Genomic DNA, 115,343 nt, shown 5'->3' on the forward strand with positions numbered 1-115,343 from the left:
CAATGATAGCCATGCCGAAATAGCGGGATTGGGTATGGCTGCCGCGGTTACATCATCTATCCCGCTGGGCACAGGAACATACCAGTTTTTATTAATAACGGCTTTTTCGGCCATCATACCTGCGCGCGACCCTGCATAAACGCGTACCCCATCGGCTAATACTCCAACTCCATCAACCCCAACTACCACCGGGAATTTTTCGTGTTGATCATAATGAACACCTTTGGCCCTTCCCTTATCCAGATTTTTGATACTGGCGGCTTTTACCTGAATTAACAATTCATTTTCCTGAGGAACTGGGTCTGTAAAATCGTCATATTGAGGTATTTCTCCTGCTTTGTATAATACTGCTGCTTTCATTTTTTTTTAATTTTTAACAAAGTTCGGTGGCTGCGAGCAGGGCCACGATAACAATTGTTAATAAATGAAACAAGCTGATTATTTATTGAATTAATGAATTATTGATTTTTATAATTCAATAATTCAAAATTATCTGTTCACCGCGTTACGGATCCGGCTTAAGGAAACCGAGGTAATGCCTAAATAAGAGGCAATATAGTGTTGTGGTACGCGCCTTATAATGTGGGGCTTTTCTTTCAATAAATTCAGGTAACGTTCTTTCGGGGTATCCCTGATGAATGACAAAAAATGACTCATGTAATTGATTTGCCGGTCAAGAAATATATCTGATAGCTGCTCACAAATTTCGGGGATCGCGTTTAATTCTTTCATGATGTTGTCAAAGTCCTTTTTATGGATCCAGTGAAGTACGCATGGTTCTATGGATTCAATGGTACATAAACTCGGCTTGCCTCTCCTGAAACTTTCAATAGATGATACACTGTCATTTTCAAAAAAGAACTGAAAGGTTACATCCTTCGCTTTATTATTGAACCAGGCCCTCAAACAACCTTTTTCAATAAAGTAAGCTTTTTTTGAAACGTCGCCTTCGTTTAAAAGAATAGTTTTTGCAGGAACTTCAAGGCGATGGTAATAGCTTTCATACTTTTCCCATTGGCCCTGAAGCATTGGTGATATTTTTTTCAGTTGATCAAACACTGCTCAAATTAAATGAATTTATAGCGGCAAGTCAAATTGTTCCTGTACTGCAATACTAAAATCCGCTGTCGTCCAAAGCAAAGGTGCTTTTACGGTTTTCCCACTTACCTTTTGTAAAGTCAGGGAAGTCCAATGTTTTATTACCCTCCTTAAGTGATTGTGTTGATAAGGGTGCTATAACACTCATGGTCACTGAATCATAAACATCAATAGGGGTTTGCTTTTTTTGCTTTACGGCCTCAATAAAGGCATTAAATACAAACCAGTCCATCCCGCCATGACCGGCGCCGGCAGCCTCTGCATCGTGTTTTTTCCACAGCGGGTGATCATATTTGGCAAACCATTCCTTTGCAGGATCCCAAACGTCATCTTTTTTAGCTTCATGTTCAATATAAACTGATTGGTTTACATCCATCCAGATCCCTTTAGTACCCTGTACCCTGAATCCAAGTGAATACGGTCGGGGCAAATGTGTATCATGCGATAACAAAACGGTTTCGCCATTGGCACAATTGATTATGGTAGTAGTTACATCGCCATTTTTGTAGTTGATCTTAGCAGTGGGGTTTCCCGGAGCAAGCTCATTCACATATGCGCCAAGACCACGTGCCTTTGAACTAAATGAAACCAGGCTGGTAAACCGGTTACCATGATTAATGTCGATATAGTTCATTACTGGGCCGGCACCGTGGGTAGGGTAAAGGTCGCCGTCGCGGTCAATATTAAACTGGGTTCTCCATTGCGCCTCGCTCAAAGCCTTTGGTCCAAACTCCACACCTTTGCCACCATAACGCCCTTTTCCATCATTAAAAAGAACATCACGCAGGTTATGCTGATAACCGCCTTCCAGATGTATCAGCTCGCCAAATAAGCCTTGCCTAACCATATTTAAGGCAGCCATCACATCGCGGCGATAGCATACATTTTCCAATGTCATATAAGGTATGCCGGTTTTTTCAGATGTTTTAACAATATCCCAGTGTTCATCAACCGTTAAACCTGCTATTACTTCGCATCCCACATATTTTCCGGCTTTCATGGCGTCCATTGCCTGAGGGTAATGAAACTGCCATGGTGTTGCAATGATCACGGCATCAATATCATTTCGTTCCAGTAGTTTTTTGTAAGCATCTAAGCCACCTGTATATTCTTTAGCAGCTGGTCTTCCCTTTTTAGCTATATACTCACGGCAAATGCTTAATGAATGCTCTTGGGTATCACATATAGCTACAATTTCAACATCGTCGCGCAGGCAACCTTCTGATATGTGACTCATGCCCCTGGCGCCCACGCCAATATAACCAAGTCGGGCTTTGCCGCTTGCATTTGCAAATAAACTGCCTGTTGGTAGTATGGTAAAGCCGGCGGCTGCAATTGCGCTGTTTTTTACGAATGTTCTTCTGTCCATTTATAATAAGTGTTTGATGTGAATTGTTTAGATGTGATTTGCCTGTTTACTGATGCTTTTCAACAGTGAAGTTATTGATCGTATTGATAAAACAAATGCTTTAATTAATAAAATTACCACGCAAACGTTTGATATTATTAATTAAAGTAAGATGTTACAATTGATATCGTGTCAATATTGATTTTTTAGATACAAATCGCTTCTTTTCACGTAGTTATTGTAAGGTTTGTTATAGTCTTTAAATGGAAGAGGTAATAATAGATACGATCAAAATTTATGTCACCGGATTATTCCGGGGATCACAATTGACAGAAGCGGGGAAAACAGATCGGCTAAAGACCAGACAAAAAATGCACAAACGTTTGCGCAGGATTTTTATTGACTAATTAAGTACGTTTGGTATAACTATTTGACTTTTACTATGTTTGATCAGATCCTTGAGCTATACGGGCTTCATGTAAGTGACTATAAAATTGCGGAATTTGGTTCAGGTTTAATCAATCATACCTGGAAGGTATGCGGTCCCGAAAACTATATTCTACAGCATATTAATGCAGGCGTTTTTAAAGATCCAGAAGCTATTGCCGAAAACGTAGCCTTGCTGGAAACCTATTTAAAACAAACCGAGCCTGATTATCTTTTTGTAGCGCCTGTCCGCTCCTTATCAGGTAAATACTTGATTAAAACAGATGATGGCGAATATTACAGGCTTTTTCCATTTGTTGAAAACTCCGTAACCATCACCGAGATCCAGGATCAGAAAGAAGCTTTTGAAGCAGCGCACCAGTTTGGGCAGTTCACTTATTTACTGCGAAATTTTGATCTTGACAAATTACATTATACTTTACCGCAGTTCCATGACCTGAAGCTGCGGTTTGAACAATTTGAAAAAGCCTGTATTACCGCCAGCTCCAACAGGCTTATAATTGCAGCCAACCTGATCAAGGATATTTACAAGCATCAGGAAATACTTTTTATATACCAGCAGTTAACTGATCATAACAAACTGCCGCTGCGGGTTATCCATCACGATACCAAGATCAGTAATGTATTGTTTGATAAAGATCATAACGGATTATGCGTAATTGACCTGGACACGGTTATGCCGGGTTATTTTATGAGCGATGTGGGTGATATGCTGCGCACCTATCTTTCGCCGGCAAATGAGGAGGAGCGTGATTTTTCCAGGATCCAGATCAACGAAGAGTGTTTTTACGCCATTTACAAAGGGTATCTTTCGGCGATGGGTACGGCGTTGACGGCCACGGAGAAAGACTATTTTACTTTTGCCGGGAAATATATGATCTATATGCAGGCCATCAGGTTCCTGACCGATTTTTTAAATGGCGATGTTTATTATCATACCATTTACGCGCAGCAAAATTTAATCAGGGCTCAAAATCAATTAACCTTACTTGGTCAATTTATAAAGTCAGAAAAACGGTTTAAAAAGTTTATTCAATACTTCAGTTTTAAACATCTTAATGTGGTGAATTAATAAAAACCAAAAAGGCTTGTTAGTTTAAAAAACTTTTACTTAGGTTTACAGCAACTTTAGGGGTGTCCTTTGATGGACTGAGATAATACCCTTTGAACCTGATGCAGTTAGTACTGCCGAAGGGAAAAGTGAAAACAACTTTGCTTGTTGTTTTTTCCTTCCTTAAACGGGGCCATTCCTATAGTTATTTATTAAAAATAATTGAATGGAAATCACCGTAAATCAACAGCTTTATACCGTTCCTGACAGATGCACCGTGCAAACTTTGCTATCTGATGTCCTTAATCAAACTTCAAAGGGCCTGGCTATTGCCGTTAATCAAACCATCGTTTCCAAATCCAACTGGGAAACGGAACCGCTGAATCACGGTGATCACATCATTATTATCACAGCAACACAAGGCGGATAACCATTTACCACACTTATATGAAAACAGAAAAAATCCCAACAGGCAAGGTCCTTACTACCGATCCATTTCCGGCGTCGAAAAAAGTTTATGTTAAAGGTGTGCTCCATGACATCAGCGTAGCCATGCGCGAGATCAGTTTGAGCGATACCAAACTGCACGGCCGCTTTGGCGAAACAGAGCCCAATGCACCCGTAACGGTATATGATACCAGCGGTCCGTACACAGATATTGAAGCCAGCATTGACGTTAAAAAGGGATTGCCAGCTTTGCGCGAAAAATGGATCACGGACAGAGGGGATGTAGAGCGGCTGGCACAAATATCATCTCAATACGGACAACAACGTTTGAATGACGTAAGTTTAAATGATCTGCGTTTTGCACACGTATCCAGTCCGTTACGCGCAAAGTCAGGTAGTAATGTATCGCAAATGCATTACGCCAAAAAAGGCATCATCACACCCGAAATGGAATACATCGCCATCCGCGAAAACCAGCGTATTGATCTGTTAAAGGAACAACTGAACGGGCAATATGAGGTGATGAGCCATCAGCATCAGGGCCATAGCTTTGGGGCCAATACGCCCAAAGGATATATCACGCCAGAGTTTGTAAGGGCAGAAGTAGCGGCAGGCAGGGCAGTTATCCCCTGCAATATTAATCACCCTGAAACGGAGCCGATGATTATTGGGCGTAACTTTTTGGTGAAGATCAATGCCAACATTGGTAACTCGGCCGTAACATCCAGTATCGAGGAGGAGGTTGAAAAAGCGGTATGGGCTTGTCGCTGGGGAGCCGATACTATTATGGATCTCTCCACCGGCAAAAATATCCACGAAACCCGTGAATGGATCATACGTAACTCACCCGTTCCTATTGGTACCGTGCCCATATACCAGGCATTGGAAAAAGTTAACGGGAAAGCTGAAGACCTTACCTGGGAATTGTTTAGGGATACTTTAATTGAACAGGCAGAACAGGGTGTAGATTACTTTACTATCCACGCTGGTGTGCTGTTACGATATGTGCCCCTGACTGCCAAACGTATTACAGGTATTGTTTCGCGTGGTGGCTCTATCATGGCTAAATGGTGTTTGGCTCATCATAAAGAAAACTTCCTGTATACCCATTTTGAGGAGATCTGCGAGATCATGAAGGCTTATGACGTGGCATTTTCCTTAGGCGATGGCTTAAGACCAGGTTGCATTGCCGATGCCAACGATGCCGCCCAGTTTGGTGAACTGGAAACCCTGGGCGAGCTTACCAAAATTGCCTGGAAACATGATGTACAAACCATTATTGAAGGCCCTGGTCATATTCCTATGCATATGATCAAGGAAAATATGGACAAACAATTAGCTCATTGTGGTGAAGCGCCTTTTTATACTTTAGGCCCGCTTACTACAGATATTGCTCCAGGTTATGACCACATCACATCGGCCATAGGCGCGGCCATGATCGGTTGGTTTGGTACGGCCATGCTGTGTTATGTTACACCAAAAGAACATTTGGGTTTGCCTAACAAGAAAGATGTAAAAGATGGTGTAATTACCTATAAAATAGCGGCTCATGCGGCAGACCTGGCCAAGGGGCATCCCGGCGCACAGTACAGGGATAATGCTTTAAGCAAAGCTCGTTTTGAGTTTAGATGGGATGACCAGTTTAACCTGTCGCTTGATCCGGATACGGCCCGTGAGTTCCATGACGAAACCCTGCCCGCCGATGGCGCAAAGATCGCCCATTTCTGCTCCATGTGTGGCCCTAACTTTTGCTCCATGAAAATTACCCAGGATGTAAGGGAATACGCCAAAGAACATGGTGTTGATGAAGAAGACGCGCTGACAAAAGGGATGGAGCAGAAGTCAAAAGAGTTCACAGAAAAAGGGAGTGAGATTTATTTGTAAGTGAAAATTTTTAAACAATGCATGTCATTTCGATGAGCAAGGGTGCGGCAGTGTGATGAGGCGAAGAAATCTTATACGCTATACTTACAACGCTGGGCGTATAAGATTTCTCTCCCTCCCCAAGCTCTGGCTTATCCCGAGGGTTCGAAATGACATAGCGTTTTAATCATGATTGATTGGTTAATGAACTTGCTTCGCTTAAATACTTTATGCAGCTGATAGTCATATCACATCCTGATGCAATAGCAAACGAGGCCCGGCTCATAAATCAGCTATTTGAAAACGGGTTAACCCGTTTTCATTTGCGCAAGCCTGGTTACGATGCGGGACAGACAGCTGGATTGTTAAGGGAGATTGATGAACAGTATCATCATTATATCGCCTTGCACCAGCATCATATTATGACGCAGGATTTTGGCATAAAAAGATTGCATTATACTGAACAGCACAGGGTAAATACCGACCCAGAAAAACTGGATTTGATACATCAGCAGGGTTATATACTAAGTACCTCTGTTCATGATCTGGCAACATTATACACTTTGAAATGCTTCGATAACGCTTTTTTGGGGCCGGTATTTAACAGTATCTCCAAACCTGGTTATCAGGCTAAATGGTCTGATAGTTTTTCTTTAGATAAACAAGGTATACAACTGAATGTAATTGCCTTAGGTGGAATAGATCTGTCGAATTTAAGCAAAATAAAGGTGATGAACTTTGATGGCGCAGCTGTATTAGGAACTGTATGGAATAACCCGGATTTGGCTATTTCTAACTTTAAAAATTTAAAACAGGGACTACCGTCCTGATTGAAAATCATTATGATAGATAAACTTCATTATATATCGCAACAGCCAGAAAATGGCACACATCTGTCTGCAATTAAAATGGCGCTTGATGCTGGTTGCAAATGGATCCAGTTACGGATTAAAGACCAACCGCACAACGTAATATTGGATTATGCGGTTGAAATCAGTGATTTATGCTTTGAATATAAAGCGAAACTTATAGTGAATGACCACCCCGAAATTGCCTTGCAAGCAGGAGCATACGGACTGCATTTGGGCTTGCAGGATATGCCGATTGCAAAGGCCAGGCACATTGTAGGGCCAAAAATGATCATTGGTGGTACAGCTAATACTTTTCAGCATATTCAGCAAAGGGTTGCCGAAGGCGCTGATTATATTGGATTGGGGCCATTCCGCTTTACTAAAACCAAGCAAAAATTAAGTCCTATCCTGGGAATAGATGGTTATGAAAATATCATGAGCCAGGTACATGCGGCCAATATTAATATCCCTATAATTGCTATCGGCGGCATTTTACCAGAGGATATTATCCCTATTATGCAAGCCGGTCTATATGGCGTAGCAGTATCGGGAGCTATAACTTATGCCGATACTCCGGCCCAAACGGTTAAAGCAATGTATGAATATTTAAACACTACACTTTTAAATGAAGTGTGAAATCAATAGAACCATGTTAACAATAGCCGGCAAAATTTTTAATTCACGCTTGTTTACAGGCACTGGTAAATTCAGTTCATCCGCTTTAATGGAAGATGCCCTGTTGGCCTCAGGATCCGAACTGGTAACCGTGGCCCTAAAGCGTGTTGATGTAAAAAACAACGACAGGGATGATATTCTGATCCGTTTAAAATATCCGCATATCAACTTATTGCCCAACACATCGGGTGTAAGGAATGCCAAGGAAGCTGTTTTCGCGGCCCAATTGGCACGTGAGGCTTTAGAAACCAACTGGATAAAACTGGAGATCCATCCCGATCCTAAGTATTTAATGCCCGACCCGATCGAGACCTTAAAAGCTACGGAAGAATTAGCCAAAATGGGCTTTGTTGTTTTACCCTATATCCATGCCGATCCGGTTTTGTGCAAGCGACTCGAAGACGTGGGAACGGCAGCCGTAATGCCTTTAGGTTCACCCATAGGGAGTAATAAAGGCTTAAAAACAATAGATTTTTTAGAGATCATCATCAGCCAAAGTAATGTGCCTGTAATTGTTGATGCGGGTATAGGTGCACCATCTGATGCTGCCTGGGCGCTTGAAATAGGCGCTGATGCTGTATTGGTTAATACTGCCATAGCAGTGTCGGGAAACCCGGCACAAATGGCCGCTGCTTTTAAAATGGCTGTGGAAGCAGGCCGTATGGCCTATGAAGCAAGATTAGCGTTACCTGCATCACACGCGGTCGCCAGTAGCCCCTTAACCTCTTTTTTAGATGAGTAGCTTTAACGACATTTTTGAAACCTACAACTGGGACGATACCAAAGCCAGTATTTATGCTAAAACCAGCGCCGATGTGGAAAAGGCATTGGCAGCACCAAAACGAACTTTGGAGGATTTTAAAGCATTGGTATCGCCGGCGGCGGCGCCTTACCTGGAGCAGATGGCCAGTATCAGTCAGCAGTTAACGCTCAAGCGTTTTGGTAAGGTGATACAGATGTATGTGCCACTTTACCTGTCGAATGAGTGCAATAACATCTGTACATACTGTGGCTTTAGTTATGATAATAAGGTGAGGCGAAAAACGCTGTCGCCTATGGAGATCATGCAGGAGGTGGCCGTGATCAAGGATATGGGTTATAACCATGTGCTGTTAGTTAGCGGCGAGGCCAATCAAACCGTTCATGTGGATTACTTTAAAAAAACGCTTGACCTGATCCGCCCGCATTTTTCTCATATCTCTATGGAGGTGCAGCCACTTGATCTGGAAGATTACGAGCAATTAACTCCTTATGGATTGAACACCGTATTGGTTTACCAGGAAACCTACCATGAGGACGATTATAAAAAGCATCACCCCAAAGGAAAAAAATCAAATTTTCAATACCGGTTGGAAACACCCGACCGACTTGGGCAGGCTGGGATCCATAAAATGGGATTGGGTGTGCTGATCGGTTTGGAGGATTGGCGTACGGATTGTTTCTTTACAGCCATGCATTTAAATTACCTCGAGAAAAAATACTGGCAAAGTAAATATAGTCTTTCATTCCCGCGTCTGCGCCCTTTTAGCGGCGGACTGGAGCCTAAGGTTGAAATGAACGACCGGGAACTGGTACAACTGATCTGTGCCTACCGCTTGTTTAATGAAGAAGTGGAGCTTTCCATTTCTACCCGCGAATCACCCAATTTCAGGAACAACATTATTAAATTGGGGATAACGGCTATCAGTGCGGGTTCCAAAACAAATCCCGGAGGGTATGCGGTTGAGCCTGAATCGCTGGAACAGTTTGAAATCTCAGATGAGCGGAGTCCACAGGAAATTGCCCGGGTGATCCGCGCGCAAGGTTATGAACCCGTGTGGAAAGACTGGGATAATTGTTTAGCAACTTAACCTCACCCTGCCCTCTCCAAAGGAGAGGGTTCAAAATTTTTAAGCATGTTGGAACGTGACGAATTAAAACGGTATAACCGGCAAATGATCTTGCCGGAATTAGGTATGCATGGCCAGGAAAAGTTAAAAGCCGCTAACGTGCTCATGATCGGTGCAGGCGGTTTAGGTTGCCCGGTGCTGCAATACCTGGCAGCTGCCGGAATAGGTACTATAGGGATTGTTGACGATGATGTAATTGATATCAGCAACCTGCACCGGCAGGTATTGTATAATACAATGGATGTGGGTAACCCCAAAGCCGTGGTTGCCAAACAAAAGCTGGAAGCTTTAAATCCATTCATAGTTATAAACGCTCATGAGGAAAGAGTAACCGCTGAGAATGCGGTAAGGCTAATCAGCCGTTATGACCTGATTATTGATGGTTCTGATAATTTCACTACCCGGTATTTAGTTAATGATACCTGTGTTGATTTAGGGAAAACACTGGTATTTGGCTCTATATTTAAATTTGAGGGTCATGTATCGGTATTCAATTACCAAAATGGCCCAAACTATCGCGATGTTTTTCCGGAGCCACCGGCTGATGATGAAGTGCCTAACTGTGCCGAAATAGGTGTAATAGGGGTTCTCCCGGGCATGATCGGGACTTATATGGCTAATGAGGTTGTCAAGATCATTTGTGGGATAGGAGAGGTGCTTTCGGGCAAATTTTTGACCTTGAACTCGCTTGATAATAGCATCAGCATTTTTAATATGGTCAGGCAAGAAAGGATAACGTCAAAAATAGCTTCGATTAACGTGGAAGAACCGGCAGCTAATTACGAAATAAGCATGAAGGTTTTAAACGAATGGATGGTGCAAAATCCTGATAAAGTTTACCTGGTTGATGTGCGAGAAGAATATGAATATGAGGATTATAACATCGGGGGCATCAATATCCCTTTGTATGAGTTAAATGAACAGGTGAACAATCTTCCGGTAGATAAAAAGCTGGTATTTTGCTGCCAAACAGGTCAGCGTAGTAAAATGGCTATTCATTTGTTAAAACCCGTTTATAAAGGCGAAATGTATAGTGTAAAGAACGGCGTTTTTTAAATGGGATAAAACATGGAAATATATAAATATCCTACAGTACTAACCATAGCAGGATCAGATAGTGGGGGCGGCGCGGGCATACAGGCCGATCTGAAGACCTTTAGTGCTTTGGGATGTTATGGAGCTTCGGCTATTACGGCAGTTACGGTGCAAAACACCGTGGGCGTGTCAGGTATCCATAGTATTCCTGCTGAAATTGTGGAGCAACAGATTCAGGCCGTTATGGATGATATTAAACCTATAGCTATCAAGATAGGGATGATACATACTACTGAACAGGCTATAACTATCGCAAATGTTTTAAAAATATATCCAGAAGTGCCTGTCATCTTTGATCCGGTAATGGTATCAAGCAGTGGTTATAAACTGATGGAGGATAGCACGATAAATATCTTGAAAAATGAGCTATTTCCCTTAGCGGCCTTAGTTACTCCCAACCTGGATGAGGCCATGTTAATAGCCGATATGAATATCAATAATATAGAAGATATGGAAGTAGCCGCTGCTTGTTTTTTGAAACTGGGGTGTAATGTGGTGTTAATAAAAGGCGGTCATTTAAAAGGAGTTGACCTTTATGATGTGTGCCTTGATAAAAATGGATGGAAACACAAATTCAGATCTGATTTTATTGATAGTAACAATACCCACGGAACCGGTTGTACACTTTCATCGGCAATAGCTGCCTATATGGCTTTGGGGAACGATATGCTGACTTCAATAGAAAAAGCCAAAAGCTATGTTCATAGAGCTATTGAACATGGTAAAGATGTAAGAACGGGCAGTGGCCATGGCCCGTTAAATCATTTTTTTGATCCGCAAAAAATGGTTAAGTATAAATCAGGACATATCGGATAATTCCGATATGGTTAGTGTAAAGTCATATAAACGAGGTAATTCCTGAGTTCCATTACAGAAGTTTTAAATTTGAATAATAATGTGCGACGTAATCTTAAAAAGATACTCTGCATGAAAAAATTCAAATAATGGACACTAAGCAATTAAAGAAAATAGCATACTCCGTTTTAGATCTGGCAAGCGTAAAAGAAGGTCACACTCCCGCAGATAGCTTTGCAAACAGCCTGGATTTGGCAAAACAAGTAGAAAAATTGGGTTATACCCGTTACTGGTTTGCCGAGCATCATAACATGATCAATGTAGCCAGTTCGGCAACTGCGGTGCTCATTGGGCATATTGCCGGTGGAACATCAACCATTCGTGTGGGTTCTGGCGGTATTATGCTACCCAATCATGCACCGCTGATCGTAGCCGAGCAATTCGGAACTTTAGCCTCACTATATCCCGGTCGTATTGATCTGGGTTTGGGGCGTGCACCGGGTACTGATCAGGTTACTTCAATGGCCATCAGGGGTGCCAACTTTAATTTACCCCATAATTTCCCCAAGGATATTCAAAAACTTCAAAACTTTTTTTCGGATGATAACTGGGATAGTAAAGTAAGGGCCATTCCGGGCGAGGGTTTGGATGTACCTATCTGGATTTTAGGCTCCAGTACCGATAGCGCCCGGGTAGCAGCAGCTATGGGCCTGCCTTATGCCTTTGCCAGTCACTTTGCACCAACTTATTTTATGGAGGCCATCAGTTTATACCGGGAAAACTTTCAACCGTCAGAACATTTGGATGAGCCCTATGTAATGGCCTGCGTAAACGTGGTTGCTGCCGATACGGAATCAGAAGCAGAACGGCTGGCAACATCGGTGCAGCAATTTTTCCTGGGTGTAATTACCGGAAACCGTAAACTTTTGCAGCCACCTGTTGAGCACATGAATAATGTTTGGAATATTAGTGAACGCTACGCAGTAAGCCAAATGCTGGCCTATTTATTTACCGGCGATCGTGAAAAAATAAAAAAAGAAATTCAAGCCTTTGTTGAGAAAACCCAGGTTGATGAAATAATGGTCACTTCGCATATTTATGATCAGGGAGCCAGGATCCGTTCGTACGAGGTTTTTGCAGAAGCATTGAAAGAAATTGGTGCTTCCGCTTTAGCCGCCCATTAATTAAACTCACGGTTTTTTTAACAAAACGCCCTTTGATCAATTGATCAAAGGGCGTTTTGCCAATGTACTTTCTGTATCAATGCACAGTATGCCCATCTGTTAAAATTATTCCATGGTGCGAATTATCTACGCCATTAGCAAAGCCGTTATCGTTGATGAACATTTTTTCGTTTTCAATTAAAAAATGCGTATTGCCAACCCTGAAATTACCTTTAATGGTCAATACCGCATCAGGGTGCTGAACGCCTATTTCGTTGCTAATGTGACTGGAAAGGCCGGCATATTCATGTTCATTTAACTGATAAACATCTAATACTGGTTCATGATGACCTGATTGGTACACCCAAACCCGGTTAGGATCAGTCTCTACATGAAAGCCAACGGTCCCTTCTTCTAAACGATTACCGCTTATCCTGATCAAGTCACCCGCCGGGGAAGATATATTGGCATCAATGGTGAGCACCTGATCTGCCATACCTTTTTGATGTTTGTAAAAAGACAGGATCTTTAAAAATTCGGTGCTTTTATCACCATCGGCAAGAGTTACAGTGTTTTGGCTGCTTAAAAATATGCTGGTGCCAAAAATGAATGCATGTTTCATAATGGTATAAACTATTGGTTTAATTGATTATATACTAAAGCACGCTAAACGCAAAATGTTTTAACCGGTTAATAAATTAACGGCTTGTTTATAGCTTCCATAAAAAACAGAAGTACCTTTACTTTCTGAATTTTTAGTGTTACATTGTTGTAACCTAAAAAATTATGAAGAGAAAAACATTTATCCAGTTAAGCACCACCTTAATGGCCACACCCTTATTATCATCACTCGGAGCATTGGCTCAACCTAAAAGATTAAAAAACTGGGCCGGAAACCTTACCTATAGTACCGATAATGTATTTTATCCAAAATCTGTTGAGGAAGTACAGCAACTGGTTAAAAAACACAGTAAGCTTAGGGCTTTGGGTACAAGACATTGTTTTAATACCATTGCCGATAGCAAGGATAACCTGGTTTCAACAAGAGACCTGAACAAGGTGGTAAGCCTTGATAAAAAGTTACATACCGTTACGGTTGAAGGTGGTATTAAATACGGTGAGCTTGCACCATATTTACATAAACAAGGGTTTGCTTTGCATAATTTGGCTTCGTTACCTCATATTTCGGTTGCCGGATCCTGTACAACGGCCACACACGGTTCTGGTATTAAAAATGGGAACCTGGCCAGTGCTGTAACTGCTTTAGAAATAGTTATAGCCGATGGCAGTGTGATCCATCTTTCAAAAGCCGCGGATGCAGAAAAGGTAAACGCTGCTGTAGTTGGACTTGGTGCTATGGGCATTATTACTAAAGTTACACTTCAAATAGTACCGACGTATATGATGCGCCAGCGGGTATTTACAAATATGCCTATGGCGCAGGTTAAGCAGAACTTTGAAAAAATAGTTTCTGCAGGTTATAGTGTTAGTTTATTTACCGACTGGCAAAATGATAGTGTTAATGAGGTTTGGATAAAAAGCCGCATAGATACTGATAAGGAAGAAAACGGCCCCGAGTTTTACGGCGCAAAGGCAGCTACAAAAAACCTGCACCCTATTATTGCGCTCTCTGCTGAGAATTGCACGGAGCAAATGGGCGTACCGGGTCCCTGGTATGAACGGTTGCCACACTTTAAAATGGGATTTACACCCAGTAGCGGTAAAGAATTACAATCAGAATATTTTGTGCCGCTGCGTCATGCTGTAGAAGCTATTCAGGCAGTTGCTCGGTTGGGCAAGCAGATAGGGCCGCATCTTTTTATAACAGAGATCCGCACCATTGCAGCTGATAAATTATGGATGAGCCCATGCCATGATCAAACTTCAGTTACCATTCACTTTACCTGGAAACAGGAAACCGAAGCGGTATTAAAACTATTACCCGTTATTGAAAAGGAACTTTCGCCTTTCAACGCCCGGCCGCATTGGGGCAAAATATTTACCATGTCGCCAAAGGTATTGGAGTCACGCTATGAAAAACTCAATGATTTCAAAAAGATCATAGCAGGATATGATCCGCATGGAAAATTCAGGAATGACTTTTTGAGCCGGGAAATTTATAATGTATAAATAGCTACCCGTTAGTTGTGGTCTTTTTTGATGGTAACTATCTGGTAGAAAGGTTGTTAAATTTATAAAATTGATTTATGTTTATTGATAATATTTAACCTCAACTTATCCATAAGTTTATGAAAATGAAAACCTGGGTTCTTGCCATTTTTTTGCTGCTTGTTGGCACAAATGGTTTTTGCTTTGATCAGGCGCCATCAAAGCCGGTACCTGATAATCCGGCCCCTGCACCCGCCGCCGTTAATGTTGTTCCTAAAACTTCGTATGTTATTGATGTGGCAGCAAGGAGGGTTGATAGTAGCTTTCACGCCCGCAAAAGGGCATATGCTGGTGATCTGATCCTGGTAGAGATCACTAATCCTATGGAATTTATGAATACACGGCCTGCCGACCGTAATAAGATAGTTTTATACGCTGAAGGGGTTCCGCTTCGTGGTATTACCTCTGATCTTTTTAATAATATCAGTAAGGCCGATTTTAAAACAACCGATTCGATCATGTGGATCACTTTCCAGTTACGACGGGATACTTCTACTAAAGCGGCATGGGATTACTTATACAAGCTTACCGGCTCCTGGTATCAGAACGAATTGAAAGTTCATTTATCAGTGGCCTGGGAGGGTATGTTGCCTGTTAAAGTATTGGATAAGAATAAGGCCAATACTGAACTGACTATCACCTATTTTAATTATACAGCGTTTATATGGATGACCATTATTTACCTGGTTTTGCTGATAGTTCTTGGCTATCTTATTGTCAACTCAGATATTTTGAGGGAAACCAAGAATGGTGCATACAGTTTGGCCCAAGCCCAATTGGCCTTTTGGACGGTTCTGGTGATCGGTGGATTTGTTTACTCACTTTTGCTGACAGAGATTCCGTCAACATTAAATACATCTATCCTTGTTTTACTGGGTATCAGTATGGGTACTAATGGCACAGCTCAGTATATTGATTATTTTAAGAAACAGAAGGCCGGTAAGACTTCTACGCCTAAAAAGTCAGTTGGTTTCCTGACCGATATTCTCAGTGATGGTAATACGATCAATATGCAGCGTTTTCAGATCGTAGCCTGGAACATCGTACTGGGGGTATATTATATTTTATACACTATTCATAATAAAACCATGCCTGTTATACCCGATGTGCTTTTATACCTGGCAGGTATAAGTTCATTTACATACGTGGCCGCAAAACCTACAGAGCCTAAATAAAGCAAATTCATTGCTGAGCTTAGCTTATATAAAAGCCATTAGTTTTTCAACTAGTGGCTTTTTCTATAATATTTAAACTAACTATGCTGTGTAGCTGATTTTCAAGTTAATATAAGGGAGAATGCCATCCCAGGGCATCTATATAAAGTTTGTAATACCACAAGTTTTTTACATGGCAAAACATTAAAAAGGAATTGTTTTAAATACATTTATGCAATTGTTCCAAGCAATCCAATTATAATTTAAAATGAATAAGCCATTAGTAATTACAGTGGCCATATTATCCTTATGGACATATGGCGGCAACCTCCATGCACAGCAATCTGCCCGTGCAAACAAGCAAGTTAAAATCCCGTCCTCTGGAAAAAGTGAATGGGTTTACCCCGGTAAGGATGGTAAACTTATTTACAAAACAACACCCGCTGGCGACAGGATCATGGATTTTTCGCATGCGGGTTATATGGGCGGCGGTGTAGCCCTCCCCGCAGTTCCGGTTAAATATACGGTTAAGCCTTCGGGTAGTAATGACGATACGGAGGCTATTCAGGCAGCCATTAATGCCGTATCGGCCATGCCTTTGCAAAATGGTTTTAGGGGAGCTGTATTATTACTGCCGGGTAAATTTACCTGTTCGGGTACCCTTACTATGGCAGCCAATGGCGTTGTGCTGCGGGGCAGTGGTAGTGATAAAGGAGGAACAACTATTTTTATGACGGGCGGCAGACATGTTGCTTTTGCCATTGGTATGGGCAGGAGTAACCAACTGCCCGGAGAAAGCGCGGTTCCCGAGGCCAGTCCTCTATTTGGCACTGCCTCAACAACCATAAGCGATGCTTATGTTCCTTCGGGCGCGGTTTCTTTTACTGTAGCAGCTATAAAAGGTTTTCGGGTTGGTGATATTATAGAAATTCAAAGACCTGTAACAGAGGCATGGATCCGCCTGATGGGAATGGATAACCTGGTACGTGATGGCAAGCCACAAACCTGGATAGGTAAAAGCCGGACTTTGATCATGCAGCGAAAGATCACCGCGATTACAGGTAATAAGCTTTATGTTGATGTTCCTCTTGCCGATTCATATGATGCCAAATATTTAACCCCTCCGGGTACCAGGGTACTGAAAGTAAAACCCGCGGTAAGGGTTACCCAATCAGGTGTGGAAGACTTGCGTGTACAGTGCCCACCGCTTGAAAGTTCATATGGCAACGCCCCTTATTCTGGGATCCGCGTGGCCGGGAATGATTGCTGGGTAAAAAATGTGTTTTTTGAAGAAACAATGAATACCACCGTTTTTGCAGGTAACCGTATTACCATGCAGCAGGTTGTGATCAAACACACTTATCCTAACCTGGGGGCATCAAAACCTGCAGATTTTAGTTTTGAAGGAAGCCAGAACCTGGTTGATCGTTGTGAAAGTACAGGAGGAAATACCTATTTTGTATGGACAAGCAGTTTGATAGCTGGCCCCAACGTAGTGCTTAACAGTACGTTCAGGGGGTATGGGAGCAGGCTGCAGCCCCATCAGCGTTGGGCTACCGCTTTGCTGGTAGATAATTGCACTTTACTTGAAGGGGGTATCGACTTTTTAAACCGTGGGGTAGCCGGTTCTGGTCATGGTTGGACGATGGGGTGGGGAGTGGCCTGGAACAATATCGCTAAAACCTATATTATCCAAAACCCTCCCGGTGCCGTTAACTGGGCTATTGGAAATATTGGGGAAAGGTTACAGACCGCCCGTTTATTTGATACTGGGCCGGTACTGGCTGATGGCAATTATGATTCGCATGGAATACCAGTGGCTCCTCAAAGTCTTTATCTGGCCCAGTTAGCAGAGCGTTTAGGGGTACAGGCATTAAAGAACATTGGCTACGCATCCAATAGTCAAAGTGTGTTTCATAATAAACATATACAACTTTTGCCGCCTTTACGTAAAGAAACGGACCCGGTTTTGGGAGAGGACCTTGCCCTGCACCGCCCGGTTTCGGCAAGTAATATCAGAGGAACAACAAAAAGTTTTTTGGGGGAGCGGGCATTAGACGGAGACCCCAAAACGTATTGGGCTACAAATGATAATGTAACCAGCGCCACATTAGAGCTGGATATGGAGAACCCTGTGGAAATTAATGCGGTGGCACTTAGTGAAGTGAAGGAACTGGGGCAGCGTATACAGGAATATAAAGTAGAAGGGCAGGTAGATAGTGACTGGAAACTACTGGCTCAGGGAACCAGCATAGGTGAACATAAGATGGATAGATTCCCTAAAACAACCGTTTGGAAGGTTAAGGTCACTCTACTTAAAGCAAATGCATTCATCGCGCTAAAAAAGGTAGGCCTGTATCTGGAGAAAGCACCAAAGTAAAAGCATAAAAAAACAGCACGCTCATTTGAGAGTGCTGTTTTACTTTCATTGATAGTGTGTTGATCTTAATTTTCAATACCATTAACCCTGGTTAAAGGTGTTGGTGCGTTTCCCCAGGTATCATTATAGTAAATCAAATTCTGTACCTGTATGTTAGTAGACTTTTTAAGTCCTATTATTGATTGATTGTCCTGCGCGCGTACTGCTTTTACCGCCGAGATCTTTGCATCAATTACATCGTCAAAAAATAGGGCATATCTGCTGTCTCTTTTCTCATAATTAAACGTACAATTGCTTACCGAAAGCCCATTTACATGTCGGGCCCATAAGCCGTATGAAGGTTGGATGTTCAGGTTCGCAACATTGTACTGCCCAACACCCAGCTCGGGCGGCACATTGGTGGTATCTGTTACCGGGTTTCCGCCTTTTACAAGGAAATGCACATCATCAAAAACAACATTTTTAATATAGCCGGTATGCTTGCCATTAGGCAGTTTAAAATCAAGGCCACCGGTAACGTCAGCAGCATCAGGTAGTTTGTAACCAGCAATAATAGGTGTTGCCTTCCGCTGTGTGCCATCATAAGGTTTCCACCTTTTGCCACTGTATGAACTGCCGTTATAAACTTCGTAAACATCTAAACCTTTCAGGTTAATGTTTTCCACTTCACCTATGTTTACATTTTTAACCAACAGTTCATCATGTTTTTTGCCGTTTTCAGTAAATACATACCTGCCGGCTTCGGCGCCAATAACACGGCCCCGGTTTGAGATGGATATAAAAAATGGTGTGGTAGCCCTGTACATTTTTGAACGCTCACGAATAGGGCCGGTGCGACCGCTGTTAAGATAAATATCTTTTACATGCGCACCGTCGTTGGTCGAAATGGAAAATCCCGCCTTGTTAGCGCCCAGTACATAAATATTATCAACATATACCTGAGTAATATCATCCACCGTTTCTGAACCTATTTGAATGAGGTTACAGTTGGTATCGCCAATGATATTACGAACCATGTAATTACTTGCCGGCCGGGTAAAGCCCAAAGAACAATCCGAGCCAGGTTTCACCACATCATCAGAGCTAACCCTTGAAAATATATTGGTAACCGTTACATTGTTACACTCCATAAAATCATACACATCGCGCACATTGGTTTGATTGTTTTTGCAGATATAGGTATCGTGGATATTGATGCCATCGGTACCCGTAGCCAGCAATGCGAAATGCCCGGAACGGTCAATCTTTAACATGTGGTCACTATCTTCTATTTTTGAACCATCCTTGCCAATATAATAGGGCTCGTCTTTTGCCTCATCATACCACAGATCTTCCTGGTGGTAAATGCCGCCAATTTCAATATGCGTACATAGTTTAAGTGAAAACATTTTATCACAACGGCTATCTGGTGCGTTTTTCATCACATTATCCCCGTTAACTAAACTGCCATTCCCGTTGATCTGACCGTTGCCTATAATTTTAATATTATCCAGTCTTTCACCAAAAAACATAGCGTTTTTAAAATAATGATGACCAACATCCTGCTTAGTCATATAGTTTTCGGGATCAGCATAAGGGCCTGCATCAGTAGGGGACAGTCCTGATCGATATTTTTTATCGCTAAACCAGGTCGATTCCGGCGCGTCTCCACCTTTTAATCCATTAATGACAGCGTCTTTTTCCAGGTACAAGTACACATTGCTCATTAAATGAGCGGTACGTACCATATAAATGCCCTTGGTAAACAGCAGCGTGCCGCCCCCAAGTTGATTAAGATATGCAATGGCGCGGTTTATACCTTCCGTATCATCAGTACCGCTGCCGGTTACTCCAAAGCTTTTAATATCCATTTTGCCGGAGTAAAAGGAAACGGGATTCGAAAAACCCTTATGCTCACCATCTTTAACCCGAAGTTTAAAAGTGTACAATTTATTTGGTGACAGTCCCGAAACTGAAGCTGTAGCAGTTTTTGGATCAATTTGCGCTGATGCTGCCGACCATGTTTTACCCCCGTTTGCAGATTGCATTAATTGTATGCCCCGGGTATTACCACCCTGACCCCACTTAAAGTTTGCCCTGGTATAGGTGGCAGGTGTTTCCTTGTATTGCATGGCGCTGTCAGGTATCCGGGCAAAGTCCGAAATGGTACTTGTTGCGGTTAGGGTAGCTGTTTCTGAACCTGTGCCGGGGCTTGTCAGTATCTCTGGTTTGGATGTGGTATAAGAAGCGTTGAACAGGTATTTCCCAATTTTTTTAAGGTTTACATGGGCGATCATTATTTTAAGATCGGCACCGTTTGCCGGTCTGAGATCAAGATGCCTGAATATAAGGTCTGAACCTGGGCCAGCCGATTTTGCTATCACCACATCGCCAACCCTGGAATAAGAATATTTTGTGCCTACCCGGCCAATAGATTGTGTGGCAAGTCCGCTTAATTTTACATCGCCCCGGCCAATAACATTTACAGTGGTATTATCCATAGTGATAGAGATACCCGCTGGAATATGAATTTTCACTGTTGCATCGGGGCTCCGCTGGCCTGCGGTAAAGTAGAGTGTCAGGTCATGGTTAGTATTCGCTGTTAATTTTGGCTGGGCTAAACTCAAGCGCCCGCTAAGTGCCATACGCTGAACCGAAATATAATAAGTTTTGGTTGACACACCTTTTAGCGGTGTCACCTTAAGACGGTCGCCGGTAATAATATTGCCTTCATTTTTTATTGTACCATCCTTATCCGTAACCGTGTATTTTTGAATCGATCCATCAGCAGCGGCTAATTGCTGCGGAAGATCTTTTACATCAACTTTTGTTGAAACCAGTCCCTGGTCTTCCGGCGTATCTACGGTAAACAAATAGGTACTACCTGTAATGAGCACCAGGGTATCATTTGTTATGCGGCCTATGTTTTTGGCATCCTTGCCAAATGTAATTGTACTACCCCGAGGGTGCGTTTGACTTTTAGCAGTTATTACTGGTATAGTGAAGCATAAAAGAGTGATAAATTTTAGCGTTAGTAACTTATTCATATTAATGACATAACAGTCTTGATTATCTGATGTTTAAAGTTTAATTTTATGAAATTATCCGGTATAACAGACTCGGGCTTTGCTCATAAATTTATAATGGTAAATAATGGGCGGACCCGATGCTTTCTAATGTGTGAAATTATATAAACAAATACTGAATTAAGATGCTGAATTGACCATCTATTCAATCATATTGACTTAACATATTAAACACGTGCGGGGAGGAGGAAAAGGGAAGAAGGGGTTGAAGAACATAGACTATTGTCTATCTGTGAGGTTTCTCCTGCCGCTTAATGAAGTTTTTATTAAAAAAAATAGGCGAAGATCATTTTAAATCTTCATGTTGGAAGTAGTTTTGCCACTTGTTATTTATATTTGCACATATATCTATTTTTAGAGGTATTAATTATGATCAAGTTATTTATCGTGGGCTTCCCGCGTGATATGGAAGAGATTGAACTCGTAGAATTGTTCAGCGCCTATGGAACAGTGCACACGATCACTATCATTACTGATAAGTTCACTGGTAAAAGCCTGGGTTATGGCTTTATTATGATGACAGATCAGGCGGGAGCAGACCGTGCTATTGCGGCAATGGATGGTGCTGAGATTGATGGACGTCAGATCAGTGTAAGGGTGGCTGTAGATAAGCGTGTGCCCGCCGAAAAGGCATATACCCCGGCACCTAAACCTAAATCGTATGCCCCTGAAACCAGCTATAAAAAAGTTGAGCCATCAGGTAATGCCCCTGAAGTTAAGAAGAAACGCCCGAGGAGGGCGGTTTAAGTCTGCCCGGATAAACAGCCTCTGTTTTTTACATTAATAATAAGCACTACAGCCGGGAAACTCCAGCTCCCGGAGAAAACACGCATAATGGCCCCGAACCATCTGGAACAATTGTGATCCGGCCTTATCATAACGGCTTTATTTTTTGATCATTATCTGAACCGATCCAATTCCGAACAGCACTTGTATCAAAAGCGAACAATTTAATTTTATATTGTTTCATAAGAGTTTGTAAGTCAATTATTTATGCTGTGGCACTCTAATTGAAAAACCTAATTTTTCTTTTGAATAAATTGTTTTCAGAAATGTATTTATACTATTTCTATTATAACCGTACCACGTTTTAAATAACAATCAATGATCAAGAACTATTTAAAAATTGCATGGAGAAATCTTATCAGAAACAAGGCTAGTTCCTTCATTAACATTGGCGGCCTTGCCGTGGGTATGGCTGTTGCCATGCTGATTGGTTTATGGATCTGGGATGAATTGTCTTTCAACAAATACCACCAAAATTATGATCGTATTGCCCAGGTAATGCAACAGATAACTTTTAATGGTGCTGTAAACACCGGTGAAACTATTTCGCTGCCGCTGGATGCAGAAATGCGCAAAAGTTACGGGAGCGATTTTAAACATATTGTGATGGTATCCTTTACTGACAAACATATTTTAATTGTTGGTGATAAAAAGATATCCTACCCCGGAACTTTTATGGGCGCCGAGGGCCCGGAATTGTTTACATTGAGGATGCTGAGAGGTACCCGTAACGGACTTAAAGGCCCCTCTTCCATACTAATTTCACAATCAGTAGCCAAAGCACTGTTTGGAGATACTGATCCTATAAACAAAATTGTGAGCCTTGATAATAAAGCATCCTTTAACATTTCCGGGGTGTATGAAGATCTGCCGCGTAACACTACTTTGCAAGATGCCACATTTATAGGCCCCTGGGAATATTACATCACTTCTCCCGGAAACGAAAGATCATTAACCGATTGGGGCGATAACTCCTTGCTGATGTACGTGCAAATAGCTGATCATGCAGATATGACCAGAGTTTCAGAAAAAATAAAAGACATTAAACTGAACAACATGAGTAAGGAAGACACCAAGTTTAAACCGGTAATATTCCTGCAACCTATGAGCAAATGGCATTTGTATTCTGAATTTAAGAATGGGGTTAATACCGGTGGTGCTATTCAGTATGTATGGTTATTTGGTATTATAGGAACATTTGTGTTATTGCTGGCCTGCATCAACTTTATGAACCTGAGTACTGCCCGCAGCGAAAAAAGAGCTAAAGAAGTAGGTATACGTAAAGCCGTTGGTTCATTAAGAGGACAATTGGTTGGTCAGTTCTTTTGTGAGTCGCTGTTGATTGCTGCACTCTCATTTACCCTATCGCTGTTATTGGTATGGCTTGCACTGCCCTGGTTTAATAATGTGGCCAGTAAAAACCTAACTATTTTATGGAATAACCCACTATTTTGGGTGGCCAGCATAGGTTTTACCTTATTTACAGGCATTATTGCCGGGCTTTATCCGGCTTTGTACCTGTCATCATTTAAACCGGTGAAAGTATTGAAGGGCACTTTCAAAGCGGGGCGTTTTGCAGCCATTCCGCGTAAAGTGCTGGTAGTGGTACAGTTCACCGTGTCGGTTATTTTAATTATCGGCACCATCATTGTTTTTAAGCAAATACAATTTGCCCAAAATCGTCCGGTAGGATATAGCCGGGATGGTTTGCTGAGTATTGAGGTTACAAATGATGACCTTCACAAGCATTTCAATGCGCTAAGAGACGATCTGCTAAAATCAGGGGCAATAACAGAAGTGGCAGAATCATCAAGCTCAACAACCGGGGTAAACAATAACAGGGGCGATATTAACTGGAATGGAAAAGATCCATCCCTGACATCCTTTTTTGGCTATATCGGAGTAACCTCAGGATATGGAAAAACTGTGGGATGGAAATTTATGGATGGCCGGGATTTTTTAAGCACATCTATTGCTGATTCACTGGCAATTGTATTGAATGAAACTGCTGTGAAGTACATGGGGCTTAAAAATCCGGTTGGAGAAACGGTTAAGATCGGAAAAAGAGGCTTAACTGTGATCGGTATAGTAAAAGATATGGTGATGGAATCGCCGTTTGAGCCTGTTAAACAAACCGTTTTTTATATCCGTCGCGATTCGTTCGATGATGTATTGATCAAGATCAACCCCAATATAAGCGCGCATGAGGCGCTTAGTAAAATTGAAGCAGTTTGCAAAACCTATTCCCCCTCCGTTCCATTTTCATACAAGTTTGCTGATGACGAATACGCGAAAAAATTCGCCACTGAAGAGCGCATTGGCAAACTGGCAAGTTCATTTGCTGGTCTTGCAATTTTTATTAGCTGTCTTGGCCTGTTTGGCATGGCATCATTTATGGCCGAGCAACGGTTTAAAGAAATTGGTGTACGCAAAGTATTGGGTGCAACTATCTTTAATTTGTGGCGTCTCATGACAAAAGATTTTGTAACACTGGTAATTATCGCGTTGTTCATTGCGGTACCTGTTGCTTACTATTTTATGCATGGCTGGCTGCAGCACTACACCTATCGTACCGGGCTTTCCTGGTGGATATTTGCGGTAACGGCAGCAGGCGCCATCGTTATTACCTTGCTTACGGTAAGCTACCAGAGTATCAAAGCGGCTTTGGCCAACCCGGTTAAGAGTTTAAGAAGCGAATAAACTGAAAGGATCAAAACGGCAAGTTTTTAGCTTTTAGGATTAGTTTTTAGGTTTTAATATTTAAATATCATGATAAAAAACTATCTGAAAATCGCCTGGAGAAATCTTATTAAAAACAAGGCTTCTTCCTTTATCAATATCGGTGGCCTTGCAGTAGGTATGGCTGTTGCGATGCTGATTGGTTTATGGATCTGGGACGAAATGTCTTTTGATACTGGCTTCAAAAACCGGGACCGTATTGCCAAAGTAATGGACAACTCGCTGGTTAACAAAGAAATACAAACCTCTGGAGGGTCGGCTTTGCCATTAGCTCCGGCCCTGCGCGATAACTATGGCAGCAGCTTTAAACATGTTATTATAACATCGGGGACAGGTAGTCATATTTTAACCTACGGAGAAAAAAACATTACGCAAAACGGCAACTTTATGGAGCCCGCCATTACAGATATGTTATCCCTGAAAATGCTGAAGGGAAGCGCCGTTAGCTTAAATGACCCCACATCTATATTACTTTCCCAATCAACAGCCCAGGCAATTTTCGGCAATGCCAATCCTATAAATAAACTGATAAAAATTGATAAAAAATTAAATGCCAAAGTCACCGGCATATACCAAGACCTGCCCATAAATTCTTCATTTGGCGATCTTACTTTTATAGCACCCTGGCAAATGCTTGCTATAAGCGAACATTATGCTACCAAGTTTAATAATCCATGGGGTGCCAGTTGGTTTCAAACATTTGTACAGATTGTTGATAACGCTGATATGAGTAATGTTTCGGCTAAAATTAAGAATGTAAAGCTTGATGCACTCCGCAGCAAGAACAACGCTGATGCCCGTTACAATGCTAAGCTTTTCCTTCAGCCTATGAGCCGCTGGTATTTATATGGTGAGTTTAAAAATGGCATTAATACAGGTGGGCGCATTCAGTACGTATATCTTTTTGGAATTATTGGCTTGTTTGTGCTGCTGCTGGCTTGTATCAATTTCATGAACCTGAGCACTGCCCGTTCTGAAAAACGGGCCAAAGAGGTTGGGATCCGTAAGGCTATTGGCTCTGTCAGGGGGCAGCTTATTGCGCAGTTTTACAGTGAATCATTGTTAATTGCTGTTCTCGCATTCTTTTTGGCGCTGCTTTTAGTGCAATTGTGCTTACCCGGATTTAACCATCTTGCTAATAAAAATGTCTCTATTTTATGGAGTAATCCCCTGTTCTGGCTCCTGGGCATTAGTTTTAGCCTGTTCACCGGTCTTATAGCGGGCAGTTACCCGGCGTTGTATTTATCATCCTTTAAGCCGGTAAAAGTATTAAAAGGTACTTTCAGGGTAGGCCGTTTGGCGGCCATCCCGCGTAAGGTGCTGGTGGTAATGCAATTTACTGTTTCGGCAGTGCTAATCATAGGCACTATTGTGGTTTTTAAGCAAATACAATATGCCAAAAACCGCCCGGTTGGCTATAGCCGTGAAAATTTGCTTAACGTAAGCCTGCAAATTAATGATATTAATAAACATTACCAGGCTTTAAGAAATGACTTGCTTACCAGCGGTGCAGTAGTCAATGTGGCCCAATCAGAAAGTCCGGTTACGGCGGTATACATTTCAAACGGTGGTTTTAAATGGAGGGGTAAGGATCCCAGCTTACAGGAGCAATTTAATAGCATGGCTGTTACCTCCGATTTTGGAAAAACCGTAGGCTGGCAAATAAAGGAGGGGAGGGATTTTAACCCTGCCTACTTATCAGATTCTTCAGGTTTTATTGTTAACGAAGCAGCCGTAAAATTCATGGGACTGAAACACCCGATAGGTGAAACTGTTGAATGGATTGGTAACGGGAAATATAAAATTATTGGTGTGGTAAAAGATATGGTAAACCGCTCAGCGTATGAAGCCGATAAACAAACGCTCTTTTATTTGCCGAGCTGGCAGAACCTGTCAAACATCAATATTAAAATTGCCCCCTCGGTAAGTGCTCATGATGCGTTAAACAAGATCAAGGCCATATTTAAAAAGTATGACCCCAGTTCCCCTTTTTATTACCGTTTTACTGACGAGGAGTATGCCAAAAAATTTGATAATGAAGAACGGATAGGCAAATTGGCAAGCTTTTTTGCAGGCCTGGCTATTTTCATTAGCTGTTTGGGTTTGTTTGGAATGGCCTCGTTCATGGCCGAGCAACGCATCAAAGAGATCGGTATACGTAAGGTATTAGGGGCATCGGTGTTTAACCTGTGGCGTATGCTATCAAAAGATTTTGTAGCACTTGTTATTATTTCATTAATAATAGCAATACCCATTGCTTATTATTTGATGCATCAATGGCTGCAAAATTACGAGTACCGTGCCGAAATAGCCTGGTGGATATTTGCATTGACTGCCCTGGGAGCTGTTTTGATCACCTTATTAACGGTTAGTTACCAAAGCGTTAAGGCTGCTTTGGCCAACCCGGTGAATAGTTTAAAAATGGAATGAAAAGCCCAAAGCTATAAATGAGTGATCAGTAAAGACAAAGCCCGGCAATTCTGCCGGGCTTTGTTAGTTTATTACGGGAGTTTAATTGGGTATCGTAAACCAAAAAGTTGATCCCTTTCCTTCTTTACTTTCTACATAAATATGTCCTTGATGCTGTTTAACAATCTCAGAGGATATAAATAAGCCAAGACCCAGGCCCGCGTATCTTTGGGAGTTTTCATCAACCCGGTAAAACCTGTCAAACAATAATGGTATTTTATCTTGTGGAATCCCTATCCCAAAATCTGTAATCGCGATTTTTACACCTTCGGCCAGTTTCTCTACCGTAATGATCACTTTATCACTTTCTGGCGAATATTTAATAGCATTGGAGATCAGGTTTACCAGTACCTGCTCCAAACGGTTCCTATCGGCAAAAATTTCAACAGTAGCTTCTCCTTGTAAAAGGATCTGATGTTGTTGTGCTGTGCTTTTTAACCCTTCCAGGCATTCTTCTATTAATTCGGTAAGTATAAATTTAGTTTTTCTTAATTCTAACTTGCCCGCCTGTATCTTGGTAACATCCAACAGGTCTTTGATTAGTTCGGTAAGTTTATCTACCTGTTTATTTGCTTTTTGCACAAAAACATGAACGGATTTCATTCCTTCCTTATCTAAAGTAGTACGCTCCAAAATTTGCAGTACTGCTTTAAGACTGGTAACGGGTGTTTTTAGTTCATGGCTTGCTATACTAATAAATTCATCCTTTTTACTTAATAGTTCACGGGTAGCTTCATCAATCAATTTTTGCACCGTAATTTCAAGTAAGGTGCCTATAAAGCGAATGGCGACCCCATGCTCATTAAAATAGGCCCGGCCTTTTGCTTTAAGCCATTTGTTTTTTTCGGAGATAGCTATTGTGCGGAATTCTATATCAAACTCTCCGGAATTAATGCCATGCAGGGTTTCGCGAATATTGTTTTCAACGCGGGTATGGTCATCCGGATGAATCTTTTCTAAAAACACATCTATAGTGATAGGGTCGGAGGGTAACAATCCAAATATTTCCCTGCACCTTTTATCCAATACAAGTTCTCTGGTCTGTGGGGCGTAATCCCAGGTGCCTAACCCTGCGGAGTCAACAGCAAATTTTAATCTTTCCTTGCTTTCATTTAATAAACGTTCTACCTCGGCTAAGCCTTGTTCTATTTTCCGCTTGTCAGTAATATCTTCTATAGCAAGTAATATGAGTTGTTCCCCATTTATATTGTCAATTTGCCTTGCATTCAGATACATTGATCTTTTTCCTATTACTGGAAATATCTGTTCCACTTCAAAATCTTCCATTTCCTTTTTTGCTGGCAGTATATTTTCCAGCAATATCCGTAACCCGGGGATATCCCATTGATGATCAGCAAGCTCATATATATATGATCCTTCAGTTTCTTTCTCAGTCAGCTTGAATTTTTGATAAAACCCGCTGGTGGCCCTTTTTACGCGCAGGTCATGGTCAAGAATGAGCAAGGGATCACGAATGGTTTTTACGATGCCTTCTGTATAAAGGCGTGCATTATTCAATTGATCGTTCCTGTCTAATAATTCCTTATTGACTATCATGATCTCTTCATTTGTACTCTGTAATTCTTCTTTTGAAGTTTCCAGTTCCTCATTCAGGCTTTGTAACTCCTCGCTTCCTGAAAGCAGCTCTTCATTTGCACTTTGCAGTTCTTCATTGGAGGTTTCCTGCTCCTCGGTTATCGCGCGCATATCTGCACGGGCCTGGATCAGTTCTTTTTCCAGTTGTTCAATACGCAGGTCGTTTTCATCATATGATACACTTTCCCTGGCCGGATTGATCTCATCGGTTACATGCTGAACACCGGTTGATGAAGCATTTTGAAAAACAACAAGGAAATAAGGTTCAATGGTATCTTTAAGCGGCACGGCCTGTATGTTAACAAAATGCTGTAACCCATTTAGTTTAAAAAAGACCGCGAATTTACGGGCCGGCAAATTTGTTTTTTTTGCAAGGTGAAGGATATTGCGCAACTCAAATGACAAGCCTTCACGGGCCATTTTTAACAGGTTAAAGCTTGGCTTGCCCACCGGGTGAACAAGCCATGTTTCTGTTGAACCCTTGAACTGGATAATATCAAATTTTTCATTGATCAAAACGGCTGGCGGCATAAAACTGGCAAGCATAACTTCGTCAGCCATCTTGAAAATGTCTTTATCCGCGCTCTCCTTTTGAACATTTTTATCAATTTCCCTGAAAGTTTGCTCCCTGCCCGGAGAGCTTACAGCCATAAACCGGCCTAACGGACCTTTCCTGGTATATATTTTTTCGGTACTGTTATAGGTTGTAAAAATATCGGTATTTGTCCCAATGGTTTCTGACTTACCCAGCATGAGGTATCCGCTTTCATTTAAAGCATAATGAAATGTGGTTAAGGCCCTTTTCTGCAAAACCGGTTCCAGGTAGATCAAAACATTACGGCAGCTAACCAGATCGATTTTGGAGAATGGAGGGTCTTTAAGCAGATTATGATGAGCAAATACGCACATATCACGAATGGTTTTACTTACCTGGTAGGTGCCATCCTGTTTAATGAAAAATTGCTGCAGCCTGGATGCGGAAACACCTTGTAATTCAGAAGCTCTGTAAATACCACTACGGGCTTTGGAAATGGCGGTTTCAGAAATATCAGTAGCAAATATCTGGATCTTCATGGCCGCGGCTTTATCACCAAGCTGCTCCTGTAAACATATAGCCATAGAATAAGCTTCTTCGCCGGTAGCACATCCGGCTATCCAGATCCTTAGTGATTCCTTATCAGCTTTTTTGCGAAGCAATTCTGGAAATATGGTACTGCACAAAACTTCAAAGCTTAGGGTATCGCGAAAGAAGTTAGTAACAGAGATAAGCATGTCATTATATAAGGCATCCTGCTCGCTCTTGTTTTCGCGAAGGAAACTAAGATAATCAGCAGGCTTTTCAATTTTGTTCAAGGCCATGCGCCTAATGATGCGGCGCTTTAATGTGCTTTGTTTATAATAAGTAAAATCGACCCCGCGGCGTACACGAAGCACGGTTAGTATTTGTTTAAAAACCTCGTTATCCTGCTCAGGGATGGTAGCAGTTATTTCTGACGATGTATAATCTGTATGAAAGGGATGATTAATGGCAATCAAATGTTCAGCGATTTTTTCGGGGGGCAAAACAAAATCAACCACACCGGCTTTAACGGCGCTTTTAGGCATACTATCAAACGCTGCTGACCCTTCGTCCTGGGCAAACGTTAAACCACCGTATGACTTGATAACCTGCAGGCCAAGTGTTCCGTCACTTAAGGCGCCCGATAAAACGATACCTACTGCATAACTTTGATGCACCATCCCTAATGAAGAAAAGAAAAGGTCTATCGTATTTCCCTTTTTATGGTTCTTATCCAAAGGTGCCAGTTTAAGTACACCGTCTATTGCGGTCACTACCTTATTTTGGGGTATAATGTACAGGTGATCCTGCTCTAAGTGTATATTATCGGTGATCTGCTGAACCGGAAATGGCGCCACCTTTTGTAATAACTCTGGTAAAATACTTTCATGTTGCGGGCTTAAATGCTGAATAAAAACAAAGGTCATGCCTGATTTGGCAGGTAATGCCTTTAAAAACGAGCGAACGGCATCTAACCCGCCCGCAGAAGCACCAATACCCACAACCGGAAACTGTAAAGCAGAATTATTTTCTTTAACAACTTTTTTCATTAAAATAGATATAGCTTAATTCCATGATAAAAACTGATTGGAAAATTCGGAATAATTAGTGGATAAATAATGCAAGTAATTTGGCTTGGCTTAAAAGTAAGCCAATAAGATATATTGCTAAAGTAACTAATTTAACTTTTGTTTTTAATTATAGTTAAATTATATAATTGCTGTGATCAGCGGGGATAAATCCTGTAAGCTGGTGCGTAATCGAGGGTAGTGAAATGGTATAGAGATCAACAAAATAACGTTAAGATTAATTGCCTAAAGTGAATAAATATGATCGGTGCATTCGATAAAATTGGGTGAATTTTCCTGTAATGCTTGATTTTGCTGGCGGTTTTTTTGATATTATATATGTTATCAACATTTATTTAAAATTAAAACTCGGTTTTTTTGATTGTACGGGATTTTAAATTGTAAAATTTGTGATTGATGTTAGTAAAATTGTTATAAATACAATTTTTATTGACTATAATTTTTATATTTAACGTAAATTTTAACTAAATATAAAAATTTATCAAAAAAGTACTTAAATATGGTGAGGAAAGTGTCCTTTTTCATTTAAAGAAAGGAAATATCGCTGCATTTGAGGAAATATATCAAATGTACTGGTCTTCACTTTACGGTTATGCCTATAATATTTTAAGAAATAAAGTTGTTTGTGAGGAAATAGTGCAGGAAACCTTTTTTTCATTATGGAATAAGCGTGGCGAATTAAACATAACCCATTCCCTTAAAGCTTATTTGTTTACAGCCATTAAATTTCAAACCTTGAATTATATCAAGTCTGAAAAAGTAAAGAAGGATTATGCAGCCAGTTATACCTCTTTTGAAAAAATTTTCTTCGATAATTCAAATGAAGAAAATATTTATTTCTCTGATTTAAAAACCAAGGTTGAAAACGAGGTATCCAAACTCCCCGAAAAATGCCAGCAAATTTATAGATTAAGCCGTGACGAGCATAAGTCTATAAAAAACATTGCAGATCTGCTTAATATTTCGCACAAAACGGTCGAAAATCAATTAACCAAGGCATTAAAGTATCTGCGTTCTTCATTGGGTGATTTTTTGATGTAATTATCGCTTCTATTTTCATAATTTATGTTGTTTTAACAATTATTTTATGTTTTGATTGCATATTTTGTGGTCAATGTTAATTTTTTATAAAAAAATCTTAAATATGCGTAGGTGTTTTGTGTTGCTGAGTTTACTTACATATAGAACGCTGCAATAAATTGCAGTAAACATGGATGCAAGATAAAGAGTTTGAAAAATTAATTGACCTGTATTTAAAAGATCAGTTAAGTATAGAGGAAAAATTCAAAGTGGAGGAGTGGCTCAGGTACATCAATGATGAGCAGGCGTTTGGCGCTTTAACAGATTTGGAACGGGATGATTCTCAGAAAAAAACTTACGATGAATTAATGAACAGGATAATGCCTGCAAAAAGCGGGGAAAGCTCGTTCTTTATTATTAGTATGAGGCCGTGGTTAAAAATTGCTTCGTGTATAGTTTTAATGGGGATTTTGGTATTTGCTTTTAGCAACCAGCTTAAAGAACTCTTTAATATACATCAATATACTTCTGTTTCTAATTCAACCGGGCACATTACTAAAAGTATTCTTTCAGACGGTAGTATTGTTTGGCTGAAGGGGAACAGTAAATTGACTTACCCTGTAAAATTCAAGGGAAATTTGCGCAATGTTGATCTGGAAGGTGAAGCCCTTTTTGAGGTTGCAAAAGACGCTGCCCATCCCTTTATTATTCATTGCGGTGGCTTAACCACACGTGTATTAGGTACAAGCTTTAATATTAAGCATACCCATAATAAAATAGAGGTGAATGTTTTAACAGGAAGGGTTTTCTTAAGCTCAGCAAATGCTGCAGCTATTACCCTGCACCCGCATCAGAAGGCCGTATTTTCTGAATCGAAAAAAACAATTATGCAAGAGGCTCATCCCGTGTTGGAGGTTGCCTCACTTACAAGGGGTACAGAGTATGAAATGTTTTTTAATGATGCAACGGTTGCCGATGTTTTACAGCGGGTCGAAAAAAAATTCGAAATAAAGATCAATCGTGAAAATTCAAAATTAAGCAACATTCGCATAACAGCCGATTTCACTGACCAATCATTAGTGAACACCATGAATATGATATGTGAGGCGCTTAATCTTGATTATAAAATAAACGAGCGGTCTGTAACCGTAACTGATAAACTCAACTTAACTAAATAGAATAACTAATTAAATTAAACTAAAGAAAGGCGTATGATTAAATAAAAACTCTCTTCAAAAAAAAGCAGAGATGTTGAAGCCACCTCTGCTCTAAATTTTCCCAGGTCTTAAAATTAGTAAGATAACCCATTGCTGTGGGTAAGGGATTTTTTTGTCTCATTCTATTCAAAAATCAACAAAACAAACAAATGTATGCAAAAATGTAAGGAAAAGAAAAAGGTTCTTTTAATTAAGCTAATGCGAATATCAATTTTACAATTCATTACTGTAATCATGATCTCAGGCGTTGCATTCGCTAACCCTGACTATGCACAGGGTATTTTAAATAAAAGGCTTTCAATCAACTTGAAAAATGTTACCCTGGAAGAGGCTTTGAATAATATTAAGAATAAAGTTGAGGTGAAATTTGTTTACAGTTCAAGCATAATTCCGCTCAAAAGCAAGGTAAGTGTTAATGTCAGTCAGGAAAAACTAAGCGAGGTATTGAATAAGATCCTGATTAAACTGGATATTGACTATAGCGTAAATGAACATAGTGGGTATATCATCTTAAAAAAAAATTACGGTTTAGTTTCAGATAATACGGTTAAGGATAGTAGCAACTGGATAGCAAACATCCAGGATCATATTGTTACGGGTAAGGTCACGGTAAAAGCCGACGGCACTACATTGCCCGGCGTTAGCATTATGGTTAAAGGTACAAAAGTAGGTACCGTTACCGATATAGATGGGAACTTTAAAATAAATGTTCCTAATAGTGCCAGCATTTTGGTTTTTACCTATATCAGTTTTGATACGCAGGAAGTAACAGTTGGCGAATCGACTGTTATTAATGTTCAGCTTACTCAAAACTCAAAAACGCTTAATGAGGTAGTGGTAACCGCTGCCGGTATCAGGCGTGAAAAATCATCATTAGGCTATTCTGTAAGTACAGTAAATGCCGACAAGCTGGCTCAAAAATCAGAGCCCGATCCCCTAAGGGCATTAACGGGCAAAGTTGCCGGTGTTAATATTCAGTCATCAGGCGGGGTTGCCGGTGGGGGTACCAATATCACTATCCGTGGTAACTCATCCCTAAACGGCAATAATCAACCCTTATTTGTTGTTGATGGTGTTCCGTTTGATAACTCCAGCTTTACAAACGTAGGTGCAACCAGTGTTGGCGCATCGGGTGTTACCAACCGGGCATTTGACCTTGATCCTAATAACATCCAAAGCATGACTGTATTAAAAGGTGCTGCAGCAGCTGCCTTATACGGTTCAAGAGCTGCTAACGGGGCTGTTATTATAACTACCAAATCCGGGAAAAAACAAAGCCGTAAAGGAACAGAAATTACTTACAGCACATCATACGCGTTTGAAAATGTATCCGGTTTGCCTGATTATCAAACAAGCTATGGGCAGGGTACCAATAACGACTACAGGCAAGGGGTTTATGCATCGTGGGGGCAACCTTTTGAAGGTATTCCAAGCATTTTGCCAACGCGGTCAACAGTTCCGGCTCAGCTAACCAGGCAATTCAGCTCAGCGGTATTCCCGCAGTTTTATGAGGCTGATGGAATTACACCTATCCAGGTACCCTATAAATCATACGCTAAAGAAAATGTAAAAAACTTTTTTCAAACAGGAAGTGTATATGAAAATGCGGTTAATATATCTTCGGGCAGCGAAAAGGGAAATTTTACTGCCGGTGTATCCAGAACCACCAACACCGGTGTGGTACCTAATAACGAAATTAACCGTACATCTATCAACATAGGTGGCAACATAAAGCTTGAAAACAAATTTTATGCAAGCGGTTCTATTAACTACGTAACCACCGATCAAAAAACTCCGCCTATCGGGGGTTCTACAGGCTCTATCATGTCGGCGTTAATGTATACGCCTACCAGTTATGATCTTACACATTACCCTTTCGAAAACCCAATTGATGGTACCAATGTATATGATTATACAGGAGTCGACAATCCTTACTGGTCTGTTAAACACAGTGTCTCTACCAGTAATGTTGACAGGTATTACGGAAACCTGGTACTCGGATTTGATCCGCTGCCCTGGTTAAATATTCAAAATACCGCGGGCTTTAACGCTTATACAGACAGGAGAGTAAATGTAAGAGGTAAAGGGTCTTCTTCATACCCTAACGGAAGTATAACTACTGATGATATTTATCGCCAGGAGCTTGATAATACCTTCTTGGTTACCGTTAATAAAGCGATTAACAACAACCTGACATTAAAATGGATTTTAGGTAACAACATTAACCAGCGCGAAACAAACCGTAAGGCCTTTTATGGCGACGGAATGATAGTTGCAGATCTGAATACCATCACCAATACAAGTTCGGTAACCCCGGTTCAGCTGGTAAATAACCGCAACATTTTGGAGCAACGGTTTTACGCGTTTTTTACGGACATTACCTTAGATTATAAAAACTACGCTTCGTTAAACCTTGTTGGCCGTAATGATATATCATCTACCTTGCCGGCAAATAACAGGAGTTATTTTTATGGCGGCGCCAATGGATCGCTCATATTTACCAGGGCATTAAAAATACCTGATAACATTCTGAATTTTGGTAAAATAAGAGCAGGTTATACCCGCGTAGGAAATGAGGCTTCCGCCTACCAGACGGCCGAGTTTTACCTGATCAATTCACCTTTAGGAGCATCTTCAGGTATCGGTTCTATAGGTACACCCTTTACACCTGCTGGTGGCAGTACCTACAATTCGGTTACCCTGGCAAATTTGCTTACCAACGATAATTTAAAGCCCGAATTTATTACCGAGCTTGAAGTAGGTACCGAGCTGCAGTTTTTTGATAACCGTATTGGTTTAGATTTTACTTACTACAGCAAAAAAAGCACGTCGCAAATATTTGAAGTAACCGCGGCGCCTTCATCAGGCTTTACCACACAGATATTGAATTTGGGTAGGGCCACCAATAAAGGTGTTGAAGTAGGGCTTAATTTTTCACCCTTCCGTTCGCCCAAAGGTTTTAACTGGGATGTATCAACTGTATTTACCCGCAATCGTAACGTTATTAATGATCTGGGCGGTTACAAGCAATTTGTTTTCGGGGGAGCCAGTGGCACAAGCAGCGTACATATTGTAGGCCGGCCTTATGGTTTAATATATGGAACGGCTTATGCACGCGATGATACAGGTAATATCCTGATTGATCCTAATACCGGGAAGCCACTTATTTCAGGTTCATTACAAGCTATTGGTAATCCTAATCCCGATTTTATATTGGGTATTACCAACAACTTTACTTTTAAGAATTTTTCCTTAGGTATTTTGTTTGACTGGAAGAAAGGTGGTGAAATTTACTCCAATACCGTTGGGCAAATGATGGCGCGCGGTGTTACTAAAGATACAGAACACCGGGAAATTGCAATTGTATCACCCGGAGTACTGGGTAATGCATCAACTTTACAGCCATTACGTGATGCTAACGGTAAAGAGATCCCTAATAATGTTGCTATATCTTATGAGGATTATTTCTTCAGTGGTGGTTTAGGGCCCGGAGGTGTGGATGAAGGTTCCATATTTGATGCTACCGTATTTCGTCTCAGGGAGGTATCTTTTTCTTATCAGTTACCAAAAAATCTATTAAAAGGAACACCATTCGGCTCGGCGTCTATTTCTGTGAGCGGGCGGAATCTTTGGTACTATGCGCCAAACTTTCCTAAATACACAAATTTTGATCCTGAAGTAAGTTCATTGGGTGTGGGCAATTCGCAGGGGTATGATAACCTTGCTGTTCCTACAACTAAAAGATTTGGTATTAACCTCAGAGTCAGCTTTTAAGCATTAAAATTAAACGTATTTAAACTAGGTATTTTTATGAAACTCAGAAATAAAAGATACATTTTACTGCTAACAGGGATTTTGCTGGTGAGCAGTTCCTGCAAAAAATTTGTAGATATAAACGCCGATCCCAATAATCCTACAACTGCACAGTTAGCACTTTTGTTACCATCTACCCAGATATCTCTGGTAGGTAATATGTACCAGCTTAACAGTGGTACATCAACCTTTGTACAGCAAACAGTATTCTCTACCGGCCAAAGTCGTTTTCAGCAGCAGGGAACAGATTTCAGCAATTCCTGGGATGGCTTTTACAGTCAAACCCTGAATGATCTGGAATTGGTTATTGGTAACGGAACAACACAGCAGCAGTGGGGGTATGTTGCCATTGCTAAATTTGAAAAGGCCTATCTGTACAGCTTAATGGTTGATATGTGGGGCGATATTCCTTACTTATCGGCAGAAAAAGGTCAGGCAAACGCCAGTCCCGGTTTAGATAAAGGAGCAGACATTTATGAAAAGCTACTGGTTTTAATAGATGAGGGCATTGCCGATGCAAATAAAATAACAGCAGTATCGCTGGTTCCGACAACTTCAGATGTGTTTTATACAGGCACTAAAAGCTCATGGATCAGTATGGCTAATTCATTAAAGCTAAAGTTATATAACCAGATCCGTTTGGTTGATCCTGCCAGATCGGCTACAGCTATTAAGGGTTTGATAAGCGGCGGGGCACCTTTAATTAACAGTAATAGTCTTGACTTTACTTTTAAATTCGGATCCAACCAAAACCCAAACAACCGTCATCCATGGCACCGTGCCGATTACCAGGCTGGTAAAACTTTTTATGCAAGCCAATCATGGATGGACCTGTTATTTAATGGCGATGATCCGCGCTTGCGTTATTTTATCTTCAGGCAAAATGCAACTGCCGGCTTAAATAACTCAACCAATAGTAATGGCTATTACGGGCGTAACCCGGGCGATGGTACAGCTGCTCCGGCCGATCAATCCCGCAGATCAGTTTTTGGGATCTATCCGGCTGGGGGATTATACGATAACACCCCTATTAATAACCTGCCGTTAACAAACCTTTACCTCACCAACACCGGCGCTACCGGCGCGGCAAAAGTGGTAGCCGTTACAGATGGTACAGGTGCAGGGATCATGCCATTGATCACTAACGCGATGGTTAAATTTATCAGGGCCGAAGCCGCATTGACCTTAGCTACAGGTGATGATGCCCGCCAGAATTTTAGTGATGGCGTTACCGCAAATTTAAATAGCGTAAGTAGTTATGCGGCAACAAATGGCGGCGCCACATTATCCGGGTCAGCCATAACGGGTTTTGTAAACAGGCTGCTTGAGCAATATGATGCCGCGGATAACAGTGGAAAGCTAAACCTGGTTATGACACAAAAATATATTGCTGATTACGGCAATGGTATGGAAGGGTATAATGATTACAGACGAACTGGCCTGCCGGTTTTGCGTCCGCTGTTGTCTCCGTTAAATGTATTTCCGCTCCGGCTTTACTACTCGCAAACAGAACTGTCTGCCAATACCTTTTTTAGCGCTAATGGTAGCCAGCTTCAGGTAGCACAGCAGATAACGCCTGTTTTTTGGGATAAATAACATGGTTGACTTATAATTTATTGAACCTAACTAAATAAACATGAAGTATTACCAAACTAAAACATATATGAAAAATCTCCTACTGGCCATGTCGTTGATCTTGCTGGGATTAGTTGCCTGTAAGAAAGTTCATTACGAATGGGAGGACTACACTTATACTGCCATCCCTACGGTTAAAATTGATACCACAAAATCGGCATTACCAACCCGGCAAGCTGCTAAAGTGGCCTTTTTTAACCTGAAGGACCCAAATCTTGCAGCCGAACAATTTTCATTCGCATTAAACTGGGAAGCCCTGGGAACAAGCGGTGTAAAATCCATTGAAGTATACAGCAGTTTTAACAGGGCCGAAGCAAGTGTACCTGCTTATCCTATCGTCATATCTTATCCGGGGAACCAGTATCCCAATATTGCCCAGTTCCCGCTACCCAGCATTGTTGGCGCAAACGATAAGTTGTTTGATACGGTTACAGAGTTCCCTAAAACATATACGTTCACAGCAGCTCAATTGGCAAGCATAAATGGAATTGCCCTGAGTGATGTTAAGGTAAATGATTACTTTTTATTCAAGTTTATACTTAACCTGAATGATGGTAGCCGGATAGTTACCTTCTTTAATAACATTGTTGATGAAGCACGTGGTGAACCCGGTGATTGCCGTACCGGTGCAAGGTTTAAAAGCCAGTAACCAGGTATAAATATTTTAAACCCGTAGCCGTTGCAGTTACGGGTAAATTGAAATTCAATCTGTAAAAAATATAGCATGAGCATTATCAAAAAAAGTACGATAAAGGCAGCAATGTTTTTATTGATAGCAGGAGCTGCGCCCAAATTATACGCCCAGGAAGAAGCCCCGGAAGTAAAAAAAATAGTTATTGCCGGCAAGCAGTATAGCCAGGAGGTAAGTACCATAGCCGGAAAATCGCCCGTAAAAAAAGCGCTGCAAACCATTGTTGACCTGCAGCCGCAAACACTGGAAGATCATATACTACTTACCGAAATACCCGCGCCACCATATAAAGAAACGGTGAGGGCTAAAAAATTTGCCGAAATGCTAAAGGCTGCCGGAGCAGATTCTGTGTGGATTGATACAGCAGGGAATGTAATAGGTAAAGTTAAAGGCCGAAAGGGTAAAAAAACAGTTGCGCTGGAAGGGCACATGGATACCGTTTTTCCCGAAGGAACCGATGTTAAAGTGGTTCATAAAGGCGATACTTTATATGCTCCCGGTATATCTGACGATACCAGGGCGCTTGCCGTAGTACTCACGGTACTTAAGGCGGTGAAAAAGGCTGATATAAAAACGGATGCGGATATGTTGTTTGTAGGCGCGGTAGGGGAAGAGGGGCAAGGCGACCTACGCGGTGTGAAAAACCTGTTCAGCGAATCGCGGCCGGCTAAAATTGACTCCTATATCGCCATAGATGGTACAAGTTTAGATAGGATAGTGCACCGTGGCTTGGGTTCACATCGTTACCGTATTACCTATAAAGGTTTGGGTGGTCATTCATCAGGAGCATTTGGATTGGCTAATCCGCATAACGCGTTAGCCCGTGCTATTCATTACTGGGTATTGGATGCAGATAAGTTTACACGTGAAAAAGGGGTACGGGTTACCTATAATGTGGGTGTTATTGGCGGTGGTACTTCTGTTAACTCCATTCCTTTTGAATCATGGATGGAAGTTGATATGCGGTCCGAAAGTCCGGAGCGCCTGGCAGGGATAGATAAAATGCTTCAGGATGCCGTTCAGAAGGCTCTTGCAGAAGAAAACCAAATGAAACGTTTGGGGCCTAACCTTACAGTTGATGTAAAATTAATTGGCGAGCGCCCTTCGGGAATGGAAGATCCCAGCATTCCGTTTGTGCAGCGTGCTATTGCTACAGCCAGCTTTTTACAGGCATCGCCCAGTTTAGGGGTAGGCTCGACCAATTCAAATATCCCTATTTCAAAAGGTATCCCGGCGGTAACAATTGGCAGTGGTGGTAAATCGGGCGGTGCCCATGCTTTGGGCGAATGGTGGCTTGATGATAAAAAGGCTTATATAGCCACGCAACGTGCATTGTTATTGTTGCTGACTGAGGCTGGCGTGTCAAAATAATTCAAACTAAAAACTAAACATTATTAAACAATAGATCATGATAAGAAAACTTAACCGGATGCTTCTTTTACCCATGCTTTTTTACGCGGCGGTATCTCAGGCGCAAACAGTTCCTTCACCAAAGGAGCACTTTGGTTTTAATATTGGGGATGATTATCAGCTGGCAAATTATACGCAAACGGAAGCGTATTTTAAGAAACTGGCTGCTTCTGATCGTACCCGGTTGGTAGATATTGGTATGACCGAAGAGGGGCGGCACCAATATATGCTCATCGTTTCCTCTCCTGAAAATTTAAAAAAGCTTGATCATTATAAAGATATTTCCCAAAAACTGGCCCACGCGGATGGTCTTACAGATGAGCAAGCCAAAAGCCTTGCAGCCGAAGGGAAATCAGTAATATGGATTGATGGCGGCCTACATGCCACCGAAGTGGTTGGCGCACATCAGCTGATTGAAACCATGTGGCAACTGGTGAACCGCAATGACGAGGAAACGCAGAATATTTTAAAGAACGATATTATCCTGCTGGCACATGCCAATCCTGATGGGCAGGAGCTGGTATCAAACTGGTACATGGGCGAAAAAGATCCTAAAAAACGTAATACCAATGTGCCCCGTTTATGGCAAAAATATGTTGGGCATGACAATAACCGGGATTTTTACATGATGAATATGAAGGAAAGCCAGAACATCAGCCGCCAGCTGTTTGTAGAATGGATACCACAGATCATGTATAACCACCACCAACGTGGCCCGGCAGGTTCAGTATTGGCTGGGCCTCCTTACCGCGATCCGTTTAACTATGTGTTTGACCCGCTGATTGTAACCAGTATTGATGCTGTTGGCGCCGCCATGAATAACCGGCTGAATGTGGAGGGGAAACCCGGTTATACACAACGTGCGGGTTCCCAGTTTTCTACCTGGTGGAATGGCGGCCTGCGTACTACGCCATATTTTCATAACATGGTAGGTTTGCTAACCGAAATTATAGGAAACCCAACTCCGGAGACTGTTGCTTTGGTTCCGGAACGCTTAATTCCGAACGGTGCAACCCCCAATCCAATAGTTCCTCAAAAATGGCATTTCCGTCAATCAATTGATTATTCAGTTTCCCTAAACTATGCCGTGTTGGATTATGCGGCCCGTTACCGCAGCGAATTGTTGTACAACATTTACCGCATGGGTAAAAACTCCATTGAGCGGGGTAACGGTGATCACTGGACGTTTTATCCAAAATTCATTGATTCCATAAAAATGGCTTATAAGAACGAGAAAAAGCCAGCAAAAAAGGATAGCAGTACCAATCAATCGGGCGAGTTTGCTTTTGGCAAGGAAGGCGATATTCCGGCCAAATACTATGATCAGGTATTAAAGGATCCTAAGAACCGCGATGCACGTGGGTATATTATCCCGGCTGATCAAACTGATTTCCCAACTGCAGTGAAATTTATTAATTCCCTGCTTTTATCGGGCATCCAGATAGAAAAAGCTACTTCAGATTTTACAGTAGCAGGCAAAAGCTATCCTACGGGTTCCTATATTGTTAAAACAGATCAGGCTTTCCGTCCGCATGTGATCGATATGTTTGAGCCGCAGGATCACCCTAACGATTTTCAATATGAGGGTGGCCCGCCAATAAAACCTTACGATGCCGCCGGCTGGACATTAGCTTTTCAAATGGGCGTTAAGTTTGACCGTATGGTAGAAGGTTTTGACGGGCCATTTCAAAAAATAGCTTATGGCGATCTGCAGTCGCCTCCGCCGTTAAGTCTTACAACCACAGCAAAAGCAGGTTACCTGATTAGCCCATCTATCAATAACGGATTTATAGCAGTTAATGACCTGCTTAAAGCCGGTGTTAAAGTTTACCGCCTGCCAAACGGTGTAAGCGATAAGCCAGGTGACGGACCCGGTACATTTTATGTTCCAGCTTCGGCCCAGGCAAAAACTGTGCTTGCCAAAGAAACATCGGGCTTTGGCCTTAAAGTTTCAGGTATAGAAAAAGCCCCGGCGGGCGCTGTTAAGATTTCGCCAACACGAATTGGAATCTGGAATACTTATGGCGGTTCCATACCATCTGGCTGGGTACGCTGGTTAATGGAACAATACCATTACAACTATCAGATCATTTATCCGCAGGAAGTTGATGCCGGCGATCTGAGGAAAAAATACGATGTGCTCATATTTGTTACCGGTGCCATCCCGCCGGTTGGCAGGGCCGAACGCAGCGAATATCCCGACAGGCAACCCAAACCCGATTCTGTAGTCGCAGAATTCCGCCCGTGGCTTGGTAAGATCACAGCTGAAAAATCAATCCCCCAGCTTAAAAAATTCATGGAAGGCGGCGGTACAATAGTAACCATAGGAACCAGCACTAACCTGGCCTACCATTTAGGTTTACCTGTACATAATGCCTTGGTAACTAAGGGGCCTAATGGAAAGGATCGCCCGATATCGGCATTAAAATATTACATACCAGGTAGTTTACTGCACACCCGTTTTGAAACCGCAGAGCCGGCCAATTATGGTATGCCCGCCGAAAATGATGTTGATTTTGACAGGAGCCCGGTATTTAAATTGGATGATGATGCTGCGGCAAAAGGTGTAAAACGTCTGGCCTGGTTTGATACCGATAAACCATTGCATAGCGGTTGGGCATGGGGGCAGGCTTATTTAAAAGATGGCGTTGCTGCTTTTGTGGCCCCGGTAGGTGCTGGTAAACTGTATGCTTTTGGTCCCGAGATTACTTTTCGTGGTCAGGCGCAAAGTACATTTCGGTTATTGTTTAACCAGTTGTATTCCAGTAAGTAATGCGAGCAAAATTATATTGATGATTTAACAAAATATCAAAACGATTTTTCATGATTAAAAGAATCATATTACTTAGTTTTTTCTCGGGCATTGCGCTTATAGCCTCTGCACAGAAAAACGCGGAGAAAGAAAAGATCATAGCTTCCATACAGGGTAAGGAAGCAGCATATGCTAACATTGCCCATCAGATATGGGGTTACGCAGAGCCAGGTTATCAGGAAGTAAAAAGTTCCGCTTTACTTCAGGATCAACTAAAAAATGCCGGTTTTGATGTAAAAGCGGGTGTTGCTGAAATTCCTACGGCATTTGTGGCTTCTTATGGAAGCGGCGAACCTGTTATTGGTATTCTGGCAGAGTTTGATGCATTGCCCGGTTTATCCAACATAGACCAACCCGAGCAAAAAGCATTGATCAGTGGTGCAGCCGGTCATGGTTGCGGCCATAATTTATTCGGTACCGCATCAGTGGCGGCAGCTATCGCGGTTAAAGACTGGCTTAAAAATTCAGGCACAAAAGGAACTATCCGTTTATACGGCTGCCCTGCAGAAGAGGGTGGATCAGGTAAAGTGTACATGGTAAGGGCTGGACTTTTTAATGATGTAAACGCTGTGCTGCACTGGCATCCGGGTAATGAAAACTCAGCCGCCATTGAACCCTGGCTTGCTAATAAAAATGCTAAGTTCAGATTTTACGGGGTTGCTTCACATGCGTCGGGAGCACCCGAAAAAGGGCGGTCGGCATTGGATGCCGTTGAGGCAATGGACAATATGGTGAACATGATGCGTGAGCATATCCCTTCAGCTACACGAATCCATTACGTAATTACGCGTGGCGGAGAAGCGCCTAATGTGGTGCCTGCTTTTGCTGAGGTTTATTATTATGTACGGAACCCTGAAATGCAAACCGTTAAAGAGATCTGGGAACGGGTAGTAAAAGCAGCAGAGGGCGCGGCTTTGGGCACCGGCACCCGGATGGATTATGAAGTGATTGGCGGTGTATATAATATGCTGCCAAACTTAACTTTATCCAAAGTGATGGATAATAATCTGCGGCTTGTAAAAGGATTTACATATACCGAATCAGAAAAACAGTTTGCCGAAAAAATACAGGCCACCTTAACGGGCAGCAGCAAAACCATTCCTTTAGCAGAAACCGAAAAAATTAAACCTTTTAGCGTTTCAACCGAAGCGGGTGGTGCTTCTTCGGATGTGGGCGATGTAAGCTGGACTGTTCCTACGGCTGGTTTTATTGCAGCAACATTTGTACCCGGTTCATCAGGCCATAGCTGGCAAAATGTGGCAGCTTCGGGTAGTAGCATTGGTACCAAAGGAATGATGGTGGCTGCTAAAACCCTGGCTCTTTCGGCGTATGACCTGTTTAAAAACCCGGAACTGGTGAAGAAAGCTAATATAGAACTGGCTGATAAAAGAGGCGCGGATTTTAAGTATGATGCCATGCTTGGTAATAGGAAACCGGCATTAGACTATCGTAAATGATTTATTTAAAATGAATAATTACCATGCTATACAACTAAAACTTATCTTATGAAAATTAAAAATTGTTATGCTCTCGTTGCATTGTTATGCCTGTGGGCTTCTATTGCAGCAGCACAAACCATACCCTCGCCAAAAAGCTTTTTTGGCTTTAATATTGGGGATGATTACAAGTTAACCAACTATACCAAATCTGCAGAATACTTTAAAAAGTTAGCCGCGGCATCCAACCGTACTAAGCTGGTTGATATTGGCCTCACCGAAGAAGGACGTCACCAATATATGATGATCGTATCGTCGCCCGCGAACATTAAGAACCTGAATAAATATAAAGAGATCTCGCAAAAACTTGCCCATGCCGAAGGTGTTTCGGAGCAGCAGGCGCTTGCCATGGCGGCCAAAGGTAAAGCTGTTGTTTGGATAGATGGTGGTTTACATGCTACGGAAGTCGTTGGGGCGCATCAATTGATCGAGACCATGTATCAGTTGATAAGCCGCAAAGATCCGGAAACCATGCGGATCCTGGATAATGTGATCATCCTGATGACTCACGCCAACCCTGACGGAATGGAATTAGTATCAAACTGGTACATGCAGGAAAGTGATCCTAAAAAGCGAAATCTCAACATCCCGCGCTTGTATGAGAAATACATAGGGCATGATAATAACCGGGATTTTTACATGATGAACACTAAAGAAAGCACCAACATGAACCATCAGTTGTTCCTGGAGTGGTTCCCTCAAATTATGTACAATCATCATCAAAGAGGACCAGAGGGTTCCGTACTGGCAGGGCCGCCTTACCGCGATCCGTTCAATTATGTATTTGATCCTTTAATGATCACGGGGATAGACGCGCTTGGCGCGGCAATGTACAGCAGGCTAAATACCGAGAACAAACCGGGATATACACGCTTAACCGGCTCAAGTTTTTCTACCTGGTATAACGGCGGTTTGCGTACCACCACGCAGTTCCACAATATGATAGGCTTATTAACGGAGATCATTGGTAATCCTACGCCCGAAAAAATCCCGGTTGTGCCGCAACGTCTTATTCCAAACGGCGCCACTCCAAACCCGGTTTTACCACAGGATGTTTGGCATTTTCGCCAGTCGATAGATTACTCTGTATCCCTGAACTATGCAGTGCTTGATTATGCCGCCCGGCAGCATGATGAGGTTCTTTTTAATATTTACAGGATGGGTAAAAACGCCATTAATCGTGGTAATAAAGATAATTGGACGCTATCGCCTAAACGATCAGACGCGATCACGCAGGCTTATAAGAACGATCAAAAAGGCACCGACAAATCTGACGCGGGCACTGCCGGCGGAGGTAACCCCGACGACCCGATGGGCTGGAGCACAAGAGGAAATAATATCCCGATCAAATACTACGATGCCGTGCTGAAAAACCCTGAACTGCGCGATCCAAGAGGTTATATTATTCCTGCCGATCAGCCAGATTTTCCTACAGCAACAAAGTTCATTAACGCGTTGATCAAAGCAGGTATCCAGATCAATAAGGCAACCGCCGGTTTTACGGTAGCCGGGAAAAACTATCCGGCTGGTTCTTATATCGTGAAAACCAACCAGGCATTTCGTCCGCATGTATTAGATATGTTTGAACCACAGGATCATCCAAATGATTTTCTTTATCCTGGAGGTCCGCCAATTAAACCTTATGATGCTGCCGGCTGGACACTCGCTTTCCAAATGGGTGTTAAGTTTGACCGTATCCTTGATGATTTTAACGGACCATTTCAACGCATCCCTTATGGCGAAATTCAATCGCCCGCAAAACAAACTGTTGCGGCTACTGCAGGTGCCGGCTACTTGTTAAGCTCGCAGGTAAATAATTCCTTTATTGCGGTTAATGAACTGCTTAAAGCTGGTGTTGAAGTTTACCGCCTACCAAAAGGAGCTTCTGGTATGTCAGAAACAGGAACATTCTTTATCCCGGCAGGTGCCAACGCAAAATCAGTACTGGAAAAGGCCGGAGCTAATTTGGGGGTTAAAGTTACAGGAACTGACCAGAAACCTGCTGATGCGATAAAGATCTCGTCTATGAAGATTGCACTGTGGGATATGTATGGTGGTTCCATACCTTCTGGCTGGCTCCGCTGGCTTTTGGAGCAGTATCATTTTCCGTATAGTGTTATTTATCCCGGTGATGTTGATGCCGGTAACCTGCATAGCAAATATGATGTGATCATATTTGTAACGAGAGGGATCCCTCCGGTTGGCGGAGAAAGGGTAAACAGGGCAAGCTTATTTGGCAATATAGAGCCTAAACCAGAAGAAATACCAACAGAGTTCAGGAACAGGTTGGGTAAAATAACTGCCGAAAAATCGATACCTCAGCTTAAAACCTTCCTGGAAGATGGAGGATCGGTAGTTACAATAGGCAGCAGTACAAACCTGGCTTATCATCTTGGCTTGCCGGTTCATAACGCGCTTGTTGAAAAGAACAGTAAAAATGAAGACAGGCCATTGCCAGGGACAAAATACTATGTACCCGGTAGCGTGCTGAGCGTAAGTGTAGATCCAACTGTACCGGCTGCATGGGGCATGACCAATGTTGCCGATATTGATTTTGATAATAGCCAGGTTTTTAAATTGGATAGCGGTGCTGCTGAAAAAGGTATAAAGCCAATTGCATGGTTTGCAACAGATAAACCTCTCAGAAGTGGTTGGGCATGGGGCCAGGCTTATTTAAAAGATGGTGTAGCCGCATTTGTAGCCCCGGTTGGCAAAGGCGAGTTATATGCTTTCGGTCCCGAAATAACCTTCCGTGCACAATCACATGGTACCTTTAAATTGCTTTTTAACCAGCTATATTCCACCAGCAAATAAATTTAGTAATACCCTTTGATTTGTTTTTTTAGTTTGAAGCCCGGCCCGTAGTGGCCGGGTTTTTTATGAGGTATAGTTTTAATTTGAAATGTTTTGCCAAGGCAGGTAACAGTTTCAATACAAAATTTGCCGGTTTCAATAAATTGATAACTTTGGTATAACCAATATATTACCAAACCCGGGAACATAAACCATGAAAAAGCACAATTTATCAAGACGCCAGTTTATTGGCAGCAGTGCGCTTGCCGCAACCAGCTTTTTGTTATTGTCAAAAACATCTTTTGCCACTTCTGTTTTAAATAGAACAGGCAAACCCAATTCGGTCATTAATGGTGTGCAGATAGGGGTGATCACCTACTCCTTCCGCAGTATGCCCGGTACAGTTGAAGATCTGTTGAAATACTGCATTGATTGCAATATAAACGCTATTGAACTAATGGGCGATGCTGCTGAGATATATGCCGGTGCACCTAAAAGGCAAGGTGGAGGTGGATACGGAAGGCCACAAACACCCGAAGAAAAAACTGCTTCAGAAGATTTTAATAAAAAAATAGCTGAGTGGCGTTCCAATGTCCCGATGGATAAGTTTAAGGAACTGCGTAAAATGTATAATGATGCTGGTGTAACTATTTACGCCTGGAAACCCAATGCACTTGGAGCACGCAATAGCGATGCCGAGATTGACTATGTCTTTAATGCCGGAAAGGCACTTGGCGTTGGCCATGTTACCGTTGAGCTACCAGACGAGGCCCAGACTAAACGACTTGGTGATATTGCCACCAAACACAAAATGATGGTGGGCTACCATGCCCATACACAGGCTACACCAACGCTTTGGGATGCCGCCTTAAGTCAATCGAAATATAATGGGATAAATTTAGATATTGGCCATTATGTGGCCGGTACCAGCAGTAGCCCTGTTCCGTTTATTGAAAAATACCATGACCGTATAACCAGTATGCACATTAAGGACCGTAAATTTAACGACGGCCCCAACCAACCCTGGGGACAGGGCGATACCCCAATAAAAGAGGTGCTGCAGCTCATAAAAAAGAACCGCTATAAATTCCCGGCTACTATTGAGCTGGAGTACAAGATACCCGAGGGCTCAAATGCTGTAAAAGAAGTGAAAATATGCAGGCAGTTTGCTGCTGATGCTTTGAGTTAAGAAAGCTGTTTACTCACTTTTTAAAATGGAAAGTAAGTGCCATTAAAAGGAAATAAACAATATCAGACCGTGAAAATTGCGCCCTTAGATTTTTAAGGGCTGCAATCAGATGATTTTTTACCGTGTTTCTTGAAATCTGTAATCGATCAGCAATTTCATCGTATGTTAACCCTTCTTCCCGGCTAAGCCTAAAAACCAGTTGTTGTTGTTTGGGTAGGTTTTTAAATGCGGTTTCTGCAAAATCCTGCAAGTTGTTAAACAGTACGGTTTCTTCCGTATCGTTATGTAAATACGTAACCGACTCCCATAGTTTTTCTAATCCGGCTTTTGAGGTTGTGAATTGCCGTAACGAGTTTAGGGTTACGCGCCGCCCAATGCTGAACAGATAGGGCCCTATTGGATAAGCCTCATTTAGTTTTGCCCGGTTAAGCCAAAGGTTTAAAAATGATTCCTGTACAACCTCTTCGCTCAATTCCTTGTTTTTAAGAAAACGAAAGGCAAAATTATAAAGTCGTTTGCTGTAAATGTTGTATACCTGATAAAAAGCGGCCTGGTCATCATTTTTCAGACGGGCAGCATATTCATCACCTTGGTTTTCCAACAACTTCACTAATATGTAAGGGGCTAAGTACTTTAAATTTACCAAATCTAAAAAAGATTTGATAATAACAATATAACATTATGATAAAATGTTATTCTTACAGGTTAACGTAAAAACAAGCTAACTAATTGTAATACAAAGTATATTCTGAGATTTTTATTGATTGGTGAACGTGGTTATTTTAAAAAAAGAATCTCTTTTTAAAATATTTTAACAAGCTATAGTCCTAAACTAAATCAAATGTGTATTACCACTATATCCGCGACCAAATAAATTAAAGCTAAGACTGTGAATAAGGAACGTATAAGTTTTCTTTTAAAAAAATATACTGCAAATAATATAATCAGGAATGATTTTGAGGAGCTGATGAGCTACATCTCCAGATCAGCATCCGATCATGAATTATATGAATTTATGGAGGAAGAGTGGGATAGGTTAAATGAAGGTGATTCCTTTGATGATATACAAAGTAAGCTTTTATATAAAAAGATCACTGCTGACCCAAGATTTGCTTTAAGCACTGTGTTACCTGAGGAACGTGTTTTTGGGTTAAAAAAATGGCTATCGGTTGCAGCAGGGTTATTAGTTTTTTTGAGCATTGGCTTTTATATCGCTTATCATATTAACACCACTCCACAACAGCAGGCTGTTGTTTATCAGGAACGGGTAGTGCCCAATGGCAAAAAGATACAGATAAGCTTACCCGATGGTACCCAGGTTTGGGTAAACTCGGGTAGTAAACTACGGTTCCCTTCCAGTTTTACAGGAAACAAGAGAGAGTTATACCTGGAAGGCGAGGCTTATTTTGATGTGGCCCATGATGCAAAAAAACCATTCATTATTCATACGGGCAAAGTGTTTACCCAGGTGTTGGGCACTGCTTTCAATGTAAAAGCATATGGCTCCAATGAAATGAGTGTTACAGTAGCCCGTGGTAAGGTAAGTGTTGGATTGTCAAATAAATTATTAAGTGTGTTAACACCCAACCTGTGTTTAAGTTATAACCAAATGAATGGTAACGCGAAAACATATAAGGTTGACGCTTCAAAATTACGGTGGATGAACGGCGATTTGATATTTGATAACATGAAACTTGACGAGGCTGCCAGGATAATTGAACGTTGGTATGATGTTCAGATAAACTTTGCCGGTGCTGAGGCTAAAACTCATCGTTTTACCGCGTCATTCTTAAAGCACGAAAATATTGATCAGGTGATGAATGTGTTGAGTGAACTTTCCGGTTTTAAATATGACAGGGAAGGTAAAAAAATTACAATTCAATAAAAATATTAACCTAAAAACTTAAAAATATGAAGAAAAAATAACACAACCAAAGCTATCATCACGATAGCAAATCATAAAAAAAGAAACCGCTGCGGCGCCAACCGCAACGGCTTTTAGTAAGGTAACAGAAGTATGAGATCTGTTACCGGTCGAGTTTAAACCAGTTTCCAAAACCGCTTAAATCAAAGTAAAATTATGAAATTTTTACTACTTAAATTTTTTTCTGTTCCAAAAAAGAGCGCCATACCATTAACAATACTTCTTCGCATTATGAGGTATACTTCAATTACCTTAACAGTTTTACTTATTTGTTGTAACATGCTGTTAGCGCGTGTAACAAATGGCCAAACCATTAGGGACATAAGCATAATTATGGGCGTGAAAAATCAAAGCCTTAAGTATGCTATAAAGCAAATAGAAAAACAAACCGACTTTAGGTTCGCTTATAAAAACGATCAGCTTAAAGCATATAGCGATGTTACCCTGCCCGCTGGCAACCGCACGGTAGAGGAAACATTGAAGCTTTTATTGGGCCAAACTGACCTGATGTATAAGCAGCGGAATAACTACATTCTTTTAGTACCTAAGCCTGTAGCAATGCCACAGAGCGAAAGTAAAAATGAAGTGATAACACCGGCCCAGGATATCACCATAAATGGAAAAGTTACCGATAAGGCAACAGGTGAAGCCCTGATAGGGGTTTCCATACGTGTTAAAGGTGGCCCTAATGGGGTTGCAACGGATGTTAACGGTGCCTATTCCATAGTTGCACCCGACAATGGTGTATTGGTGGTCTCTTATATAGGTTATACAACTGCCGAAATACCCGTTAATAAACAAGCTGTAATTAATATTGCGTTAGAGGCTTCATCAAAGGGCTTAAACGAAGTTGTAGTAGTGGGTTATGGTACGCAGAAAAAAATAAACCTTACAGGGTCAATTGCCACTGTAAACAGTGACAAAATAGAGAACCGCCCCGTTGTAAATCTCGGTGATGCATTGCAAGGACTTATTCCTAACTTAAACGTGAGCCTTGGCGGTGGTCAGCCTGGAACCGCAGCTACATTTAATGTACGGGGTGGTACCACGTTAAATTTATCATCACAAGCGGTAAGTACAACACCATTGGTATTGGTTGATGGTGTAGCCCGTGATCCAAATTTGATTGATCCTAATGATGTTGCCAGTGTAACCGTACTAAAAGACGCGGCATCGGCTGCGATTTATGGTGGCAGGGCAGCTAACGGTGTAATTTTAATTACTACCAAAACCGGTAAAATTGGAGCAACACGGGTTAATTATTCGGGTTCTTACACCATTTCAAAACCTACGCGTTTAGTACAGCAGGTAAATTCCCTGGAGTACATTAAAATGTTTAATGAAGCCAACAGAACAGGTTTAAAAAGTGGAGGCTATACAACCACCCCTTTTTCTGAGCAGGATTCAACCATGGCAACCGCTTATTTTAACGATCCGGCAAATAACCCTACCGGTTACCCAGATCCGGCCAATCCCAAAAAATATCGTTATGTGGGTAATACCGACTGGACAAAAGTATTGTATCCGGGCTGGGCGCCGCAACAGCAGCATAATATTTCAGTATCTGGTGGTGAAGGTAAAACCACCTTTTTAACCAGTTTAGGTTATTTTAGGCAGGATGGTCTGGAAAAATCAGCAAATCAGGTATATCAGCGTTACACGCCAACTTTAAAAGTTAATTCGGATGTGGCTAAATGGCTTACCGTAGGCTTAAACATGAGCATGACCCATACTGACAATAACCAGCCAGCCGCAACCCGTATAAACCAGGGTGGTGCATGGTTGTATTCAAACATACCACCGGTAATGCCTGTTTATAATCCGGATGGTAATTTTGCCGGTCAGGGAAATTATACAAACCCATTGGCTGTAAACGCGCTTTCGGGCAGGGATATCGATTCGCAAAATGATTTCTGGACAACAGGTCGCGTTATTATCAGACCGGTTGATCATGTATCTGTAAATGTTGACTACACCTGGAACGCATTGAATGACAATCGCAAGGCCAGCCTGATACCTTTTAATGAGTATGGTGTGAACGGAGCGTTTTTAGATATATATCCATGGACAAACCCTTCGCAGGTTATTGAAAACAAAACCAATAATAACTATAACGCTTTAAACGCTTTTGCCACTTACGAAAACACATTTGGCAAGCATTATTTAAAAGCTCTGGTGGGTTATAATCAGGAATATCAGCATTATATATTAGGCAGTACGCTGGTTAAAAACCTCATTGATCCTAACTTGCCTGCATCGGGCATCAACAATGACCCCAAGCCCCAAGTTGGAAGCGTAGAGACTGAATATGCCCTGGTGGGTACCTTCTCTCGCCTCAACTATATTTATGACAATAAATACCTGGTTGAAATTAATGCCCGTTATGACGGTACTTCACGCTTTCAACCTAATAGCCGTTACTCCTTTTCTCCATCTGCATCAGTAGGGTGGAATGTGTCTGAAGAAAAATTTATGGAAAGTCTTAAGGGCACACTTAATCAGTTAAAATTGAGGGCATCATATGGTCAGTTGCCTAACCAGTTAGTACCGGGCGTAGGTTCAACCGGTCAAATGCTAAATATGCTTGCCAGCTCTGTAGCTTCATCAGCATATCAGTATCCTTACATTGCTGTGCAGCAAACAGGTTTAGTAAATTACCTGTTAAACGGTCAGCAAGGTATTATGGTGGCTTCGCCTGGCTTGGTAAGCTCATCATTTACCTGGGAAAAGGTACAAACCAAAAACTTTGGTTTGGATTACTCCCTGTTTAACGACAAGCTGAATGGATCCTTTGATTATTTTATCACCAATATTAAGGATATCCTGGTACCCGGCCAGCAATTGCCGTCAACACTGGGTGCGCCGGTGCCGCCAAGCAACTCGGCCAACGTAAAATCGCACGGATGGGAGTTCAGCCTTAACTGGAGAGACAAAATAAATGAACTGAACTACAGTGTAACCCTGGGCTTATCAAACACTTCAAACACTCGTGTAACCAAATATACCGGTAATCCAACCAACAGCATTAACGATTTCATACAAGGCCAGGACCTGGGCAATATATACGGCTATGTTAACGAAGGTTTTTATAAAACAGATGCCGAGGCTTCAGCGGTTGATAACACAGCCCTTGCCGGTTACAAATGGCTTGCAGGTGATATCAAATATAAAGATCTGAATGGTGATGGTAAGATAAACTACGGTGATAATACCCTCTCTAACATGGGCGATAAAAAGCTGATCGGTAATACCACACCGCATTACAAGTTCGGTTTTAACCTGAACCTGTCATACAAAAACTTTGATTTTGCCACCTTTATCCAGGGTGTTTTAAAACAGGATTTTTACCCTAACGAGTATGTATTCTACGCTTTCAGAGATGACGAGTATAGCATCCCTTCGCAAATGACTACCAATTACTGGACACCAACAAATACCAATGCTTACTACCCACGCATTAGGTTTAGTGGTGGCGGTAATGAGCAAAGTCAGGACAAATATATTTTGAATGCAGGTTATGCCCGCGTTAAGCAGTTAACATTAGGATATACCCTGCCACCGGCACTTACAAAAAACATCAAGCTGCAAAAATTAAGGGTATATGTGACGGGCGCAAACCTGTTCACCATTACATCGCTCAATAAAAGCTATGATCCTGAAACGGCTGCGTCTTTTGGCACCTATCCGCTTAACAAATCATTATCATTTGGATTGCAGGCCACATTTTAATCAAAGTATATCAATTAAATGGGTTTAACCGATGTTAAAAATTACAACAATGAAAAATAAATATATCCTATATATAGCTTGTGCCGCATTGAGCGTTATTACCTCCTGTAAAAGGGAAAGTTTCCTCAATCGCTCGCCTTTAAGTGATATCACTCCTGGTACTTACTTTAAAAATGAAACCGACCTGCAACTGTACTGTAACCAGTATTACTCGGCATTAACTATACAAAACTTTTTAAAGGCTGATGATAATTCTGATGATAAGGCTAATGCCACTGTGAATACGCTTTTGGCGGGTACTTATACCATTCCCAGCGCGGCAACTCATAATTATTCGGGTAGTACTACTTTAGATTTTAATTCAAATACGCCTGGTACAGTAATCAATAGCAACACGGTAAATATTAATCAATCAGGCACTGACTGGGACTTCGCGCTCATCAGAGCTTGTAATTTTTTCCTGGCTAATTACACAAAAGCCGATATTCCTGACGCCACTAAAAACATCTATGTAGGCGAAACGTTATTTTTCAGGGCTAATGATTTCTGGAAAAAAGTTAAAGCATTTGGCGATGTGCCTTATGTGAACCGGTATATTGTTGATACATCAAAATCTGTTTTATACGGGCCACGGATGCCACACAAGCAGGTAATGGATTCTGTATTAAAGGATCTTAACTTTGCTGTGGCTAATTTACCGGTAACACCCGCCGAAGGGCGTCTGGGTAAATATACCGCACTTGCCTTAAAGGCGCGTATCTGTTTATGGGAAGGTACCTACAGGAAATATTTTGGCGTGGGTGACGAAACCACTTATTTGCAGGCTGCGACTGATGCTGCCGAGCAGATCATAAACTCTGGTCAATTTAAAATTTATAGCACTGGAAACCCGCAATCTGATTACTATAACTTGTTTATCCAGGACGAGTTAAAAGGTAATTCTGAAGCCATTTTGCCTATGCGGTATCTGTCGAGCATTTTAATGAATGGTATTGACAGGTCATTGGGCGAAGCCGGCGATGGTTACAGCAAGGATTTTGTAAATTCTATTTTATGCTCTGATGGTTTACCTACCGCACTGAGCCCGTTGTATAAAGGTGATGATACCCCTGATAATGAAGCCACAAACCGCGATCCACGCTATAAACAACAGATTGCAACCCGCGGCTTTGATTTTTTAGCCGGCGATTTAATTACCTTGCCCAGGATAGGTACCACGGTTACTTCTACAGGTTATCAGCCCATAAAAGGCCGTTCAAACAGCCTGGCCGCATGGAACGCAAATGCATCTACCTATGATTTCTTTATTTTCAGATATGCCGAAACCTTGCTTATTGAGGCTGAAGCAAAGGCAGAATTAGGTTTGGCTACACAACAAGTGATTGATAATACCATCAATAAACTGCGCGATAGGGTAGGTATGCCACACATGATCATTGCTACTCTGGTTAAAGATCCAAAATCTGATTTTCCTACATTACCTGTACTTATCGATGAGATCCGCAGAGAGCGTCGTGTAGAGCTGGGTTCAGAAGGTTTCCGTTTTGATGATATCAAAAGATGGCACGCCGGTACGTTGATCAACAATCCTGCAACTATTTTAGGAATGAAACTTACACCGGCTTTGCGTGCTCAGTATCCTGCGCAGCAGGTTAGTAATATAATTGTTGATGCCAATAATTATATCCGCCTGTATCCAAGTATTACCACCCGTACCTGGAACGATAAAATGTATTTATTACCAATTCCAACACAGGAGATCTCATTAAATCCTAACATAAAACAAAATCCGGGCTGGTAACCGGTAAGCAGGGAGAGATAATTCCCTGTGCGTAATTGCAGTCCTGTTTGATTGGCCCGAGGACGTATCAAACAGGACTGTGTTATTTTACAACGATCCAAAAGGAACAAATTTTCGCAGAAACCGATCTGAAAAATGAAAAAACTGATAGGCGTCGCCTTATTATTTATAAATGTAATAGCCGCTTTGGCACAGTCTGCTCCCAAACCTTATGGAGCGCTCCCATCCCCGTTACAGCTAAAATGGCAGGAAACGGAAATGTACAGCATCGTCCATTTCAGCATGGCCACTTATACTGATAAGGAGTGGGGATATGGAGAAGAAGATCCAAAGTTGTTTAATCCGGCGCATTTTAGCGCCCTGCAAATAGTAGCAGCAGCTAAAGCCGGTGGATTTAAAGGTATCGTTGTAGTAGCCAAACACCACGACGGTTTTTGCCTTTGGCCAACCAAAACAACGGAGCATAACATAAGCCAAAGCCCATGGAAAAACGGTAAGGGTGATGTAGTTAAGGAATATCAGCAAGCCTGTAAACAATTAGGTATGAAAATGGGGATATACTGCTCGCCCTGGGACAGGAATAACCCCCTTTATGGCAAACCGGCCTATGTAACTGATGTTTACCGTAAACAATTGGAGGAGCTGTATGCAAATTATGGCCCCTTATTTATGTCATGGCATGACGGAGCCAATGGAGGTGATGGGTATTATGGAGGTACACGCGAAGTAAGGAAAATTGACCGTTCTGCTTATTACGGCTGGGATACTACCTGGGCCATTACCCGCAGAATGCAGCCCGGAGCAGCCATATTTGGTGACGCCGGACCTGATGTGCGCTGGGTAGGGAACGAAGAAGGACATGCCGGCGAAACTTACTGGGAAACATTTACGCCGCATTCAACAGATGGCAAAAGACCCGCCAACGGTAATGTTAAATATGAAGAAAGTACGGAAGGCACCCGTGATGGTAAATACTGGATCCCTGCCGAGTGTGATGTACCATCAAGACCCGGATGGTTTTACCACGCGACTCAGGACGGCCAAACCAAATCGGCCTATACCTTGCTTGATCTGTATTACAAAAGTGTAGGTCGTGGAGCCTGCCTTGACCTGGGTCTATCGCCCGATAAGGATGGCCAGCTAACAGCCGAAGATGTGCAAAAACTAAAGGATTTCGGCACTATCATCAGGCAAACATTTGCTGTAAACCTGGCTGCCGGTGCAACTTTTAAACCAAGTAATGTAAGAGGGGGGAATGCTGCTAAGTTTGGCACGGCATACCTGGTTGATAATAACCGCTATACTTATTGGGCTACTAATGATGCAGTAACTAAGCCCAAATTGATTATTGATCTGCATAAAGCCAAAACATTTAATGTGATCCGCCTGCGCGAAAACATAAAATTGGGCCAGCGTATTGAGGGTGCAGCTGTTGATGTTTGGCAAAATAATACCTGGAATGAGGTAGCCACTGTAACCAGTATAGGTGCCAACCGGCTGATACGCCTGCCACAAAATATCACTGCTACAAAACTAAGGCTTCGTATTACAGGCTCACCGGTATGCATTGCTTTGAGCGATTTTGGATTGTTTAAAGAACCTGCACATTTATCATCGCCCAATATTTTACGCGACAAAAAAGGAGCAGTTAGTATCCAAACAGAAGCTCCTGTTAGCAGTATCCATTACACAATTGATGGTACAGAGCCCGGTTTAAATTCGCCGGTTTACCAGCATCCTTTTGCTTATAACAATGGTGGTAGTGTTAAAGCGATAAGTTTTGAAGGAAAAGAACACAGTGAAATTAAAACACAGATTTTTGGTGTAAGCAAAGCTGGTTGGATGGTGTTACCCGGTCAACCTGAAAATAGTAATCAAAAAAGGATGGAAAATGCCATTGATGACGATCCTCGTACCCTATATAACAGCAGTATAAAAAGTGACTCGGCTGCATTTAAACCACAGGAAATAAGTGTTGATTTAGGTAAGCCACAAACCATAAAGGCATTTACTTATTTGCCAAGACAGGATAAAAGGACAGAAGGCATTGTTGATAGCTATATTTACCAGATAAGTAGTGACGGGCAGCATTGGACACAAGTGGCCGGGGGCGAGTTTTCAAACATCGCCTCAAACCCAATTGAACAAATAGTAAAGCTTAATGCACCCGTCAATGCCCGTTATTTTAAATTTATAGCCCGGCATGTAATTAAGGGTAACGGTTTTGCAATTGCAGAGCTTGGGATACTTTAATAAAATGAACACTACAACAGATTTCAAATAAATACAATTTTTAATTAGTCATGAAGAAACCCTTTCTTTTGCTTTTAATGATATTTTCCTTCGGTATTTTAAATGCTCAGCAAAAGCATGTATTTTCCCTAAGTAAAAGTGATTTTTTGCTTGATGGCAAACCACTCCAGATCATCAGCGGCGAAATGCATCCGGCCAGGATCCCTAAGATCTACTGGCGCCAGCGTGTTCAAATGGCAAAAGCTATGGGATGCAATACTATAGCGGCTTATGTTTTCTGGAACTATTTGGAGCAGCAGCCTGGTGTATTTGATTTTACTACAGAAAACAGGAACATTGCCGAGTTTATAAACATTTGTAAGCAGGAGGGTATGTGGGTATTACTGCGTCCGGGCCCATATGTGTGCGCCGAATGGGATTTTGGTGGTTTGCCGCCTTACTTATTAAAAATTCCGGATATTAAGGTAAGATGTATGGACCCAAGATATATGTCAGCAGTTACCCGGTATGTAACTGCTGTATCCAAACAGGTTAAACCGTTGTTATGTACCAATGGCGGACCGATCATCATGGTTCAGGTAGAGAACGAATATGGTAGTTATTCAAACGACCGTGATTATATAAAAACCTTGAAAAACCTATGGGTTAACAATGGCATTAACGTCCCTTTTTATACTGCTGATGGACCTACTGCCTTTATGTTGGAGGCAGGTAGTGTTGATGGGGCTGCAATAGGCCTGGACAGCGGTATCAGTGATGCCGATTTTGAACAGGCCAACAAGCAAAATCCTAACGTGCCCGCTTTTAGCAGTGAAACTTATCCCGGCTGGTTAACCCATTGGAAAGAAAAGTGGCAAAAGCCCGACAAGGCCGATATTTTAAAACAGGTAACCTATTTGCTTGAGCATAAAAGATCATTTAACTTATATGTGATACATGGCGGTACCAATTTTGGCTTTAACGCGGGTGCCAATGCCTTTACCCCAACACAGTTTCAGCCCGATGTTACCAGCTATGATTATGACGCACCGGTAAATGAGCAGGGAGCACCAACACCCAAGTATTTTGCCTTGCGCGATCTGATTGCCAAATATGTAAAATACAAAATACCCGAAGTGCCCAAATCAATCCCAACAATAGAAATACCGGCATTTGACATGCAGCCTTTTACCAGTGTATGGAAGGAGTTACCGCAGGCTATAAAATCGCCGCAACCAAAACCAATGGAAAGTTTAGGGCAGTATAGCGGCTTTATTTTGTATCGTACCAAACTTATTGGTCATAAAAGTGGTACACTAACCATTACTGAGCCGCATGACTATGCCCTGGTGCTATTAAATGGTAAACTTATAGATACCGTATATCGTGATGGGGGTAAGTGGAGCATCAAACTACCTAAAACAGATGTAAAAGACCCTGTTCTGGATATTTTAGTGGAGAATATGGGTCATATAAACTTTGCCCAGTACATGATTGACAGGAAAGGTATTACAGACCGTGTTACGCTGGAGGGGATGACCCTGACCAACTGGGAAATATTTAAACTCCCGATGGATGACAAATTTATTGCCACATTAAAACCCAAATACCCTGAAGGCTTTAACGATGGTGTATTTTTTAAAGGTGGATTTGAGTTAAAAACAGTTGCCGATACATACCTTGATCTGAGCAATTATAAAAAAGGAGTGATATGGGTAAACGGGCATAATCTTGGCCGGTTCTGGAATGTTGGTCCACAATTTCATTTGTATTGCCCGGCAAACTGGTTACATACTGGTAAAAATGAAGTGATCGTGTTTGACCTGCACCAACAAACAGCAACCAGCATTAAAGGGGTTAAAACATTAGAATAAATTCAGTATTTAAAATAAAAAATCAGGGTGCCTGGTTATCCTGTTTAGGCGAATCAATTTTGTAGGATAATAAACCCCTGCAGATTAGGGATATTCCTGCACAAAGCCTTAATCGTTTACCGGTTAAGGCTTTTTTGTTGACGAATAGTGTGCAATTACTTATACGCATACTTACATATTTTTATTTTTTTTGTTCATTTTTTCGATAAAATTGCAGTTTTCCGTAAACTTTAATATGCGAACTTCGTTTAAGGCAATAGTTTAAATATCCTTATCATTTAGTTCTACAAAAAGCTTTGCTCAACAAACAAGGATATGGAAAGTATTTTCTGATCATTAAAAATAATTGAGCATACAGAGTCTTAACAAAGTGATGCATAAACAGGTACTATTATTTTTATTTTTACTACTTTCATTTACAGGATATAGCCAGGTTTGTACGCTAAAAGTAAGTGTATCATCATCAGGTCCGTCTATATGCTCGGGTACCAGTGTGGTCTTAACTGCAAATATATCTGGGGGTACGGGGCCCTATACTTATATTTGGAATACTGGTGAAAACACGCCATCAATAAGCGTGAACAAAGCGGGCACTTACACAGTGCATGTAAGCGATAAAACAGTAGGCTGCCAGCCGGTTGTGCAAAATATAAAAATAACATCGATTGCTACACCCAATGCTCCTTCAGTATCTAACCAAACGGTTTGCCCCAATACCCCTGCAACACTCGTTGCATCCGCACCTGGGGGCAACTATCAATGGTATGATGCACCGGATGGCGGTAATTTTTTGGCAAGCGGTAATACTTATACAACCCCTCCAATTACAGGAACTACTACATTTTATGTACAAACAACCGTATCGGGTTGTACCAGCCTGCGATCTGATGTTACTGTTTTTGTTACCGGGAGGCCCAGTACAACAGGAGCTACTTTATGTGCCGGAGGCGTAGCTACCTTGTCGGCCAGTGGAGGTGATAGTTATACATGGTATGATGATGCATCAGGAAGCAACCAGGTTGCTACAGGGCCCATATTTACAACCCCGGTGCTGTTCAGCTCTAAAACCTATTATGTGGTTGCTATTATAAATGGATGTACCAGTGCTGCCACACCGGTAACAGCAAGAGTAACCGCCCCGCCCCAGGCACCTACTGCCAATAGCCCCACTGTTTGTACAGGATCTGTAGTAACTTTACATGCTGATGCCGCGGATGGTGTATTTGATTGGTTTGATGTTCCAACGGGCGGTACCTCATTAATCTCGAGCCCCGATTATACAACGCCTGTGCTTACTGCCACAACAACTTATTATGTACAAACAACAATAAACGATTGCCAAAGTACTCGTACCCCGGTAACCATTACAGTAACTGCCCCGCCGCAGCCTCCCCCAACTCAAACAGTTGGTGTCTGTAATGGAAACAGCGTTGTTTTAACTGCCGACCCGGCGCCCACCGGAACTTATGCCTGGTATGATCAGGCAACAGGCGGTAACTTGCTGGCAAGCGGCGTTACTTATCAAACACCCGTTCTTACCAGTTCAACCACCTATTATGTTCAGCATATGAATGCGGGCTGCAGCAGTAACCGTACGGCAATTAATGTAACAGTAAATCCGCTTCCATCACCTCCGCAGGTATCGGAGCCTATAATATGCCCGGGATCTGTAGCCACTTTAACGGCAACATCTGCGGGTGGCGGAACTTTTCAATGGTACACTGCAGCAACCGGAGGTACTTTATTATCATCCGATGCCACCTATACTACACCAGCTTTAACAGCCAATGCTACCTATTATGTTCAAACTATTGAGTCTGGCTGCGCAAGTGCCAGAACAGTAGTGAATGTAACTGTTCTGGCTCTTGTACCAGCACCAACCGTTCCGGCAACCGACGTATGTTTGGGCAACTCCGCTACACTTACCGCGTCAGGATCGCCAGATGGTTATGAGTGGTATGACGCAGCTACAGGCGGTAATTTGCTGGTTACCGGACCAGTTTACGTTACACCTGAATTAACCACAACCCAAACCTACTATGTACAAAGCACAGCTAACAATTGTACGAGCTCCCGAACACCGGTAACAGTAACGGTAAAGCCGTTACCATCGGCTCCTACAGCCAATGGAACCTCTGTTTGCCCGGGTACATCTGCAAATTTAACTGCCAGCGCTGCGGGAGGGACTTTCGAGTGGTACGATGCTGCCACTGATGGTACGCTACTGGGATCCGGCAGTACATTTTCAACTCCGGCATTGGTTACGGCCACAACTTATTATGTCCAAAATACAAATGGGTCATGTGTAAGTCCACGTACAGCGGTAACTGTATCAATCATATCTGTGCCCAATCCCCAGTTCCAGTATGCCTCGGGTACATTTTGCACAGCAGGGGCAAATCCTTCACCTGCAATACATAATCCATCGGGAGGGACTTTCAGTGCACAGCCTGGTGGCCTTGTATTTGTAAGTAATACTACCGGCGAGATCAACATTGGAGCAAGTACACCAGGAAAATACACTGTGGTATTTACATATGGCGGCAATTGCCCGGGTAGCAGCAGCGCCAGCATAACCATTACATCCACACCTGATGCGCGGTTTTCATACAACGGGCCATTCTGTAAAAATGATAATGATCCTTTGCCGGTTTTTGGTACCGGAGCAAGCGCCGGTGTTTTCAGTGCCTCATCTACGGGCCTGGTTTTTAAAAACCCCTCAACCGGCCAGATCGATTTAAGTGCAAGTACAGCCGGGACATATACCATAACCAATAACATTATCGCGGTTGCGGGTTGCCCCTCAAGTAAGGCAACCGGCCAGGTAATCATTTATCAGAATGTTATTATAAGCGCGGGGCCAAATCAAACTGTGCCGGCTGGTACACCAGTTCAATTAGCCGGTAGCGTCAGCGGCGGAACTTCATTTGGAACGTGGTCAGGCGGCAGCGGGAGGTTTTCCAACCCCACAGACCTTAATGCGATTTATACACCAAATAATGGCGAAACTGAGGCTGTACTAACTTTAAAATCTAATAATCCAACAGGCAACTGCGGACCTGCATTTGCCACCGTTAAAATCACATTTAAACCCGCACCACCGCCACCAACCGTGGCAGACACGTTGGTTTGTATGGGCAGTACCGCTACATTAATAGCTACAGCACCGGGCGGCACCTACACATGGTTTGATGTAGCCAGCGGCGGCACAACTCTTTACACCGGTCCTATATTTAAAACACCGCCTGTAACTGCGAATATCACTTATTATGTGCAGGTAACCCAGGGAAATTTAACCAGCAGCCGTACACCGGTAACGGTAGGCGTTACAGCAACACCGGCAGCTCCGTCGGTTACCATGTCACCAGCCTGCTCTGGTGGTACAGCTACACTTACGGCAAGCGGCTCAACAGGCACCTATAGTTGGTATGATGCACCGGTTGGCGGCACTCTTGTATCAAACCAAGCTGTTTATACAACACCTATTTTAACTGCCAACCGTACTTACTACGTACAAACTACTGTTAATGGATGTACAAGCACGCGCAAACAGGTTGATGTAGTGGTAACTCCGGCACCCCATGTAACAAGTGCTGCAACTGATATTGTTTGTAGTGGTACAGCGCTTAATTACACCATTACTGCTGATGCAGCTGCCCCTACTTTTTCCTGGAGCAGGGCAGCGGTGCCCGGTATCAGTAACCCGGCTGTAACGGGCCAAACCAGCGGAACCATCACAGAAACTTTAATGAATATGGGCACTACGCCGGTAAATGTGAAATATATGATCACGCCTTTGGCTAATGGTTGCTCCGGCCCGGTTTTTACTTACCAGGTTACGGTTAACCCCTTACCCCTGGTAACCAGCGATACAACCGCCGCCATCTGCAACGGAACTACGGGTAACTACGAAATTAAATTTAATCCCGGCACAGCAAATGCCACATGGAACAGGGCGGCAGTAGCTGGTATCAGTAATGCCCCGGTATCCGGACAGGCTGCACCAATAATAAAGGAAGTTTTGTATAATACCACTATTGCCCCAATTGATGTTACCTATGTGTTTAATTATAAAACGAGCAATTGCCTGGGAGAGCCTTTTAATTTGGTGATGACGGTAAAGCCCGAAGTAGATATCACCAGTGAGAACACCGGTAATGCCTGTAGTGGAATTCCTCAAAACTATACTATAACGTCAAATATACCCTCACCATCGGCTACATTTAACTGGCAACGTGATGCGGTAACCAATATCAGTAACCCGGCGGTAAGCAACCAAACAAAAAGCATTATTGACGAGAGTTTAATAAATACAGGTACTACGCCAGTTAAGGTTGTCTATATCATAACGCCTATAGCTTTCGGCTGTACCGGCTCACCATTTACTTATACGGTTACGGTAAACCCACAACCTGCACAACCTGTAGCACATGCCAATACACCTGTTTGTGTGGGTAATACCATACAGCTTCGTACCCCAACTGTTCCAAAGGCAAGTTATATGTGGACAGGGCCAAATGGTTATACATCAGCATCCCAAAACCCTGATATTACCAATGCTACCGCTGCTAATTCCGGAACGTATAATTTAACCATTATAATAAATGACTGCGCCAGTCCTGCTGGTTCTGTTGACGTTAAGGTAAACGAATTGCCTAAGGCTGATGCTGGTCCCGATCAAAAACAATGTATAAAAACCACGGCAATACCTCTTGCCGGCAGTGTAACCGGCGGTACTACCACAGGTATTTGGACAATTACATCCGGAACAGGAACGTTCTCCCCGTCAAGTGATAAGTTGGATGCGCAATACCTCCCTTCAGCCCAGGATAAAGCCGCAGGATCTGTTACCCTAACGTTAACCTCCACAAGTAAAGATGACTGTGCCATTTCAACATCTGACATGACCATAACATTTCAGCAATTGCCTGCAACTGACGCCGGTCCCGATCAGGATGTTTGTGCCCAGGATGTCAGTGTTAAATTAACGGGTAAAGTTTTTACACCAGGCAGTGTTTTATGGACTACATCGGGTACAGGAAATTTCAGTTCTGCAACACAGCCTGATGCGTTGTATTTGCCAAGCGCGGCGGATATACAAAGCGGTACGGTTAAATTAACGCTAACATCGGCAACTACTGATGATTGTTACCTCCAGGCAGATACAATGACCATTAAATTTACGCCACCACCAACTTTAAACGCGGGCGGTACAAGATACGTTCTGCGCGACAGGACAATTACCCTAACCCCAACGGTTAGTGATGAAAATGTGCAATATTTATGGACACCCAGTATTGGCCTAAGCAACACTACCATAAAAAACCCGGTATTAACCGGCGATGTTGACCGTACCTATACCTTGCAGATAACCGATTCAAGAGGGTGTGTAACTACAGACCAAACCTTTATAAAAGTATCGCCTGAACTTGTAGTTCCAAACACATTTACACCGAATGGCGATGGGGCCAATGATTTTTGGAATATCCGCGGGCTTATTGCTTATGAGAATGCTACAGTAGATATATTCAACCGTTACGGCCAGCAGTTGTTCCACTCTGTGGGTTATTCAAAGCCCTGGGAAGGAACTTATAATGGCCAGCCTGTGCCGCCAGGTACCTATTATTACAAGATCAATACGAATATTAATGGCCAGGTTTTATCAGGATATGTGGTAGTTATGAGGTAGCGCATATTAAACTCACACTAATGCGAAATGTTTAGGTACATTGGGCCCGTTTACAGGCTATTCTTTATATTTATTGTCGGGCTGTAAACAAACTCAAGAATCTAAATTTATACTTATTACATTTAGTTAATATGATAAAGAAGCTGACGCTGATAGTTGTAACATTGCTATGTGTCTTTAACGCTAATGCTCAATCTGGTAAAAAAAGCAAATATGTGCCGGTTATATTTGATACTGATATGGGGCCCGATTATGATGATGTTGGAGCCATCGCTATGCTACATTACTTTGCAGATAGAGGGGAGGCTAAAATTTTGGCCACCATGGCCAGTACACGATACCCACGGGTTGCTGCTGTTTTAAATGTTTTAAATACTTACTTTAAAAAACCTGACATCCCAATCGGTATCCCGCGTGATGACGCATCTGATCAGGCCGATTTTCAAAAATGGTCAGATACCCTGGTGGCAAAATATCCGCATAAAATAAGATCAAATGCCGACGCCATGGACGCTGTAAAACTTTACCGTAAAATTTTGGCCAAACAGCCCGATAGGAGTGTTACCATTATCACGGTAGGTTTTTTTAGCAATATCGCCAGTCTGTTACAGTCACCAGCCGATGAGTATTCCCCATTATCGGGTCAGGCACTTGTAGAAAAAAAGGTACTTAAAATGGTTTCAATGGCTGGGCAATTCCCGCAGGGCAAGGAGTTTAATGTTTATGAACGAGCAGCAGCCTCCAAATATGTGTTCAGCCACTTTACCAGGCCGGTGATATTCAGCGGGAACGAGATCGGGTCGAAAATAAAATCCGGCCTTTTGTTAGCTCACAATAAAAGTATTGTAAACAGTCCGGTAAAGGATGTGTTTTCGATATCCATACCACAGGCAAAAGAAGATGCCGATGGCCGGATGAGTTGGGATGAAACCGCAGTTTTGGTTGGCGTAAACGGCGCGGCTCCTTATTTTAAATTAAACCCCGGAAAGATAAGTGTCAACACTGATGGCAGTAATAGCTGGGACACTGCCGGCAACCAATATTATTTAACATTTGCGCGCCCGATAAAAGAAATACAAACACTGATCAACAATTTAATGATGCATCAGCCTGTAAAACGTGATTGAAAACTTTAATAAGGTTGCAGGTAACGCTTGCTGTAGTTAATATTCATCAGGTCGTAACGTTTAAATTGTGTTTTTAAACGCTCCCTGAAGTCATGGTAGTTCTGTTTGGCTTTAGGTGTCCAAAGAATTTCACTGAGGGCATCCAAACGTGGAAAAAGCATATACTCTGCCTTAGCAGGATTGGCAATATATTCGCTCCAGAGATTACCTTGTGCCCCCCATATATATTGTGCTTCCTGTGAATTTAATTGTGCTGAAATTGGATCATAATGATATACATCCTGTAAAGGCACATATTTATTCGCGGTAAGCGAATCTTCCTTTTCAAACTGGGCATGATTAAAGTACATATATTTTTCAGGGGTCATGATCACCTTGTGGTGTTGTTTGGTTGCCTGTATGCCACCTGTTTCACCACGCCAGCTCATTACAATAGCAATAGGCGTTATTCCGCCATCAAGTATCTCATCCCAGCCTATGATGGTTTTGCCTTTACTGTTCACAAATTTTTCAATACGGTGCATAAAGTAACTTTGCAAGCCGTTCATATCCTTAAGCCCTTTCTCCTTGATCAGGTTACGGCAAAATTCTGATTGACCCCACCAAATCTTAGAGCATTCATCACCACCAACATGTATATAAGGCGAGGGGAAAAGGTCCATCACTTCGGTCAATACATCATTTAGTAAACTAAATGTAGCCTCAGAGGGGAGCAGCACATTGTTGAATTTGTTAAAAATGCCCCAGGTTTGAGCCACTTGAATAGGCACATTGGGTGTTGTGCTTAATTCAGGATGAGCGGCCAAAACACCCATGCTATGGCCCGGCATTTCTATTTCAGGAATGATAGTTACATAACGTTCAGCAGCATAACGAACAACATCCCTGATCTCATCCTGGGTATAATAGCCACCATACCGTTTGCCATCATTACCAGTGCCAGGGTATAAACCAATGATGGTTCCGTTACGCCATGCTCCGATCCTCGTGAGTTCAGGATGTTTTTTGATCTCGATGCGCCAGCCATGATCGTCTGTAAGGTGCCAGTGAAAATAATTCATTTTATGCATGGCCAGGTAGTCAATATATTTTTTGATAAAGGCTACATCAAAAAAATGACGGCTTACATCCAGGTGCATGCCCCGGTAAGCAAAGTGTGGATAATCTGTAATTGCTACAGCAGGTATTTGCAGGTGTTTGCTTCCTTTTTCTACCGGCAGTAACTGTATCAGTGTTTGAATGCCATAAAATATATTTTCGGCCGTGGCGGCATGTATAGTGAGTGATTTACCTTGTGTCATCAACTGGTATCCTTTTAAAGAACTATAGGCAACCGGATCAGCAAGTAACCAGATGGTCTTATCTTTTAATTCATTTTTGTGCTGAGTAACCTTTAGCCTGAAACCATAGTATTGCTGCAGGTAATTATTCAAAAAGTTAGCAGCATTCAGCAACCCGCTATCAGAGATAAATACGATGGTATTGCTGTCTAAAAGAGATGCATTTTTAGCGTCCGTCATTTTGAGCTCAACAGGTTGCGGGATCAGGGCAGGGGTCTGCGCGTTTACATTCAATGACAGCAATAAGTATAGAATAAAGAAAATTGGTTTTTTCATGTTGTGGAAGATAGCGCGCTAAAAATATAGTTTTTCATCGAGTTATAGGGGCAATAAATTCTGTTGCTCATCCACACTTGCAGGGGTAAGATGTATGAATAAGTTATATTTGAAATATATAAACATTAAATAAGGGATAAATTTCTGGTGTCCTTAATTAAATATCAGGAGTATTATATTAAATGTGAATTTGCATTATGCGTGTTTTTAGTAAAGTTGTTTTTTGCTGTATTTTAATTTTTGTTGCTGCTCTTTTTAAAAAAGCTAAAGCGCAGGATGCATGGATCAGGATAAATCAATTAGGGTATGAGTTGTCAGGAATTAAGGTAGGTGTTTGGGCGGGCAAGAATGGTGCACCTCCAGCCGAATTTCAGTTAATTGACGCCAAAACCGCCGCGGTTGTTTTTACCGGGAACACGGGTAAACCTTTTGGGGGCTATGGCCCTTTCAAACAATCATATCGTCTTGATTTTACTAAGTTCAACAAGCCCGGAAGTTATCATGTGAAGTGCGGCAACATCGTCTCGCCCGAATTTCGTTTAGCTGATGATATTTATAAGGGAACCGCGGATTTTTGCCTTCGGTATATGCGACAGCAAAGAAGCGGCTTCAATCCATATTTAAATGATTCATGCCATACAAAAGATGGCTTTACCATGTATGGGCCAATGGCTGACGGTACCCATATTTATGCATCTGGCGGCTGGCATGACGCCTCAGATTACTTGCAATATGTTACTACTTCGGCTAATGCAACGTATCATTTGCTTGCCGCCTACCGGGATTTTCCGGGCGTGTTTACCGATACACACCAGGGAAACGGGCTCGACGGAAATAATGGTGTTCCTGATGTATTGGATGAAGCCAAATGGGGGCTTGACTGGCTATTAAAAATGCATCCCAAAAAAGACTGGATGTTTAATCAACTGGCAGATGATAGGGATCATGCAGGTTTGCGTTTACCAGCAAAAGACTCGGTTGATTATGGCATGGGAAAAGGGAACGGCCGTATTGTATATTTTGCAAATGGAAAGCCCCAGGGTCTGGGTAAATATAAGAACCGGACAACCGGAGTGGCCTCAACAGCCGGCAAATTTGCAAGCGCGTTTGCTTTAGCTGCTGTTTTATATGAAAAAACGGATACTGCATTAGCGCGTTTGTTCAGGAACAGGTCGGTTTCTGCTTATGATCTTGGGCTTGCAAAACCAGGCGTATGTCAAACCGCCCCCAACCTCGCACCCTATTTTTATGAAGAAGATAATTGGACCGATGATATGGAACTTGCATCTGCAGCTTTGTTCAGGCTTACAGGTCAAAAGAAATACCTTAAACAGTCGCTTCAGTATAGTGCAGAAGAAAAGGTAACTCCATGGTTGGGTGCTGATACAGCCCGGCATTATCAGTGGTATCCGTTCCATAATTTTGGGCATTATGAACTTGCCCGGGAGACTGATACGAAAACTAAGGCTGAACTGATAAGTTATTATAAAGAGGGGATTGAGAAAGTTTGGGCTAAAGCAAAGAACAATGCCTTTTATCGCGGGATTCCTTTTATCTGGTGCTCAAACAATTTAACAACTTCTTTTGCCATTCAATGTGCTTTATACCGGAAACTTAGCGGAGACAAGACTTATGCAACGCTTGAACAAGCTTGTATCGACTGGCTTTTTGGTTGTAATCCCTGGGGCAAATGCATGATATACGGTTTGCCGGCAAACGGGGATACCCCCAAAGATCCACACTCGTCTTTGGCATTTTTGTACCATTACCCTTTAGATGGTGGTTTGGTTGATGGGCCTGTTTATGGGAGTATATTTAAGAATTTACGGGGCTTGCGCCTGAACAAGCCCGATGCGTATGCCGAATTTCAGTCAGATCTTGTGGTTTATCATGATGATATGGGCGACTATAGTACCAATGAACCAACAATGGATGGCACTGCATCACTGGTTTACTTGCTGGCTGGCAAAGCATATGAAGAAAGGATCGGCAAAAAGGTTACAGAATCAAGGGGGGTTATTATTCGGGGAGATACAACCTTTAAAAAGATCGCCTTGGTTTTTACCGGAGATGAATTTGGTGATGGCGCTCAATTTATTGCCAATACTTTAAAACAACAGCGAATTCATGGTTCATTCTTTTTAACGGGGAATTTTTACCGGAATAAGGACTTTAAAAAACAGATCACCCAGCTTAAGCTTGATGGTAATTATTTAGGTTCTCATTCTGATAAACATTTGCTGTACTGTGATTGGAATAACAGGGATAGTTTGCTGGTAACCCGGCAGCAGTTTGATCAGGATATTAAAAACGCTTATCAGGAATTAAAAAAGTTTAACATTGATGAAAAGCAGGCACACTATTTTTTACCCCCTTATGAATGGTATAACGATACCATAGCGTCCTGGACGCGTAGCATGAACCTGCAGCTGGTTAATTTTACACCTGGTACAAGATCAAACGCAGATTACACTTTTCCTGAAATGGGAGTTAAATATGTAGACAGTGATGCGGTTATGAAATCTGTTTTAGATTATGAACAAAAGGATAAGAACGGACTGAACGGATTTATTTTATTGACCCATATTGGTACAGATCCCAAAAGAAAGGATAAGTTTTATGCTAAACTGCCTTACCTTATAACAGCACTAAAAAACAAAGGCTACCAGTTTGTAAAAATAGATGAATTACTGCGGCAAGATAAACCGGGCACCCCGGTTGGGTATTAAAAGACAGCCAATTACAGTAGTAGCGTTGCTCAATCTTTTTATTTCATTGAACTTGCCTTTATTATTGCCTTATTTAATTGCTAAAATATGGTTAGTGTTGGCTAAATTGTTACCTTAATAATGTTTAATAGTATATTAATTTTGGAAAAAATATTTAACAATGATAACATTTGATTGGAAAGGTGTACTACCTGCGGTAACTACCAAATTTACTGATAATGACGAATTGGATTTTGATGCTTTTGATATCAATTTAAAAGCGCAGCTGGAAGCCGGTGTTGATGGGTTTATCCTGGGTGGTTCTTTAGGCGAAGCGAGTGTTTTGAGTGATCAGGAAAAGTTTGCCCTGCTTGCCCACACCGTAGCTTATGTTGACGGAAAAGTTCCGGTGATATTAAACATTGCCGAGCAAACCACCAAAGCGGCCGTTACTTGTGCACAAAAAGCCCTGGATAATGGTGCAGACGGGTTAATGTTATTACCACCGATGCGCTATAACAGCGAAGAGCGCGAAACCTTAGCTTATATAGGCGCAGTTGCAAAGAGTACACCATTGCCTATCATGATTTACAATAACCCGGTTGATTATAAAGTTGAAGTTACCTTGAATATGTTTGAGCAACTTGCTGCTTATGATAACATCGTGGCCGTAAAGGAATCAACCCGTGATGTATCCAATATCACCCGGATGTTCAACCGTTTTGGGGACAGGTATAAGGTGTTTACGGGTGTTGATCCGCTTGCTATGGAAAGCTTGGTAATGGGTGCCGATGGCTGGGTAGCTGGTTTGGTTGATGCCTTCCCAAAAGAAACGGTTGCCATATACCGTTTGATTAAAGCTAAACGGTATGATGAGGCTTTGGCCATCTATCGCTGGTTTTTGCCGGTGCTTGAACTGGATATTCACCCTAAACTGGTACAATATATTAAACTGGCCGAAGTAGCTACGGGTATAGGTACCGAAAACGTACGTGCCCCGCGTTTGCCGCTAATAGGCGAGGAGCGTGCAAGGGTACAAAAGATCATCAACGACGCGCTTGCCGTTCGTCCGGTATTGCCAGCACGCAGCTGGGGCAATCTTAGTGAAGTTGTGTTATAATAAAATATGGCCAGTAAAACTTTTTTCTGTATAGATGCGCATACTTGTGGTAACCCGGTAAGATTGGTGGCCGGAGGAGGTCCTGCATTAAAAGGGGACAACATGAGTCAAAAACGCCAGCATTTTTTAAAGGAATATGATTGGATAAGAACAGGTTTAATGTTTGAGCCAAGGGGGCATGATATGATGTCGGGCAGTATACTTTATCCACCTCATGACCCCGAAAATGATGTTGCTGTTTTATTCATCGAAACCAGCGGCTGTCTGCCAATGTGCGGGCATGGCACAATCGGTACTATCACCATTGCCATTGAGGAAGGGTTAATACAACCCAAAGTGCCCGGGGTAATACGTATGGAGGCACCTGCCGGCCTGGTTTTAATTGAATATAAACAAGAGGGTAAAAAGGTTACCTCCGTAAAACTCAGGAATGTTGCCGCTTACCTCGCTGCAACTGATCTTCAGGTTGAGTGCCCTGATCTGGGCATGTTGACGATTGATGTATCCTATGGTGGAAATTATTATGCCATAGTTGATCCTCAGCCCAATTTTCCCGGTATTGAAAATTACACTGCCGGACAATTAGTTGCCTGGAGCCAGGTGATCCGCAAACGGATAAATGAAAAATATACATTTGTTCACCCTCAGGACCCCACGATCAATACCTGTACACATATACTTTGGACAGGCGCCACGTTATCAGACGATGCAACTGCAAGGAACGCTGTGTTTTATGGCGATAAAGCTATTGACAGATCTCCCTGCGGTACCGGTACATCTGCCCGTATGGCGCAATGGTATGCAAAAGGGAAACTAAAAATAGGTCAGCCTTTTATTCATGAAAGTATCATCGGCAGTAAATTTACCGGGAGGGTAGAGGAAGTTGTCAAGATCAATGATTTTGATGCCATTATCCCGAGTGTTGAAGGCTGGGCAAAAGTTTATGGCTACAATACCATAAAAATTGACGACGATGACCCATATGCACATGGTTTTCAGGTGATTTAATAAACCTGAAAATGTCATTTCGATACGAGGAACGAGTGAGAAATCTTGTACGATATGCAAGGTCGCATGTAAAACCGTATAAGATTTTTCGCTCTCGCTCAAGAGATAGTTTCTCTCTATCGTTCGAAATGATATGGAGTTATAAATTAATATTAACATTCAAGAAATAAGCCTTAAGCTTTTTGCTTTCGGCTTTAGTTTTTAAAAAATGGCAAAAGTGCTGATCATTGGCGGTGGAATTGTTGGTTTGAGTTCTGCATATTATTTACATAAGGCCGGGCATCAGGTTACCGTGCTTGATAAAGGGGACATGACTGATAACTGTTCATATGGTAATGCCGGCATGATCGTGCCAAGCCACTTTATCCCGCTGGCAACCCCGGGCATGGTAACCCAGGGCATCAGGTGGATGTTTAACAGTAAAAGCCCGTTTTATGTAAAGCCATCCCTAAACCCCCAGCTCCTGTCATGGGGCATAAAGTTTTTGAGTAAAGCAAATGCCGGGCATGTTGAAAGATCGGCCGTTCCTTTAACGGAGCTTTCATTACTCAGTAAAAAGCTTTATGAGGATTTAAGTAAAGAGCCTGGTTTTGATTTTGATTTGGTGGAGAAAGGCATCCTGATGTTTTATAAAACAGAAAAGGCTGGTGAAGAAGAAGCCCATATGGCTGAAAAAGGCCGTGAATTAGGCCTGGATATGCAGGTGCTCACCGTTAACGATTGCCTTAAATTACAACCCGATCTGGAGCTTGATGTGTTAGGAGCGGTGCATTATCGTTGTGATGCACATTTGTCGCCCAATAAGCTGATGGCAGGTTTAATAAAGTATCTAAGAACTGCAGGTGTAAATCTGTTAGCAAATAAAGAGGTAACAAAAATTGAAACCACTGCGGGTAAAGTGAGTCGGGTTTTATCATTCAGTGAAGAATTTACAGCAGATGAATACATTGTTGCAGGCGGATCCTGGTCACCGTCAATAGGTAAATTATTAGGTTTAAAGATCTTGTTGATGCCGGGTAAAGGCTATTCATTTAATATAAAGGATGAACAGCAAACCATGCAGATCCCGGCCTTGCTTGCCGAAGCCCGTGTAGCCATTACCCCGATGAACGGTGGTTTACGCTATGGTGGTACTATGGAACTTGATAAAATAAATAGCCGCATCAATATGAACAGGGTGAGGGGTATTGTAGAGTCTGTGCCCAAATACTTTCCTGGTCTTAAACCAGCTGTTCCGGCAGAAAAGGACATATGGTTTGGTTTCAGACCATCATCTGCGGATGGTTTGCCTTATATAGGCCGCAGCAATAAATACAATAACCTCACTATAACTACTGGCCATGGCATGATGGGTTTAAGTTTGGGTGCTGCAACGGGTTTACTTGCGAGCGAAATTATATCCGGCACCACAACAACTATAGCTATAGGGGCGTTTTCTCCTGATCGGTCTTAGATAGTTTCCTGGTTCATTTCTTTTAATTCAGAAGCTTGATAAAGCCTTGCTGCACGCAGCGAATTTGCTGAAAATTAGCCTATGGTAACCTGATTTTATCTTATTTTGGCTTGGTTTTGGATATTTGAGTTAAATAATTGTAAATTCAAAGTGGATTAATCCATGTCAAGATGAAGGTTTTACAATTTACCATCCCACTACCACATGATAAAAGTGTAATAGCAGAGAAGGTTTTTCTTCCGTATCATTATCCCTACCTGCACAGGCATAAAGAAACGCAGATCACCTGGATACAGCGCGGAGAAGGGACCCTGATAGCCGGAAATAATATGCATGATTATGCTGCCGGTGATATATTTTTGTTAGGGGCAAATCTGCCACATGTGTTTAAAAGTAATCCGGAATATTTTATTCAGGATGCTCATAAGCAAATTGAGGCGCTAACTATATTCTTTAATCCGGAAGGAACTCTTGCACCTTTATTTGAGTTGCCCGAGATGAATCCGAATAAGACTTTTATTCAGCAACACCTGCAGGGGTTTAAAATACCGCACCTCATCACAGACAAGGTATCGGAGACCATGATCGCATTAAAAAACGCTTCAGGTACAGATCAACTCATTCAGTTTTTTAACTTATTAAAAATTTTAAGCAACATTAAAACCAGGTTAGACCCTTTATCATCCTATGGCAATTTACCCGCTATAACTGAAAATGAAGGGATAAGGATAGGTAATATTTACAATTACATCATGCGGCACTACAATAAGTCTATTACACTGGATGAGGTAGCCCAAATTGCCCACATGACCCCCGAATCTTTTTGTCGCTATTTTAAAAAGCATACAGGTCATACCTTTATTTCATTTTTAAATGAGGTCAGGATCAATGAGGCGTGTAAAAAATTGATCGCTCATAAATTTGAAAACATAAATACAGTAGCTTATCAATGCGGCTTTAACAGCATAACAAATTTTAACAGGGTGTTTAAATATGTTATTGGCAGTTCGCCCAGGGACTATCTTGATACTTATGACAATAATTTGATCAGCCTTAACAGGGCAGCGGGTTAATTTATACTTAAAACGGCTGGTTTTGCTTAAATTAAATAGCGGTTGATTCTCTTTTAATCAAAACTGATTTTAAAATACGGGTTTCGTTTGGCTCAAAGCACCTCTTGTCAAATATTTTAAATAAAATACAGGCCGCCTCACTTCCTATTTCAAATGCAGGTTGTGTAATGGTAGTGAGCGATGGGTTTAAAAGGGGAGCGCAATCCAAATTCGAAAAACTAATGATCTTTAAATCACGGGGTATGTTTAAATTCAGTTCCCGGCACGCGTAATAGCAGGGAAATGCCAGTTCTTCAATAGAAGAAAGTATGCCATCCGGTTTATTATTTGTAAGCAAATTTTTAATCAGGGTATAGTTCTGATCGTTGCTTGTGGTGCTTGCAATAATAAGATCCTGATCATAGGGAATGCCATTATCGGCTAATGCAGTTAAATAGCCATTTAATCTTTTTTCTCCGGTTGAGAGGTTATTTAGTGCCAGCAGATAAGCTATCTTTTTACATCCCGATTCAATGAGGTGCTGAACTGCCTGATATGCACTTTCATAATCATCAGTTATAATTTTTACCCCTTCTATATCCTCATAAACCCGGTCGAAAAAAACTACAGGGATACTCTGTGAAGCTTCAATAAGATGCTGTTTATCATTTGTCTCGCTCGATGTTGATATCAGGATACCATCAACCCGGCCACTTAATAACCTGAGGGTAAAGGCAATTTCGGCTGCACTGTTTTCATGGGTCTGGTAAATTAACACATGGTAATCTCTTTTTCTGGCAATTTCTTCGATGCCGTTAATAGCCAACGAAAAAAAGTGGTTAGCTACTTCGGGAACAATCACAGCAATAGTTTTGCTTTTTTGGTTGCGCAAATTGCTTGCAATAGGATTTGGCTCATAATTTAAGCTCTTGGCCAATTCCAATACCTTCCTTTTTGTTTCACTACTGATCTGGTAGCTATCTCCTAAAGCCCTGGAAACCGTTGCTGTTGATAAGTTGAGCTCCAGGGCAAGTTTTTTAATATTGATGTTGCCCATAATGTTATAATAAGTGGGGTTTAATTAGTATAAAAAAATGGCGTTTCTGTTAAATTGTAATCGTTTGCGTAAATAAATAATGAAAATTTTAAAAATTCGCTTCTAAAAATCTACACTTTTAACCGATTTGTAATTACTACTACCTGCAACTACAAATCATAATTATAAACTAAAAAAGCCTAACCATTAAAGTTGCTGCCTAATCAAAAACAGCTGATTGATGAATGAATATCATTTTTTAATTAATCGGCAGCAACAAATTTGGCAAAAATTTAAGTGTTAAAAGAACACGTGGCTTATTTGTGTAAAACTAATTAAATTATAATAGATATGCGAGCAATTTATATATCTGCTTAATTGTCAAAACAACACAAAACCAACAAGCATAAAATAATAAACTATTATGATTACAAACAGACCCAAACTATTAATGAGGAAAACCCGGCCGGGTATGCTCCTTCTGTTACTGCTCTGTATCTTTACTTACAGTAACGCACAAACAACTAATGCCATTAAGGGGGTGGTAAAAGATGCCCAGGGAGGCCCTTTACCCGGGGTAACCGTACAGGTAAAAGGTACAGACCGGTCTACTGCTACAGCGGTTAGCGGGGCTTTTACCATTAATGCCGCAAAAGGCAGTGTTTTGCAATTTCGCTTTATAGGCTTTGAACTGAAAGAGATAACCGTAGGCGATGAAACCGCTCAACCTATGAGGATACCAAAAAGGTATTTGAAAACTATTTATCCTATGCCCATAACTGGGATAATAAGCATGATTTTAAGGCTTTGTTTGGTTACTCGTTTGATGAAACTACGGTAGGCAATGGCTTTCAGTCAGTAGCTCAGGGCTTTCCATCTGATGCAACCAGTTATTATAATCTGGGTTTAGGTAGCCAGACAGGTCTCAACTCAGATCTTGGAAATACTACGTTATCATTTAATACGCTACGTTTAATATCGTTTTACTCTCGCTTAAACTACAGTTATTTAGGCAAGTATATTTTACAAGCTTCTATACGTCGCGATGGTTCAAATGCGTTCGGTACCAATAACCGCTGGGGGTATTTTCCAGCAGCTTCAGCAGCATGGCGGGTTATTGACGAATCGTTTATGAAATCACAAAATTTGTTTGATGATCTGAAACTTCGTGTAGGTTATGGGCAAACAGGTAATGCCTTAGGAATTAATCCATACACACCGCAAACGTTATATGGTACAACAGGCTATTTTTATTATAATGGGGCTTATACCAGTGCTGTTGGTATAACCCAAAATCCTAACCCTAACTTGAAATGGGAAAGCACAGCTACCTTAAACGGTGGTATTGATTTCTCCATACTTAAAGGCCGATTAAGTGGATCAGTTGATGTTTACGATAAGAAAACAACCAACATGATCTTTGATATTCCTGTTTCTACCATCAATAATTTTGTGAATATTACTACGGCTAACGTGGGTAGTATGAGCAATAAAGGGGTTGAGATAGCTTTAAACGGAACTCCTTTAAAAACAAGGGATTTTACCTGGAGCAGTTATGGAAATATTGCCTTTAATAAGAACAGGATCACCTCAATGGGTACCAATCTTTCAAAAATTTATGTAGGCGATCCGGAAGGCCCTGGGCAGAGCGGTATCAAAACGTCTATTATTGAATCCGGGTACCCGCTTGGTGAGTTTTATACTTTGAAATATATTGGCCGCACTAACGGCGTATCAACCTACATGGGCGCCAACGGGCAGCCTACCACAACACCAACAAGTGCCGATCAAACTTATGCAGGCAATGCACAGCCAACCTATTCATTTGGTTGGGGTAATGATTTTACTTATAAAAAATTCAGTCTGAATTTCTTTTTCCGTGGGCAGGGTGGTAATAAAATCATGAATGCCTCACTGGCAAGCTTTAATCAGCCCACACAAGCCTCGGCACACGGCGTACCAGTGCTAACATTGAGCGAACCGGGTAATGACGTAAATGCGAATTTATACTCAACCCGATACCTTGAAAGCGGCACTTTTGTGCGGTTAAGTAATGCAACTTTGTCTTACAAAACCAAAATACCGGGCAACTATATACATGGGCTGCGGTTGTATGTTACCGGAACCAACCTGTTTATCATTACAAAGTACAAGGGTGTTGACCCTGAGTTGAACTTGAGCCTGAATAATCAGGCCAGCGGCCAGTTCATAGGAGTAGATAGTAATAACTTTTATCCTAAAACACGGAGCTTCCTGGCTGGCATACAAGTAGATTTATAATACCTAAAACTTAATTGACATGAACCACATAAAAATATATAAGAAACTCAGCATCGTAGCTTTGCTTGCAGGAGCAGTTTATCTGCCCAGCTGCACAAAATTGGATGTCGCCGCAAAGTCTGCGCTTACACCCAGTAATTTTCCTACAACAGCTGCACAATTTGTGGCAGCAACCGGACCTATTTATACCTCATTTCGTGGCGCGGTTGGCCGTGAGTACTGGCTGTTACAAAACCTGAGCACAGACGAGAACGTATTGGTTGCCCGCGGCGGAAACTGGCTTGATGGCGGTACATACTCCACCGTAAACCTGCATACGGTTACTCCTGATAACGGCATGGTTGGAACTTGCTGGTCATGGGGTTATACCACCATTAGTAACTGCAATAAAGTATTGTCGGTATTTGCTTCGGCACCTGAAAGCGCAGCCAAACAACAAACCATTGCCGAAATTAAAACCATGCGGGCCTTGTCATACTTTTATATGATGGACCTGTTTGGCAATGTGCCCATATCTAAAACTTTTGGTGATACCACTAACTTAGGTACACAGCCAAGGGCGCAGGTATTTGCTTTTATTGAGAGTGAATTATTGGCGCAAATCCCAAATTTGAGCGCAACAGTAGGTGCTTCAACCTATGGCCGGCCTACAAAATATTTGGCATACGCTATTTTGGCAAAAATGTATTTAAACGCGCAATATTACATCGGGACTTCAAAATATCAGGAGGCAGTTACCATGTGCGATAATATTATACAAGGAGGCCAGTATAATTTGGATACCGACTATTTAGGCATGTTTAAAGCGAGTAACGGGCCGGCAATAAAGGATTTTATCTTTGCCGTTCCTTTTGATGCTTTACTGGCCCAGGGTATGTATTACGCGCGGTGGACGATAAACCCGAATTTAGCAACTAAATATAAATTGCCGTACACGCCAGATGGCCCGGTATACACTTACAAAGAGTATTACGCTTTGTTTAATGATGCTAATGATATTCGTAAAAAGCAATACCTTACCGGCAAGCAGTATAATAATGACGGAACCCCAATTAATATTACTACGACTAATATAGGCCTTGATGCCAGCTATAGCGGTCCAAATCCTACTGCTCCCGTTATACACCAGCTGGAGTTTACCCCTGATATTGTATGGAAAAATCCTTCCACTTTTGATATTGGTAATGATGAACTGGCTAACGAAGAAGGCTACAGGAACAACAAATTTTATCCCGATAGCTTAAGTACCACCCGCAACCAGAGCAATGATGTACCGATGTTCAGGTATGCCGATGTGTTGTTAGAAAAAGCAGAAGCTATATTGAGAGGGGCTACCGCTACCAATGGCGATTCGCCTTTATCATTGGTTAATAAGGTGCGCACACGGGCTAAAGCGGCATCATTGAGCGCCGTTACCCTTAACGATGTACTGGACGAACGCGCGCGGGAATTGGCAATGGAGTGCTGGAGAAGGAATGACCTTATTCGTTATGGTCAGTTTGAGAAAACATGGGGTATAAAAACCGATGCTAATCCGAACAAACGCATCTTCCCGATCCCAAGATCCGAAATGCAGTTAAACCCTAAATTGACGCAAAATACGGGATATTAATTTTTTTAGGTTTATTTATTGATCAGAATATGGGCGATTAGCCCATATTCTTTTTTTTATATTGATGATTGCCGTACTTTAATGCCGCGATTATAATAGGTCTATTTTATGAACAGAAAGAAGTTTTTTAGCTTTTACAGCATATTGATCACACTGTTATTTGTTGTGGTTATTGGTAATAAACCTGTATGGGCACAGGTAAACCCCGCTGCATCCTACGCCCTTATTAAGCGTGTTATCCCTCAAAAGGCGGCTTATTTCGTGGTACGGGAAATTAAGTCTGATGCTGGTAATGATGTATTTGAAATAGAAAGCAAAAACAATAAGATCATATTAAGCGGTAATAATGGTGTTGCCATTGCCTCGGCATTGTATTACTACCTCACCGAATATGCCCATTGCCAGGTAACATGGAATGGTACAAACCTTAATCTCCCTGCAAAATTGCCGGTACTAGCCTCAAAAATCCATAAAAATACGCCTTATCAATATCGTTATTATCTTAATTACTGTACGTTTAACTACAGCATGAGCTGGTGGGATTGGAAAAGATGGCAAAAGGAGATAGACTGGATGGCTATGCACGGTATCAATATGCCGCTGGCCCTAACTGGGCAGGAGTATACCTGGTATGAAGTTTACAAGGGCATGGGTTTTACAGATAATGACCTAAAGGATTTTTTTAGCGGCCCTGCATATTTTTCATGGTTTTGGATGGGTAACCTGGATGGCTGGGGAGGCCCACTGCCGTTAAGCTGGATGCAAAGCCATCGTGATCTGCAACAAAAAATAGTGCACCGCGAGCGTGAGTTGGGTATGAAACCGGTTTTACAATCCTTTACCGGGCATGTTCCTGCATCTTTTCAAAAGCATTTTCCGGCATCTAAACTGAAAAAAACAAACTGGAATAATGGCTTTGCCGATACTTATATACTGGATACGGACGATCCGTTGTTTGCTGAGATCGGCAATAAATTTATCAAGGCGCAAACCGCGCTTTATGGTACTGATCATTTATACTCGGCAGATACCTTTAATGAGAATGAACCTCCAACTAATGATACGGCTTATCTTGCGGCATTAAGTAACCGGGTTTATCAGGCTATGAGCAAAGCTGATCCCAAAGCTATTTGGGTAATGCAGGGCTGGCTTTTTTACAGTGACCGTAAATTCTGGAACGCGCCGCAGGTAAAAGCCCTGCTTGATGCTGTGCCGAATGAACACATGATCATCCTTGATCTGGCTACTGAGATTGAGCCGGTATGGAAACGCACAGATGCCTTTTACGGAAAACCGTGGATTTGGAATATGCTGAATAATTTTGGCGGAAATGTAAACCTTTTCGGGCGAATGGAGGGCGTGGCCGATGGCCCGGCGAAGGCTTTGCATGCCGCTAACAAAGGCGAACTTAAAGGGATTGGGTTAACCATGGAAGCCATTGAGCAAAACCCCGTATTGTATGAGTTAATGTTGCAAAATACGTGGCAGGACTCGGTTATTCCGCTGGATGCCTGGTTAAGTAAATACCTGCGTAACCGTTATGGTGCCCATAGCAAAAATGCTCTTGATGCCTGGCAGGTACTAAAGAAAACGGTTTATAACGGCACGGCCATACGTGACGGTGCCGAAAGTATCATCACCGGAAGACCAACTTTTGATTCGACTACGGTATGGACAAGAACAAAGCTTAATTACAATCCTAAAGACCTTTTACCCGCATGGGATGGTTTAATAAAAGCTATTCCAGCCTGCCGCAATAGTGATGGCTTTAATTATGACCTGGTGGATGTAACCCGACAGGTGCTTGCAAATTATGCGCTTCCGCTGCAAAAGCAATGGGTTAAGGCGTACCGGGAGAAAAATGCGGTAGAGTTTAAGTTATACAGTGGGCAGTACTTACAACTGATCAGTGATATGGACAAGCTGCTTGCAAGCCGTAAAGATTTTTTATTAGGACCGTGGATAGCCGATGCCAGAAATTGGGGAACTACTGCCAGTGAGAAAGCATTGTATGAACGTAACGCCCGCGACCTGATCACCCTTTGGGGCGATGCTGACAGTCCGCTTCATGAATATGCCAACAGGCAATGGAGCGGTTTGCTGAATGATTTTTACAAAGTACGATGGCAAAAATTCTTTGAGGTGTTAACCACTTCGCTGCAATCGGGTAAGGAAGCTGATCTGCCTGCTTTTGAGCAGTCAATAAAACATTGGGAATGGCAATGGGTAAACAGCCGCAAGGATTTTCCGGTTCAGGCAACCGGCAACCCGGTTACCGAATCCGAAAGGATCTATCAAAAATATCGTAAACAAATAGGAGCGGCGTATTAGTATGGAACCACTAAAATTATTAAGTATATGACCACGCCGGGCCCAAAAGTAAAGCGTCTGGTTTCGCTCGATGCCTTAAGGGGCTTTGATATGTTCTGGATAATGAGCGGCGAGCAAATTGCCCATGCATTGGCCAAAGCTACAGGTTGGTCTGTTTTTATATGGCTTTCGGGGCAATTGCACCATACCGTATGGGATGGGTTTACTTTTTATGACATGATCTTTCCCTTGTTTTTATTTATAGCAGGTGTTTCCATGCCATATTCCATCGGTAATAAAATCGATAAAGCGGGCGTAGGTTCAGCAATGCAGTTACCTGGCGATGCCAAATGGCCCATTTACAAATCAATGATCAGGCGTACGCTTATATTGCTTTTGTTAGGGATGATCGTAAATGGCCTGTTAAAATTTAACGGATATGAGAACACCCGTTTTGCCAGCGTTTTAGGTCGCATTGGGTTGGCCTGGTTTTTTGCAGGACTCATCTATCTTAATTTTAACCTGCGCGGCCAAATTATCTGGTTCATTGGGTTGCTGGCAGGTTACTGGGCTGCTATGATGTTTATCCCTGTTCCTGGGTATGGGCCGGGCGTATTAACCATGGCCGGATCTTTTGAATCATATGTGGACAGGTTGTTATTGCCCGGTCGCTTGCATGATAAAATACATGATCCCGAAGGTGTGTTATCTACCATACCAGCTATTGGTACCGCGTTGCTTGGTGTTTTTACAGGTAGCTTTTTAAAGCTCGATTCAGCAAAATGGACAATGCTCAAAAAAGGGATCGTATTGTTCCTTGCTGGCCTGGTATTCATTGCTGCGGGTAAATTATGGGGACTGGACTTTCCTATCAATAAACGCTTATGGTCAAGCTCGTTCGTATTGTATGTTGGCGGATGGAGTCTGATCTTTTTATCCGTTTTTTACCTGATCATTGATGTCGCGGGTTTTAAAAAATGGGCATTCCCATTTATTCTCATCGGTACAAATTCTATAGTGATCTATATCTGCTCAGAGGGGTTGTTCAATTTTGGGTATACCGCCAATTATATATTTGGCGGGCTTGTACATTTGGCCCCTTTAGCGTGGCAGGCCGTTTTTGCAGCCACTGCTGTAACACTGGTACAATTGGTGTTTTTGTATTTTTTATATCGAAATAAATTGTTTTTAAAAGTCTAATTAGTTGAAACCTTATTCCATGAGATTGTTATGCTTGCTTACACTATTAATAATATGATCCTGAAATATCAGAAGGGGGATTTTCGCTCGGCTTGTATTTTTGATGATGTAAATAACTTAAGTTTAACCGATATTAAAATACCAACCATAAAAACGTACCCGGTAATGGTGTTCAAAAATGTGATAGCCCCCTTGGTAAAGGAGTGCAAATACCTGGTGATCAAAAAGAAAAAAAGTTTTAAATAATGCTCAGAAAGCTATTCCTTATAGTTGGCCTAAACGGTTTGTTAATTACCATCGGCTTTGCCCAATCTGCCGATCTGGTTAAATATGTACAGCCATTATCTGGTACAGCAGCCAGCACCACATCATCAGCATTAAAGCATGGGAGCGGAACCGAAAGCTATGCTAATACTATTCCGGCAGTTGGGCTTCCCTTTGGCATGACCCAATGGACCCCGCAAACCCATACTTCAGAAAACAAATGCCTGCCGCCCTATAGCTACAAGGATAGTCTGCTTAACGGTTTCAGGGCCACGCACTGGCTTAGTGGCTCATGCACACAGGATTATGGCAGTTTTACCATTATGCCCATCAGCGGTAAGTTAAAAACAACAACACAGGCTTATGCCGTTCCATTCTCGCATCAAAATGAAACTACGTCGCCCGCATATTACCGCGTTGATTTAAAAGGTTACCAGTTAAGTACCGAGATAACCGCTACCCTACGGTGCGGTATGATGCAGTTTACCATGGATAAGGCAGATAGCCTGTACCTGCTGGTAATGCCAAACAGTGATAAAGATAAAGGATCAATAAGCGTTGATGCTGTGCATAGTGAGGTATATGGTTATAATCCAGCTTACCGCATTTACCAGGGCTGGGGCAATCCCGCCGGTTTTAGCGGTTATTTTGTGATGAAAGTAGAGCGCAGTATAGGCAGCAGCGGAACATTTAGTGATGAACAAATATTTACAGCCAAGAGCATAGCAAACCTCAAAAATATAGGCGCTTTTATAGGGTTTAAATTAAAAAAAGGCGAAAAATTACGGGTCAGGATCGGTACCTCTTTTACCAGTGTGGCAGATGCCAGGAAAAACCTGCAGGCAGAAATTAAAGACTGGGATTTTGACGCCTTGGTCAAGCAAAACAAGCAAGTATGGCAAAATGAACTAAGTCGACTTAATGTAGCCACTGATGATGAGCGTGATAAGTATATTTTTTATACGGCATACTATCATGCCATGCAGCACCCCCGCTTATTTAACAATGTAGATGGAACATATCCACGGTTTGCAGGTAACTATCAAGCAGAGCACCTGAACAAAGGAAATTATTATGATGATTTTTCGATGTGGGATATTTACCGAGCGCAGCTGCCTTTATATGAGATTATAAAACCCAACCTAATCAATGACCTGGTGAGATCAATGATCTTAAAAGGACAGCAGGGGCAGTGGATACCTATATTTCCCTGTTGGAATAGTTATACAGCGGCCATGGTAGGCGATCATGCAACCGCTTTTATAGCCTCAGCTTACAATAAAAAGATCCGGGATTATAATATATCCGAAGGGTACCGCCTGATGCGTCAGAATGCTTTTGATGTTGCGCCCCTGCCTGATTATTTAAATGGTAAGGGAAGGCGTGCGCTTGCTTCTTATTTAAAATACGGCTACATCCCTATGGAGGATAGCGTACAAGATGCTTTCCATAAAAAAGAACAGGTTAGCCGTACTTTGGAGTATGCTTATGATGATTACGCGCTGGCCACCATTGCAAAAGCTTTAGGGAAAAATACCGATCATCAATTGCTGGCAAAGCGTGCGTTGAATTACCAAAATGTATTTGATGTCGGTGCCGGGCTGGTAAGGGGCCGGTATCAGAATGGTGACTGGATTAAACCATTTAAACCCGATAACCGCGAGCCTTATATAACAGAGGGAACTCCCAGGCAATATACTTTTTATGTACCCCAGGATGTTCCGGGCTTGAGCCGTTTAATGGGCGGGCGGGTAAAGTTAGAAGCGAAATTGGATACATTGTTTAAGGAAGATGAATACTGGCACGGCAACGAACCAGGCCACCAGATCCCTTTTATGTACAATTATACAAAGGCTCCCTGGAAAACCCAGCAGGAAGTAAGGCGTATATTGGCAGGAGAATACACGGATGGCCCCGGCGGTTTAAGTGGTAATGATGATGCCGGACAAATGTCGGCATGGTATATTTTTGCGTCGATGGGTTTTTACCCGGTTGATCCGGTTTCTGATGTATATCTCTTGTGTTCGCCTGTTTTTGATCGTGTGGCTATTAGACTTCCCGGTGGGCGGTCATTAAAGATCATCACCCATAGGGAATCAAAAGATGCCATTTATATCAGCTCAGTAAAATTGAACGGCAAAGTATATACTAAAAATTATATTCGTTACAATGCCATCATGAACGGTGGTAAACTGGAGTTCTATTTGAAAAATAAACCGAATAAAACCTGGGGAACAAAAATAGCAGATCAGCCTAAGGGTTTATCTCCATCTATCAATTAAATATTCATATAAAAATGCGATTAAAAACATTATTCATATCCACTTCAATTGTCCTGTTATCATTTATAGCCCGTGGGCAACAGGCTAAAAAGAACGTTGGGCATTTTCAAAGTACTGCTGGGATTTATAATATAAAACAGTATGGGGCAGTTGGCGATGGTAAAAGCAATAATGCGAAAGCGATACAGCGTGCTATTGATGCCTGTTCGGCAGCCGGGGGCGGGCGTGTGTATGTGCCCGCAGGCGGAACTTTTATAAGCGGTCCGTTTAAGCTAAAATCCTTTGTTGAACTTTATGTGGAAACAGGAGCCCGGATACTGGCATCGGGCGATGAAAAATTGTATACCGAAAGCGCATTCAGGGAAAACAAAGGCGAAGGGACGATTTGGATAGGCGGTGAAAACCTGGAGCAGGTTACCATTAGTGGTGGTGGTATCATTGACGGTAATGGGATTGCTTTTATGGGTAAGGAACTGGATGATTCATACGAGCTGAAACCATTCAATATAGTTGACCCAAGGCCGCATCTGCTTACATTGGTTGGCTGTAAAAATGTAAGTATCCGTGACCTTACTATCCGTAACTCGGCCTACTGGACTGTGCACCTGGCCGGGTGTAATGATGTGGCTATTACAGATATTACCTTATTGAACAGTATAAAAGTGCGAAACAGCGATGGTATTGACATTGATCATAGTAAAAACGTGCGGATAGCCAATTGCTACATAGAGTCGGGCGATGATTGCATTTGTTTAAAAAACCGCAGGGAATATCAGGAGTTTGGAGCATGTGAAAATATCACCGTGAGTAATTGTACCATGACATCCAGTTCATGTGCCATTAAGATCGGGTCGGAGAATATGGACAGGATAAGTCATGTAGTTATTAATAATTGTATCATTAAAAACAGCAACCGTGGTTTGGGCATCCAAAACAGGGATGAGGGTACGGTAAGTGATGTAGTGTTCTCCAACATCATTGTAGATGCTCACCTGTTTTCGGATGTGTGGTGGGGTAAGGCTGAGCCTATTTATATTACAGCCTATCGCAGGGCAACAGCAAACAATAAAGACGCAGGGTGGCGTTTACCCAAAGGCGAAAAACAAGGCAGGGTAGGAGCGGTAACAAACATTTTTTTTAGCAATATAAAATGCAATAGTGAAAATGGCATTTATGTAAGCGCCGAAACCGCTGATAAGATCTCCAATATATATTTTGACCAGGTTGATGTTAATATCAATAAAACTACTGCACAGCCCGGAGGGGTTTATGACCGCAGGCCAGGCAATGTTGAAGGTTTGGTTAAAGGACGCACCTCAGCTTTTTATCTGGATCAGGCAACTGGAATCAATATCCGGAATTGCTCGGTTAACTGGGGAGCTAATCGCCCCGGATACTTTGCACATGGGGTAGAAAGCCATAATGTATCAGCACTAACCATAAATAACCTGGCAGGGCAATCAGCTGATCCCCAAAAATGGGAGACGGTGAAAGCCTATTAGTGTTTTGGAACAGGAGCTATGATAAAGATTACTACTTCAACGTAACCTTGTGCTGTGTGATCAGTTGGATGGCTTCTTCGCGCGTTTTACCCTCAATAGCCATAACAAAATCTATCGGACCGCCACCTTTTCCGCAGCCAAAGCACTGGAAAATATTTTTTTCGGGGGATACCATTAATGAAGTCGCCTGGTCAGGATGGAAGGGGCATCTGCCCTTTAAGTTCCTGCGGCTTTCTTCTAAGAGTACATACTTAGAAACGATCCTGACAAGGTCTGCCTGGACCGGGGAAATAAAATGATCTGAAGACATAAAATAATAAAGCAGTATCCTGACTAAACAGGAGGCCGAAATTACTTAAACATGCAGATTTGAACTTGCATTGTGGAAAAAAAACTATGATCTTTTTATAAATTTTAAGAAATGGCATCTTGCGCTATCACGCTCCAGTCATCGTTGCCATGACCCTTAGCTATCCAATCATCCATTACAGCCGCGATGACAGGTATCAGGGACAAGGCAGTTTCGCCATGTTTTGCCGCGTCCATCATTAGCCCGGCATCCTTCCGGGCCATATTTAACTCCCAGGAGGCCTGTTTGAAATTTCCCTCGGTGATCCTTTTAAACCGGGCGGGCATTGTTGCCCCGGGGTTCCAGGATTCAAACAATGCAGAGACATCCCCTGACGGGATACCCAACGACTTAGCCAGCGAGAGAGTATCTGTAAGGCCGGCGGTAAGCGTTAGCAGGAAGAGGTTACCGATAAGTTTCATGCCTGCAGCTTTACCTTCTTCCGGACCTAAATTTAAGACCTTTCCTGTCATTTTTGATAATTCAGGTTCTACCCGGCTAATTACATCCTGGTCGCCCGATACCAGCATATTACCCGTGCTTTCCAGTGCGTTTTGCGGGCCCATAAATACAGGTGCATGAAGGTAGGTATATCCTTTCGCCTTCCATGCAGCGGTTCTTTCGGCTGCTCCCTTAGCTGATGTAGTAGTATGGTCAATGATAATGGCACCTGGCTCCAATCCCTTACCGGCCATAGCCAGCACTTCGTTCACGGTATCGTCATCCTTGAGGGTAACATGTATAGTAGTTGCACCCTTTACAGCTTCTGTCACATCATCAAATGCTTTGGCGCCATAGGTTTCCAGTGCCCGGGCTTTGGCTGCTGTCCGGTTCCAGATCTGTACCTGCTCACCTTTTTGGATCATGGCTCTTACAAAATTGGAGCCCAACAGGCCCATCCCAAGAAATGCTTTCATAAAGTATTATTTATATACGATAAAGGTAGAGACTTAATTAGAAAAGTCAGGACCCTCAACATAAAAAGAAGTCACATTATTTAATAACTGCCTCTTATTCTATTGTCCTTCGGGGGCGTTTTGCCCTTACGTCTCCTGATGGTTTTTTAATGTTGGTATAATTGAAAGTCTTTTTAGGAGGGGCCTGTGAAGCGGGCTTTTCTTCATTGATATTTACACTTAAAACCCGGTCGCCCATAGGGGTGCCATCTAAAGCAATCACCGCGTTTTCGGCACCAGCCCTGTCCTTCATTTCCAGGAAAGCATAGCCTTTACAGATCCTCGTTTTCTTATCACGCACGATCTTGATCGTGCTTACATCTCCATGTGGACCAATCAATCTGACCAGGTCCAGTTCTGTCATGTCCAGCGGGAATCCCCCAACAAATAATTTAACCATTATAAACTTTGATCCGATATTAAGTAAAGTAAACCCACGAATAGCTATTTCGTTTTAATGCAGTCTACATAATTTCATTTTAGTATTCCTGCAAATAAATTTTTCTAAAAATAGGTTATAATAATGCAGATACAAAACAGAAGTGTAATGCAATGAATATTTTTATTTTCAATACATTGATATAAAGTAATTAATGAGATTCAGGAAGTGTTGAAATGAGAAGGGCACTATACCGACGATGCATTTTTAATAGATTCTGCAATTTTTTTAAGCCCTATAGCTAATTGATTTTCTACAGTTTTTACAGATACATTTAATAAGGCGGCCACTTCTTTATATTTTAATCCATCTTCTTTGATCATACAGAAAACGAGTTTGCATTTTGCAGGTAAATTATTAATAAAGGAGTTTAAAGCATTAACCCCCTCCTGGCTAATCATTACGCTTTCAGGATCAATAGTTATATATCTGTTTTCGTTATATATCGTTTCAATCGCAATATGATCGTGTTTGCGTTCATTCCGTAAATAATTTAGAGATAGATTTTTTACAGATACATAAAGATAGGTATCCAGGTTTTCTATTGCCGTAAAAGAGCTTCTTTTTTTCCAGAGGTTAATCAAAACATCGTGTACTATTTCTTCAGCAGCTTCTTTGTTATGTACCAGTGACGTAGCAAACCTGTAAAGTTTTACAAAATATTGCCTGTACAGGTCTTTAAACACCTGTTCATCCTTTAATCCGGTTCGCTCAAAATTCTTGTTCAGAATGACTTGCATGGAAGGTGCAATCGGTTAGTAATTGGTAAATAAAGGTATTGTTTTTTTAATGATTTATGTTGGTTAAAGCATAAAAAGCCTTTTTTGTAAAAATATTAAATTTTCTTTTGGGGGTTTTCACATTTTCTTGTGTCCTTAACTTATATGACATTAGAAGAAAGGGCCTGGCTGCTTATTTCCAGATCCATTTCAGGAGAGATCTCTGCTGAGGAATTGGAGGAGTTGGAATCAATTTTCCTGGCCGAGCCCGGGTTACGGGCAGACTATGAACTTGTCGTAAAATTAAAAACCATTACCCCGGGTGCTTCATCAATAGAGGAGCGCCGCGCTATGGAAAGGGGGCTTGATAAGTTTGATCAGTCCATGATCAATGAAAATGGCTTTGCCGAAAAAGTTATATTTAACCATAACCGCCTTGACCCTTTGCAACGCGGCCATCGCAAAAAATGGATGCTGGCGGCCTCGGCTGTTATAATGCTAATGGCGGGTTTGTGGGCAAAGTATTACTTAAAACAATTTAATAAGGTTGTGGAACAACAGGTAGTGGTTACCCCTAATGGTAAACGCGTTCATACCATTTTGCCCGATGGTTCATCCGTATGGCTTAATGCGGCATCATCTATTAAGTTTGCTGATAATTTAAATGAAAGCAGTAAAAGAGAGGTTTTTTTAAATGGAGAAGCTTATTTTGATGTTAAGCATGATACAAAGCACCCTTTCATTGTACACGCGGGCAAGCTCAGTGTAGTTGTATTAGGAACTGCATTTAATGTTAAGGCCTACAAAAGCGATGATTTTATTGAAACAACGCTTATAAGGGGTAAAGTAGAAGTAATGAACGAAAGTAAACCCGGAGCCAACATTGTATTATATCCTAATGAAAAAATTACCATAAACACCCGTAAGGATCTGGTGAAGAAAGCAGACATATTGCACAAAGCCGTGATAAGGGATTCTGTTGTGGTAACATCAGGTAAAATTGTTGACGCGCAGGCAGTGCCCGATGTAGCGGTTGAAGAAACAGCCTGGTTAAATAATAAGATCATTTTTAAACAGGAACGATTTGCTGATCTGGCTATTCGCCTGGAACGCTGGTATAACGTCAAAATTATTTTTGATAATGACAAGTACTCAACAATACGGTTTACTGGGGTATTTAAAGATCAAAACATTATTGAGGTGATGCATGCTTTGCAGCTTACCCAACCATTTCATTATACTTTAACCGATAACCAAATTCATATATGGTAAACCAGCCATTAACCAAAAAACTTATAAGAGAAGAAAGGAAACATCGCATGAAATAATCATACTTACTCTAAACTTTATTAACCCCAAACAAATAAGGAAGTGCGGGAACACTTCCTCTGTTGGGGCCAATGCCAATAACCTATTATCTGGAAGGATCTCAGGAAACTTTAATTATTAACCTCAACAAATCAAAAGTATGAAAAAAACTTTTAGTTCTTTCATTAAGCGTCCCTATGTCAAGAAAATTCTTTTGTGCGTGAAATTAACATTTGCTCTGCTTTTAATTACGCTTATCCATGTTTCTGCAAAGGTGCGGTCACAGGAAAAAATTGACCTGAATGTTAAAAACGTTAAGCTGGAGAATTTTTTTGAACTCCTGGAGAAAAAAAGTAGTTACACTTTTTTATATATCAACAAGGCCATACCAAATCAATCAGTCAACATCAATGTTAAGGACCTTACGGTTCCGCAAATACTTGACTTTACTTTAAAAAACACCGGTTTGGCTTACCGGATATTATCAGAAAAACTGGTAGTGATCACGCAAGTAAGCGCCCCGCAGGTAGCCGATATCAAGGTTACCGGTAAAGTGGTGGATGCAACGGGCGCGGCACTTATAGGAGCAACGGTTGGTGTAAAAAACGGTAAAAATCTGGCTGTTACTGATGTAAACGGGGCTTTTACGGTAACAGTACCAGAAAATGCTGTCCTGCTGATATCCTATATAGGTTTTCAAACACAGGAAGTACCTGTTGCAGGGAAAACGGAACTAACCATCACCCTTAAGGAAGCAGCCGGCAGCCTTAACGAGGTAATTGTTATTGGTTACGGCACGCAGCGTAAGAAAGACCTTACAGGTGCTGTCTCGGTGATCAGCGCAAAGGATATCAATGCCATTCCGGTAGGAGGGGTTGATCAGATCATGCAGGGTAAATCTGCAGGTGTGGCTGTAAGCCAGAATACCGGGGCTCCCGGCGATGCCATATCTGTACGTATACGTGGTATCGGAACCATAAATGATAATAGTCCGCTTTATATTATTGATGGCGTGCCCACAAAAGATGGTATAAATGAGATCTCACCAAATGATATCGAAAGTATTAATATCCTCAAAGATGCCTCATCGGCAGCTATATACGGTGCAAGGGCATCAAATGGCGTGGTTATCGTTACCACCAAGAAGGGCAGTTCGGGCAAGGCAAAGCTATCAATAAGTGCTTATACCGGTGTGCAGGAACCACAGAACCTGATCAAAATGGCCAATACCTCCCAATATGTATCAGCCTACAATACCGCGGCAAAAAATGATGGCCGCGCGCTTATTTCAGATAGCCTTGCCAGGACATTCTCTGATGTGAACTGGTTAAAACAGGTATTAAAGTCGGCACCGGTTACCAATGGCCAATTATCCATAAGCGGCGGAAATGAAAACTCACAATACATAGTTTCGGCCAATTATTTTAACCAGGAAGGGATGATCGAAAACTCATCTTTTAACCGGTTTAATTTACGCACCTCTGTAAGTAGCACCTTATCCAAATACCTTAAAATAGGGACCAATGTTAACCTGGGCTATTCAAAAACCAGGCAGGTAGGTACTTCGGGCGATGGATATGGTACCGGCAATCCCGGACCAAGTGTTGTCCGTTACGCCCTGTTCCGTACGCCTGCAACACCGGTTCGCAACGCGGCTGGTCAGTTTGTTGATCTTCCCGCTCATTATGATGTTTTAGGGGATGGTTTAAACCCGGTAGCGCTGGCCGATGCTACAAACCGTAATTTTTATGCTTATACCATTTTAGGTGATGCCTTCGCAGAATTGACACCTATAAAAAATCTGAGGCTAAAATCAGATATCGGTATTAATATGATCATGACCGATTATAAGCAGTTTTTTGAAACCTACGGTATCGACAGGTTTTTTAACTCACCTAATTCGCTTGCGCAATCGCACAGTAATGAACTTAACTATAACTGGACAAACACAGCTACCTATGATTTGACATTGAATAAGCATGTGCTGAATTTTTTAGCCGGTACAGAATTAATTAAAACAGATGTGCAAGCCTTATCTGCCTCGCGCACCCAGTATATTGATCAGTCATCAAATTTCCAATATCTTGATAGCGGTATTGGTATACAGCAAAATGGAGGCAACCGGTCTGACATAGGCTTATTCTCCCTGTTTGGGCGTATAGGTTATCAGTATGATAATAAATACCTGGCCAGTGTCAATTACAGGAGGGATGGTTCATCGCAATTGTCTCCCGGTTCCCGTTACGAAAGTTTTTACTCGGGCTCATTAGGCTGGCGTATTGATCAGGAAGAATTTATGAAGAGTATTACGCCTATATCCCTGTTTAAATTAAGGGCAAGTTTAGGTCAGTTAGGTAACTCATCCATTGGTAATTATCCTTATACTTCGCTGATCACCGGTGGGTTTTACTATCCTTTTGGAGGCGCCTCTAACCAGGGTTACAGCATAACCTCCAAAGGCAATCCCAATATCAAATGGGAATCAAGTACACAGGCAGATGTGGGGTTAGACCTCGGTTTTTTCCAGAACGCGCTGACGTTAACCGCCGATTATTATGTTAAAAAAACCTCGAATGTATTGTTGAAACTGCCTGAACCAAGCAGCGCCGGTAATGGTGGCAACCCTGCGGTAAATGCTGGTAAAGTGCGCAATAGTGGCTTGGAGCTCGAACTAAGCTATCGCAATTCCATCAATAAGGATTGGAGCTATAATATAAGCGGCAACTTTGCTACAGTGGTTAATAAAGTTACTTCGCTTGCGGGTGGGGTTCCAATTGTTGGCGGCCGTATTGATAATAATTATTATGCAACACTTACCGAAGAAGGGCATTCAATAGGTTCATTTTACCTGTTGCAAAAGGAAGGTATTTTCCAGAACCCGCAGCAGGTGTTTACCCATGCATACCAGGGGCCTGGCATAAAACCGGGCGATGTGATGTATAAGGATGTTAACAATGATGGTGTTATTGATGAAAAGGACCGCACCTTTGTGGGCAGCCCAATACCTAAGTTCACTTATGGCTTTACCGGTAATGTCCAGTATAAAAACTTCGATCTGAGCTTGTTTTTTCAGGGGGTATATGGTAATAAGATCTATAATCAGGTACTTACCGATATTGAAGGCTTTTATCGTCCATTTAATATTACCGAAAGGATAGCCACACAGAGCTGGACAGGGCCAGGCTCAACTAATGAGTTTCCGCGGTTGTCATGGAATGGGGCGCAAAACAACAAAATGCCCTCAACCCGTTTCCTGGAAAGTGGTTCGTATTTAAGGCTTAAAAATATCCAGGTAGGGTATAAATTAGGTAAAAATGCGCTAAGTAGCCTTCATATTTCATCGGTAAGGATCTTTGCCAGTGCGCAAAACCTGTTAACCTTTACCAAATACACCGGTCTTGATCCCGAAATGTACAGCAATAGCAATAATGCAGGCGATGGTGACCGGGCAGTGGGTATTGACTGGGGAACTTACCCTTCGGCACGTACGATCACTTTTGGTGTTAACGCTAATTTCTAATCTAAATTTATTAAGAGATGAAAGCAAAAAATATTATTATATATACAATCGCCATCCTGTTTATTATGATCACAGGATGTAAAAAGATCCTGGAGCAACCGGTACTGGGGCAATATCAATCTGGTGATTTTTTCACTTCGGATGCAAATGCAACACTTGCCGTAAATGCCGCATATAATCCACTCACTTTTACTGATGCATCCAGCAATGCAATTTGGGTATTAGGCGATGTAGCATCTGATGATGCTATAAAAGGCGGTAACCCGGGCGATCAGGCCGATTTTCAAAGTATTGATGAATTCAATATCATCCCCTCAAACTCAGCCGTTGAAGGTGTTTGGAAAAGATATTACGACGGTATTTTTAAATGTAATGTGGTTATAGACGGACTATCTGATGCTAATAAAGCCGTGTCTGATGCTGTAAAGAAATCAGTAGTAGGTCAGGCTCAATTTTTAAGAGCTTATTACTATTTTAATTTAACGGTTGCCTATGGCGATATTCCTATGCACCTGAAAGTGGAAACACCCGAAGAGCTGCAAAGCCCGGCATTGCCCCAGGCACAGATCTACGCGCAGATAGAAAAAGATTGCCAGGCTGCCGCCGCAGCCTTACCTGCAAGCTGGCCCGCCGCCGATCTTGGCCGTGCAACCAAAGGGGCAGCAATGGCCTTGTTAGCCAAAACCTATCTTTTTGAAAAGAAATGGGACCTTGCAGCCACCACTGCCAAAGCGGTTGATGCGTTAGGTGTTTATAGTTTATTACCCGTTTTTGCCGATAATTTCAGGGCTGCAACAAAAAACAATGCAGAGTCGGTGTTTTCAGTTCAACATGCCAGTGGTTTGGTACCTTTTCAGGGAAATACCTTGAACCAATGGTTTGCTCCACGGTCGCAAAATGGGTATGGGTTCTTTTACCCTACGCAAAGTTTGGTTGATAATTTTGAAAAATCAACCGGCGGCGTTGTTGACCCAAGACTTGACTATACAGTAGGCAGGGCAGGGCACCCATGGTTTGATACCAGCTTTGACCCTACATGGACCACTACTGGGTTTTTAAGCAAAAAACACATCCAACCCTTAACTGAGGTACCAACAGCTACCAAAGGCGATGGTAACTTAAATTACCAGGCCATCAGGTTTGCCGAGGTTTTATTGATTGAAGCAGAAGCTTTAAACGAAAAGGGCGATGGCGCAGGTGCTTTGGTACCGCTTAACCGGGTTCGTAAAAGAGCCAGGGAAAGTTACGTGTACGACAAAACCCTGCCCGATTATGCAGGTGGCGTAGTGCCTGCTGGTTTGCTACCTGATGTGACTGTTACTGACCAAGCCCAATTGCGTGATATTATACGTAAGGAAAGGCGTTCAGAACTGGCCCTGGAGTTTCATCGTTTCTTTGATGTGATACGTTATGGGGCAGCTTATGCCAGCGATGCACTTAAAGATCAGCCTAACTTTAATTATAGCAGCAATCAGTTTTTCCCGATACCACTTAGCGAAAGACAAACCAATTTAAAATTAGGTAAGTAACGGTTAAACTTAAATGTGATAAAATGAGAAATCTAAAAAAAATTACATCAGCCGTTATAGTAATAGCGCTGATCACCATACTTCAGTCTTGCAGTAAAAAGGAGGATAAACCCAATTATAATGCCGATAAAGCAAAGCTTACTTTGACAATTGACTCGGCAACGGTACTATATTCGTCAACTGCGGAGGGGAATAAACCCGGCCAGTATGCGGTAGGAGCGAAAGCAGATCTAAAAACAGCGATAGATCTGGCCGCAGGTATAAAGACCGGGAACACGTTTACCCAGCAACAGGTTAATAATGCGCAAGCCAATCTTAACCGCGTTGTAGCTTCATTTAAAACAAAGCTGATACAGGAAGTGTCGGCGGCTAACCTCGTAGCGCAATGGAAGTTTGATGGTAGTGCAGATGATGCTACAGCCAATAAGCACAATGGGATGTTAAAGTCAGGTATTATTGGTCCGGGTAATGCACCTGTTGATGGTAATACTTTGCCCAAGTTAATTGCCGACCGTTTTGGCAGGGCTAATATGGCTTATGATTTTAACAACGGTGCTTATATTGAAGTTCCTTATGATATGTCATTAAATCCGAAGGAATTTACTATAAGCTTATGGATTAAAAGGCATAATACTTATTCGGATAATTATATCATGTCCCTGAACCGGTGGAACGGGTTTAAATTTCAGCTGCAAAGCAATAATTTCCTGTTCCTGACCATTCATGCCGATAATGGCTATCATGATGTAGATGACAATCCCGGCATTGTACCTTTGGAAACATGGACACAGGTGAGCGTTTCGTACACCAACGGAACCATGAAGTTTTATATCAACGGGGCTATGGTTAAATCGGCGGCTGTAACGGGTGTCCCTATAACGCTTCCAACCCCTGTGAATCTGACCATTGGTCAGCAACTTCCTAAAAGCCTGATCACTACTGATCAATCAAGTGATTATGCCTATTACGGTGGTTCGTTTTTTAATGGTTCAATGGATGATCTCCGTTTTTATAACCGGGCATTAACCGATGCCGAAGTCCTGTCGATCTATACGATTGAAAGTACGTTATAATAACAATGAATGAAGATAGGTAGGGCTATTTTACCTATCTTCATTTTATTAAACCTATAAATCTAATTGTTTCATGAAGAGTTATACTATACTGATATCCATAGTAGCCGCTTTGGGCGGGTTATTGTTTGGTTTTGATACGGCTGTAATAGCTGGAGCACTGCATTATTTGAAACCCTTTTTTCAACTTGGTGATGCTGAAATAGGGCTGATAGTAGCTGCCGCATCAATTGGCTGTATCCCCGGCGCCTTGTTTGCTGGTGGTTTGGCCGATAAATTCGGCCGTAAAAAGCTAATGATCGTAACTTCTTTGCTGTACATTATCGCGGCAGTAGGGAGCGGTATTGCCGGTAGTTTTACTGAATTGGTTATTTACCGTTTTATTGGTGGGATAGCTATTGGTATGGCATCAACGCTGGCGCCTATTTACATCTCAGAGGTGGCACCTCCCAGTTTTAGGGGACGACTGGGCATGTTGCAGCAGCTGGCTATCGTAAGCGGTATATTATTGTCTTTTATATCCAACTACCTGATTGTAAATGCTTCGTACACGTCTTTAAATAATGAGAATTACTGGCGTTATATGCTTGCAGCCGCTGTAATACCTTCTGTTATATTTTTTATCCTGTTGCTGCTGGTTCCTGAAAGCCCAAGATGGCTGGTATCTAAACATAAAATAGCTGATGCAAAAAAAGTATTCGGCAATATTTATTCAGAGAGTGAAAGTCAGGAGCAGGTTAAAATGGTAACCGACGATATCGCATCAGAAAGCACCCCGGCCTTAAAAGATGTATTTACCCCACGCTTCAGAAAAGTTGTTATCATAGGTCTGGTATTTGCCTCCATAGCGCAGCTTACCGGGATCAATATTGTGTTTTACTATGCACCGCTGATATTTGAAAAAATACATGTAGGCGGCAGTGTTTTGTTTCAAACCATATTAACAGGCGTGGTTAACCTGATATTTACCCTGCTGGCTTTCCCGCTGATAGATAGGCTGGGGCGTAAAAAGCTATTGCTTTCCGGATCATTGATCATGGGGCTGTGTATGTTTGTACTGGCCGCCTTATTTTATTTCAACATGCTGCAAAACTACTTTGTGCTGCTAACCATATTCATTTACATAGGTGGCTTTGCCTGTACATGGGGGGTAGTACTTTGGGTATACGTTGCCGAAATATTCCCGAATAAAATACGTGGTACAGCAACATCCATTGCGGTGTTTGGTAACTGGGTAGCTAATTCCATTGTTTCGCTTACCTTTCCTGTAATGCTTTCGCAATTGGGGCCGGTGGCTACTTTTGGTGTTTATGGCATCATTAACATCAGCATGATACTATTTGTAAGCCGTTATGTATTTGAAACAAAAGGGGTTCCCCTTGAAAAAATTGAAGAACTATATGCCCAAGTTTAATAAGCTGTTCATGATGAACTTTTTTAAATCTGCAAAGATCTTAGCACTGGTATTGCTAACCCAGATATGCTTTGCACAAACCGATAATCATACACTGCCAGGCTGGGCGTTCGGAGGGTTCGCGCGCCCCGCCAATGTAAACCCCATCATCTCGCCGGATACCAGTTCAAGGTTTACTGATCCGGTGAGTAAAAAACAGGTTGCCTGGGAAGCAAATGATACATTTAACCCGGCAGCAGCGCTCAAAAATGGTAAAATAGTAGTTTTATACCGGGCCGAGGACCTTTACGGAACAGGTATCGGTTTCCGTACCTCTCGGCTTGGATATGCCGAAAGTAATGATGGCATACATTTTACCAGGAGAAAAACACCCGTGCTTTACCCGGATAATGACATTGCAAAAAAATATGAATGGCCAGGGGGCTGTGAAGACCCGCGTGTGGCCATTACTCCCGCTGGTACCTATGTGGTGTTCTATACCGAATGGAACCGTGATGTGCCCCGGCTTGGCGCTGCCACATCCAAAGACCTGATACACTGGAAAAAGCACGGACCGATCTTTGAAACAGCTTATCGTGGCAAATTTTTTAACATAGCCAGTAAGTCGGCCTCCATCCTGACAAAAGTTGTAAACGGCAAACAGGTGATCATCAAAATAAATGGCAAGTACTGGTTGTATTGGGGCGAGCACCATGTTTATGCTGCTACATCATCAAACCTTGTTGATTGGGCCCCGGTTGTTAATAAGAACGGTGAGCTAAAAGAATTGATATCTCCACGCAAAGGCTATTTTGATAGCGACCTTACAGAATGCGGTCCGCCGGCTTTAATGACCTCTAAAGGAATAATTTTATTTTATAATGGAAAAAATAAGGCAGATGAGGGCAGGGATAAAAGGTTTAACGCCAACTCCTATTGCGCCGGACAGGCTTTGTTTGACCGCAAGGATCCCTCAAAACCATTGGGTCGTTTAGATGTACCTTTCCTGAGGCCGATGGAACCATTTGAAAAAAGCGGACAATACATAAACGGAACTGTTTTTATAGAAGGGATGGTCTATTTTAAAAAGAAATGGTTCCTGTATTATGGATGTGCCGATTCCAGGGTTGGCGTTGCCATATATGATCCGTCAAAATCAACCCCACCAGATCCTGTAACGGATAAATAATTTTTTGACAAGCAAGCTAAGCAATATTGAATGCGCTCCGTGGTATAACACGGAGCGCATTTATTATTTATCTCCAATTTGTACCAGCAAAACCTGCTAACCTCCTTGTCTTTATAAATTCAGTTGGAGCCATTTGTAAAAGTCGGCTTAAACGTAGCGCAAGAAATTTTATTGTCATCTGCACACTTATTTATTTAAATAAAACTACATTTGGATAGACAGGTTCTGTGTAGCGCACTTAAACCTTTAAGTAAACCAGTTATTCATATTAATGAGAAGATTATTATTTACCCTGGTAGGAGTAACAGCCTTTTTCTTTGGTTTTACTCAAAGTTTATTAACTAAAAAAGTAATAAAATATTCATTAAAGGATGGTCTTTCATTTGGTATAATAAATGGGATAACTCAGGATAATAAAGGATTTATGTGGTTTGCTACAGGCGATGGTTTAAACCGGTTTGATGGCACAAATTTCAAAGTGTTTAAATTTGAACCCAACAATCCGTATAGCTTGCCGAGCAATTATGTTCAAACCATATTTAAGGATATACAGGGCGATATTTGGATATCGTCAAGAAGAGGGATCTATCGATTTGATACCAACAGCGAGCGTTTTACAAGGTTTAACCCACCAGGGGTTCAATCAATCTATTTAAACAATGTAAACAGTATTTCTGAGAATAATAAAGATCAGTTATGGTTTTCCTGTGGTGGTTCGGGGTTTTCTTCCTATAATATAAAGAGCAAACAGTTTAAAAGCTACACAAAAAAAGAATTGCCTGGCTTGTTAGGTGATTTATCCGTGGTTAATATTATTGAAGACACCTTCGGACTTTTATGGGTAGGTACACGGGATGGCGGACTCAACGTTTTCAGTACAAAAGATGGAATTGTTGTAAAAAATTTGAATAGCCAATTCCCCCTTAACCTGATTCCCCAGGGCCGGATCAATTGCATTTATGAAGATCATAATCATGACATCTGGATAGCTACCAGTAAAGGATTGGTGCTTTATAGAAGGAAAGAGCATAGTGTTCATGTTTTTTTTGGTCCGGATTATAAGCTGAAAAGCAACTATTTTTATTCACTTCTGGAGGATGACCATAAAAACCTGCTTGTTGGCCTGCAGGATGGAGGTTTGTATAATATAAATCTTACCAAAGGCGAGCAGTCGTCATATAAAAATGTGACTATTGATCCTGTGAAATCCGAGGATAACTACAATGTTACGGCCCGGACTATACAAACCCTGTTTCAGGACCATGATAAGAATATTTGGACCGGAACATATGGCGATGGCATTTACATGCTAAGCAATGTTCCTGAAAAGTTTAAAAAATTTCAAAATAAATTAACCGATGCCTATGATATTAGTTTTTTGAGATATTATGGCATGTGTATAGATGATGAAGGCTATCTGTGGCTGGGTACCGATGGTGATGGTATACATAAGAAGAAGCTGAATGGTGAGGTTGTAAAGTACTATAAGGCAAACGGACAAAAAGGTTCATTAACAGATAATGCCATACTTTGCGCGTATAAAGACCATTCAAACACGTTATGGTTTGGCTCTTATTCGCATGGACTTTTTAGGTACAATAAAAAGACGGATTCCTTTACTAATTTCATTCATAAAAAAAATGATCCGGCAAGCATCGGTTTAAATGATGTAAGGGTGATTCTGGATGATTCAGAAAATAATTTATGGATCGGAACAAACGGAGGTGGGTTAAGTTTATTACCCGCAGGTAGTCATAAGTTTGTTAACTATACCCCCCAGAACAGCAGCATTTCTTCAGACTATATTCGTGCGCTTGCCGAAGACAAATATGGCAATCTGATCATAGGCACATATGCGGCCGGGCTCAAATATTATATAAAAAGCCAAAACAAGTTTATTAATTATTTTAATAGGGCACAGGCCGAAAAGTTTTTACCCAGCCATTTTATATACTCTTTATATTTAGATAAAAGCGAAAATCTTTATATCGGTACGGAAGGAGATGGCCTTGTTATATATGATATACGACACAAACAATTTAAACGATATACAGAAAAAGACGGATTGGCGGATAACACTGTCAATGCAATACAAAGAGACCAGGTAGGTGATATTTGGATAAGTACCAATAAGGGTTTATCCCGCATTGATACGCATACCAACAAGATCATTAATTATGACAACTCAGATGGGTTGCAAACCGGGCAATTTAATCCGGGCTCATCAATGTATTGCAGTAAGGAAAAGTTTATGGTTTTTGGAGGTACCGAAGGGTATAATATTTTTTATCCTGCAGAAGTTAAACAAAACCTGTTTAAGCCAAAAGTTTTAATTACGGGTCTTCAGTTATTTGGCAAAGAGGTTGAAGTTGGTCAAAAAGATAATATATTAAGTGAGGTTATTGATGAATCAACCCAAATTACTTTAAAATCAGATCAGTCTGTATTCTCCATACAATATGTAGCCTTAAACTATGTTTATGCCGAAAAAAGTGAGTTTGCTTATAAATTGGTTGGATTGGAGAAAAATTGGAATTATGTAAAAAATCAAAAATCGGTTACTTACCGTTATCTTCCGGCTGGCGATTATAAATTTAAAGTTAAATCAGCCAATCAGGATGGTATATGGTTTGAGAATTACGCTACTTTAAAAATAAAAATACTGCCGCCGTGGTATAAAACGTGGTGGGCTTTTTTAAGTTATTTCCTGACGATAGCCGCATTGATCTACTATTATTTGCGTTATCGCAATAATCAGGCAAAGCTGGCTTATGAGGTGAAAATAGTGCAGATGTCTGCTGAAAAAGAAAAGGAACTAAATGAGCGTAAACTGTCTTTTTTTACTAATATTTCTCATGAGTTTCGTACACCGCTTACTTTAATTATAAACCCTGTTAAAGAATTACTATTTAATCCGGGGGAGCGAGAGAACGAAATAAGTAATCTGAATATTGTTTTTCGTAATGCACGCAGGCTGCTAAGCCTGGTTGATCAATTGCTATTATTCAGAAAAGCTGATAGTGAATCAGATAAGCTTAAAATTGTAAGATTAAATATTGTAAACCTATGTAAGGAGGTTTTTTTATGTTTCAGTCATCAGGCTAAAAGCAAAAATATATTATTTGACTTTGTTTGCGAAACGGAAACCATGGAAGTATTTGCCGACAGGGAAAAGATGGAAATTGTTTTATTTAATTTAATATCAAATGCATTAAAGTTCACACCCGATCATGGGATGGTAAACTGCTATATCTCCCAAACCGAAACCTTTGTGAACATAGAAATAAAGGATTCGGGATGCGGAATAGCCGATAATATAGGTGAAGAATTATTTAATAAATTTTACCAGGTACAAAATGAGTTACCACTTAGCGGAGGGTTTGGTATTGGCCTTTATCTTGTTAAAAAGTTTATCGAAAGCCATAAGGGTAATATTAGCTACCATAGTTTAAACGGAGCCGGTACCATATTTAAAGTTTGTTTGTTAAAAGGTAAGGAGCATCTGAGTCCGAATTTTATTTTTGAAGATGTTATAGAAACCTCTGTTTTTTTAGATGAGCTTATTGAAAGTTATGAAGAAGTTCCTGGACAGCATAAAGATTTAAACCCGGTAAAAAGTAAAAAGAAGGATCCATTTAATTTAGAATCGAGATCTATGCTGATTGTAGATGATAATGAACAGATGAGGCTGTACCTGAAGCAAATTTTTACGGAGGATTTTGAAGTTTTTGAAGCCACCAATGCCTCTGATGGTTTGGATATTGTTTATCAGTGTTTACCGGATATTATTATTAGCGATGTCATGATGCAGGGTTTGAGTGGTATAGAACTGTGTAGCAAAGTAAAAGATGAACCTGCATTAAACCATATCCCCGTTTTGTTATTAACTGCCAGCTCATCGCCCGAAATTAAACTTAAAGGAATAGAATGTGGTGCAGACGATTATATAAGCAAACCATTTGAGCGGGAATTACTTGTTGCCCGTGTTAACGGCATATTAAAGAGTAAAAATAATCTCCAAAAATATTTTTATAATGAAATTACGTTAAAGCCCAATGATCTTAAGGTTCCGCCAGATTATAAAGAGTTTTTGGCGGCATGTATCAAAATTGTAAAAGATAACTTAGCCGATGGCGATTTTTGTATTAAAACTTTGGCAGATGAGATAGGGATGAGCCATTCCAATCTTTATAAAAAGATAAGAGCTATTTCCGGGCAATCGGCCAATGGGTTTATACGATCTATACGCCTCAGAAAAGCCGCTGAAATGTTTCTTAAAACCGATTGTACTGTTTCTGAAGCCGCTTACAAGGTAGGTATAAACGATCCTAAATATTTCAGGGAACAGTTTAACAAACTATTCGGAGTAAACCCTTCTGAATATATAAAAAAATTCCGCGTTCCTTTCCATGCCAATATTACCAGGAGTGCCGTAAAACTAAAAGTTAACAAAAATTAATTTTTAGTAAAACTTAGGATTAAGCACCCCCCCCCCTGTGTTTTACCAGTTACCCCCTCAAGTTCTAAGAATTTACCCCTCATTTGCAGTGCTAATTTTACCCATCTTAGCATTACCAATTATATAATTGTAGTAATTACACTTATTTTTTTATCGAAATCAAACTCTGGCAATATCAAGTCAATAAATGCTGATTTATTGACCATGTTATCAGAAGTTGCAGGGATTAATACGGGCTAATTATTTCATAATTAAGCCATTGTTGTGGTTATGAGCTTTTTGCTGGTAGATGCCAATGAGCCATTGCCGGGTTTGCTTTGATAACCCTTTGCCGAATTAACCGATTAAATAATATAAACCAAAACTATTAACTATGATTAGATAAAAAAGCTTAACGATCCCCAACCTAAAGGCAAAAAGTCATAAAAATGATTAGCCCCTAAATCATCCCGCTTTTAAAGCGGGAATTAAATAATAATTAACTTAAATAAGCTAAATATGGAATACAATTTACATAGAACTGTAAACTTGTTAAGGGTCTTTAAAATTGTGCTAAGCCAAATATTAATAGCTATAATATTTGTAGGCTTGTCACATGCTGGCGTAGCAAAAATCAAAAAAACAAAGTTCACAGAAATAAAAGGGGGGAAGGTTAAAGAAAACGCTCCGATAAAAATTTCAGGAAAAATAACCGATCAGGCAACCAACGAAACCTTGATTGGGGTATCAGTAAAGGTTAAAGATTCAAATGTTGGAACTGTAACTGATGCAAACGGTAACTATACACTTACAGCCCCTGATAATGGCATATTGGTTATATCATATATCGGTTATAACACTTTAGAGGTTCCTGTAAGCGGGAAACATGTTATTAATATTAAGCTTCAAGCCTCATCAAAAGGACTTAATGAAGTAATAGTTGTTGGTTATGGTGTACAAAAGAAAGTAACCATTACCGGTTCTGTAACATCTGTTAAGGGGGACGAATTGGTAAAATCGCCGGCCGTTAACCTTTCCAACTCTATAGCCGGGCGTATGCCTGGTGTTATTGCTATGAATGCAAGCGGCGAACCTGGTAATGACGGTTCAACTATTCGTATCCGCGGTTCTAATACGCTGGGTAATAACGATGCATTGATTGTTTTAGATGGTATACCATCACCTGCAGGGCAATCAAATATTGACCGGCTAAATCCTGCAGATATTGAAAGTATCTCGGTATTAAAAGATGCATCTGCGGCTATTTATGGCGCCAGGGCGGCTAATGGTGTTATTCTGATTACCACCAAGCGTGGTAAGTTGGGTAAGCCTGATCTATCGTACACCTACAATAAAGGATGGGGCCAACCTACAAATATTCCCAAAATGGCTAATTCAACCGAATATGCTACCCTGGTAAATGAAATAGATCTGTATGGTTTGCCTTCAAACTATTGGAGCGATGCTTCCGCAGCATTCAAAACAGCCGGGAAATTCACCAGGCCGGATAACGGGGCTACCACAACAGCAACATTTCAACCAGCTGATTTCCAAAAATTTGCTGATGGTTCTGATCCCTGGGGGCATCCTAACACTGACTGGTTTAAAGCAACATTAAAAGACTGGTCGCCTCAATCACGTCAAAACATCCAATTATCAGGTGGTTCCGAAAGTATTAAGTACCTTACCTCAATAGGGTACCAAAACCAGGAGGGTTACTACAAAAACTCGGCTTCAGGTTATAAGCAATATGATTTTCGCGTAAATGTTGATGCAAAGGTTAATAAGTATGTGAACACTTCTATTGGCGTATCTGGCCGCCAGGAAAACCGTTTATCTCCAAACGGAAGCAATACCAATTTCTTTTCAACAACGACTGGTGCAGGTGATATATTCAGGATGATAATGCGCGGTTACCCATACAGGCCCGCTTATTGGCCAAATGGATTGCCCGGGCCAGATATTGAAAATGGCCAGCAGCCGGTATTAATTACTACAAACAAAACCGGTTATGGTAAGGATGTAAGATATTATTTACAAACTAATGGCAAAATTGAGATATTAATTCCCGGAGTGGAAGGATTAAAAGTTACCGGTAATGTTGCTTTAAATAAATATATGCAACAAACTAAAGACTGGCAAATGCCGTGGTATGTGTACAGCTGGGACAATGTTACCAAAGATGCAAACGGCACCCCGGTACTTACCAAAGTAGCCCGTGGGCCAGCCCAGGCAACCCTTAATCAGGGATCTGATGATCAGCTAAGTAGTTTACTTGAGGGAATTGTGAGTTATAATCACAGCTTTGGCAGTCATAACATTGTATTGCTGGCCGGTGTAACCAAAGAAAAATCAAACGATAGCCAATTTGGTGCATCGCGTAAATATTTCAACTCGGTTGCTATCGATCAATTAAATTGGGGTGGCAACTCTGAGAAAGACAATTTCGGCACCGCATGGCAAAGGGCACGTTTAAATTATTTTGGCCGGGTAGGGTATAATTATAAAGAAAAATATTTGGCCGAGTTTTTATGGCGGGTAGATGGTTCTTATATGTTTCCTGAAACTCGCCGTTTCGGTTTTTTCCCGGGTATATCAGCCGGTTGGAGAATCTCCGAAGAAGGTTTCTTTAAAAACAACGTAAAATTTATTCAAAATTTGAAACTGCGCGGATCATGGGGCCAAATGGGTAACGATAATGTTGTTAAACCTGGTACCACTACATTAGCAGAATATGCTTATTTGGCATTAAATAATGTTAATTCATATATAATTAATGGTGCGCCGGCTCAAACATTAACCGAAAATGGGGTGCCGAACCCCAATTTTACCTGGGAAGTGGCCAACAATAGCGATGTAGCGTTAGAAGGAACTACTTTAAACGGAAAATTGGATTTTACACTGGAAGCATTTTTTAATAAACGTACCCAGATATTATGGCCCTCTACAGCTTCAGTGCCAGCAACAGCAATACCATATGCATTGCTGCCGCCTGTAAATTATGGAAAAGTGACCAATAAAGGATGGGAGTTTCAATTTAGCTACCATGACAAAATTGGTGAGGTAAGGTATAATGTAGGTGTAAACGGGGGATATGCAAAAAACAGAATTGATCAATGGGACGAGGCCCCCGGAGCACCAGCCTGGCAAAAATCAACCGGGCATCCTATCGGAAGCCAGCTTTATTACGTTTATGATGGTATATTTTCTACCCAGGCTCAAATTGATGCTAATAAGGTTGATTATAGCGGTGTTGGTGCCAGTACCCTTCGCCCGGGCGACATGGTATATAAAGATATAAATGGCGACGGGAAAATTACCGGAGACGATCAGGTGAGGCAAGACAAAACAAATCAGCCCACCTTTCAGGGAGGTTTCAATTTGGGAGTTCAGTATAAAAACTTTGATCTGACTGTTTTATTCCAGGGTGCAGCCGGCGGCCAAATTTTTCTGCAAACAGAATCGGGTACAATTGGTAACTTCCTGCAATGGAGCTATGATCATCGTTGGACGGTTGATAACCCGAGCACAACAGCCCCACGTACCGTTGATAGAAATAACCAGTATTTTTCTGGAGGAGGCTACAATTCTGCAGGAATCCTTATCAATGGGAACACTTATTGGTTGCTTAATACAAATTATATCAGACTTAAAAATGCCGAACTTGGTTACACTATCCCGGTTGCGTTAACTTCAAAAATTGGTATAAGCAATTTACGGATATATGCAAATGGCCTTAACCTGCTTACATTTTCTAAACAGAAAATTTATGACCCTGAATCAACCAGTGCGTCCGGTCAATATTATCCGCAGGCAAGAGTAATTAATATGGGAGTAAGTGTAAAATTTTAATTTGAACGATATGAAAACATTTATAAGAAATATTTTACCAGTCGCGATACTGTTGGCAGTGCTGCTTGCTTCGTGTAAGAAGGAATTCTTAAACACCAAGCCATCGAATCAAGCATCATCAGAACTCACCTGGTCCGATCCAAACCTTTCCGAAGCTTTTGTTACCGAGCTTTATAACGGCTTGCACGATGCAGAGCTTAATCAGGAAAGTATGGACTGTATTACCGACAATGCCCTCTATAATTTTGGTAAGCAGGATATTATGGAGGCCAATATAAGTCCTTCGCATTTAGGATGGGTAAACAATACCTATGAGTGGAATGAAATGTACGCCCGGATAAGATCAGCTAACCTTGCTTTGGAGCAGCTGACCGTGTCTAAATTGGATAAGGCATTAGTTACCAGGCTTATGGGTGAAGCCCATTTTATGCGGGCCTATTTTTACAACCAACTGCTGCGTTATTATGGTGGTGTGCCAATTGTAACAACTACCTATACGCTTACATCTCCTGATTATACTGTTGCCAGGAATACTTATGCCCAATGTGTTGATTTTATAGTGAGCGAGCTGGATGCAGCCAACACGTCGTTAACTGGCCTTAGCCAGGCAAAAGGGCGCGCTACCGCCGATGCCGCCGTAGCTTTAAAAATAAGGGTGCTGCTATATGCAGCCAGTAAGCTGCATACTCCTGGTGGTGTGGCCTCATTAAAAAGCTTAGGCTCTTTCAAAAATCCCGAGCTTTTAGGTTATACAACCGCTGCTCATGATGCTAACTGGCAAAAAGTTTATGATTTGGCAAAGGCATTTATGCTTAAAGGTGGATATGGTTATGCACTTGATTTATCTGCTCCTGCCAGTGCCGCCGATGGATTTATAAATTATCAAAATTCTTATTTGTCAAGAAATGGCGGCGAAAAAGAGATAATTTTTGCCCGCTATTTCAGCAATAGCAAAGATGAATGGGGTGCATGGTATGGCAGAAACAACTGTACCAACGGATATCATGGCTGGACATCAAGCGAGCCTACCCAAAACATGGTGGATGATTATGAAATGATGGACGGTACCAAATTCGATTGGAGCAAACCCGCAGAAGCGGCAGCGCCCTATACAAACAGGGACCCGCGTTTTTATGCATCTGTTTTATATGATGGCGCCCCATGGAAACCCCGCACATCCGATGGTGCAGGTATAGATCCCTATAATGAAATACAAATGGGTACTTATCAAACCGGCAGTTCGGGCAGCCCGGCAACTTATTTCGGCCTGGATACCAGAAATGGCCCTATCGAAAACTGGAACGGAACCCGTACCGGCTATGCCATCAGGAAGTTTATGGATCCTAATCCAGCTATTGTTGATCAAAATACCCGATCGGAAGTGCCATCGCCTTTAATAAGATACACTGAAGTTGTATTTAACTTTGTAGAAGCATGTCTTGAATTAAATAAGGAGGATGAGGCCAGGACATGGCTCAATAAAATCCGTTTCCGTTCAGGAATGCCTGCAATTACAGATGGGGGTGATGCACTGTTGCAGCGGTACAGAAACGAGCGTAACGTAGAAATGATGTTTGAAGAACAACGGTTTTATGACGCGCGCCGCTGGATGATTGCGCCCACAACGCTGGGCAATAAAGCAAGGATCATAAAAATTACGGGAACTTTAAAGCCAGGTAAAACGGTAAATATTTATAGGTACAATACCGATAATTACAACTATACATACACGGTTCAGGATCTTGATCCCGGAGTTGAAAACCGTACCTGGGATGACAAGATTTATTTTCCGCCTATTAGCCGCGATGAGATTAACAAAAACAAGAAGTTAATTCAAAATCCAGGGTATAACTAAGGAGTTATAAAATTCTTATACATTTATAGTAAGAAGAATGCCGGCAGTAAAATGCTGGCATTCTTTTATATTTTTAGTCCATAAACTTAAGTTGAACCTGGTGAACACGAACATTAAATTATTTTCCCGGCTATTTTTTACCGGAATTGTTGCGTTAACTGGTTGCAATCATGCAACCGAAAATAAAGAATCAGCGGGTAACAGCAATAATCCATTATTTACCTTACTATCGCCTGAGCAAACTCATGTGGACTTTAGCAATACATTAACCGAGGGTTTAAATACCAATGTGTTGATGTATGAATACTTTTATAATGGCGGTGGGGTAGCCACAGGCGATTTGAACGGGGATGGTTTGCCCGATGTGTATTTTACCGGCAACATGACCGACAACAAACTGTACCTGAACAAAGGGCACATGCAGTTTACAGATATTACGGCTATTGCCGATGTTGCCGGCCGGCCCGGCCCCTGGAAAACAGGGGTTACCATGGCCGATGTAAACGGTGATGGCAAGCTGGATATGTATGTTTGCTATTCAGGGAATGTAAGAGCCGAAAAGCGCGAAAATCAACTGTTTATAAATGAGGGAAATGACAAGGACGGGATCCCGCATTTTACAGAACAAGCACAACAGTATGGGTTAGCAGATGCCGGGTACAGCACTCAGGCTGTTTTTTTTGATTACGACAGGGACGGTGATCTTGATATGTTTTTATTAAATCACAGCCCCATTCAGTTACCTATTTTGGACGAGGCAAATACAGCCTCCATCTTAAAAAAAACAAATTCGTTAAATGGGGTTAAATTGTACAGGAACGATAATGGTTTGTTTAAAAATATTACAGAGCAGGCCGGAATAAGCAGCTCAGATCTTACCTATGGACTTGGGGCTGCAATTGTTGATATCAATGGTGATGGATGGCCTGATATTTATATATCCAATGATTATACCATACCCGATTTTCTGTATGTAAACAATGGCGATGGCACCTTCACCAATAAATTACAATCTTCCCTGGGGCATACCTCACAGTTTTCTATGGGGAATAATATCTCAGATATAAATAACGATGCTTTACCGGATGTTTTTACGCTTGATATGCTTCCGGAAGACAACCGCAGGCAAAAGTTATTGTTTGCGCCTGATAATTATGAAAAATTCGACTTAAGTCTTCGTACCGGCTTCTATTATCAGTATATGCGTAATATGCTACAAATTAACAACGGTAACGGAACTTTTAGCGAGGTTGGTCAATTATCAGGTATTTCGAATACAGACTGGAGCTGGGCCCCGTTATTTGCAGATTATGATAACGATGGCTGGAAAGATCTGTTTGTAACGAATGGCTATACCCGCGATTTTACCAACATGGACTTTATGAAGTATATGGGCGATTTTTTGAAGGATAGAAGAATGCTACGTAAGGACATATACAATTTGGTGCAGCAAATACCATCCTCGCAAGTAAAAAGTTACTTTTTTAAAAATAATGGCGATCTGACCTTTACAAATATCAGTGAGCCGTGGGGTATTACGCAATCATCAAACAGTAATGGCGCGGCTTATGCCGATCTGGATAATGACGGTGATCTTGACCTTGTTGTTAACAACATTAACCAGCCCGCATTTTTTTATCAAAACGAATCTGATAAGCAATCAAATAACCACTACCTGCAACTCAGGCTGGAGGGGGCCGGGAAAAACACACAGGGCATAGGAGCAAAAGTTACCATTTACGTAAAAAACAAAAAGCAATACCTGGAACAGATGCCAAGCAGGGGCTTTCAATCAAGCGTATCACCAATATTGCATTTTGGCTTAGGGAAGGATAAACGAATAGATTCTTTACGCATAGTATGGCAGCAAGGCAAAGAGCAGGTAATAAAGAACATTAAGGCAGATCAGCTATTGGTGTTGAATGAGAAAAATGCCAATGAAACCTATCAAATACCCGGCACTATAAAATCTATTTTTACGGAGACTCAATCGCCAATAATAAATAAACAGGAAAAAAATAGCCTTAATGATTTTAAGCGTCAGCCGCTTATGGTAAACCCACTGTCGTTTTCGGGCCCGTGTATGTTAAAGGGTGATGTAAATGGTGATGGATTGGAAGATGTTTATGTAGGTGGGGGTAATGGGAAACCGGGTATCATATACATTCAGCTGGCGGGTGGCAAGTTCGCTGTAAAACCGGAATCCTCTTTTGATAACGATAAAAAGAGCAGCGACGCAGATGCCGTGTTTTTTGACGCCAACGGCGATGGTAAACCGGATTTATACGTGTGTTCCGGAGGTTATGATAATTATACACCTGATGATCCTTTATTAGAAGACAGGCTTTATTTAAATGATGGCCAGGGTAATTTTACTAAAGTAAAAGATGCGTTGCCGGCAATGCGCAGCAGTAAAAGTTGTGTAAGAGTGGCTGATATCAACGCCGACGGGCATCCCGACTTATTTGTAGGGGGCAGGGTTATACCAGGCAGGTACCCCGAAGCACCGGCCAGCTATATTCTTATAAATGATGGTAAGGGACATTTTACTGATGAAACCATTCAATACAACCCACAGCTGCAACATATAGGTATGGTAACCGATGCTGCCTGGGTAGATATGAACGGCGATAAAAAACCGGATTTGGTTATAGTAGGAGAGTGGATGCCTGTAACCATAATGACAAATATTAATGGCAAACTGGTAAATAACACTAAGAACTATTTTGATGAGCCAAACAGCGGCTGGTGGAATAAGATCCTGGTTGATGATTTTAACCACGATGGGCATCCTGATCTTATTGTTGGAAATCAGGGGTTAAACAGCCAGTGCAAAGCCAGTGTAAAAGAGCCTGCAGAGATGTATTATAAAGATTTTGATGATAATGGCGCAGTTGATCCTATCCTCTGTTTTTATATCCAACATAAAAGTTACCCTTATGTAACCCGTGATGAACTCCTGGAACAGATCAGTATGATGCGCTCACGTTTCCCTGATTATAAGAGTTATGCTGATGCAGGGCTTACAGATATATTTACTGGTTTAGAGTTAAAAGGAGCAGGTTATTTACAAGCTAATAATCTTGCTACTACCTGTTTTTTAAGTAATGATAAAGGTAAATTACATTCATCTTCATTACCGTTGCAGGTTCAATTTTCACCGGTGTATACCATAACTACTTTAGATTATGACCATGATGGTAATAAGGATATGCTTTTATGCGGTAATATTAACAGGGCCAGGCTACGTTTTGGAAAGTATGATGCCAATTATGGTATATTGCTAAAAGGTGATGGTAAGGGACATTTTACCTATATCCCGCAGGTGCAATCCGGTTTTAAATTGTGGGGAGATGTAAGGAGTGTGATAGAAGTTAATCATACCCTATTGTTCGGAATTAATCAACAGGGAATAAAAGCCTATAAAGAAAACTAATAGTATGAAAAAAAAGGCTTTATTATTTATGCTGTTTATCGCGGTTGTTTTACATAATAGCTGTAAGAACGATAAACCAAAGCAACCGGTACTAACCAGTATGGATATCACCAAAGTGATAAACCAGATGACCGAAATTATGGTACATGATGTAACTAACCCAC

Annotated in this window: 70 protein-coding genes and 1 riboswitch (2 of these 71 running past the window's edge); of the genes, 57 read left to right on the top strand and 13 right to left on the bottom strand. The window is 41.6% G+C overall.

Translation table 11 applies throughout. From position 1 onward, the window contains the following. The 3 genes from M2273_RS12090 to M2273_RS12100 all read right to left on the bottom strand — a co-directional run. Positions 1 to 360: the start of a quinone oxidoreductase family protein gene (locus M2273_RS12090; protein WP_429397076.1), read on the bottom strand. Its footprint begins 606 nt before the window's first position; the window shows 360 of its 966 coding nt (coding positions 1-360); it begins with the start codon at positions 358 to 360; its stop codon lies off the left edge, out of view. A 129-nt stretch (positions 361 to 489) separates the two neighbouring features. Beyond that, positions 490 to 1,029 carry a Crp/Fnr family transcriptional regulator gene (locus M2273_RS12095; RefSeq protein ID WP_429397078.1) on the bottom strand — a complete coding sequence of 180 codons (540 nt, stop codon included), beginning with the start codon at positions 1,027 to 1,029 and terminating at the stop codon, positions 490 to 492. An 85-nt stretch (positions 1,030 to 1,114) separates the two neighbouring features. Continuing rightward, positions 1,115 to 2,467, bottom strand: coding sequence for a Gfo/Idh/MocA family protein (locus M2273_RS12100; RefSeq protein WP_429397080.1), 1,353 nt, complete (start codon positions 2,465 to 2,467; stop codon positions 1,115 to 1,117). Between the two features lie 421 nt (positions 2,468 to 2,888). Between M2273_RS12100 and M2273_RS12105 the strand changes: the two genes are divergently transcribed. The 10 genes from M2273_RS12105 (at position 2,889) to M2273_RS12150 (ending at position 12,743) form a co-directional block, all read left to right on the top strand. Next, positions 2,889 to 3,965, top strand: coding sequence for a phosphotransferase enzyme family protein (locus M2273_RS12105; protein ID WP_429397082.1), 1,077 nt, complete (start codon positions 2,889 to 2,891; stop codon positions 3,963 to 3,965). A 48-nt stretch (positions 3,966 to 4,013) separates the two neighbouring features. Then, a riboswitch (TPP riboswitch) is annotated at positions 4,014 to 4,107 on the top strand. 63 nt (positions 4,108 to 4,170) lie between these two features. Further along, on the top strand, positions 4,171 to 4,374 hold the full coding sequence (gene thiS, locus M2273_RS12110) for a sulfur carrier protein ThiS (RefSeq protein WP_429397084.1): 204 nt from the start codon (positions 4,171 to 4,173) through the stop codon (positions 4,372 to 4,374). A gap of 17 nt (positions 4,375 to 4,391) precedes the next feature. Beyond that, the gene (gene thiC, locus M2273_RS12115; protein WP_429397086.1) at positions 4,392 to 6,275 is read left to right on the top strand and encodes a phosphomethylpyrimidine synthase ThiC; all 1,884 of its coding nucleotides are present in this window, start codon (positions 4,392 to 4,394) and stop codon (positions 6,273 to 6,275) included. Between the two features lie 209 nt (positions 6,276 to 6,484). Beyond that, a complete protein-coding gene (locus M2273_RS12120) occupies positions 6,485 to 7,084 on the top strand; it encodes a thiamine phosphate synthase (RefSeq protein WP_429397088.1) in 600 nt (199 codons plus the stop codon). A 12-nt stretch (positions 7,085 to 7,096) separates the two neighbouring features. Continuing rightward, on the top strand, positions 7,097 to 7,741 hold the full coding sequence (locus tag M2273_RS12125) for a thiamine phosphate synthase (protein ID WP_429397090.1): 645 nt from the start codon (positions 7,097 to 7,099) through the stop codon (positions 7,739 to 7,741). Between the two features lie 13 nt (positions 7,742 to 7,754). After that, a complete protein-coding gene (locus tag M2273_RS12130) occupies positions 7,755 to 8,522 on the top strand; it encodes a thiazole synthase (RefSeq protein ID WP_429397092.1) in 768 nt (255 codons plus the stop codon). Then, on the top strand, positions 8,515 to 9,630 hold the full coding sequence (thiH, locus tag M2273_RS12135; RefSeq protein WP_429397094.1) for a 2-iminoacetate synthase ThiH: 1,116 nt from the start codon (positions 8,515 to 8,517) through the stop codon (positions 9,628 to 9,630). Before M2273_RS12130 ends, thiH begins: the two co-directional genes overlap by 8 nt. 45 nt (positions 9,631 to 9,675) lie before the next feature. Beyond that, complete coding sequence (moeB, locus tag M2273_RS12140; RefSeq protein WP_429397096.1) at positions 9,676 to 10,725, top strand: molybdopterin-synthase adenylyltransferase MoeB; 1,050 nt, start codon at positions 9,676 to 9,678, stop codon at positions 10,723 to 10,725. Positions 10,726 to 10,737: 12 nt separating this feature from the next. Then, entirely contained in the window at positions 10,738 to 11,580 is an 843-nt protein-coding gene (gene thiD / locus M2273_RS12145; protein ID WP_429397098.1) for a bifunctional hydroxymethylpyrimidine kinase/phosphomethylpyrimidine kinase, read from the top strand. A gap of 128 nt (positions 11,581 to 11,708) precedes the next feature. Beyond that, entirely contained in the window at positions 11,709 to 12,743 is a 1,035-nt protein-coding gene (locus tag M2273_RS12150) for an LLM class flavin-dependent oxidoreductase (RefSeq protein ID WP_429397100.1), read from the top strand. 76 nt (positions 12,744 to 12,819) lie between these two features. On the opposite strand, the gene M2273_RS12155 is transcribed toward M2273_RS12150, so the two are convergent. Next, positions 12,820 to 13,344 (bottom strand): hypothetical protein, encoded by a 525-nt coding sequence (locus M2273_RS12155; RefSeq protein ID WP_429397102.1) that lies wholly within the window; start codon positions 13,342 to 13,344, stop codon positions 12,820 to 12,822. Between the two features lie 164 nt (positions 13,345 to 13,508). On the opposite strand from M2273_RS12155, the gene M2273_RS12160 reads away from it, so the two are divergent. The 3 genes from M2273_RS12160 (at position 13,509) to M2273_RS12170 (ending at position 18,425) form a co-directional block, all read left to right on the top strand. Further along, complete coding sequence (locus M2273_RS12160; RefSeq protein ID WP_429397104.1) at positions 13,509 to 14,852, top strand: FAD-binding protein; 1,344 nt, start codon at positions 13,509 to 13,511, stop codon at positions 14,850 to 14,852. 125 nt (positions 14,853 to 14,977) lie between these two features. Further along, positions 14,978 to 16,066: a hypothetical protein gene (locus M2273_RS12165; protein WP_429397106.1), complete on the top strand. Its 1,089-nt coding sequence runs from the start codon at positions 14,978 to 14,980 to the stop codon at positions 16,064 to 16,066. Between the two features lie 247 nt (positions 16,067 to 16,313). Continuing rightward, positions 16,314 to 18,425, top strand: coding sequence for a discoidin domain-containing protein (locus M2273_RS12170; RefSeq protein ID WP_429397108.1), 2,112 nt, complete (start codon positions 16,314 to 16,316; stop codon positions 18,423 to 18,425). Positions 18,426 to 18,490: 65 nt separating this feature from the next. Here the strand turns inward: M2273_RS12170 and M2273_RS12175 are convergent, their stop codons facing one another. Then, the gene (locus M2273_RS12175; protein WP_429397110.1) at positions 18,491 to 21,451 is read right to left on the bottom strand and encodes an endopygalactorunase; all 2,961 of its coding nucleotides are present in this window, start codon (positions 21,449 to 21,451) and stop codon (positions 18,491 to 18,493) included. Positions 21,452 to 21,859: 408 nt separating this feature from the next. On the opposite strand from M2273_RS12175, the gene M2273_RS12180 reads away from it, so the two are divergent. The 3 genes from M2273_RS12180 (at position 21,860) to M2273_RS12190 (ending at position 27,445) form a co-directional block, all read left to right on the top strand. Beyond that, positions 21,860 to 22,237 (top strand): RNA recognition motif domain-containing protein, encoded by a 378-nt coding sequence (locus M2273_RS12180; RefSeq protein ID WP_429397112.1) that lies wholly within the window; start codon positions 21,860 to 21,862, stop codon positions 22,235 to 22,237. 357 nt (positions 22,238 to 22,594) lie between these two features. Further along, the gene (locus M2273_RS12185; protein WP_429397114.1) at positions 22,595 to 24,976 is read left to right on the top strand and encodes an ABC transporter permease; all 2,382 of its coding nucleotides are present in this window, start codon (positions 22,595 to 22,597) and stop codon (positions 24,974 to 24,976) included. A 69-nt stretch (positions 24,977 to 25,045) separates the two neighbouring features. After that, complete coding sequence (locus M2273_RS12190; RefSeq protein ID WP_429397116.1) at positions 25,046 to 27,445, top strand: ABC transporter permease; 2,400 nt, start codon at positions 25,046 to 25,048, stop codon at positions 27,443 to 27,445. A gap of 81 nt (positions 27,446 to 27,526) precedes the next feature. On the opposite strand, the gene M2273_RS12195 is transcribed toward M2273_RS12190, so the two are convergent. Next, a complete protein-coding gene (locus tag M2273_RS12195; protein ID WP_429397118.1) occupies positions 27,527 to 31,189 on the bottom strand; it encodes a CheR family methyltransferase in 3,663 nt (1,220 codons plus the stop codon). 597 nt (positions 31,190 to 31,786) lie between these two features. Between M2273_RS12195 and M2273_RS12200 the strand changes: the two genes are divergently transcribed. The 10 genes from M2273_RS12200 to M2273_RS12245 all read left to right on the top strand — a co-directional run bounded on the left by M2273_RS12200 (position 31,787) and on the right by M2273_RS12245 (position 49,304). Continuing rightward, complete coding sequence (locus M2273_RS12200; protein ID WP_429397504.1) at positions 31,787 to 32,269, top strand: RNA polymerase sigma-70 factor; 483 nt, start codon at positions 31,787 to 31,789, stop codon at positions 32,267 to 32,269. A gap of 173 nt (positions 32,270 to 32,442) precedes the next feature. Further along, positions 32,443 to 33,426, top strand: a complete 984-nt coding sequence (locus M2273_RS12205; protein ID WP_429397120.1) for a FecR family protein — start codon at positions 32,443 to 32,445, stop codon at positions 33,424 to 33,426. A 273-nt stretch (positions 33,427 to 33,699) separates the two neighbouring features. Beyond that, positions 33,700 to 37,239 (top strand): SusC/RagA family TonB-linked outer membrane protein, encoded by a 3,540-nt coding sequence (locus M2273_RS12210; protein ID WP_429397122.1) that lies wholly within the window; start codon positions 33,700 to 33,702, stop codon positions 37,237 to 37,239. A gap of 36 nt (positions 37,240 to 37,275) precedes the next feature. Beyond that, positions 37,276 to 38,874, top strand: coding sequence for a SusD/RagB family nutrient-binding outer membrane lipoprotein (locus M2273_RS12215; protein ID WP_429397124.1), 1,599 nt, complete (start codon positions 37,276 to 37,278; stop codon positions 38,872 to 38,874). Positions 38,875 to 38,941: 67 nt separating this feature from the next. Next, on the top strand, positions 38,942 to 39,562 hold the full coding sequence (locus tag M2273_RS12220) for a hypothetical protein (protein ID WP_429397126.1): 621 nt from the start codon (positions 38,942 to 38,944) through the stop codon (positions 39,560 to 39,562). Between the two features lie 75 nt (positions 39,563 to 39,637). Continuing rightward, complete coding sequence (locus M2273_RS12225) at positions 39,638 to 40,975, top strand: M20/M25/M40 family metallo-hydrolase (protein ID WP_429397128.1); 1,338 nt, start codon at positions 39,638 to 39,640, stop codon at positions 40,973 to 40,975. A 37-nt stretch (positions 40,976 to 41,012) separates the two neighbouring features. Then, complete coding sequence (locus M2273_RS12230; protein WP_429397130.1) at positions 41,013 to 43,787, top strand: M14 family metallopeptidase; 2,775 nt, start codon at positions 41,013 to 41,015, stop codon at positions 43,785 to 43,787. A 50-nt stretch (positions 43,788 to 43,837) separates the two neighbouring features. Then, entirely contained in the window at positions 43,838 to 45,283 is a 1,446-nt protein-coding gene (locus M2273_RS12235) for an amidohydrolase (protein WP_429397132.1), read from the top strand. Between the two features lie 48 nt (positions 45,284 to 45,331). Then, positions 45,332 to 48,136: a M14 family metallopeptidase gene (locus tag M2273_RS12240; protein ID WP_429397134.1), complete on the top strand. Its 2,805-nt coding sequence runs from the start codon at positions 45,332 to 45,334 to the stop codon at positions 48,134 to 48,136. Between the two features lie 193 nt (positions 48,137 to 48,329). Further along, a complete protein-coding gene (locus M2273_RS12245; RefSeq protein WP_429397136.1) occupies positions 48,330 to 49,304 on the top strand; it encodes a sugar phosphate isomerase/epimerase family protein in 975 nt (324 codons plus the stop codon). 13 nt (positions 49,305 to 49,317) lie between these two features. On the opposite strand, the gene M2273_RS12250 is transcribed toward M2273_RS12245, so the two are convergent. Next, positions 49,318 to 49,905 carry an RNA polymerase sigma factor gene (locus tag M2273_RS12250; protein ID WP_429397138.1) on the bottom strand — a complete coding sequence of 196 codons (588 nt, stop codon included), beginning with the start codon at positions 49,903 to 49,905 and terminating at the stop codon, positions 49,318 to 49,320. Positions 49,906 to 50,193: 288 nt separating this feature from the next. On the opposite strand from M2273_RS12250, the gene M2273_RS12255 reads away from it, so the two are divergent. From M2273_RS12255 to M2273_RS12285, 7 genes are all read left to right on the top strand, one after another. Then, positions 50,194 to 51,189, top strand: coding sequence for a FecR family protein (locus tag M2273_RS12255; RefSeq protein ID WP_429397140.1), 996 nt, complete (start codon positions 50,194 to 50,196; stop codon positions 51,187 to 51,189). A 378-nt stretch (positions 51,190 to 51,567) separates the two neighbouring features. Then, positions 51,568 to 54,957: a TonB-dependent receptor gene (locus tag M2273_RS12260; protein ID WP_429397142.1), complete on the top strand. Its 3,390-nt coding sequence runs from the start codon at positions 51,568 to 51,570 to the stop codon at positions 54,955 to 54,957. A 49-nt stretch (positions 54,958 to 55,006) separates the two neighbouring features. Further along, entirely contained in the window at positions 55,007 to 56,758 is a 1,752-nt protein-coding gene (locus M2273_RS12265) for a RagB/SusD family nutrient uptake outer membrane protein (protein ID WP_429397144.1), read from the top strand. Between the two features lie 135 nt (positions 56,759 to 56,893). After that, the gene (locus M2273_RS12270) at positions 56,894 to 59,011 is read left to right on the top strand and encodes an alpha-L-fucosidase (RefSeq protein ID WP_429397146.1); all 2,118 of its coding nucleotides are present in this window, start codon (positions 56,894 to 56,896) and stop codon (positions 59,009 to 59,011) included. A 50-nt stretch (positions 59,012 to 59,061) separates the two neighbouring features. Further along, the gene (locus M2273_RS12275) at positions 59,062 to 60,864 is read left to right on the top strand and encodes a glycoside hydrolase family 35 protein (RefSeq protein WP_429397148.1); all 1,803 of its coding nucleotides are present in this window, start codon (positions 59,062 to 59,064) and stop codon (positions 60,862 to 60,864) included. Between the two features lie 346 nt (positions 60,865 to 61,210). Beyond that, positions 61,211 to 66,553, top strand: coding sequence for a PKD-like domain-containing protein (locus M2273_RS12280; RefSeq protein ID WP_429397150.1), 5,343 nt, complete (start codon positions 61,211 to 61,213; stop codon positions 66,551 to 66,553). Positions 66,554 to 66,684: 131 nt separating this feature from the next. Next, positions 66,685 to 67,680: a nucleoside hydrolase gene (locus tag M2273_RS12285; RefSeq protein WP_429397152.1), complete on the top strand. Its 996-nt coding sequence runs from the start codon at positions 66,685 to 66,687 to the stop codon at positions 67,678 to 67,680. 5 nt (positions 67,681 to 67,685) lie between these two features. On the opposite strand, the gene M2273_RS12290 is transcribed toward M2273_RS12285, so the two are convergent. Continuing rightward, complete coding sequence (locus tag M2273_RS12290) at positions 67,686 to 69,296, bottom strand: beta-N-acetylhexosaminidase (protein WP_429397154.1); 1,611 nt, start codon at positions 69,294 to 69,296, stop codon at positions 67,686 to 67,688. A 197-nt stretch (positions 69,297 to 69,493) separates the two neighbouring features. On the opposite strand from M2273_RS12290, the gene M2273_RS12295 reads away from it, so the two are divergent. The 5 genes from M2273_RS12295 to M2273_RS12315 all read left to right on the top strand — a co-directional run bounded on the left by M2273_RS12295 (position 69,494) and on the right by M2273_RS12315 (position 76,658). Beyond that, positions 69,494 to 72,025, top strand: a complete 2,532-nt coding sequence (locus M2273_RS12295) for a glycoside hydrolase family 9 protein (protein WP_429397155.1) — start codon at positions 69,494 to 69,496, stop codon at positions 72,023 to 72,025. A 160-nt stretch (positions 72,026 to 72,185) separates the two neighbouring features. Next, positions 72,186 to 73,124 (top strand): dihydrodipicolinate synthase family protein, encoded by a 939-nt coding sequence (locus M2273_RS12300; protein ID WP_429397157.1) that lies wholly within the window; start codon positions 72,186 to 72,188, stop codon positions 73,122 to 73,124. 6 nt (positions 73,125 to 73,130) lie between these two features. Beyond that, positions 73,131 to 74,132: a 4-hydroxyproline epimerase gene (locus M2273_RS12305; protein ID WP_429397159.1), complete on the top strand. Its 1,002-nt coding sequence runs from the start codon at positions 73,131 to 73,133 to the stop codon at positions 74,130 to 74,132. A gap of 208 nt (positions 74,133 to 74,340) precedes the next feature. Continuing rightward, positions 74,341 to 75,585 (top strand): NAD(P)/FAD-dependent oxidoreductase, encoded by a 1,245-nt coding sequence (locus M2273_RS12310; RefSeq protein WP_429397161.1) that lies wholly within the window; start codon positions 74,341 to 74,343, stop codon positions 75,583 to 75,585. A gap of 170 nt (positions 75,586 to 75,755) precedes the next feature. Next, a complete protein-coding gene (locus tag M2273_RS12315; protein ID WP_429397163.1) occupies positions 75,756 to 76,658 on the top strand; it encodes an AraC family transcriptional regulator in 903 nt (300 codons plus the stop codon). Between the two features lie 31 nt (positions 76,659 to 76,689). Here the strand turns inward: M2273_RS12315 and M2273_RS12320 are convergent, their stop codons facing one another. Then, the gene (locus M2273_RS12320) at positions 76,690 to 77,694 is read right to left on the bottom strand and encodes a LacI family DNA-binding transcriptional regulator (RefSeq protein WP_429397165.1); all 1,005 of its coding nucleotides are present in this window, start codon (positions 77,692 to 77,694) and stop codon (positions 76,690 to 76,692) included. 403 nt (positions 77,695 to 78,097) lie between these two features. Between M2273_RS12320 and M2273_RS12325 the strand changes: the two genes are divergently transcribed. The 8 genes from M2273_RS12325 to M2273_RS12360 all read left to right on the top strand — a co-directional run bounded on the left by M2273_RS12325 (position 78,098) and on the right by M2273_RS12360 (position 89,123). Next, positions 78,098 to 78,514: a carboxypeptidase-like regulatory domain-containing protein gene (locus M2273_RS12325; protein ID WP_429397167.1), complete on the top strand. Its 417-nt coding sequence runs from the start codon at positions 78,098 to 78,100 to the stop codon at positions 78,512 to 78,514. Continuing rightward, positions 78,481 to 79,953, top strand: a complete 1,473-nt coding sequence (locus M2273_RS12330; RefSeq protein ID WP_429397169.1) for a TonB-dependent receptor domain-containing protein — start codon at positions 78,481 to 78,483, stop codon at positions 79,951 to 79,953. Before M2273_RS12325 ends, M2273_RS12330 begins: the two co-directional genes overlap by 34 nt. A 19-nt stretch (positions 79,954 to 79,972) precedes the next feature. Then, on the top strand, positions 79,973 to 81,565 hold the full coding sequence (locus M2273_RS12335) for a RagB/SusD family nutrient uptake outer membrane protein (RefSeq protein WP_429397171.1): 1,593 nt from the start codon (positions 79,973 to 79,975) through the stop codon (positions 81,563 to 81,565). A gap of 108 nt (positions 81,566 to 81,673) precedes the next feature. Continuing rightward, on the top strand, positions 81,674 to 83,896 hold the full coding sequence (locus M2273_RS12340) for an alpha-N-acetylglucosaminidase (protein WP_429397172.1): 2,223 nt from the start codon (positions 81,674 to 81,676) through the stop codon (positions 83,894 to 83,896). A 27-nt stretch (positions 83,897 to 83,923) separates the two neighbouring features. Then, positions 83,924 to 85,075 carry an acyltransferase family protein gene (locus M2273_RS12345; RefSeq protein ID WP_429397174.1) on the top strand — a complete coding sequence of 384 codons (1,152 nt, stop codon included), beginning with the start codon at positions 83,924 to 83,926 and terminating at the stop codon, positions 85,073 to 85,075. 54 nt (positions 85,076 to 85,129) lie between these two features. Continuing rightward, entirely contained in the window at positions 85,130 to 85,321 is a 192-nt protein-coding gene (locus tag M2273_RS12350) for a hypothetical protein (RefSeq protein ID WP_429397176.1), read from the top strand. Continuing rightward, positions 85,321 to 87,621, top strand: coding sequence for a GH92 family glycosyl hydrolase (locus M2273_RS12355; RefSeq protein WP_429397178.1), 2,301 nt, complete (start codon positions 85,321 to 85,323; stop codon positions 87,619 to 87,621). The genes M2273_RS12350 and M2273_RS12355 overlap by 1 nt, the downstream gene beginning before the upstream one ends. A gap of 14 nt (positions 87,622 to 87,635) precedes the next feature. Beyond that, positions 87,636 to 89,123 (top strand): glycoside hydrolase family 28 protein, encoded by a 1,488-nt coding sequence (locus M2273_RS12360; protein WP_429397179.1) that lies wholly within the window; start codon positions 87,636 to 87,638, stop codon positions 89,121 to 89,123. Positions 89,124 to 89,154: 31 nt separating this feature from the next. Here M2273_RS12360 and M2273_RS12365 read toward each other — a convergent pair whose 3' ends face one another. The 4 genes from M2273_RS12365 to M2273_RS12380 all read right to left on the bottom strand — a co-directional run bounded on the left by M2273_RS12365 (position 89,155) and on the right by M2273_RS12380 (position 91,607). Further along, positions 89,155 to 89,433 (bottom strand): CHC2 zinc finger domain-containing protein, encoded by a 279-nt coding sequence (locus tag M2273_RS12365; RefSeq protein ID WP_429397181.1) that lies wholly within the window; start codon positions 89,431 to 89,433, stop codon positions 89,155 to 89,157. A gap of 104 nt (positions 89,434 to 89,537) precedes the next feature. Then, on the bottom strand, positions 89,538 to 90,389 hold the full coding sequence (locus tag M2273_RS12370; protein WP_429397183.1) for an NAD(P)-dependent oxidoreductase: 852 nt from the start codon (positions 90,387 to 90,389) through the stop codon (positions 89,538 to 89,540). Positions 90,390 to 90,483: 94 nt separating this feature from the next. Beyond that, on the bottom strand, positions 90,484 to 90,828 hold the full coding sequence (locus M2273_RS12375; RefSeq protein WP_429397185.1) for an RNA recognition motif domain-containing protein: 345 nt from the start codon (positions 90,826 to 90,828) through the stop codon (positions 90,484 to 90,486). A 227-nt stretch (positions 90,829 to 91,055) separates the two neighbouring features. Beyond that, positions 91,056 to 91,607 carry an RNA polymerase sigma-70 factor gene (locus tag M2273_RS12380; RefSeq protein ID WP_429397186.1) on the bottom strand — a complete coding sequence of 184 codons (552 nt, stop codon included), beginning with the start codon at positions 91,605 to 91,607 and terminating at the stop codon, positions 91,056 to 91,058. 144 nt (positions 91,608 to 91,751) lie between these two features. On the opposite strand from M2273_RS12380, the gene M2273_RS12385 reads away from it, so the two are divergent. From M2273_RS12385 to M2273_RS12435, 11 genes are all read left to right on the top strand, one after another. Continuing rightward, complete coding sequence (locus tag M2273_RS12385; RefSeq protein ID WP_429397188.1) at positions 91,752 to 92,858, top strand: FecR family protein; 1,107 nt, start codon at positions 91,752 to 91,754, stop codon at positions 92,856 to 92,858. 256 nt (positions 92,859 to 93,114) lie between these two features. Then, entirely contained in the window at positions 93,115 to 96,414 is a 3,300-nt protein-coding gene (locus tag M2273_RS12390; protein WP_429397190.1) for a SusC/RagA family TonB-linked outer membrane protein, read from the top strand. A 17-nt stretch (positions 96,415 to 96,431) separates the two neighbouring features. Continuing rightward, positions 96,432 to 97,943 (top strand): RagB/SusD family nutrient uptake outer membrane protein, encoded by a 1,512-nt coding sequence (locus M2273_RS12395; protein WP_429397191.1) that lies wholly within the window; start codon positions 96,432 to 96,434, stop codon positions 97,941 to 97,943. A gap of 23 nt (positions 97,944 to 97,966) precedes the next feature. Further along, positions 97,967 to 99,016, top strand: a complete 1,050-nt coding sequence (locus M2273_RS12400; RefSeq protein WP_429397193.1) for a LamG domain-containing protein — start codon at positions 97,967 to 97,969, stop codon at positions 99,014 to 99,016. A gap of 73 nt (positions 99,017 to 99,089) precedes the next feature. Then, positions 99,090 to 100,430 (top strand): sugar porter family MFS transporter, encoded by a 1,341-nt coding sequence (locus tag M2273_RS12405; RefSeq protein WP_429397195.1) that lies wholly within the window; start codon positions 99,090 to 99,092, stop codon positions 100,428 to 100,430. Between the two features lie 10 nt (positions 100,431 to 100,440). Beyond that, a complete protein-coding gene (locus M2273_RS12410) occupies positions 100,441 to 101,598 on the top strand; it encodes a glycoside hydrolase family 130 protein (protein WP_429397197.1) in 1,158 nt (385 codons plus the stop codon). Between the two features lie 271 nt (positions 101,599 to 101,869). Beyond that, positions 101,870 to 106,057 (top strand): hybrid sensor histidine kinase/response regulator transcription factor, encoded by a 4,188-nt coding sequence (locus M2273_RS12415; protein WP_429397199.1) that lies wholly within the window; start codon positions 101,870 to 101,872, stop codon positions 106,055 to 106,057. Positions 106,058 to 106,555: 498 nt separating this feature from the next. Next, positions 106,556 to 109,888: a SusC/RagA family TonB-linked outer membrane protein gene (locus tag M2273_RS12420; protein WP_429397200.1), complete on the top strand. Its 3,333-nt coding sequence runs from the start codon at positions 106,556 to 106,558 to the stop codon at positions 109,886 to 109,888. A 10-nt stretch (positions 109,889 to 109,898) separates the two neighbouring features. Next, on the top strand, positions 109,899 to 111,743 hold the full coding sequence (locus tag M2273_RS12425; protein ID WP_429397202.1) for a RagB/SusD family nutrient uptake outer membrane protein: 1,845 nt from the start codon (positions 109,899 to 109,901) through the stop codon (positions 111,741 to 111,743). Between the two features lie 37 nt (positions 111,744 to 111,780). Further along, positions 111,781 to 115,179 (top strand): VCBS repeat-containing protein, encoded by a 3,399-nt coding sequence (locus tag M2273_RS12430; RefSeq protein WP_429397204.1) that lies wholly within the window; start codon positions 111,781 to 111,783, stop codon positions 115,177 to 115,179. A 4-nt stretch (positions 115,180 to 115,183) separates the two neighbouring features. Then, positions 115,184 to 115,343: the 5' portion of a vanadium-dependent haloperoxidase gene (locus M2273_RS12435; protein ID WP_429397206.1), read on the top strand. It continues 1,178 nt past the right edge of the window; the window shows 160 of its 1,338 coding nt (coding positions 1-160); its start codon is at positions 115,184 to 115,186; the stop codon falls past the right edge of the window.

Origin of the sequence: Mucilaginibacter lappiensis, from assembly GCF_050433765.1 — a bacterium.
GTDB classification, from domain to species: Bacteria; Bacteroidota; Bacteroidia; order Sphingobacteriales; family Sphingobacteriaceae; genus Mucilaginibacter; species Mucilaginibacter lappiensis_A.

What these genes read in the sequence shown, in the direction of transcription:
- M2273_RS12095 (WP_429397078.1), bottom strand. Translation starts at nt 1,029, where the DNA reads ATGCTTCAGGGCCAATGGGAAAAGTATGAAAGCTATTACCATCGCCTT.
- M2273_RS12100 (WP_429397080.1), bottom strand. Translation starts at nt 2,467, where the DNA reads ATGGACAGAAGAACATTCGTAAAAAACAGCGCAATTGCAGCCGCCGGC.
- M2273_RS12105 (WP_429397082.1), top strand. Translation starts at nt 2,889, where the DNA reads ATGTTTGATCAGATCCTTGAGCTATACGGGCTTCATGTAAGTGACTAT.
- thiS (WP_429397084.1), top strand. Translation starts at nt 4,171, where the DNA reads ATGGAAATCACCGTAAATCAACAGCTTTATACCGTTCCTGACAGATGC.
- thiC (WP_429397086.1), top strand. Translation starts at nt 4,392, where the DNA reads ATGAAAACAGAAAAAATCCCAACAGGCAAGGTCCTTACTACCGATCCA.
- M2273_RS12120 (WP_429397088.1), top strand. Translation starts at nt 6,485, where the DNA reads ATGCAGCTGATAGTCATATCACATCCTGATGCAATAGCAAACGAGGCC.
- M2273_RS12125 (WP_429397090.1), top strand. Translation starts at nt 7,097, where the DNA reads ATGATAGATAAACTTCATTATATATCGCAACAGCCAGAAAATGGCACA.
- M2273_RS12130 (WP_429397092.1), top strand. Translation starts at nt 7,755, where the DNA reads ATGTTAACAATAGCCGGCAAAATTTTTAATTCACGCTTGTTTACAGGC.
- thiH (WP_429397094.1), top strand. Translation starts at nt 8,515, where the DNA reads ATGAGTAGCTTTAACGACATTTTTGAAACCTACAACTGGGACGATACC.
- moeB (WP_429397096.1), top strand. Translation starts at nt 9,676, where the DNA reads ATGTTGGAACGTGACGAATTAAAACGGTATAACCGGCAAATGATCTTG.
- thiD (WP_429397098.1), top strand. Translation starts at nt 10,738, where the DNA reads ATGGAAATATATAAATATCCTACAGTACTAACCATAGCAGGATCAGAT.
- M2273_RS12150 (WP_429397100.1), top strand. Translation starts at nt 11,709, where the DNA reads ATGGACACTAAGCAATTAAAGAAAATAGCATACTCCGTTTTAGATCTG.
- M2273_RS12155 (WP_429397102.1), bottom strand. Translation starts at nt 13,344, where the DNA reads ATGAAACATGCATTCATTTTTGGCACCAGCATATTTTTAAGCAGCCAA.
- M2273_RS12160 (WP_429397104.1), top strand. Translation starts at nt 13,509, where the DNA reads ATGAAGAGAAAAACATTTATCCAGTTAAGCACCACCTTAATGGCCACA.
- M2273_RS12165 (WP_429397106.1), top strand. Translation starts at nt 14,978, where the DNA reads ATGAAAACCTGGGTTCTTGCCATTTTTTTGCTGCTTGTTGGCACAAAT.
- M2273_RS12170 (WP_429397108.1), top strand. Translation starts at nt 16,314, where the DNA reads ATGAATAAGCCATTAGTAATTACAGTGGCCATATTATCCTTATGGACA.
- M2273_RS12175 (WP_429397110.1), bottom strand. Translation starts at nt 21,451, where the DNA reads ATGAATAAGTTACTAACGCTAAAATTTATCACTCTTTTATGCTTCACT.
- M2273_RS12180 (WP_429397112.1), top strand. Translation starts at nt 21,860, where the DNA reads ATGATCAAGTTATTTATCGTGGGCTTCCCGCGTGATATGGAAGAGATT.
- M2273_RS12185 (WP_429397114.1), top strand. Translation starts at nt 22,595, where the DNA reads ATGATCAAGAACTATTTAAAAATTGCATGGAGAAATCTTATCAGAAAC.
- M2273_RS12190 (WP_429397116.1), top strand. Translation starts at nt 25,046, where the DNA reads ATGATAAAAAACTATCTGAAAATCGCCTGGAGAAATCTTATTAAAAAC.
- M2273_RS12195 (WP_429397118.1), bottom strand. Translation starts at nt 31,189, where the DNA reads ATGAAAAAAGTTGTTAAAGAAAATAATTCTGCTTTACAGTTTCCGGTT.
- M2273_RS12205 (WP_429397120.1), top strand. Translation starts at nt 32,443, where the DNA reads ATGCAAGATAAAGAGTTTGAAAAATTAATTGACCTGTATTTAAAAGAT.
- M2273_RS12210 (WP_429397122.1), top strand. Translation starts at nt 33,700, where the DNA reads ATGATCTCAGGCGTTGCATTCGCTAACCCTGACTATGCACAGGGTATT.
- M2273_RS12215 (WP_429397124.1), top strand. Translation starts at nt 37,276, where the DNA reads ATGAAACTCAGAAATAAAAGATACATTTTACTGCTAACAGGGATTTTG.
- M2273_RS12220 (WP_429397126.1), top strand. Translation starts at nt 38,942, where the DNA reads ATGAAAAATCTCCTACTGGCCATGTCGTTGATCTTGCTGGGATTAGTT.
- M2273_RS12225 (WP_429397128.1), top strand. Translation starts at nt 39,638, where the DNA reads ATGAGCATTATCAAAAAAAGTACGATAAAGGCAGCAATGTTTTTATTG.
- M2273_RS12230 (WP_429397130.1), top strand. Translation starts at nt 41,013, where the DNA reads ATGATAAGAAAACTTAACCGGATGCTTCTTTTACCCATGCTTTTTTAC.
- M2273_RS12235 (WP_429397132.1), top strand. Translation starts at nt 43,838, where the DNA reads ATGATTAAAAGAATCATATTACTTAGTTTTTTCTCGGGCATTGCGCTT.
- M2273_RS12240 (WP_429397134.1), top strand. Translation starts at nt 45,332, where the DNA reads ATGAAAATTAAAAATTGTTATGCTCTCGTTGCATTGTTATGCCTGTGG.
- M2273_RS12245 (WP_429397136.1), top strand. Translation starts at nt 48,330, where the DNA reads ATGAAAAAGCACAATTTATCAAGACGCCAGTTTATTGGCAGCAGTGCG.
- M2273_RS12265 (WP_429397144.1), top strand. Translation starts at nt 55,007, where the DNA reads ATGAAAAATAAATATATCCTATATATAGCTTGTGCCGCATTGAGCGTT.
- M2273_RS12270 (WP_429397146.1), top strand. Translation starts at nt 56,894, where the DNA reads ATGAAAAAACTGATAGGCGTCGCCTTATTATTTATAAATGTAATAGCC.
- M2273_RS12275 (WP_429397148.1), top strand. Translation starts at nt 59,062, where the DNA reads ATGAAGAAACCCTTTCTTTTGCTTTTAATGATATTTTCCTTCGGTATT.
- M2273_RS12285 (WP_429397152.1), top strand. Translation starts at nt 66,685, where the DNA reads ATGATAAAGAAGCTGACGCTGATAGTTGTAACATTGCTATGTGTCTTT.
- M2273_RS12290 (WP_429397154.1), bottom strand. Translation starts at nt 69,296, where the DNA reads ATGAAAAAACCAATTTTCTTTATTCTATACTTATTGCTGTCATTGAAT.
- M2273_RS12295 (WP_429397155.1), top strand. Translation starts at nt 69,494, where the DNA reads ATGCGTGTTTTTAGTAAAGTTGTTTTTTGCTGTATTTTAATTTTTGTT.
- M2273_RS12300 (WP_429397157.1), top strand. Translation starts at nt 72,186, where the DNA reads ATGATAACATTTGATTGGAAAGGTGTACTACCTGCGGTAACTACCAAA.
- M2273_RS12305 (WP_429397159.1), top strand. Translation starts at nt 73,131, where the DNA reads ATGGCCAGTAAAACTTTTTTCTGTATAGATGCGCATACTTGTGGTAAC.
- M2273_RS12310 (WP_429397161.1), top strand. Translation starts at nt 74,341, where the DNA reads ATGGCAAAAGTGCTGATCATTGGCGGTGGAATTGTTGGTTTGAGTTCT.
- M2273_RS12315 (WP_429397163.1), top strand. Translation starts at nt 75,756, where the DNA reads ATGAAGGTTTTACAATTTACCATCCCACTACCACATGATAAAAGTGTA.
- M2273_RS12320 (WP_429397165.1), bottom strand. Translation starts at nt 77,694, where the DNA reads ATGGGCAACATCAATATTAAAAAACTTGCCCTGGAGCTCAACTTATCA.
- M2273_RS12325 (WP_429397167.1), top strand. Translation starts at nt 78,098, where the DNA reads ATGATTACAAACAGACCCAAACTATTAATGAGGAAAACCCGGCCGGGT.
- M2273_RS12335 (WP_429397171.1), top strand. Translation starts at nt 79,973, where the DNA reads ATGAACCACATAAAAATATATAAGAAACTCAGCATCGTAGCTTTGCTT.
- M2273_RS12340 (WP_429397172.1), top strand. Translation starts at nt 81,674, where the DNA reads ATGAACAGAAAGAAGTTTTTTAGCTTTTACAGCATATTGATCACACTG.
- M2273_RS12345 (WP_429397174.1), top strand. Translation starts at nt 83,924, where the DNA reads ATGACCACGCCGGGCCCAAAAGTAAAGCGTCTGGTTTCGCTCGATGCC.
- M2273_RS12350 (WP_429397176.1), top strand. Translation starts at nt 85,130, where the DNA reads ATGATCCTGAAATATCAGAAGGGGGATTTTCGCTCGGCTTGTATTTTT.
- M2273_RS12355 (WP_429397178.1), top strand. Translation starts at nt 85,321, where the DNA reads ATGCTCAGAAAGCTATTCCTTATAGTTGGCCTAAACGGTTTGTTAATT.
- M2273_RS12360 (WP_429397179.1), top strand. Translation starts at nt 87,636, where the DNA reads ATGCGATTAAAAACATTATTCATATCCACTTCAATTGTCCTGTTATCA.
- M2273_RS12365 (WP_429397181.1), bottom strand. Translation starts at nt 89,433, where the DNA reads ATGTCTTCAGATCATTTTATTTCCCCGGTCCAGGCAGACCTTGTCAGG.
- M2273_RS12370 (WP_429397183.1), bottom strand. Translation starts at nt 90,389, where the DNA reads ATGAAAGCATTTCTTGGGATGGGCCTGTTGGGCTCCAATTTTGTAAGA.
- M2273_RS12375 (WP_429397185.1), bottom strand. Translation starts at nt 90,828, where the DNA reads ATGGTTAAATTATTTGTTGGGGGATTCCCGCTGGACATGACAGAACTG.
- M2273_RS12380 (WP_429397186.1), bottom strand. Translation starts at nt 91,607, where the DNA reads ATGCAAGTCATTCTGAACAAGAATTTTGAGCGAACCGGATTAAAGGAT.
- M2273_RS12385 (WP_429397188.1), top strand. Translation starts at nt 91,752, where the DNA reads ATGACATTAGAAGAAAGGGCCTGGCTGCTTATTTCCAGATCCATTTCA.
- M2273_RS12395 (WP_429397191.1), top strand. Translation starts at nt 96,432, where the DNA reads ATGAAAGCAAAAAATATTATTATATATACAATCGCCATCCTGTTTATT.
- M2273_RS12400 (WP_429397193.1), top strand. Translation starts at nt 97,967, where the DNA reads ATGAGAAATCTAAAAAAAATTACATCAGCCGTTATAGTAATAGCGCTG.
- M2273_RS12405 (WP_429397195.1), top strand. Translation starts at nt 99,090, where the DNA reads ATGAAGAGTTATACTATACTGATATCCATAGTAGCCGCTTTGGGCGGG.
- M2273_RS12410 (WP_429397197.1), top strand. Translation starts at nt 100,441, where the DNA reads ATGATGAACTTTTTTAAATCTGCAAAGATCTTAGCACTGGTATTGCTA.
- M2273_RS12415 (WP_429397199.1), top strand. Translation starts at nt 101,870, where the DNA reads ATGAGAAGATTATTATTTACCCTGGTAGGAGTAACAGCCTTTTTCTTT.
- M2273_RS12420 (WP_429397200.1), top strand. Translation starts at nt 106,556, where the DNA reads ATGGAATACAATTTACATAGAACTGTAAACTTGTTAAGGGTCTTTAAA.
- M2273_RS12425 (WP_429397202.1), top strand. Translation starts at nt 109,899, where the DNA reads ATGAAAACATTTATAAGAAATATTTTACCAGTCGCGATACTGTTGGCA.
- M2273_RS12430 (WP_429397204.1), top strand. Translation starts at nt 111,781, where the DNA reads ATGCCGGCAGTAAAATGCTGGCATTCTTTTATATTTTTAGTCCATAAA.